This is a genomic window from Aeromonas sp. FDAARGOS 1403 (assembly GCF_019047325.1).
Lineage (GTDB): Bacteria > Pseudomonadota > Gammaproteobacteria > Enterobacterales > Aeromonadaceae > Aeromonas > Aeromonas dhakensis.
Window position 1 is genome coordinate 45,001 of sequence record NZ_CP077249.1, and the last position, 111,785, is coordinate 156,785.

Here is a 111,785-nt window from a genome sequence, read left to right on the forward strand (position 1 = left end):
CCATTCGGCCAGCAGCTCCTGGGCCGGTTGCCGGCCATCCTTGCCGATGGTGATCCGTACCCGGTCTGGTACAAAGCCTTCCGGCAACTGCCAGTTACCTTCCAGCAGCTGGAAGTAACGCAGTGCATAGCGCCCCTCTCCTACCTTCATGCCCAGCTCACGGCTGCCGAGGGTTCTGGGCTTGTCACCCTGGCTTCCTTCCACCTTTATCTGTACCTGACCGCGGAACAGCTCGCGCTTCTTGGCGGGCTGGGTCAGCGCCAGCCGATAGTGATAACGGCCAGGGATACTGGTCTCCTGCAGGGTGAGGTTGTCGATCACCACCCCCACCTGCTCGCCGGTGGGACGCATGATCCGCTCGAAGAAAGCCAGCTGGCGCTTCTGCTCCTGCACCTGGGCTTCCTGATCCTTGAGCGCCTGCTGCAACTGCTCGAACGCCGCCTTCTGGGTAGCCAGCAGGGTCTCCTTGATACCGAGCTCGCTCTTGAGCTGGCCAATGGCCTTGGCCTGGCGCTCCAGCGTCTCCTGCTGAACCGTCAACAGACTGCTCTGAGCCAGCTCCTGGCGATTACCGACGAAATAGCCGATGAGCGCCCCCACCATCAGCACTGCCAACCACTTCATTATCTGGGACATAAGGCCTCTTTTGTTACTGCGCATACTGCGGCCACGCTCCCTTCACTATACGCGACACAAGCAGACTCAGGCCGGCAGACAAAGAGTTAACCGGCACTGGCGCCGCTTTCTCCCCGCTTTTGACGCGCCGCGAGCCGTAAAGTTCGCTCCAGGATCTGGGAATAGATGGGGCGGCCTCCCAACCACTGGGCCACCAGGGTCGCACCGACCGTGGTGATCATCATGGGCAGGATCAGCTGATAGTTGTCGGTCATCTCGGTCACCAGCACTATGCCGGTGATGGGTGCACGTACGGTGGCGGCAAACAGCGCCCCCATACCGGCGATGGCAAAGGCGCCCGGTTCGATGCCAAGTTCGGGGAAGGCCGAGTGGAACAGGTGACCGAACACCACCCCGAACAGGGTGCCAAGGGCCAGGGTCGGCGCAAATACCCCACCCGGCGCGCCGGAGCAGAAACAGACCAGAGTGGCCACCAACCGGATGGAAAAGATGAGGAACAGGGTGGCCATCGCATACTCCCCGCCCATCAGGTGAGGGATAAGTTCGGTGCCACCGCCGGTCACCGCCGGGGCGAACAGCGACAGCACGCCGAAGGTGCCTGCCACCAGCATGCCGATGGCCACGAAGCGATGGCGCTTGTTTTGATGCAGAGCCAGATAACCATCCTGACAGGCCAGCACCAGCTTGTTGAAGACGAACCCCAGCACGCCGAAAGCGGCCCCCATGAAGAGGAACAGCCAGAGCGCCTTGAGGGCCGGGGCGTCGTAGTGAGGCAAGCTGATCACGGCCCCCTGCCCCTTCATGTTCTGCAGCATCAGGGTCGCCATGATGGCGGAGATACCCACCGCCTTGATGGCCAGAAAGGAGTAGCGAAACTGCGGTCGCATCTCCTCCATCACGAACAGGATCCCCGCCAGCGGCGCATTGAAGGCGGCGGCCAGACCGCCAGCCGCACCGGCCGCCAGCAGGGCGTGGCCATGCTCCTTGGGCAGCCGAAAGATATCCGCCACCATCTTGCCGAGGTTGCCGCCGATCTGCACCGAGGGCCCCTCCCGCCCCAGCACCATGCCGGAGCTCAGGGTGCAGATACCGCCGAAGAACTTGACCGGCAACACCCGCCACCAGCGCACCGGCCGCAGCTCGTCCATGGCGCCCTCGATCTCGGGAATGCCGGAGCCCCCCGCCTCCGGCGCAAAGGTGTGGGTCAGGAAATAGCCGATCATCCCCAGCAGGGCGCTGAAACCGAAGCCGAGCAGACCGAGCAGCCACCAGGGGCGATCGGCCAGCAGATCAATGCGCTGCTGCGCCAGCCAGTGGACGCCGGACTCGAACAGTCCACAGACCAGCCCGGCCAGGGTACCGACCAGTGCCGCCAACAGCAGCACCAGCAGAGGCATCTTGTCTTGATGAATGATCCGCCGCAGGACAGGGCCACGGGGAGGCGAGAGCGGTTCGGCAGAGGAGAAAGCTTGTTGCGACATGAAAAAAACCACATTCGTTTGCTGACGGAGGTGACGACATCCAGCCTGCTGCCCGGCTGCCCAGCACCGGGCCTTTCTGCTATAGTCGGCCCGTTTCATTTAACACGGGGCAGTCCTTGGCCAGGGAGTCAAGAGCGCAAGCATACTCCAGCTCCCCCCGACTGCCGAGCCGCAATCGGCCACCTGCACCTGTGTGACGACCAAAATCCCATTAAGGATGATCCATGTCAAAATCAGATCAGCTGTTTGAACAGGCCCGCCAGACCATTCCGGGCGGCGTCAACTCACCGGTCCGCGCCTTCAATGGGGTCGGCGGCACACCCCGCTTCATCGATCACGCCGATGGCGCCTACCTCTATGACGTGGACGGCCAGGCCTACGTGGATTACATCGGTTCCTGGGGCCCCATGCTGCTGGGTCACAACCACCCGGCCATCAAGGCCGCCGTCATCAAGGCCGTCGAGAAAGGGCTGAGCTACGGCGCCCCCACCGAGATCGAAGTGCTGATGGCCGAGAAGGTACGCCAGATCGTCCCCTCCATGGAGCAGGTGCGGATGGTTAACTCCGGCACCGAGGCGACCATGAGCGCCATCCGGCTGGCCCGCGGCTACACCGGCCGCGACAAGATCGTCAAATTCGAAGGCTGCTACCACGGCCACGCCGACTCCCTGCTGGTCAAGGCCGGCTCCGGCGCGCTGACCCTGGGTCAACCCAACAGCCCGGGCGTGCCGGCCGACTTTGCCAAGCACACCCTCACCTGCGTGTTCAACGATCTGGACTCGGTGCGCGAGGCCTTCAGCCAGTACGGCAGCGAGATCGCCTGCATCATCGTCGAGCCGGTGGCCGGCAACATGAACTGCATCCCGCCGGTGCCCGGTTTCCTGGAAGGGCTGCGCGCCATCTGTGACGAATTCGGCGCCCTGCTGATCCTGGACGAGGTGATGACGGGTTTTCGCGTCTCCCTGCGTGGCGCTCAGGGCCACTACAACATCGACCCGGATCTCACTACCCTCGGCAAGATCATCGGTGCCGGCATGCCGGTCGGTGCCTTCGGCGGCAAGAAGAAGGTGATGCAGCATATCGCCCCGACCGGCCCCGTCTATCAGGCCGGCACTCTCTCCGGCAACCCGGTGGCCATGGCCGCCGGCCTCACCATGCTGGATCTGCTGCTGGAGCCGGGCCTCTATGAACAGCTGAGCGCCAAGACCGCCCGGGTTGCAGAAGGGCTCAAAGCCGCTGCCGCCAAGCACGGCATCCCGCTCGCCATCAACTACGTGGGCGGCATGTTCGGCTTCTTCTTTACCGAAGAGCCAGAGATCACCCGCTATGAGCAGGTGACCCGCTGCGACATGGAGCGCTTCAAGCGCTTCTACCATCTGATGCTGGAAGAGGGTGTCTATCTGGCGCCGAGCGCCTACGAGGCAGGCTTCTTGTCGCTGGCCCACGGCGACAAGGAGATCGAACACACCCTGGCCGCCGCCGAGCGCAGCTTCGCCAAGCTGGCCGGCTAAGCCGTCGCCATCTGTCGCACAAGGGCCCTTCGCGGGCCCTTTTTCATTCTCCCCTCGCCATGCCCGCTGCCGGTGCAATCTGCCCGTCGGCAACCGTGATTTGTCACCAAACGGTGCAACCCCCACCACAGTCGTTGTCATAAAGCAGGCCCACAATTTGCAACCGTCAACAAGACCCACCCTTTGTGAGCGAGGTAGGTATGGCGGAAATGAGCCCCATCGATGTGCTGCGACGCTATCAGGAGTACGAAGCCGAACTGGCCCCCCTGCTGCTGGGGCTGCTGACGGCGCCACTCGATTCACTCAAGGATTACCCCTTTATCCTGCATCAGGTGCCCAGCCGGGAACCACTCGGGATCCTGCCGCCAGTACCGGCGCCGCAAGCCCGTTTGCATCTGATAGTGAGAGGTCATGGCCGTGAGTTGACCCTCTGCCTGAACCAGCTTATCGCCTGGTTGATGGGGGACAGGGAGCGGCGCCGGGCCATGCCCTGGTTCAAGGGGGTTTATGTGGTGCTGAGTCTGGCGCTGTTTCTGATCGTCGCGACGCTTATCTGGCACGGGCTGGAGCAGCTCTACCTGCTGCTGTGCGGGGAGCAGCAGAACCGGCTGGGGGCCTTCAGCGCCATCATCTTTCTGACCCTGGCGCTGGCGGTATTCGATCTGGGCAAGACCATTCTGGAAGAGGAGGTGCTGCTGCATAAGGACATCTTTCGCCACAGCGCCATTCGCCGCACCATTACCCGTTTCATCGCCGCCATCCTGATCGCGGTCTCCATCGAGGGGCTCTTGTTGCTGTTCAAGGGATCATTAGGCCAGAGCGAACTGCTCTGGCCGGCGGTGGGGGTGATGGGGTGCGCCGTGGGGCTGCTGCTGGCCCTCGGGCTCTATGTGTTTCTGGGGGCCAGGGCCGAAGCGGCACTGGTGCAGGCTAGCCTGCGACCGTTGCCTGCCGGGGTTGCAGTGCCCGCCTCACAGCCCGCCAGGAAGCGTACCTGGCCCAAGAGGTATAGATAACGCTAAAGGCCTGCAATCACATCAATACTCCACGGCCAGCACCGGCACGCGCCGTACTGGCTAACCAGTGACGCCTGCCAGCCGGGGGTTGTGGCGCCCGTCGCGCCGCCCGCCAAGAAGCGGGCATGGTTCAGGAGGTATAGATAGCGCCAAAGGCCTGCAACCACTTCAATACTCCGCGGCCAGCACCGGCACGCGCCGCACTCGCTAACCAGTGACGCCTGCCAGCCGGGGTTGTGGCGCCCGCCGCGCCGCCCGCCAAGAGGCGTACATGGTCCAGGAGGTATAGATGACGATGAAGGCCACCAGCCATTTGAGCATCGCCATGTCCATGGATTTGACCAGCATGGCGGCCAGCACCACGCCGACCGGGCCGAAGATGGCCACCGCCAGCACCGCCTTGGCGTTGAAGGCCCCCTTGCGGATGAAGGTACCCGCCGAGAAGACGCTGAGCACTGCGGTGGAGCCCATCATGATGGGGAAGGCCGCCAGCGGATTCATGCCGAGCAGATAGACCAGGGTCATGCAGGGGGCGAACAGGCCTATACCCACGTTCATCAGCACGCCGAAGAGGAAGTTGCCGGCGAGCGCTATCCCGAGCTTGTAACCGGTCAGCCCCATGGCATCGCCACCGAGGGGGAACAGCCCCAGCAGGCCCGCGAAGATGAGGCCAGCCACCACCAGCAGGGAGACCGCCATCACCAGCCGGATGGTCTGGCGATCGAACGAGGCGACGTGGCGCGCCCCCCAGGCCGCACCGGCAGCGGCGGCCACCATCATGCCGATGAGGGTAAGCGGATCCACCTGCACGGCACCGATGAAAATCAGCGACTGGGTGACCGTCGGCAACACGCACTGGCCGTTGAGGGTGCCCGGCAGCAGCCGATCGTCGATCAGCTTGAATTGCTTGTAGCAGGCGGTCTTCACCGCGAAGCTGCCGACCCCCAGAGTATCGAGAAAATTGGCGACAAAACCGATAGCCGCCACCGGCCAGAAGGGGGTCGACTCCAGCGCCCCCTGTTGCCGCTTGTGCCACCAGGCCCGTACCAGCATGAAGATGAACGTCAGCGCACAGATGATGAATATCAGGCGCAAAAGATTAATTAACATACAGAGTTCTCCAGCAACGGGCGGCGATTCTAAGGCAGCAAAAATAAAAAATCTTGGCCCTGATCAAGCATTCATCCCTTGCAAACGATTCCTTGGAGAAACTCTTGTTAGGCACGCCCGAACGAATCTGCTAATACTTCTCTATGAGGGCCAGCAGGCCTGGGGCCGCCGGTGGTAGTCATGGTCATTTCGCGACGACCACAGTCACCGGCGGGAAGTAGACAAAAAGAAGGCCGGTATGCACCGACCTTCTTTTTTATTGCTGACTCGCCGGCGTTTTGCTCGCCAGCCACTGCCAGCCCGGCAGGCGGGGCAGCCGCTGGGCGATCCAGCCGATCAGCGCATCCGACAGCCCGGTCGACAGCAGCAGCGGCAGGCAGAGCAGGGTCAAGGAGAGGGCGCCGACATAGACATCCGTCAGCCAGTGGGCGCCGGAGAGGATGCGGGGCGCCGAGAACAGCGGCACCATCAGCAGCGCCGTCACCCCGGCCCAGCGCGGCAGATAGCGCAGGGCAAAACCGGCGAAGATCATCAGGAACAGGGCGTGATCGCCGGGGAAGCTATCGCTGGACGAATCCTTGGTCGGGATCCCGCTGAGCTGGGTGACCCGCAGTGCATCCGCCACCATCAGGGTCGGGCTGGGCCGGCTGACCGGCAGCAGATGACCAAACTGGTTGATCACCAGGGCCCCCAGCAACATGACACACCCCATGGCCACCAACCGGCGACGCCCCTGCTCGTCCGCACGCCAGAAGCAGCGGGAGAGGATAAGCCCCATGCAGGAGAGCACCGCCAGATCGAACAACCGGTTGTTGGTCACCGCCACCAGATCGGCCCACCATTGGGCCTGACCCAGCCAGCCATTGACCAGATGGAAGACGACGAGATCCCACTGATCCCAGGGGCCGTGATCGGGCAGAGCGGCCCAGCTGACGGCGATGAGACCACCCAACAGATAACAGGGTATAAATTTGCGCATACGGACTCTCCTCCCCGAAAAATGGGGCCGTATTTTAGAACATAATAAGCGTGACGTGAATCACACAAATGAGGGGGGAAGCAAAGTTCATGGGGAAAACAGCGCGGCAAAACAGACTCCGTTTGAGCCCTCACTGGAATGTTCCGATCCTGATGGCGGACTTGGCCGTCCCCGACCTTGCGGCTAGTATGGAGCTCTTCCCATTCGCGAGATGAACAGCAATATGCGCAGCTACCTCAGGATGATGCTGTTTGCCCTTGGCCTGCTGGCCGGTGTGCAGATCCCGGGTCTGATCGACCTCTACTACCAGCGGCTGGATGCCCGGCTGCAACAGGCCAGCCTCAGCCTTGCCCCCTTTCAGGAGACGGCAGACCAGCACTTCGACGGCGATCTGACGGCCCTGGTCAACCACTACCGCACCAACCCGGATCCGGTCTTCGCCAAGGATGCGGCCAGCCTGCAACTGCTGGTCAGCCAGCGTCAGACCCTGCAGCAGGAAAGCGTCTACAAGGACGCCCCCTGGTACCGGCAGCTCTCCCACCTGCTGCTGCGCGCCGAGCCCCAGCTCTGGCAGGATACCCTGCAAAACTACAGCTACGTGGTACCGCTCAAGCAGGCCGCCATTGTCTGCGGCATGGCTGCAGGCTTGCTCTCGGCCCTGGTCGGCGATCTGCTGCTCGGCCTTCTGCTGCTGCCGTTTCGCCAGCGCCAGCCCAGGGTACGCTACGGCCAGCGCTGATCCCTCAGCCAGTCCCCGCCAACAACAAGGGGGCCCGCGGCCCCCTTGTTGTCTCTTGCTCTCCCCTACAGCTCGTAGGGCAAGCGCGATTCGCTGACCAGCCGGTTGAGCGCCTTCACCACCTCGGGATCGAATTGGCTGCCTGAGCGCGACATGATGTACTCCATGGTCTGGGCCAGCGACCAGGGCTCCTTGTAGGGGCGTTTGCTGAGCAGGGCGTCGAACACGTCGACCACCGCCACGATACGGGCCGACAGCGGGATCTGCTCACCGGCCAGCTGCTCCGGATAACCCTTGCCATCGAAGTGCTCATGGTGGCCGCGGGCGATCTCGGCCCCCAGCGACAGATAGCTGGTCCCCTCCACCATCTCCCCCGCCTTGTGCAATATGCTGGCCCCGATGTCCGCATGCTGCTCCATGATGGCCCGCTCGTCCGGCTCGAACCGCCCCGGCTTGTGCAGGATGTGGTCCGGCGTGCCCACCTTGCCCACGTCGTGCAGTATGCTGGCCATGCCGATCATGTCGACGAAGCCGGGGGTCAGCTCGTCGGGATAGGCTCCCGCCTGTTGCAGCTCGGCCACGATGGCGTCGGAGAGCTTCTGCACCCGCAGCACGTGATCGCCGGTATCCGAATCGCGAAACTCCGCCAGCGCCGCCAGCGCCACCACGGTTGCCTCCTGGGCGCGCAGCAGCTGGTTGTAGAGATAGAGGTTGTCGTATGCCGCCGAGATCCTCTGACAGAACACGTCCAGCAGATCGCACTCAAGCGGGTCGAGCGGCTGGGTGGGGGTGAAGTTGAGCACGAACTCGCGCCCGTTCTGGGCGGCGATGTAGAGCGCATCCTGGGGATGCTCGAAGCGGTTGCAGCGATTGGCCAGCGCACTCATCACAGAGTCGTGCAGGGCCGGGAAGGCAGTGAGCGGCACGTCGCTCAGCAGGGATTCATAGTCGCCGGTAGCGGCCAGGATCTCCAGCTCCTGCGAGCCGGGCCGGCGCTCGGCGCAGATGGCCCCCTCGGTACCCACATCGAGAATGGCGCTGATCTGCTTGAGCACGCCGGAGGCAAACTCCCGCAGCGAATGCAGGTGATAGAGATCCCCCGCCCCCTCCAGTATCTTGCCGAGCCCCTGCCGGCTCTTGTCGATGGCGCAGAGGGTCTCGTAGGAGCGCAAGGAGGCGATGACGGTGGTGTAGAGCTTCTGCACCGTCAGCTCGGTCTTGGTCTTGTAGTCGTTGATGTCGTAGTCGAGGATCACCCGCTGCTCGGGGGCCTGCCCGGGCTGGCCGGTGCGCAGCACGATGCGGACCAGGCCGTTCTTCATCTCGTTGCGGATCTGGTGCACCAGCCGCAGGCCGGCGTCCTCGGTCTCCATTACCACGTCGAGCAGGATCAGGGCGATGCGCGGGTTGGCTTGCAGCATGCGGGCAGCCTCGGCACCGCTGTAGGCGTTGAGCAGGGCTAGCGGGCGGGATTTGTACTGAATGTTGGAGAGTGCCAGCCGGGTGGCATGATGAATGTCCGGTTCGTCATCGACGATCAGCACCTGCCAGGGGTTGGCCATCCTGGTCACCACGGCATCATCGTCATCCAGCTCGATGATGTCGTCATCCAGCCAGATCTCGTCCTTGTCTTGGGCACTGCTCATATCGTTCACGCCTCCAGGCGCTGCATGAGGGTACAGACAGTATGTACCATCAGGCCGCGATGGATCACAAGCCCCGCGCGATCCGCCTGCCACCATCCATGAACAGATGACTCACTCGAACGGTTCGAGATAGGCCTGGATCGCCTTGCGCAGCCAGGCCAACACCCTGCCGTGATAGGCATTTTCCGACAGATAGACGCCGTAGTCCCGCCACTGCAGGCTGAACTTGTGCTTGAGGGTGAGCAGGGAGCCTTGGCGCAGCTGACTCTGGATCAGCGGCGACGGCAGCACGGCCCAGCCGAGGCCGTCGAGCACCGCATCGCGCATCAGCTCGAAACTCGACAGCCCGATGTGGTGGCCGCCGATGGGCAGCAGGCTCTTGACCGAGAATTCATCCACGTAGGAGAGGGTGACCTGGGTGTGGCCGGTCAGATCCTGCTGCAGTACCCGCTTCAGGCTGGCCAGCGGATGGCTCGGCGCCACCACCATCAGGGTGCGGATCGGGTTGAGCACCTCGATGTTGAGGCCGCTGCGCTCCTGCTCCTCGGTGATGAGGCCGAAAGCGGCGTCGACAAACCCCTCCTCCACCAGGGCGGGCAGCTCGGGCGGCGAGGCCAGCACCAGCGAGATGCTGGTGCCGGGAAAGCGGTGACGCAACTGGCCCAGCATCTCCCGCCATACCGCCTCGGGAATGGCGTCGTCCCGCGCCACCCGCAGCGCCACCTCGGCGCCGGAGGCGTAGTGCTCGCACTTGAGCTTGAGGCTGTTGGCCGCCTGCAGCAGCCGCTTGCAGTCGTCCAGCACCTGCTCGCCGATCTCGGTCAACCGACTCTGGTTGGCCCCTCGTTCAAAAAGTTCGACGCCAAGCTCCACCTCCAGTGCCGCTATCGCAGTGCTGACCGCGCTGCGACTCTTGCCAAGCCGGCGCGCCGTGTTGGCAATGGAGCCGCTACTGGCTGATTCCACAAAGAGTTGTATCTGGTAGAGCTTCATGATCCGGGTCTAGAGCTGGGTATCCGATATTCACCTTACCTCGCACGCTTCTGCCAAGGCAAACCGTCAGCGTCTGAATTGCCGACGCTCAGCGATTCCAGCCTCCCGCTGGGTGGCGGCTATCATGGCCCCCGTCGCAGCAACAAAAGGACATTTTATGTTATTCAATCGCATGCTCCTGGCCCGCATCTTCCTGACGGGCGCCATCCTGACCGAGGTAGCCGGCACCTCCAGCATGGCCATGATCCCGGAGAACGAAGCCGGCTGGCTCAACTACCTGCCCATGTGGCTGCTCATCTCCTTCTCCTACCTGTTGTTGGCCAAAGCCGCCAAAACAATCTCCATTGGCATTGCCTTCGCGCTCTGGGAGGGGCTGGGGATCGCGCTGATCACCGTCGTCTCCGTGCTGTTCCTCGACTACCAGCTGAATGCTCAGGAGTTGATCGGACTGGCGCTGGCCATAGTGGGGATTGTTCTGGTGACGATGGGCGAGCGCCACGATGAACCGACCGCTCGCACACTCCGTGCCAACGAGGAGGCCGTATGCACCCGCTGATGATAGTGCTGGGCGCGGCCTTGCTGGATATCGGCGCCAACATGGCGATCAACCGTTCGGTCGGTTTTCGTCACAAGGGGTGGGGATTCCTCGGCATCCTGCTGGTGCTGTGTGCCTTCACCCTGCTGTCGGAAGCGGTCAGCACCGGCAAGATCGATCTGGCCGTGGCCTATGCCACCTGGGGTGCCATCGGCATTCTGGGCACCGCCCTCGGCGGCCTGCTGCTGTTTGGCGAGCGGCTCAAGCCCATCGGCTGGGTCGGCATGCTGGTGATGGCCGTCGCGGTCACCCTGCTCACCACCGCCTGATCCCGAGAATGCATCCATGAAAAGCAGCCGCCCGGCTCACCGGGCGGCTGCTTGTTTTGGGGCATGATTTCATGACGGCGAGCGCCTCGTCACCAGGCTTCGTAGAGCTCCAGCGGCAGGCCGTCGGGGTCGGCGAAGAAGGTAAAGCGGCGGCCGGTCAGCTCGTCCACCCGCACCGGCTCCACCTCGACGCCATGGCCCTGCAGATGGGCGATGACCCGGTCGAGATCCGAGACCCGAAAGGCCAGGTGGCGCAAGCCGCACGTCTCCGGTCGGGAGGGGCGCGGCGGCGGCGCAGGGAAGCTGAACAGCTCCAGCTGGCTGCCGTCCGGCAGCGCCAGATCCAGCTTCCACGACTGGCGCTCGGCCCGCAGGGTCTCGGCAATGATGGGCAGCCCCAGCACCTGGTGGTAGAAGTGGCGCGAGCGCGCATAGTCGCTGGCAATGATAGCCACGTGGTGGATGGCATCGAACAGGGGATGTGACATGAGCACTCCAGGCAGGCGGGCAGCCAGGGCTGCCCGCCGCGGTCAGTTGAAGAAACCGTTGAACCAGTTGTCCAGCGCATTGACCGGGCTGGACACCGGAGTGGCACAGCTCATGGGCTCGGCCAACCCGGCCAGCTTGGCCGGCACCTGCAGACTGCCGGGGCAGTCGCTGGCAACCCGGGCACCGCTCGCGCGGGAGAAACTGGCCCAGCTCACCCCCTGCGGCATGTTCATGGCCAGGCTGTTGACCCCGCGCTGGCTCATGTAGCCGCTGAACAGCTGCAGGGCGCCGCTGGCACCGGTCAGGCCGGCCGGGGTGTTGTCGTCGCGACCGACCCAGATGCTGACCAGCTCGTTGTTGTCGAGGCCGGTGAACCAGGAGTCGCGCAGCTCGTTGGTGGTGCCGGTCTTGGCCGCCATGGTGGCGCCGGGGAACTTGGCACCGAGCGCTCGCGCCGTGCCCTGGCTCACCGTCTTGGTCATGGCGAACAGGGTCAGCCAGCTGGCCTGTTCGTCGGTCACCCGCTTGGCCGCTTCGTCATGCTGATAGAGCTTGCTGCCGTCGCTGTTGACCACAGCCCGGATCGCCGACAGCGGCTGGGTCAGCCCCTGGTTGGCGATGGGCAGGTACATCTGGTTCACCTCCATCGGCGAGAGCGCTACCGCCCCCAGCACCAACGAGGGATAGGGCTGGATCTCCTGCTCTACCCCCAGCTTGTGCAGAGTGTCCACCACCTTGTCCAGCCCCACCTGCAGACCCAGATTGACGGTCGGCACGTTGAGGGAGCTGGCCAGCGCATCCATCAGCGGCACGCTCTGACGGAACTTGCGGTCGTAGTTTTGCGGGGTCCAGATCTGGCCATCCTTGCCGCGAATGCGGATCGGCTGATCCTTGAGCGGCGTGCCCAGAGTCAGGCCGTTGGAGAGGCCGGTCAGGTAGACCGCCGGCTTGACCAGCGAGCCTATCTGACGGCGGGCATCCAGCGCCCGGTTGAAGCCGGCGTAGCGTGGATCCCGCCCCCCCACCATGGCCACTACCTCGCCCTTGTGCCAGTCGGAGACCACCATGGCCGCCTCCAGCTTCTTCTTGCCACGCTGCTTCTCGATGGTGGCCAGACCCGACTCCACTGCCTGCTCGGCGGCGTGCTGGGCGATGGGATCCAGGCTGGTGAAGATCTTGAGGCCGGACTGCTTGAGCAGATCCGGGCCGAAGCGGCTCTGGATCTCCCGCTTGAGCAGTCCCATGAAGGCCGGGGTGCGGCCATAGCTCATCTGGCCGCGGGTAATGATGCCGAGCGGCTGCTTGCTGGCCAGGGTGTATTCAGCCTGGGTCAGACTACCGTGATCCATCAGCAGCTTGAGCACCAGATCACGGCGCGCCTTGGCCCGCTCCGGGAAGCGCCAGGGATCGTAATAGGAGGGCCCCTTCACCATACCCACCAGCAGGGCCACCTGATCGATGTCCAGCTCGTTGACCGGGATGCCGAAGTAGAAGTAGGAGGCGAGCCCGAAGCCATAGACCCCCTGGGAGAAGTTCTGCCCCAGATAGACCTCGTTGAGGTAGGCCTCCAGGATCTCGTCCTTGCTATAGCGATAGTCGATCAGCACCGCCATGTAGGCTTCCTGGGCCTTGCGCCACAGGCTACGTTCCCGGGTCAGGAAGAAGTTCTTGGCCAGCTGCTGGGTCAGGGTACTGCCCCCCTGCACGGTGCGCCCCGCCAGCAGGTTGGCCGCCATGGCACGCATGATGGCCACCGGCGAGACGCCGCCATGCTGGTAGAAGTCCCGATCCTCGGTGGTGAGCAAGGTCACCAGCAGGCTGTCCGGCACCTCGGCGAGGCGCACCAGCAGGCGATCCTCCCGATCCTCGGTGTTGAGGCGATCGAGCAGCACCGGGTCCATCTGGGCGTAACCGAGCTGACGCTGGTTCTCCAGCGACTGGATCCCCTCCAGCCGCGCACCGTTGAAGGTGAGGCGCAGGCCGCGGGCGCCGTCGGCCCCGTCATGGAAGGCAAACGGCCGGCGAACAAGCTCGATGCGATTGCCGCTCACCGCATACTCGCCCGGGGAGTGGGGCTGGCGCACCTGCTTGTAGCTCAGCATGTTGAGCTCGCGCAGCATCTGGGTCTGGGAGAGGCGCTGGCTGGGATAGAGCTCCAGCGGCCGGCTGTAGACCATCACTGGCAACTGCCACTTCTCGCCGTCGAAGCGTTCACGCACCTTGGTATCCAGGTAGATGCCAAACACCACCATGAAGGCCGCTCCCACCAGGGAGAGCTTGAAGCCCAGCCAGAACAGCGTGCGCCAGATGGTGCGTTTGGGCGCCACCTTCTTGGGAGTGCGCTTGCGTCGTTGCGTTGCCATAAATCCTCTTTGCTTTCCTTTCTACTTGTTATGTCGCATTAGCGAACGTCCGATCGGGCTTAACCAATTGGATCTGGATTCCGGGTTCGCTCCGCCAGACAGATGGATGTCTCCCCCTCATCCCCGGCCCTTCTCCCACAAGGGGAGAAGGGAGCAAACACCAACCTCGATCAGTTCCCTCTCCCTCTGGGAGAGGGCCAGGGTGAGGGTCATCTGCTGGAGTAGGGCTACGTTATTCCCTGCACCAACCTACAACCCCATCTTCTTCTTGGTGACCCTGGTCGGCATCGCCTCCAGCGGATTGTCCGGCCAGTAGTGGCGGGGATAACGTCCCTTCATCTCTTTCTTGACCAGCTCGTAGGAGCCGGCCCAGAAGGCGGCCAGATCGGCGGTGATCTGCAGCGGCCGCTGGGCCGGGGAGAGCAGCTCCACCACCAGCGCCACCCGGCCGTCGGCCACGCACGGGGTCGTGGCCTGGCCGAACATCTCCTGAATGCGCACCGGGATCACCGGCGCCTGACCCGGCTGATAGCGGATCCGCACCCGGCTACCGGTCGGCGCGGTGAAGTGGCCAGGCAGCGCCTCGTCCAGCCGTCTTGGCAGGGGCCAGGGCAGAGACTGGCGCAGGATGTCGGCAAGGTCGAGCTTTTTCAACTGCTCCAGCCGGGTCATGCCGCTCACCGCCGGCAGCAGCCACTGTTCGAGCGTGGCAAGCAGGCTCGCCTCATCCATGGCTGGCCACCCTTCGTCGGGCAGCCAGTCGGCGGCGCAACGCAAGCGGGCCAGCAGCCCCTCGCTGGTGTCATCCCAAGGCAGCACATGCAGCCCCTTGCGCCGGATCCCCTGCAGCAGGCAGCGCCCCTTCTGTTCATCGGAAAGATCCGTCAGCGGCCGCTGGCTCAGCACCAGTTCGCCGAGCACCTGCTGGCGTTCGGCCCGCACCCGCTCCTCGCGCTCGTCCCAGTCGAACCACTGGCGCTCGCCGACCAGCTCAGGCAGCTGGCGCACCAGCTCATCCAGCTCCACTGGCTCGGCGATGAAGATGCGACTGCCACGCTCGTTCTGGCCCATCTCGATGGCAATGAGCGCCCCCTGCCCCTGACAGGGGTGACCTTCTACCAGATCGCAGCTCACCCCGCCACTGAGCTGATAACGGCTGCCGCTGCGCAGCTTGCCGATGCGATCGGGCCAGGCGAGGGCGCACAGCAGCCCCAGCCATTGCCCCTGGGCATTGGCGGGGCGAGTGCCGAGCCGCTCGAACCAGCGGGCCGCACTCTGGCGCAGGGCCCCCTGGCGGCGGTGGAACAGCACAGAGAGGCGCTCCGATCCTCGCAGATCTTCTTCCAGCAGCGCCACCAGGAAAGCCGCATCGGCGACAATCCCTGTCAGACCCTCGGCCTCCAGCTCGCGCGCGCGCAGCAGCATGCGGGCAAGCCGGGGATGGGTACCGAAGGCCGCCATGGCGCGGCCGGCCGGGGTAAGTTGTTGCTCACCCTCCGGCTTCATGGCGCCGAGGCTCACCAGCAGCCGCTGGGCGCTGGCCACGGCGGCGGCCGGCGGCATGTCCAGCAGCGGCAGATCTTCGACCTTGGCCCCCCACTGGGCGGCGTCCAGCAGCAGGCCGGTCAGCTCCTGGGTGAGGATGTCGGGCGGGCTCTGCTCGGCGAGGCGCTCCTGCACCTCGCTGCTCCAGAGCCGGTAGCAGACACCGGGGCCGAGACGCCCGGCACGACCCGCCCGCTGGGTGGCGGAGGCTTTGGCGATGGGGCGGGTCTCCAGCCGGGTGACGCCGCTCTTGATGTCGAAGGAGGCGCGCCGCTCCAGCCCGCTGTCGACCACCACCGAGATCCCCTCGATGGTGAGGGAGGTCTCCGCCACATTGGTGGTGAGCACCAGCTTACGACGCCCAGCAGGCGCCGGCTCGATGGCCGCCTGCTGGGCCGCCATGTCGAGGCGGCCGTAGAGGGGGGCGAGGGTCACCTCGTCCGGCAGCCGTCCTTCCAGCCACTGCGCCAGCCGCTCGATCTCCCCCTGGCCCGGCAGGAACACCAGCAGGCTGCCGGCGTGGGCGGCCAACGCCTCCAGCACCACGGCGCCGACCTGGGGCTCCAGCCACTGCTGGCGATTGGCGGGGCGGTAGTGGTAGTCGATGGGAAAACCGCGCCCCTCGGAGCGCACCACAGGTGCCTCCGGCAGCAGGGTCTCCAGCGCCATGCCGTCCAGGGTGGCAGACATCACCAAGAGCTTGAGGTCATCGCGCAGCCCCTGCTGGCTCTCGATGGCGAAGGCCAGCGCGGTATCGGCGTGCAGGCTGCGCTCGTGGAACTCATCGAAGATGACCAGGGAGACGCCGGTGAGCTCGGGATCCTGCTGCAGCATCCGGGTCAGCACCCCCTCGGTGACGATTTCGAGCCGGGTCTGGCTGCTGGTGCGGCTCTCGCCGCGTACCCGCAGGCCAATGCGCTCGCCCACCTTCTCCCCGAGCTGGCGCGCCAGAAAGCCCGCGATATTGCGCGCCGCCAGGCGTCTGGGTTCCAGCATGATGATGCGACCGGGCAGCCGATGCTGGCGTACCAGCTCCAGCGGCAGCAGGGTCGATTTGCCCGCGCCGGGGGGCGCCTGCAGGATCACGCTGGCATGGTTGTCGATGGCGGCAAAGAGTGCGGGCAGCACCGACACTATGGGGAGAGAAGACAAAGGGATCAGCACCTTCTTGTTGCAAGCCGTAAAACGGCGCCTATTCTGCCACAGCCTGCCCGGCCACCGTGAGTGGATGTCGGCCGGCGAGACAGGAGCGGACGGCTGCCATAGAATGGGCCACCCTGTCTGCATGAAAGAGGCACCCTCACCCGAATGGCCAAACTCTTCTTTGCCCTGCCCGCCGAGGCGCTGGCCGCCGATATCGTCGCCTGGCGCGACCAACTGCCCTGGCCGGGTCAACCGGTCCCCGCCGCCAACCTCCACCTGACGCTGGCCTTCCTCGGCGAAGCGGACGAGACCACCACCACGCAGCTGATGGCCGCCGTCGAGCGCCAGCACTGTCCGCCGCTCACCATAGCGCTCAATGAAACCGGCTGGTTCGGCCGTGCCAAAGCCGCCTGGATTGGCCCGAGAGAGTGGCCCAACGAGCTGACCGTGCTGGCCAGGGCGCTGCGTCGCCACGGCGAGAAGCTGGGGCTTGGCAACGGCGAGCAGGGCTATCGCCCCCACGTCACCCTGTCACGCAAGGCGAGCGAACCGCCGGCGCTGCTGCCCGCCCCCGACTTTGTGCTGCGGGCCGACCGCTTCTGCCTCTATCAATCCCTCTCGACCCTGGACGGGGTGCGCTACGAGCCCCTCGCCTGCTGGCCACTGCGGGCCAGAGAGAAGATGGCATCCTGACCGGCTGCCATGCCCAGACTCATCGATTAAGAGAGCCATACCATGATCTTCGATCCCCCCCTGCAATCCGGGCAGCTGGTCGCCCGCTACAAGCGCTTCCTGACCGACGTGCGGCTCGACAACGGCGAGGTGATCACCATCCACTGCGCCAATACCGGCGCCATGACCGGCTGTGCCGAGCCGGGTACCCGGGTCTGGTACTCCACATCAAGCAACCCCAAGCGCAAGCTGCCCCACAGCTGGGAGATCGCCGAGAACCCGGCCGGTCACTTCATCTGCGTCAACACGGCCCGCGCCAACCAGCTGGCCCGGGAGCTTATCGAGCAGGATGCCCTCGCCCCGCTGCGCGGCTATGCCAGACTGCGCACCGAGGTGAAATACGGCGAAGAGAACAGTCGCATCGATCTGCTGCTGGAAGATGACCACCTACCTGCCTGTTATATCGAGGTGAAATCGGTGACCCTGCTCGACGAGCGGGAGCAAGCCGGCATGGGCTACTTCCCCGATGCGGTAACCACCCGTGGCGCCAAGCACTTGCGTGAATTAATGGCCATGAAGGCGGCAGGGCACAGAGCCGTGCTGTTATTTATGGTTTTGCACTCCGGAATCGTGAGAATGCGCCCGGCAGCGCATATAGATCCGCACTATAGTCTGCTTATTGAGCAAGCAATTGCGGCAGGGGTTGAAATTTTATGCTATCGACCCCATGTTGGGGTGCAGAGCATGGTGGCACAAGATTTTATCCCGTTTGAATCTTGTCACCTGCTACCCGAGGGCAGCGAATAAATGTTGGAGTGGGTAACATTATTGGTACGGCTTGTTTGCCTCCAAGTTACCCTTCTGCTATAGATGTCGCCCTCAATTTATGGATGGCACGGGTAGCGTGCTGAATTAGGAGACAGGGCATGCCAACAGGCGAAAACAGGAAATCTCTGGGCCCCCTGGCCATTGCGGGTGTGGCGCCTTACCAGGAAAAACCGGGTGAGGAGTACATGAATGACCAACAAAAGGCACATTTTCGCAAGATCCTGGGAGCCTGGCGCAACCAACTGATGCAGGAAGTTGACCGCACCGTTGACCACATGAAGGATGAGGCTGCCAACTTTCCGGATCCAGTGGATCGCGCCGCGCAGGAAGAAGAGTTCGCGCTGGAACTGCGTACCCGCGACCGCGAGCGCAAACTGATCAAGAAGATCGAGAAGACCTTGCTGCTGCTCGAAGACGACGACTTCGGTTACTGCGAACACTGCGGCATCGAGATCGGCATCCGCCGTCTGGAAGCCCGTCCGACCGCCGACCTCTGCGTTGACTGCAAGACGCTGGCCGAGATCAAGGAAAAACAGATGGCCGGTTGATACCGACCTCTGGCATGACACAAAAAAGGGAGCTCGCGGGCTCCCTTTTTTATTGAGCTTTTGGCCGGGTCGTCCCAGAATGCTGCCTCAATGCCTTTTTTATCCGAATGACCATGTCCGTGAATGCCACCCCGTCATCCCCGCCCCTCCCTTATATAGGCCGCTTTGCCCCCTCCCCTTCGGGTCCGCTCCACTTCGGTTCCCTGATTGCGGCGCTCGGCAGCTTTTTGCAGGCCAGGGCACAGCAGGGGCGCTGGCTGGTGCGCATCGAAGATATCGATCCGCCGCGGGAGATGGCAGGGGCCGCCGACCTTATCCTCAAGACCCTTGAGGCCCATGGCCTCGGGTGGGATGGCGAGGTGATGTACCAGAGCCGGCGTCACGCCCGCTACGACGAGATCATCGAGCAGCTCTACCGGGCCGGCGATCTCTACTGGTGCCGCTGTACCCGGCGCGAAATCATGGCGAGCGGCGGTTTTTACAACGGCCACTGCCGCACCCTCGGACTGAGCGCAGAGGGCTGCGCCGCCCGCCTGCGCCAGCATCACCCGGTCTACGACTTCGAGGATGGGCTACAGGGCCGCATTGCGGTGCCGGCGGCGCTGGCCGAGGAGGATTTCATCGTGCGCCGGCGCGATGGCCTCTACGCCTACAACCTGGCGGTGGTGGTAGACGACATGGACTGCGGCATCACCGAGATAGTGCGCGGCGCCGATCTGCTGGAGCCGACAGTGCGCCAGATTGCCCTCTACCAGACCCTGGGGGCGCCCGTGCCCGCCTGGGTGCATCTGCCGCTGGCGGTGCAGGCCGACGGCCACAAGCTCTCCAAGCAGAATCACGCCCCCGCGCTGGCACAGGACGAGGTGCGCCCGGCCCTGTGGCGGGCACTGCACTTCCTCGGCCAGTGCCCGCCCCCTGAGCTGCTGGCGAGCCGGGTCGACGAGATCATCGACTGGGGCATAAGCCACTGGCAACTGGCCAAGGTGCCCGCCAGCGAGAAGATTGCGCTGACAGCAGGCGTAAACGAATAGACAGTTGGGGGGATTTGGGTGTGAATCAACGCGGTTTGCGGTGATTTAGCCGGAATAATCCGAGTCAAACGGGATCAATTGCCAGCACGGTTTTTCATTTGGTTAGGCGTGAGCTATTGAATAGACCGCTATTTTTTGCGGCAACACTGATTCAAACGGGATCAATTGCCAGCACGGTTTTTCATTTGGTGAGGCGTGAGCTATTGAATAGACCGCTATTTTTTGCGGCAACACTGATTCAAACGGGATCAATTGCCAGCACGGTTTTTCATTTGGTGAGGCGTGAGCTATGATAGGCCGCTATTTTTTTGGCCTCCCGTCAATTTGAAGTCATAACGAGGTGTACCATTTTTTCCCAGATCGCAAACTTTTGCCGCAAGGTGCTCGGCAAGGAAGACGGCGAGCAGTCGGTGGAGTCCCCCATTCCGGCCCGTGTCGCCGGGCAACGTCGTACCTTAAGCCGTGACCAGCACCCGATTTCGCGCAAAGAGATCAGCGAGAATGCACTCAAGGTGCTCTATCGCCTGAACAAGGGCGGCTACGAAGCCTACCTGGTCGGCGGCGGGGTACGGGATCTGCTGCTCGGGAAGACGCCCAAGGATTTCGACATCGCCACCGATGCGACGCCGGAGCAGATCAAGTCTCTGTTCAGCAACTGCCGCCTGATCGGTCGCCGTTTCCGGCTGGCCCACATCGTCTTTGGTCGTGACGTGATCGAAGTGGCCACCTTCCGCGGTCACCACCATCAGGTCAATACCAGCAAACATGTGTCGGCCCAGTCCGATGAAGGGATGCTGCTGCGCGACAACGTCTACGGCACCATCGAAGAGGATGCCGAACGTCGCGACTTTACCGTCAACGCCCTCTACTACAGCGCCAAGGACTTCACCCTGCACGATTTCGAGGGTGGGCTGGAAGACCTGGCCGAACGCAAGCTGGAACTCATCGGCGACCCCGAGACCCGCTACCGGGAAGATCCGGTGCGGATGCTGCGCGCCGTGCGCTTCGCCGCCAAGCTGGACATGACCATCAGCCCGCGCACCGCCGCCCCCATCAAGGAGCTGGCGCCGCTGCTGCAGGATATTCCGGCGGCCCGCCTGTTTGAGGAGACCCTCAAGCTGTTCCTGGCCGGCGATGCCCTGACCACCTACAAGCTGCTGCGCGAGTACGGTCTGTTCCAGCAGCTGTTCCCGCAGGTAGCCGCGCTGTTTACCCCGCACGGCAACTCGCCCTACGAGCAGTTCATCGAGCAGGCGCTGATCGATACCGACACTCGCGTTCGTGAAGACAAGCGCGTCACCCCCGCCTTCCTCTACGCCACCCTGCTGTGGGGCTGCGTCGAGGCCCGGGGCCGGGTGCTGGAGAACGAGAGCGGCCTGCCTTGGTATGACGCCTTCATGTTGGCGATCAACGAGGTGCTGGACAACCAGGTGCGGATCATCGCCGTCCCGCGCCGTTTCACCACCGATGTGCGCGATATCTGGGCCCTGCAGCAGCGGCTGACCCGCCGTCAGGGCCGCCACCCCGAGCGGGCCATGGAGCATCCAAAGTTCCGCGCGGCGTTCGACTTCCTGCTGCTACGCAACCGGGTCGAACGTGGCCTCGGCGAGCTGGCCAGCTGGTGGGAACGCTACGTGGAGTCCAACCCGGACGTGCGCCCGCAGCTGCAACGGGAAGCGACTCGCCGCCCGGCCAGCGGTGAGCGTGGTCAGAGCGGTGCGGCCCGCAGCAACGATGGCGAGAAACGCAGCAGCAACAGCCGCAACCGTCGTCGCCCCCGTCGCCGCAAACCGAAAGCGGCCGAGTGACAACTGACGTGATGACCGAGGTCTTCGTCGCCATCGGCTCCAACCTGGCCGACCCCGTCGGCCAGGCTCGCCGCGCCATCGCCGCGCTGGCGACCCTGCCGGATTCCGTGCTGGTGCAGGCCTCGTCGCTTTACAGCAGCAGCCCCATGGGGCCTGCTGATCAACCGGACTACGTCAATGCCGTGGCCCGGCTCAACACCCGGCTGGCGCCGCTGGCGCTGCTGGATCAACTGCAAAAAATCGAGCTGGAACAAGGACGTGTGCGCAAGGATGAGCGGTGGGGGCCGAGAACCCTGGATCTCGATCTGCTGCTCTATGGCGATCAGGTGATCAACTCTGAGCGCCTCATCGTTCCCCATTACGGCATGCAGGAGCGGGAGTTCGTGCTGCTGCCCCTGGCCGAAATCGCGCCCGCTCTGGTGCTGCCCTGCGGCACGCCGCTCGCACAACTGGTTGCCCGCTGCCCGCGCAATGGTCTTGCCATCATTACCGCAAGTGCAGACGAACAGGAGCCTCTATGAGCAAGATCACCACCACCAACCTGCTGAAGATGAAGCAGGAAGGCCAACGAATCACCGCCATCACCGCCTATGATGCCACCTTTGCCAAGCTGTTCGACGACGAGGGCGCTCACGTGCTGCTCATCGGCGATTCGCTGGGCATGGTGCTGCAGGGTGGCCAGGATACCCTGGCGGTCAACATGGACGAGATGGTCTATCACACCCGTTGCGTGGTGCGCGGCACGACCAATGCCCTGGTGGTGAGCGACATGCCGTTCATGAGCTATGCCACCCCAGAGCAGACCTATCAGAATGCCGCCCGCCTGATGGCGGCCGGCGCCCGCATGGTGAAGATGGAAGGGGGTGACTGGCTGTGCGACTCCATCCGCCATCTGACCCGCAACGGCGTGCCGGTGTGCGGCCACCTCGGCCTCACCCCGCAATCCGTGCACGTGTTTGGCGGCTTCAAGGTGCAGGGGCGCGACGAGTTCCAGGCCCAGGAGATCTACCGTCAGGCCCTCGAGCTGCAGGCCGCCGGCATCCAGCTGCTGGTGCTCGAGTGCGTGCCCACTTCGCTGGCCGAGCGCATCAGCAAGGCGCTGCGCATTCCGGTGATCGGCATAGGTGCCGGCCCGGCCACCGACGGCCAGATCCTGGTGATGCACGATGCCTTCGGCATCACCTCCGGCTATGTGCCCAAGTTCACCAAGAACTTCCTGGCCGAGACCGGCGACATGCGCGCCGCCATCCGGCTCTATGTGAAGCAGGTGAGCGAAGGGACCTTCCCGGGCCCGGAGCACTGCTTCAACTGATGTGATGCCGTGACGAGAGCGGGGGCCTGCGCCCCCGTTTCGCCCTCCGGGGCAGAGTGAGCCCCCTCTTTTGATGATTCATCCCAAGGTAACCGCCGATGATGATGCCGCGCGTTGACACTTCGCGCTTATCCGCACGGGCTCCTGCCCGCCTCTCTTTGATCTTTTCGAAGGTGAACAGTTGATGTTGGTCGTTAACAATCCCGCCGCTCTGCGTGAACAGATCGGCCAATGGCGCCGTGAAGGGCGCGCCATCGCATTCGTGCCCACCATGGGCAACCTGCACCAGGGCCACCTTACCCTGGTGAAGGAGGCGCACAGCCACGCCGAGAAGGTGGTGGTCAGCATCTTCGTCAACCCGATGCAGTTCGACAAGGCCGAGGATCTCGCCAACTACCCGCGCACCCTGGAGCAGGACTGCGCTGCGCTGGAGGCGGCCGGTGTCGATATGGTGTTCACGCCGACCCCGGAGATCATGTATCCGCAGGGGCTGGCCAGCCAGACCTTCGTCGAGGTACCGGGCCTCTCCACGCTGCTGGAAGGGGCGCTGCGTCCGGGTCACTTCCGCGGCGTCAGCACCGTGGTCACCAAGCTGTTCAATCTGGTGCAGCCTGACGTGGCCTGCTTCGGCCAGAAGGATTACCAGCAGCTGGCGCTCATTCGCAAGATGGTGGCCGACATGGCAATGCCCATCGAGATCGTCGGCGTGCCCACGGTGCGGGCCGAAGACGGGCTGGCACTCTCCTCGCGCAACGGCTACCTGACCGCCGCCGAACGGGCCCTGGCCCCTGAGCTGGCGCGCACCATGAACTGGATCGCCGAGCAGATTGAAGCAGGTGACCACCACCTGCCCTCCCTGGTGGCCCAGGCCAGCCAGCGCCTCGACAAGGCCGGTTTTCGGACCGATGCCATCGACATCGTCGATGCAGCCACCCTGGAAGCGGCCACCGATGAGAGCGAGCAGCTGGTGATCCTGATGGCGGCGTATCTCGGCAAAGCCCGCCTCATCGACAACCGGGTGGTGACGCTGGCCCGCCCCTGAGCCGCTGCGCCACTGACAACAAAGCCCGCATATGCGGGCTTTGTTGTATCTGGGCGTTTCCGACCTATTCGGCGCTGACCGGGTAACCCGCCCCTTTCCAGGCGAAAATGCCGCCCGGCACCCGATAGACCTGCTGATAGCCCTGGGTGACCGCCCAGGCGGCCCCGTTGTGGCTGCGGCCGCACTTGACGAAGCCGCAGTAGAACACCACCGGACGGGTCTTGTCGTCCCCCAGCAGGGCCAGCAGCTGCTCGGGCGTGCCACTCCCCTCGACGATCTGGCTCCAGTCATCGCCGGACCTGGCCTCCTTCACGAAGGCAAAATTCCTGGCCCCCGGAATATGCTCCTTCTTGTAGGAGTCCTCGAATGGCATGGTGTCGATGATCACCAGCGCCTCGCCTTTATCCATCCGGGTTTTCAGCTCGGCCACGGTCAGCAGCTGATAGCCACCCTGTTGGGTCTCCTGGGAGAGCTGTACCGCCGCCTGCTCCAGCTTGGTCTCCTGCTCGAACTGGTTGTCGCCACAGCCACCGAGGGCAAAGCTGGCCGCAATCAGCGAGGCCATCAGGGTGCGGGATTGCAATCTCATCATGTCACTGCTCCTTTGGAACGGTAAAAACGGGGCGGGAGTGACGCAGCAAGGCGCCCGCAAGCGTCAACAGCAGCAGATCCCGCAAGAGGGCCTGTGGCAGCGAGCCGAGATCAGCCCTGCCAAGACAGCCGCAAGAGATGTCGAGCCCGATAGCGATGCCATAGCCCAACACCGGAATAAACAGGGCGAGCAGCCCGATCACCAGCCAGAGTCCCCAGCGCCGGTTGGCGAGCACCGCGAACCCGGCGCAGAGCTCCAGCGCGATAAGCCCCCAGACGGCAAAGGGAATAAACGGCGACCAGAGCAGGCCGAAGGCGCCGATCTGCGCGGCGAACAGGTCCGGCGCTGCCAGCTTGAACCCGGCGGAGGCGACGAAAAATCCCCCCAGCGCCAACCTGGCCAACACCCGCAGATAAACAGCCATGGGGTAGCTCTTTATCATCCATGCCCTCCACTGCCAACTCCCCGAGCAGGCCTCACCATGCCCTAGCCGGCGGCCGGATAGCGGGCCAGTTCGCAATACTCACCGTCTTCGTCACAACGAAAAACGGCGGCGGTTTCGCCGCGCTGGCACCACTGCTGCCACTCCTCGGGCGGACAGTGCAGGCGGATGGCGAGACCGCAGCCGGCGCTGAGCCGGCGCGGCACGTCGCAGACCCGAAACGGATGGGGCTGCTGCTCCAGCCGCTTGCGCAGCCTGACCGTGCCGAGGGTGGAGTGGAACAGGTAGAGGAACTCTGCGTTCATGATTTGCCTCCCGTGCGGGCACGCGCACCGAACAGGGCCGCCCCCAGTGCGCCGGCAAACTGGGCGTCCGGGTGGGTGGCGACCTCGCAGCCCAATCCTTGCGCCAGATAGTGGCGGAAGGTGGCGCAGTGGCTGACACCACCGGTAAAGAGCACAGTCGGTCTGGCGCCGAGACGGCCGATGAAGTTGGCACTGCGCCGGGCCATGGAGCGGACGATGCCGGCCAGGATCGACTCGGCGGGAATGCCCGCCGAGCGCAGGCTGATCGCCTCCGATTCGGCAAACACGGTACACATGCTGCTGATGTCATGGGGCTCGGCCCCTTGCAGTAGCTCGTCGAGCTGCTCGACCCGCGCCCCCAGGGTGCGGGTGATCACCTCGAGAAAGCGGCCGGTACCGGCGGCGCACTTGTCGTTCATCAGAAAGTCGGTGAGGTTGCCCTCGCCATCGAGCTGGATCACCTTGCTGTCCTGGCCGCCGATGTCGATGACGGTGTGTACCGACGGGCAGAGCAGGCGTGCCCCCAGCCCGTGGCAGGAGATCTCGGTGACCCGCCGATCGGCGAACGACGCCAGGTCGCGGCCATAGCCGGTCAGGGTCAGATGGGGGCGCTCCGGCAGCGCGGCCGAGAGCGTCTCCCAGCCTTGCTCGATGGCGGCCAGCGGACGAAAGGGGGTCGGCACCAGAAAGCGGCGGACGATGCGCCCGCCGCCCCTGTGGTCGAACAGGATCCCCTTGGTCGCACTGGAGCCCGAGTCAATCCCGATGGTGAGTGACACGGCGCCTCCTCACAGCATTTCGATAAAGGCCGCCAGCCGGGTGGCCAGCTGTCCCTTGTCGGCGCTGGAGTAGTCGGTCTCCACCGCCATGTAGGGGATGCCGTGGCGATCACGCACGTGGCGCTTGATGGCGAGCGACTCCACCGCATAGGTGTGACAGGCCTGCAGGATCACGTCGATCACCCCGTCCGCCTGATACTCCTCCACCATCTGGCTCAGCAGATTCATGCGCTGGTGGTTGGGGGAGATGCAGGAGCAGCCGATGGCCAGATACTTGTCGGTCAGCGCATCGAACGGATCGCCCTCCTCGCTGACGCACTGCTCGGTCGCCTTGGCGCCGGTGCAGTTCTCGTAACCCACCACCCAGCCGCCGTGCTCCTCGATGAGGCGCACCACCTTGTCGGCGGCGCCGCCGATGGGGCAGCCGGTGATGAGGATGCGCGGGCGGGCATCGAGCCGTTTGCCGTCGGCGTACTCGGCCTTGATGCGGCGAGTCATCTCCTGCAGCTCGCTGATGAGCTGCTCCTTGTCGAAGCGGAAGGTGGCGCCATAGACCACCTTGAGGATGTCGGTGCCGCTCAGCGCCGGCGGATTGAGCTGACCCAGCCGGTAGAAGTCGGCCAGCGCGCGGCGCTCGCGGTTCTTCAGCACGATGGCCTCTCGCAGCGCCTGCTCGCCGATGGGCTGGCCAAACTGCTGCTCCAGCAACGCCTTGAAGCGGACGATTTCGCTGCGCCACAGGGTGCGGGAGGCCTCGTCATCGGCGCGGTTGGGCAGCTGCATCACGTGCACCGGTTTGAACTCGGCCATGTACTCGTACATCTTCTTCTTGCCGTCGCAGGTGGTTTCCCCCACCACCAGATCGGAGAAGTAGAAGTAGGGGCACTTGTCGGTCTTGCCGAACCCGTAGCTGCTCTTGATCAGCGGGCAGAGGTTGCGGGGCAGATCTTTCTCGGCCTCCTCGATGGTCTCGTCGCTGGTGGAGCAGAGCGAGACCACCACGGCACCGGCGGCCATCGCCACCTCTTGCGGCATGAAGGTGCAGTAGGTGCCGACCAGGGGGATCTGTCGCTCCTTGAGTGCCATCACGGCCAGAAAGCCCTGCCGGCGGGCATCTGAAAAACTGTCAAAAATGGCTGGCAACTCGGTGATCAGTGACATAGGCGATCCTGCCCTGGTGAGAAAAAGAAGAGACGGAGGGCCCATTTTGCAGACCTTCCAACCGCGGGAATTATACCTTTGGGGGTAATCTGAAAATTGCGGTGGATCACAAGGTGCCAGATAAAGCCTTAATAAGAGGGTGGTTATTGGCCCTGTAGGAGATGGGGCCAGCGCAGGAGAGGAAAAAGAGGTGGCAAAAAAACGGGCACCCCAGGGTGCCCGTTGCATTTTATCAGTGGCGCAGCCCGGTGCCGCGGGAGATAAGCCACCAGGCCAGACCGTAGAGAGCCACGATGAAGCCGATGATGATGAGGTAGGCGGTGCCGAGCGGCACGTCGGAGATCCCGAGGAAGCCGTAACGGAACGCGTTCACCATGTAGATGATCGGGTTCACCTGAGAGACCCCCTGCCAGAAGGGTGGCAGCAGGCTGATGGAGTAGAACACCCCGCCCAGGTAGGTGAGCGGCGTCAGCACGAAGGTGGGGATGATGCTGATGTCGTCGAAGGTCTTGGCAAACACCGCATTGATGAGGCCGCCCAGCGAGAAGAGGATGGCGGTCAGCAGCACGGTGAAGCAGACGCTGAACAGGTGGTGGATCTGCAGCGGCACGAAGAACAGCGACACCAGGGTGACGATGAGACCGACACAGAGGCCGCGCGCCACGCCACCGCCCACGTAACCGGCGATGATGACGTAGTTGGGCACCGGCGCCACCAGCAGCTCCTCCACGTTGCGCTGGAACTTGGCGCTGAAGAAGGAGGAGGCGACGTTGGAGTAGGAGTTGGTGATGACCGACATCATGATGAGGCCGGGCACGATGAACTCCATGTAGCTGAAGCCCCCCATGTCACCGATGCGACCGCCGATGAGGTTGCCGAAGATGACGAAGTAGAGGCTCATGGTGATGGCGGGCGGCACCAGGGTCTGGATCCAGATCCGGGTGAAGCGGCTGATCTCCTTGGCCAGAATGCTCTTGAAGGCGATGTAGTAAGTGGTCAGGTTCATGCTTTTCTCCCCTCCTCGACCAGGCTGACAAACAGCTCTTCCAGCCGGTTGGCCTTGTTGCGCATGCTCAGTACCTGCACCTGCTGGCTCGACAGCTGATCGAACAGGCTGTTGAGGGACTGGCTCTTGTCCAGATCCACCTCCAGGGTGCGCTCGTCCTGCATGCGGCCGTTGAACTCGGGCAGGTTCGGCACGGCGGAGCCCGGCGCCAGATCCAGCATGAAGGTCTCGCGGCCCAGCTTGCCCAGCAGCTTCTTCATGCTGGTGTTCTCGATGAGGCGCCCTTTGTCGATGATGCCGATGTTGCGACACAGCATCTCCGCCTCTTCCAGATAGTGGGTGGTGAGTATGATGGTGACGCCCTGCTCGTTGAGATCCTTGAGGAAATTCCACATGGAGCGACGGATCTCGATGTCCACCCCGGCGGTCGGCTCGTCCAGGATCAGCAGCTTGGGCTCATGCATCAGGGCGCGGGCGATCATCAGCCGGCGCTTCATGCCGCCGGAGAGAGTGCGGGCTGGCATGTCGCGCTTGTCCCACAGGTCGAGCTGACGCAGGTACTTCTCGGCGCGGATCTTGGCCTCGGCCCGCGGCACGCCATAGAAGCCGGCCTGATGGGTGACGATCTGGATCACCTTCTCGAACTGGCTGAAGTTGAACTCCTGCGGCACCAGCCCGAGCTGGGCCTTGGCCTCTTCCAGGTGAGTGTCGATGTCGTAGCCGAACACCTTCACCTTGCCGGCACTCTTGTTCACCAGCGAGCTGATGATGCCGATGGTGGTGGACTTGCCCGCCCCGTTGGGGCCGAGCAGGGCGAAGAAATCCCCCTGTTTGACAGTGAGATCAATGCCTTTAAGGGCTTCGACGCCCCCCTGATAGGTCTTCTTCAGGCCGCTGATTTCCAGTGCGTTCATTGCAACCCCTGTGATGGCTCATCCCATCTCGAGACAGAAAAGGCGGCCAAGGCCGCCTGCAGACAGAAAATGGCGCTCTGCCACCTTGCCCGTCATATTCCTGAACCTTGCTTACTCTTGCGGTATTACCTTGCCGATGAACGGCAGATTGCGGTACTTCTGGGCATAATCGATGCCGCAGCCCACCACGAATTCATCCGGAATGGAGAAACCGATCCAGTCCACCGGCACCTGTACTTCACGGCGGGACGGCTTGTCCAGCAGGGTGCAGATGGCCAAGGATTTCGGCTCGCGCAGGGAGAGGATCTCGCGCACCTTGTTGAGGGTGTAGCCGGTGTCGATGATGTCTTCGACGATCACCACGTCCTTCCCTTTGATGTCGTCATCCAGGTCTTTGAGGATGCGCACGTCACGGGTGCTGTGCATGCCGGAGCCATAGCTGGAGGCGGTCATAAAATCCAGGGTGATGGGCAGCTCGGTCTGGCGGCACAGGTCGGCCAGGAAGACGCAGGAGCCGCGCAGCAGGCCGATCATGACCACTTCATCAGAGCCCTGGTAACGGGCGGTGATCTCTTCACCCAATTTGGCGATCCGGGCGGCGACTTCAGCCTCGGAGATCATCACCTCGACAGTGTGTTTCATCACTTACTCCATAATGGCCAAAGCAAATTTGGCCGTTCATTAACGTCAAAACCGATGATTCTACCATTCAAGCCGAAGGGCGTCAGGCATACGTGATGCTTTTATCGGCTTATTTTAATTGATAGAGTTAGCAGGCCCTCGGGCATTATCGGTGACAATACTATAAACACCATAATCAATAACTATTAGATGAAAAAACTATGGAACCACGCGCAGAAATTAGACGTCGAACCCGGCTTTCGCCGGAGGCCCGACGCAATCAATTGATGGAATGTGCCATCGAGGTGTTCTCCCGTCGCGGCATCGGCCGTGCGGGTCACGCCGAAATCGCAGAACAGGCCAAGGTCTCGGTTGCTACCGTGTTCAACTATTTCAACACCCGTGAAGAGCTGGTGGATGAAGTGTTGGCCGAGATCGAACGTTTCGTGCATCAGATGCTGGAACAGGCCTACTCCGGCCAGGGCCCGGTCAGCGACAGCATTCGCCGCCACGTGAAGCTGTTTGTTGACGCCGCCTACGATCAGCCTGACCACGCCAGCATCTGGCTGGAGTGGAGCTCATCGGTGCGGGAAGAGGTCTGGCCCCGTTACGCCAAGCTGCTGGACAAGGCTCTGGAGCGCATTGCACCTCACCTGCAACGCGCCATGGATGCCGGCGAGATCCAGAGTGTGCTGTCGGCGCAGGATCTGGCCCGCTCCCTGACCGGCTTCGGCTACGTCATGATGCAGATGATCAATCAGCCACAACGCCCGAGCCGGGAAGAGGTGACCGATTTTCTGTTCAAGTACGTAACCGCCCCCATCCAGGCAGCCTAATCCGCTCCAGCAAAAAAGCGGCGCCGAACTGTTCAGGTCGGCGCCGCTTTTGTTTGTCCGCTATCCGCTCATCTCACCCTTTGGCGTAGCCCCAGCGGCGGGTCAGCGCGTGCTCGATCCCCAGATGATCGAGGATCCGCGCCACCATGAAGTCCACCAGATCCGCGATGCTTTTTGGCTCATGATAAAAGCCCGGCGCCGCCGGCATGATGGTTACCCCAAGGCGGGCCAGTTTCAGCATGTTCTCCAGGTGGATCGCCGAGAAGGGGCTCTCGCGGGGCACCAGGATCAGCTGGCCGCGCTCCTTGATCACCACGTCTGCCGCCCGCTCCAGCAGGTTGTCGGAGGTGCCGTTGGCAATGGCCGAGACGGTGCCCATGGAGCAGGGGCAGACCACCATCTGTCTGGGCGCTGCCGAGCCCGAAGCCACCGGTGAGAACCACTCCTCCTTGCCACAGGCGACGATCTGCCCCTCCTTGGCGCCATATTGGCGACAGAGGTAGGCTGAGAGCTCTTTTGGCGAGCCCGGCCACTCTTGCTGCTGCTCGGTCTTGAGCACCACACGAGCAGCCGAAGACGCGAGCAGGTAGACCCGATAGTCCGCCTGTACCAGGCATTCCAGCAGGCGCAGGGCATAGGGGGCGCCGGAGGCGCCGGTCAGCGCCAGGGTAATCGCTTTGTTCATAGCTGGCCGTGATAGTCCTTGAGGCGGGCGATCAGCTTGTCATGAATGCCGCCGAAGCCGCCGTTGCTCATGATCAGAATATGATCGCCATCGCGGCACTCGGCCACCAGCCGGTTGATCAGGGTCTCCAGATCGTTGAACACCTTGGCCGGTCGGGTCATGTGGGCGGTCACCTCGCCGAGATCCCAGCCGATGTTGGGCGGCTGGAAGAAGAACACCTCGTCGGCGCCGTCGAAGCAGCCGGCCAGCTCTTCCTTGTGCACTCCCAGCTTCATGGTGTTGGAGCGGGGCTCCAGCACCGCCAGGATACGGGCCTTGCCCACCTTGGCGCGCAGGCCGCCGAGGGTGGTTTCGATGGCGGTGGGGTGGTGGGCGAAGTCGTCATAGATACTGATGCCGGCCACTTCCCCCTTGAGCTCCATGCGTCGCTTGGGGGACCTGAACTGGCAGAGGGCCGCAATGCCGTGCTCCACCATGACACCGGCGTGACGGGCGGCGGCGATGGCCATCAGGCCGTTGTTGACGTTGTGCTCGCCGATGCACTCCCAGTGCACCTCGCCCTGTTTCACGCCATCCAGCCATACCTCGAAGGCAGAGCCATCGTCGGCCAGCTTGACCGCCTTCCACTTGGCATCGTCCTGACCCACCAGCTCCACTTCGCTCCAGCAGCCCATCTTGCGCACGGCGGTGAGGTTCTCGTCCCCCTTGGGGAAGAGCACTCGACCGTTGCTCGGCACGGTGCGCATCAGGTGGTGGAACTGGCGCTGGATGGCGGCGAGATCCGGGAAGATATCCGCGTGGTCGAATTCCAGGTTGTTCATCACCAGGGTACGCGGGTGGTAGTGGACGAACTTGGAGCGCTTGTCGAAGAAGGCGCAGTCATACTCGTCCGCCTCGATGACAAAGAAGGGAGCCGAGCCCAGACGGGCCGAGACCGGGAAGTTGCCGGGCACGCCGCCGATGAGGAAGCCGGGCTCCAGCTTGGCGTATTCCAGTACCCAGGCCAGCATGCTGGCGGTGGTAGTCTTGCCGTGGGTGCCGGCGACGGCCAGCACCCAGCGATCCTGCAGCACGTGCTCCAGCAGCCACTGGGGGCCGGAGATATAAGGCAGATTGCGGTCCAGCACATACTCCACACAGGGGTTGCCGCGGCTCATGGCGTTGCCGACTACCACCAGATCCGGCGCCGGATCGAGCTGGGAAGGATCGTAGCCTTCGGTCAGTTCGATGCCCTGTTGCTCGAGCTGGGTACTCATGGGGGGATAGACGTTGGCATCCGAACCGGTCACCCGGTAACCAAGCTGTTTTGCCAACACCGCCAGACCACCCATGAAGGTGCCGCAGATCCCGAGAATGTGAATATGCATACCGCTTCCTTTCGCAGTAAAGGGAAGTGCGCATTCTAACAAGGTGACGGCAATTTGGCAGACCCAAGCTGTGCGGTATCCACCAACTCTGTCGCAGTGGCCCTGAAATATGGTCATTTGACGCGACATCGCTATAATATCGGCCTGCAAACTTGACTCCAACACTCAAAGGAAACGTCATGAGCCTGAATCTGGTACCGGCTGGCAAGAGCCTGCCCGACGACATCTACGTCATCATCGAAATCCCGCAGAACGCCGACCCGATCAAATACGAAGTCGACAAGGACAGCGGTGCCATCTTCGTTGATCGCTTCATGTCTACCCCGATGTTCTATCCGTGCAACTACGGCTACGTGAACGCCACCCTGTCTCTGGATGGTGATCCGGTTGACGTGCTGGTTCCGACTCCCTACCCGCTGCTGGCCGGCTCCGTCATTCGCTGCCGCCCGGTTGGCGTGCTGAAGATGACCGACGAATCTGGCGAAGACGCCAAGATCGTGGCCGTTCCGCACTCCAAGCTGACCAAGCAGTACGACCACATCCAGGATGTGAACGATCTGCCCGAGCTGCTGCGCGCCCAGATCCAGCACTTCTTCGAGCGCTACAAAGAGCTGGAAGCTGGCAAGTGGGTCAAGGTTGAAGGCTGGGGCGACAAGGCCGCTGCCGAAGCAGAGATCAAGAGCTCTGCCGAGCGTTACGCTGCCAAGTAAGCGTAACCTTCGTGAAAAAGGCGCCTCAGGGCGCCTTTTTCGTGGGCTGTTGCTGGGGCTGACCCAGCGTCACACCGCTGGGATCCCCCTGTATATAGATGTCACGTCCATCCTGCTGATAGGGCCGATAGTAATTCCCCCCGCAGCGATAACTGCCGCCAGCATCGCTCATCAGCTCGCAGTTTACCGGCAGCACCTCCAGCCACTTGATGGCCTGCTGAAAGCGCAGCCACTCCTGCCACTCATGTTCCTTCGCCAGCTTGTCGCGCAGGGCAAAGGTATCCGCGCTGGACATTCCCTGGTTGACGATGACAGGCCCCGCCGCGGCCGGCAGTGTGGCCAACAGCAGCAACAAGGGTGTGATTCGCTTCATGACGGTTTCCTGCATGACTTATTTCCAGAATTAAATTAAAAGCCCGATCAATCTGTTATCAAAATCACAAATGCCAGACTCATCCAAAATCGGCCAGCTCACCTAGTTGTTTATTATCACCCCGAGCAGGATGCACATCATGAAACTGGCACAAGGTCTGTTGTTGAGTCTAGTGTTCGCGTCCATGGCCGGGGCCAACGAGGTCACCCTGAGCTGGCAGTGGCAATCGAGCGACGGTCAGCAGAAGCATCTGCAACTGAACGCGGACGAGCGAGTCATCGCCGCCAGTCGCCACGAGATGACCCTGCTCGATGCCTCCCTCAACTATCCGCTGGAGACCCTCTACTCCTACATCAGCCCGCGGCTCTACAACAGCATCAACCTCATCAACCAAACCAGCCCTGAGACCGCCACCAAGTTTCGCAATCTGGAGCAGGCCTTCACCCTGCACGACGACAGCATGGAGTCGACCCTGTTCTGGCAGGCCTATCAGCAATATCAGGACGACGCCTTCTATCAGATGCGGGTGGTGCCCTGCGTTCACCCCGCCAACCGCAAGCTGCCCTGTGTGCGCCCCAACTATTCCCAGCTGTTCTACCAGTTCAAGGGCGACCTGAGGCCATTGGCGAAACAGTTCCTGGCCAAGGATCTCGCCACCAGCGTCGGCCTGCTGCAGGAGTGGCTGAGCGGCATTCCCACTCCGCCCGAGCAGATGGATCATTTCGCTCCGCCGCTGCAGGCCTTGCAGAACAACAAGGCGGACAGCGACGAGAAGGCGCTGCTGATGGCAAGCCTCTTGGCCGAGCTGGCCCCCCAATACATGCTCAGCATCATCTATCCGAACATCAGCATTGGCAGCGTCTCGCCAGCCTGGCTGGCCATCACCGCCGACAGCGGTTTGAAAGGAGATACCGTGGTGATCGGCAATCAGCGTCACATTCTGCTGACCGGCTCGCCCCTGCTGGCCCAGCAGATGACCATGGCCAAGATCCCGCTGGTGAGCGAACCGCTCTACTGAGGCCTATCCCCTTCCTCAAGTCTGGCTGCAGAGCGCGGCCAGACTCCTCAAACCAGTTTATAAGCAATTGATTTTTATCGACTGCATGCCATCCTAGCCGCCTTTGTCCGCCAGCCCCCGTGCTGGCGGGCAGTCGAACGCCTCAACGCTGGCTTTTATTTAACACTTTTTAAACAGATCCGATCAGTTTAGGATGAGTTCGGCCCCATTCCCTCAATGCAAAAATCGTTATAACATAACAAAAGGAGTGTCATCAGGATGAAACATCTCGTACTTACTCTGGCGCTGCTGCCAACGCTGGCCCTGGCTCACAACATCAAGGAGTCGGCCCAGGTGCCGCTGGTCAACATCGGCGACAAGGGTGAGCTGGTACTGAAAGAGAAAGAGATCGGCTATCAGCCCTGGCAAAGCAAGGTACTGACCGGCAAGGTCTTTCTGATCCAGCACATCGCCGGTCGCTCCAGCGCCAAGGAGCTCAACGCCCCCATGATCGAAGCGATCAAGGCGGCCAAGCTGCCCCACGACAAGTACCAGACCGTCACCATCATCAACAGCAATGACGCCATCTGGGGCACCTCCGGCTTCGTGAAGAGCAGTGCCGAAGACAGCAAGAAAGAGTTCCCCTGGTCCGCCATGGTGCTGGATGTCAAGGGCATGGCCCGCAACGCCTGGGATCTGGCGCCGGAAAGCTCGGCCATCATCCTGCTGGACAAAGAGGGCAAGGTGCTGTTCGTCAAGGACGGTCAGCTCGATGCCAACAATATCGCTACCGTGATGGGGCTCATCCAGTCCCATCTCTAAGCCAGAGAAAAGGGGCGCTGATGGCGCCCCTTTGATAGGGGTCTATGGGTCGTACCAAGCTGAAAATCTGGTTGCTGCTGCTGGGCTGGTTGTGGCTGCAACCCGTGCTGGCACAACATCCGCTGGAAGCCGACCTGCCCGGCCACAACCACGCCTGCGTCCTCTGCGCCCTGCATCTGGATGGCAAGCTGGCACTCACCCCAACCCAGGTCATCCCCTCGCCACAGCTCGTCATCGGCAAGCTCCTTGATGCCGCCTTGCCCAAACCTCATGCCACCCCCTCAGGTCAGTGCCGCATTCGCGCACCGCCACCACTTCATCGCTTATCCGGCTAAATCCATTTTTCAATAAATTTTTCAAAGGATTAACGATGAAAGCAGTCACCCTGTTACTGGCGGCCGCCGCATTTGGCGTGCAGGCAAACCACGATGAACACGACAGTCACGGCCACGGTGCCCACGAGCACGGCCACGGCCACCTCAATCTGGTGCTTGATGGCAACCAGCTGATGATCGAGCTGCAGGCCCCCGCCGCCGATCTGGTGGGCTTCGAGCACGCCGCCAAGAGCGATGACGAGAAGGCGCAATACGCCAAGGCAGTGGCTCAGCTCAAGCAACCCGATGCCCTGCTGCGCTTCGACCCGGCCGCCGGCTGCACGCTGACCCAGCAGGCGCTGCAGGCCGCCAAGGAAGATCACGACCATGACCATGACCATGACCATGACCATGACCATGACCATGACCATGACCATGACCATGACCATGACCACCAGAAGTCTGACGGCAAGCACGACGAACACCAGCACGACGATGCCGGTCACGCCGACATGGGGGCTATGTACACCTACACCTGCGCGGAGCCAGCCAAGCTGACCGGGCTGGAAGCCACCCTGTTCAGCGTCTATCCGAGCCTGGAGAAGCTGAGCGTGCAGGGCATACTGCCCAGCGGCCAGACCGCGGCCGAGCTGACCCCCTCCGCCAACAAACTGAGCTGGTAACGCCATGAAAAATGCCGTGGTTGAGATCCGCGATCTGGCCTTTGCCTGGCCGGGTCACGAGGTTGTACTCGATCTGCCCGCCCTCACCATCGGCGAGGGGGAACGGGTGTTCATCAAGGGACCGTCCGGTTCGGGCAAGTCGACCCTGCTCGGCCTGCTGGCCGGGATCCAGACCGCCAACCACGGCACCCTGGAGGTGCTGGGCCAGCCGCTGGCCCGGCTCTCTGGCCGTGCTCGCGACCACTTCCGGGCGGCCAATCTGGGTTACATCTTCCAGCAGTTCAACCTGCTGCCATTTTTATCCGTGCAGGACAACGTCACCAGCGCCCTCACCTTCTCCCCCGAGAAGCGGGCCCGGCTGCAGGGCAGCCCGGCCGAGGAGGCGCGCCGCCTGCTGCGGGAATTACAACTGCCCGAGGAGGCGCTGCACAGGCCCGTCCATGCCCTCAGCATCGGCCAGCAGCAACGGGTGGCCGCCGCCCGCGCGCTCATCGGCTCACCGCCGCTGGTGATCGCCGACGAGCCCACCTCGGCGCTGGATACCGACAACCGGGCCGCCTTCATCAAGCTGTTGTTCGAGGAGTGCGACAAGCAGGGCTCGACCCTGATCTTCGTCAGCCACGACCCCTACCTCGAACCGCTCTTTCCGCGGGTGGAAAACCTGCAACAACTGAACAGGAGGGCAACATGCTGAAACTCGCCCTGCAAAGCCTCTGGGCCCGCCGCCTCACCGCCGGGCTCACCCTGCTGGCGGTCGCCATCAGCGTCACCCTGCTGCTCGGGGTGGAGCGAGTGCGCAATCAGGCCCGCGAGAGCTTCGCCAATACGGTGTCGGGTACGGACCTCATCGTCGGCGCCCGCTCCGGCCAGGTGAACCTGCTGCTCTATTCGGTGTTTCGCATCGGCAATCCCACCAACAACGTGGGTTGGGACGCCTATCAGGCCATCAAGCAACAACCCGGCATCGCCTGGACCATCCCGCTTTCCCTTGGTGACTCCCACAAGGGGTTTCGCGTGCTTGGCACCAATGGCGACTACTTCACCCACCTCAAATATGGCCAGCAGCAGGCACTGGTCATGCGTGAAGGGCGAGCATTCGACACGCCGTTCGAGGCGGTGCTCGGCGCCCAGGTGGCCGAGAGGCTCGGCTATCACCTGGGGCAGTCCATCGTCATCGCCCACGGCGCCGGCAACACCTCGTTCAGCCAGCACGACAACCTGCCGTTCAAGGTGGTGGGGATCCTGGCACCGACCGGCACCCCCATCGATCGCACCATCCATGTACCGCTGGCCGGTATCGAGGCGATCCACCTGGGCTGGGACACCGGCCGTCACAGCAAGAACGTGACCGCCGAGCAGGCGCTGGCGCAGGATCTCACCCCCAAGACCATCACCGCCTTCATGGTGGGGCTCAGCAACCGGATCCTGGCGTTCCAGCTGCAGCGCAGCGTCAATACCTACCGGGGCGAGCCGCTGATGGCGATCCTGCCGGGGGCCGCCCTGCAGGAGCTATGGAGCCTGATGAGCGTGGCGGAAACTGCGCTGTCGGTGATCGCCGGCTTCGTGGTGGTGGCAGGCCTCATCGGCATGCTGACCACCCTGCTGGCCGGCCTCAACGAGCGGCGCCGTGAGCTCGCCATCTTGCGCTCCCTCGGCGCCGGCCCCTCTCACCTGTTCCTGCTGCTGGCGCTGGAGGCGATGGCCCTCACCACCGCCGGCATCGCGCTCGGGGTGGCGGTGCTCTACCTGGGCCAAGCCCTTGCCACCCCCTGGCTGCTCGGTCACTATGGCCTGCAATTGAGCCTGGGGCTGCCAAGCGCCCACGAGTGGCAACTGCTGGGGCTGGTCTGGCTGGCCGGCATGGTGATAGGCCTGTTGCCCGCCGCCCGCGCCTATCGCTACAGCCTGAGCGATGGCATGAGCATTCGCGTCTAGCCAGGCGCCCATAAGAAACGAGAAGGACAGATGATGAAGTGGAAAATCGTGGCGCTGCTGGCCGCCCTGCTGACGCTGCCGGCCATGGCCGCCGACTACAAGACCATCGACTGGGATGTGCTCATTCCGGAAGGTGAAAAACTGCTGCCCCCACCCCAGGTGAGCCACGATGGCAATCTTGCCTCAGTGCCCCAGCCGGTGGGCGGGGTCAACAAGAAGCTGGACGGCCAAGAGGTGCGCATCCCGGGCTTCGTGGTACCGCTGGAGGGGGATGCCAAGAAGATCACCGCCTTCCTGCTGGTGCCCTATTTCGGCGCCTGCATCCATGTGCCGCCCCCGCCCACCAACCAGGTGGTCTATGTGAGCTACCCCAAGGGGGCGCCGGTAGATGACCTGTGGGACGCCATCTGGGTGAAGGGCAAGATGCGCACGGTCAGCTCCAGTCACGAGATGGCCACCGCCTCCTATTCGCTGGAGGCGGTCGAGGTCAGCGTCTACGAAGAGCAGTGACCAGGCACACACGGCCTCCCGCGGGGGGGCCGTTTTGTTATCCGCGATAGCAAGAACCCGGCCAGCCCCTGCCTGAGGGATTGCCCGCCATCCCGGTTGGAGTAACATTCAAGGCTAGACCTTGCGATCACGGAGCCAGCATGGCTGACCTGCCCCCGCCCAAGAAAGAGAGTTCCATCCTGAGCAGCCAGGAGCAGACCCTGCGCCTGGCCCGCAGCCGCGGCATCGACGGCATGCTCACCCGCAACAGCGACAGCACCTTCGAGCAGCGCGCCGCTTTTCGCCAACTGGCGGATCAGGCCGCCCGCCAGCGCAACCTGGAATCCATCATGGTGATGGCCTCCCGCCACTGCGAGGAGACCGCCGCCGGCGGCGAGATGGACAGCGACTGGCTGACCCACTTCCTGCAACTGGCGGAAGACATCAGCATGGTGCCCATGCAGCAGCTGTGGGGCCGCATCTTCGCCATCGAGATCGCCACCCCGGGCCGCTTCTCCATCCGTGCCCTCACCACCCTCAAGGAGATGACCCAGCGCGAGGCCCAGCTGTTCCAGCGCATCTGCTCCCTCTCCTGCCACTACGTGGGCAGCGACGAGCAGCGGCTGCTGCTGGGGCTGCACAAGGGGGCCAGCCTGCTCAGTCGCGCCCGGGTCACCCGGCTCGGGCTTGGCAAGTACCGCATCCCCTACAACGCCCTGCTGCAGCTGTTCGAACTCGGCCTGCTGCACCGCGGCGAGCTGGAGTCTGGCCCGCTGCCCGCCGACGGGGTGGAGCTGGAGTTCGGCGATCAGCGCTGGCGCCTGCAGCGCAAGCAGGCCAACATCACCCTGCTCTACTACCGGTTGACCCCGGTCGGCAACGAGCTCGCCCAGCTGCTGCAGGAGCCGCCGCTGGAGGAGTACCTGCAGGATCTGAAAACCGTGCTGGTGCAGGGGCTGCAGATCGAGACCATGATGCTGACCCCGCCCGCCGGGCCTGAGCCTGCCCCGGCCGAACCAACCCCCTGATCCTCCGGAGCCCGTCAGGGCTCCGCTGTTTTACGCCTGCCGCCGCCGCTCGCGAAATGGCGCCATCGTTGCCAAAACGGTTCCTGAAATGCAAATCCACCCCCTCTGACTCACCAACCCCACACCCTCAGATCCGCTCGCCACCGGCCATCGCCCCCCGCCGTGCCGCATGAGTGCCGCATGATCGACGATTTTCACCCCCGCTGGTGCAGCCCTTGCATTGGTGATGACTCCTTCCCCACAACCCGGTTTCGGAGCACACCATGAGAGTCAATCAGCCTGTCACCCAGCATGAGCGTCGCTATCCCGAACACCAGCACCTCATCTCCACCACGGATCTGGAGAGCCGCATCACCTACGCCAACGAGGAGTTCTGCCAGATCGCAGGCTTCACGCTGGAGGAGCTGCAGGGGGAGCACCACAACCTGGTGCGCCATCCGGATATGCCCAAACAGGCTTTCGCCGACCTCTGGCACCATATCCGGGCCGGCAAGAGCTGGATGGGGCCGGTGAAGAATCGCTGCAAGAACGGCGATCACTACTGGGTCAGTGCCTTCGTCACGCCGATCAAGGATGCCAGCGGCAAGGTGGTGGAGTACCAATCGGTGCGTACCGCCCCCAGCGAGGAGATCAAGCAGCGGGCCGAGCGCATCTATGCCGGGCTGCGCGCCGACAAGGCGCCGCTGGCGCTCAGGCTGCCGGCCTTCTCCCACACGCTGGCAATCACCCTCTGCCTGTTGCCGAGCCTGGTGGCCATGATGGCGCTGGGCTATGAGCAGGCCTCCGGCTGGCTGCTGGCGCTGGGCTATGAGCAGGCCTCCGGCTGGCTGCTGGCCCTGGCCGTGCTGCCTTTGCTGCTGGCGGCCATGATCACCCAGGCCCTGAGCCGTCGCCTCGGCAAGCTCGACAAGCTGGCCCGCAGCCGCTTCGACAACCCGCTGATGCAGTTGCTCTACACCAACAAAGTCGACAACATCGCCACCATCGAGCTCGCCATGCTGATGAATCAGGCCGAGTTCAACGCCGTGCTGGCGCGCACCCAGCAGACCTGCAGCCGGATCCTGCACTTGGCGGAAGGCGATCTGCGCAATGCCGAATCCATCACCAGCAACCTGCAGCAACAACAGGCCGAGACCAATCAGGTCGCCACCGCCATCACCCAGATGGCCGAGTCGATCCGCGAGGTGTCCCACAGCTCCACCGCCGCCTCCGACCTGCTGGATGAAACCGCTGACCTGTTCCGGGAGGGCAACCGCAGCGTGCAGGAGACCATAGGGGCGGTCGAAGGAATGCACGGCGAGATCGCCACCTCCAAGACGGTGATCCACACCCTGGCGACCCAATGCCGGGATATCGACGGCATCCTCGATGTCATTAACAGCATCGCCAACCAGACCAACCTTCTGGCTCTCAATGCGGCCATCGAGGCAGCCCGGGCCGGTGAGGCGGGCCGCGGTTTCTCGGTGGTGGCGGACGAGATCAGATCCCTGGCCATCAAGACCCAGTCCTCCACCGGCGAGATCCAGAAGATGATCAACCTGCTGCAAACCAGCGCGGCCAACGCCGAGCAGGCGATGGAAAAGGGGGGGGATCTCTCCGCCAGCTGCCAGCAGAAGGCCTCCGCCACCGGCACCATACTGCAGCAGATCAACAGCATGTTGCAGCAGGTCGCCTCCGGCAGCAGCCAGATAGCCCAGGCCGTGCAGGAGCAGTCCCAGGTTACCGCCGACATCGACCGCAACGTGCTCAGCATCAAGACCCTGGCCGATGACTCAAGCCAAGGTAGCCAGCATGCCGTCCACGGCATCAACCAGCTGGTGCGGCAACTGAGTGACCTGGATCGGCTGGTTCGCCAGTTCCAGCAGCAACCCGCCTCTCCACAACCCGCCAACCCCAGCCCCGCCGGCCAGGTGGTGCTGGCCCGCTGATCCCGAGACCGTGCGCTAACCACAAAAAAGGGCCCCTGTCGTCACCGGCAGCGGGCCCATTTATCTCTGGTGGGAAACGCAGATCTGACCGGGCCGGGATGCCCATACCATCACTGGCCCGGCCTTGATGTCATTACCTTGGCATCTGCTCTGCAACTCATTCAACAGAGTGGCATCCCGCAGTTCATTCCCCCCGCCCAAATACGCAGCGAGCATTGAGAAAGTACGGACGCTGAGATACCTCTACCGCCCCCCATGGCAGCTCAATTTATTGATCTTGCCCGAGAAATCACTCACTCCCCCTTCCCTAACCAGCTCCGTTCGGTAACATGGCCATCAGATCCTCTCTTGTCGGAGTCAGCCATGTACCAGACCAGAGCCACACCGCAGGGAAAAGCAGCAAGCTGGAGGCTGGAATTCAGGGGCGGTAGCGTGGCAGGCGCTTTCCATGACCACTGTTTAACAGTTTTTGCACAATGGAAATGGTTGCGCGATAAAAGGGAAGCAAAGTAAATAGTCCCCCAAGCCTGGCTGGCAATAGGTTGATTTAACGTTGGCTTGTTCATGATGGGTATCAGGGTGGGGCTGTGTTATATAAAGGAAGCATTAATGTCAGTGGAAGAAATAGTAAGGGGTTTTATCGACCACGTGCGGTCAGGGAAAAACCCAGAATTGGCAGCTCAGTATTTAGCTCCAGTTGTCATAGCCCATCAAATCGTGTCCGGCGCGTCGGAAGCAATAGAGCGAACCCCGGAAAATTATCGCCTACATGTAGAGGAGTTTCTCGAGGCTTATGGCGATTATGAGCTTTTCGTTGAAGAGTTTTTAGCTCAGGGTGAAAAAGTGTATGTGCGTTGGCGCCAAGAAGGTCGACATGTAGGAAACATCTTGGGTTATGAACCCACAGGCTTAACGCTCTCAACAGTAGGCAGTGGAGTGTATCGAGTTAGCGGAAACAAAATTGTTGAATACTGGATTCAGCAGGAAAATCAGGGTTTGCGTAGTCAGCTCGAATTACATCTTGGACAATTCAGTTAAAAAACGCCTCAAGAGGGACCCAGTTCCATTGACCACAGTGGTTGTCGTTGTTGCCGCTGAGTTTAGCGGTTGCACGTTGCCAGCCAATTAACCGGGTGTTAGGTCACCATCATCGTTAGGATGAACAATTTGAATACAGAGTTAGCAGCAGTAGAGCACTTATTCTTATCTGACGAATTTTTAAAGATAAGCTCATACTCTAAGAATTTTGACTTGTTTAAAATGATGGGGGTACGAAGTAAAGAGTTAGTCCATTCAAACATTTTAGCCGCTTTTCTCAATCCATCATATGCACATGGCTTGAACTATTCATTTCTCAACGTTTTTACTTTAGCGATCGTAAATCTACATCTTGAAAGTGGTTTACCACTCCCATTATCTGCCCTGATATCATCAACAGATCAAAATGTACGTGTTTACCGAGAGCTAGAAAATATTGACTTGGTTATAGAGTACCCGGCCACTAAATTAGTGATTGCAATAGAAAATAAAATTTGGGCTAAAGAGCAGTCAGATCAAGTGGCAAGATACCAGGAGATTCTACTAACTCGATATCCGAACCATAAATTAGCTCTGGTTTATCTATCTCCTAATGGTCGAAAACCAACAACACTGAATCGTGACTCAGAAATTCCTGTTTATTGTATGTCTTATGGACAAGTGGCAAAGCAACTTGAACTTGTTAAGTCTAGAGGTAATGAATCAGCAAAGTATTTTATTAGTCAATTTATCAGCCATATAGAGGCATACATGACAGGTAGTAACGAAGTTAACGAGTTATGTTGGCAGATTTTCAGTAAACATGAAGATGCTTATGCCAAAATGATGAATGCATATCAATATTGCCAGCGCAGAAAAGTTGAAGAGAGTTTTCTTGATATAGAATCAAGGATCAAAACAGATGCTGCATTTTCGAAAGTCTCTGATGAGATAGAAATTATCAAAACAGTCGAGGAAAGTAATAAGTATGTTGTTGCTTACGACTTGGATGTTCGCCTTAAATCGTGGCCTCAAGGGGTAATGATTAAGCTCTATAAGCACTGCTGGTTAGGTGTATTCCCTTATGTGACAGGTGAATTCAGAGACGCAGCAAAAGAGATAAGTAAAAAACTAGGTTGTTACCCAAACATGCAAGTAAAGGCGTGGCAAGATAAGTATTATGTTTCGTCAAATATGAACTTAGATAAAGAGCGCATGATTAACTCTGACGGAAACAGCATATCGATGGAAGACATAAATATTGTATTGAATAAGTTGAGTGTTCATATAGAAGAGATTAATGGGGCACTTCAATGACCTAACAAACTATTTAAGGGTGCTCCACAACGCTTGGCGCGCCGAGTTCTGATTGATTTATGTTTTGTTGTATAACGGCTGAGGTAAGGTATCTACGTTGTTCACCCCTTAATAAAGCGTCAGGTATAAATTATGAAACATATTTTCACCCTTATGCTTTCTTTACTTTTTATAATTGCATGTGACGATATGTCTGTCACCACGTCAATTGGAGAACATGCATCTTCCAGCTCATCCACGTCATCATCTTCGGAGAGGGAAATGTAAGAGCGGGCATGCCTTCATTGGTGAATGATGAACTCGCATTAAAAGACGAGATGGTTTTTATCAATGGCAAACCATTCGCGAACGCGCCTTCTGGTTCAACCGTCAGGTATGTTGTCACAGATGATGTTAAATCACTCTATATAAATTATTTAAAATAAAACTTACCACCCAAAGCCTCCCGTTAAAAATAATTCACAATAGCATAAAGATATTATAACTACCCTGCTACTTGTGTCAGCAGGCTGGGTTGTTCAATAGGCACTTGCACTGCATCTGCACGAAAAAGCATCGGCACAATCTCCTGTGTATGAAAAACTGTTGTTGGCTTCCCCCAATAAGTTGAGTAAAGTTTTGAAGTTCCGCCTGGAATAATTGAAGATTGCGGAACACCTGCTCCAGTATAAATAAAAATCCAATCCCCAGAATTAAGCATCCCATCACCAAACCAAAATAAATTATCCCGAATTGGGCACGCAAAACCCACGTTCGCCTTAATACCAAGCATAATACCATACTGACCAATATTCAGCGGTGTATGCACATAGATACCTATTCGTTCTAAATTTGGATGCCCACGATCAAACACACCACGAATTTCAAGTTCAGAAATAGGTGAGACTTGCATACTTACTTCCCCCTACCATAGGAAAACCAACCAACTATTAATGATGACACACCTGAAAGCACAAGTAACCATCCTAAATTTGATTGCCCTTCGCGAATTTGGTCTATTCCTATACTAATAAAAGTAGGACCTGCAACAAGACTAAAAGAAAGATATAACTTACCTCTTTCAGATAAATTTAGCCTGCTTTTCAAATCAGCTATTTCTACTCTTGCAGCCTCAAGGCTCTCCCTTAAAAGTTTCGTTTCAGCTCTTTCAGATGACAATTCAGATTTCGCATGTGAAAGCTCATGAGTAATGTGAGAAAAAGAACCTGCAACTAAATTCGCTACAACTTCCCCTCCCATTCCCTTCGAATTAGATGAGGCCAATCCCAATAGAGTTTTCTCAATTGGAGAACCAATAGGATGCTGTGGTACAATAACTAAATTAAGATCACTTCCTGCGACTTGCTCACCAGACGAACCATCATCATTGGGCTCTGGTATTTGATCTACCATAATCTAAAGACCTCCCTGTATTTACAATAATCAGCATCGTGACTAATTCATCAACAAAAGACAGCATGCCTCAAACTTGGTAAACCATAAAGACCCAACAGTCATTTTTGGTAAGTTATTCATAAAATAACATACCGCTTCACCATGCCACATACCAATAACAAGCCGGAGTCTCTGGCTCCTGAGGATAGCTCCAAGCCAGCACCGCAAGATAGAGAGAGCACTGGTCACTACCAGCCAGTGGTTCATAGCTCACCTGAACTGAGTACACAGGATAGAAATGAATGTGGAACACCCACTTTTCGCCTACTTCTTTGAGCACGGCACAACGCTCCTTAGTTGCACTGGGAGCCAATGAGAACAAAGGAGCTAGCTGGCAGAAAAAATTTAGAAGGGGCCAAGGCCCCCTCTTCTATCAATGCTCGGTGAAGCACCATCGACATCAGTCGATCAATCCCCGCCGCCTTAGAGCAGTCAGCAACTCATCCACCAGCGCTTCTACCGGCTTGCCGGCGTTCAGCAGGTGAATTTCTGGCTGCTCGGGTGCCTCGTAGGCGGAATCGATGCCGGTGAAGTTGCGAATTTCCCCGGCTCGCGCCTTCTTGTAGAGCCCCTTGGGGTCGCGCTCTTCGCACACGCTAAGGGGCGCATCGACAAACACCTCGACAAACTCCCCTTCACCCACGAGATTGCGCACCAGCTCCCGTTCTGCACGGAACGGCGAGATAAAGGCGGTGAGTACGATCAGCCCTGCATCCACCATGAGTTTTGCCACCTCGCCGACCCGGCGGATATTCTCTTGGCGGGCGGCGTCATCGAAGCCGAGATCGCCACAGAGGCCGTGGCGCACATTGTCCCCATCCAGCAGATAGGTGTGCTTGCCTTGCGCGGCCAGCGCTTGCTCCAGGGCCCCCGCCAGGGTGGACTTGCCCGCCCCCGACAGGCCGGTGAACCAGATCACCAGGGGCTTTTGCCCCTTCTGCTCGGCCCTACGCTCTTTGCCCACGGCATGGGCATGCCACACGATATTGCTCATCCAAAACTCCTTGCTTGGCGCGCTCGCCTCAATGCTGAAACGGTCTGGCTCCTTGAGCTCAGCCTCCGGCCACTCGCCACTGACGGGGCCATGGTCGTCGTGTATGTATATTCCCTGCAAGACACCAGGCCCCCAGTTGCGCCGCCTTAAAACGGAAACAGCAGGGGCACCATGACGATCACCCCGAGGCTGTAAGCCAGGGAAACCGGCAGGGCTAATTTAAGGTAATCCGGCATCTTGTAGTTGCCCGCCGCATAGACCATCAGGTTGGTCTGGTAGCCGTAGGGCAGGATAAAGCTGGAGCTGGCCCCGAACAGCACCGCCAGAATGAACGGCATGGTGGAGACATCCATGCTGAGCGCCAGCTGGTAACCCATGGGGAAGGCCAGGGCGGCGGCGGCGTTGTTGCTCATCAGCTCGGTCAGCACCAGGGTAAACAGGTAGATGCCGATAAAGGCGATGATGGGGCTGGCACCGTTGAACTCCCCCATCAGCCAGTCGGCGATGAGCTTGGCCAGCCCGCTTTTTTCCAGCTGATCGGCGATGGCCAGCGCCCCGCCCACCACCAGCCAGATATCCAGCGGAAAGCGGCGGCGGATCTCGTCCAGGGTCAGGATGCGGGAGAAGAGCAGCACCACCAACATCACCAGCAAGCCCTTGAACAGCGGCACCAGGTCGAGCACCGACAGGGTCAGCACCCCAAGGAACCCCGCCACCACGGCGGCGCTGCGCGTGGCATCGAGCCGGGTGGAGGCCTCCAGCCCGCTCACCACCACGAACTCGCGGGAGAGGGACTTGTTGCCTGCAAACTTGGGGCCGGGGGCCAGCAGCAAGGTGTCCCCTGCGTGCAATTCAATCTGGCCGAGACCGCCGGTGAGCTGGGTTTCACCCCGACGCACCGCCAGCACCACCGCATCGAAGTGGGTGCGAAACTCCGCATCCTTGATGGTCTGACCCACCAGGCGCGAGCTGTGGCTGACGATCACCTCCACCAGGTGCTGGCCGTTGAGGCGGTGCTGGCCGTAGAGATCCAGCCCCTTGAGCTCCTGCAGCACGCCGACGCTCTCCACGTCGCCGCAAAACAGCAGCATGTCCCCCTCGTGCAGCTCGTGTTCCGGCTGCACCGGGCAGATCACCTGGTTGCCACGGATGATCTCGGCCAGATAGAGGCTTTTCAGGCTGCGCAGGCCGTTCTCCTTGACGCTGCGCCCGGCCATGGGCGAGCCGGGGCCCACCTTGGCCTCGAGAAAGTAGCCGGATTCGCGGCTCATCTCGGTGTCCTGCTCCGGCAGGTGGCGGGCAAACAGCAGCACGGCGATGAGGCCGGTCAGCAGGGTCCCCGCCCCCACCATAAAGAAATCGAACATGCCGAGCGGCTTGGCCCCCATCTTGATGAGGAAGCTGTTGACGATGAGGTTGGTGGAGGTGCCGATCAGGGTCAGCACGCCGCCAAAAGTCGCCGCGAAGCACATGGGCAACAGCAACCGGGAGGGCGCATGGTTGGGGTTGCGTTTGACCGCCCCCAGCATGGAGGCCACCACGGCGGTGTTGTTGACGAACGCCGACAGGAAGGCGGTGGAGAACCACACCTTCACCAGCACCTTGTTGAACGAGCCTGTGCCCACCAGGTTGGCGAACCAGCTCATGACCCGGGTCTTCTCCACCGCGAGCGACACCAGCAGCAACAGCACCAGAGTCAGCAGGGCGCTGTTGGTGTAGCCCGCCACCACGGCGTTGATGTCCGCCAGGCCGCTCAGGTAGGTGATGAGCACGGCGCCCGAGAAGAGCAGCGCCGGCCGGAGTTTGCCCTGGATCAGCAGGGCGACGAGGGCAGCCAGCAGACCCAGCACCAGGGATTGTTGCCAGGTCATGGGCTTACTCCTTGCCGGAATCGTTGCTGATGGTCAGCGCCTGCCAGTGGGGGAAGTGCTTGCGCACCAGGGCGTTGAGATCCACTTCGAACTCGCTGTACTGCCCTTCTCTGCCTGCAAGAGTCACAACCTTGGCCGCCAGCCCTTCCACTATCATGCCCGCGCCCACGGTGACGTTGGTCAGCCGGTCGATCAGGATAAAGCTGCCGGTATCGCGGATCTCCTGGTAGGGGTCGAACGCCACCGGGTCGGTCAGGCTGAATTCGCACAGGCCGATCTCGTTGAGCTTGAGCTCGGAGGCCGGCAGCTCGTCCAGCTTGTTGATCTCGATACGGTGGCGGATGGCCTCCACCTGGCCGCGACTCTTCTTGGTGGCCAGCTTGACGTCATAGACCCGGCCCGGTTGCAGGGACTCTTCCCCCATCCAGACGATGTGGGCCAGCACGTTCTGGGTCACCTGGGGCTTTTTCGCCGCGTCCACCAGCAGGTCGCCCCGGCTGATGTCGATCTCGTCCGCGAAGGTGACCGTGATGGCCTGACCCGGCAGAGCGTACTCCAGATCCCCGTCGAAGGTGACGATGCGAGTCACAGTGCTCTCCTTGCCGGACGGCAGCACCGCCAGCTTGTCGCCCACCCGCAGGATGCCGGAGGCCAGTGTGCCTGCGAAGCCGCGAAAATCGAGGTTGGGGCGGTTCACATACTGCACCGGCAGGCGCACCGGATGGCGCTCCAGCTCGCGTTCCACTTCGGCGCTCTCCAGCAAGGAGAGCAGGGGCTCGCCCTGATACCAGGCCAGCTTGTCGCTTGGGTTGACCACGTTGTCACCGTCCAGCGCCGAAACCGGCACGATGTGGATGGTGTCGACGCTGAGCTTCTTGGCGAACTCGCGATATTCGGCACTGATGCGCTCGAACACCTCCTGGCTGAACTCCACCAGATCCATCTTGTTGACCGCCACCACAAACTGTTTTATCCCCAGCAAACTGGCGATAAAGCTGTGGCGACGGGTCTGATCCAGCACGCCTTTGCGGGCGTCGATCAGGATGATGGCCAGATCGCAGGTGGAGGCGCCGGTGGCCATGTTGCGGGTGTACTGCTCATGGCCCGGGGTGTCCGAGATGATAAATTTGCGTTTCGCCGTCGAAAAGTAGCGGTAGGCTACGTCGATGGTGATGCCCTGCTCGCGCTCTGCCTGCAGGCCGTCCACCAGCAGCGCCAGGTCCAGCTTCTCGCCGGTGGTGCCGAGCTTCTGGCTGTCGGACTCCAGCGCTTTGAGCTGATCTTCATAGATCTGCTGGGAGTCGTGCAGCAGGCGGCCGATGAGGGTGCTCTTGCCGTCGTCCACGCTGCCGCAGGTGAGGAAGCGCAGCAGGCTCTTGTGTTGCTGGGCGTGCAGGTAGGCTTCAATGCCCTGTTCGCTGATGGCGGTCTGAATGTGGTTGTTCATGTTGCAATTCCTTAGAACATTTTTTTAGAAATAGCCCTGACGCTTCTTCTGCTCCATGGAGCCGGCCTGATCGTGGTCGATGAGCCGCCCTTGCCGCTCGCTCGAGGTGGTGATCAGCATCTCTTCGATGATCTCCGGCAAGGTGGTGGCATTGGATTCGATGGCCCCAGTCAGCGGGTAGCAGCCGAGGGTGCGAAAGCGCACCAGCTCCTGCTTCACTTCATCTTCCGGGCCGATGGGCATGCGCTCGTCATCCACCATGATCTTGATGCCATTGCGCTCCACCACAGGGCGATGAGCGGCGAAGTAGAGCGGGACTATGTCGATGTTCTCGAGATAGATGTATTGCCAGATGTCGAGCTCGGTCCAGTTGGAGAGCGGGAACACCCGGATGCTCTCACCCTTGTTGACCTGGCTGTTGTAGACGCGCCACAGCTCGGGGCGCTGGTTCTTGGGATCCCAGCGGTGAGATTTGTCGCGGAAGGAGTAGACCCGCTCCTTGGCACGAGACTTCTCCTCGTCGCGGCGGGCCCCACCGAAGGCGGCGTCGAAGCCGTATTTGTTGAGCGCCTGCTTGAGCCCTTCGGTCTTCATGATGTCGGTGTGCTTGCCGCTGCCGTGCACGAAGGGGTTGATGCCCATGGCGAGACCGTCCGGGTTCTTGTGGACGATGAGATCCAGCCCGTACTTCCTGGCGGTCTCGTCGCGGAACTTGATCATCTCCTTGAACTTCCAGTCGGTGTCCACGTGCAGCAGGGGGAAGGGGATCTTGCCCGGATAGAAGGCCTTGCGGGCCAGGTGCAGCATGACGGAGGAGTCCTTGCCGATGGAGTACATCATCACCGGGTTTTCAAATTCGGCAGCCACCTCGCGGATGATGTGGATGCTCTCGGCTTCCAGTTGCTGCAGATGGGTCAATCTTTCACGGTCCATGTCTGGGTCCTCGGTTCATTGCTGACGCGCCTGGTCGGTACGCGGTCTTGGTTCAGGTCGGTGCCGCCATGGCAACACCGTCAAATTGATTGCTGTCTCGGCCTCAGGCCAGGCTCACCAGTTTGAGCTCGTGGCCGCTGTCGGCCTCCTGCCCCTGCGCCGTCTCGCCAAACCAGGCGAGCTGTTTACGCAGGGCAACCACCTCGCCGATGACGATAAGGGAGGGGCTCACCGCCTGGGCGGCCAGCTCGGCCAGCTCAGCCAAGGTGCCGGTCAGCACGCGCTGCCGCGCCGTGGTGCCGCGCTCTATGATGGCGATGGGGGTGGCGCTGCTGCGGCCATGGCTCACCAGCTGCTGCTGGATATGCTCGGAGCGCATCAGCCCCATGTAGATCACCAGGGTCTGGCTGGTGGCGGCGAGCTGCTGCCAGTCGGGCTCCTTGCCCTCTTTCTGACAGTGGCCGGTAATGAAGACGGCGCTCTGGGCATGGTCACGGTGAGTGAGCGGAATGCCGGCATAGGCAGTGGCGCCGGCAGCGGCCGTGATGCCGGGCACCACCGAGAAGGGGATGCCCTCCTCGGCCAGCACTTCCAGCTCTTCGCCGCCACGGCCGAACATGAAGGGATCGCCCCCCTTGAGCCGCACCACCCGGTTGCCCGCCCTGGCGTATTCCACCAGCAGGCGATTGGTCTCCTCCTGCGGCACGCTGTGAGCGCCGGCCTTCTTGCCGACCGACACCAAAGTGGCATCGCGGCGCACCAGGTCCAGGATCTCGGGCGAGACCAGCTGGTCATAGAGCACCACTTCGGCCTGCTGAATTTGTTGCAGCGCCTTGAGGGTCAACAGGCCCGGATCGCCGGGGCCCGCTCCTACCAACACCACCTCGCCCACCTCGGTCTGGGCCTTGTCCAGACCCTCGTTCAGCCACTGCTCGGCCCCCTGCCAATCGGCTTTCTCAATCAAACCGGCCAGGGTGTTGGAGGCAAAGGCGCGCTCCCAGAAGCGGCGACGGTCGGAAATTGAGGAGAGCACCCGCTTGGCCCGGTCGCGTACCCGACCCGAGAGTTCGGCCAGGCCGCCGAGGTGGCGCGGCAGCAGGCTCTCAAGCCGCTCGCGCAGCAGACGCACCAGCACAGGCGCCTTGCCGCCGCTGGACACAGCCACCATGATGGGGCTGCGATCGATGATGGAGGGGAAGATAAAGCTGGAGCGCTTGGGGTCGTCCACCACGTTGACGAACAGACCGAGCTGGTTGGCGCTCTGATAGACCAGGGCGTTCACCTCGAGGTCGTCGGTGGCGGCCACCACCAGGATCTGGCCGGCCAGATGGGCAGGTAAGAAGCGCTCCGCCAGATGAGTGAAGCGACCGGCAAATTCATGGAAGTCGGGTTCCAGCTCGGGGGAGACCAGGGTCAGCCTGGCACCGGCCGCCAACAGCAGGCGCGCCTTGCGCAGGGCCACTTCGCCCCCTCCCACCAACAGCACCGGGCGACCGTCCAACTTGGCAAACATCGGCAAATAATCCATTTCGGCCCATCCCTCGGAACACGACTAATATGGGGCGACTATAGGCAGGGCTGCTTATCCCTCAAAATAATAAAAAATGCTTTTTAATGCATTTTAGTAATTAACAAAGCCGTATGATGACAAAGGCGCTTGTGGTGCCGCACGCAAGGCCATAGGCTAGTGAAAGTGTTTCATAAGGAGCTAAATGATGAATGAGTCATTGATTGTGCTGGGGATCTTTGTGTTTCTGGTACTTCTCACCCTGAGCGCCGGTATCAAGATAGTGCCGCAGGGTTACAACTGGACCGTGGAGCGCTTCGGCCGCTACACCCGCACCCTCTCCCCCGGCCTCAACCTGCTGATCCCCTACATAGATCGCATCGGCCACAAGATCATCATGATGGAGCAGGTGCTGGACATCCCGGCGCAAGAGGTGATCTCCCGCGACAACGCCAACGTCACCATAGACGCCATCAGCTTCGTGCAGGTGGTGGATGCCCGCAAGGCAGGCTACGAGGTCAACGATCTCACCAGCGCCATCCGCAACCTGACCATGACCAATATGCGGACCGTGCTGGGCGCCATGGAGCTGGACGAGATGCTCTCCCAGCGCGACACCATCAACGAGAAGCTGCTGCGCACCATGGATGCGGCCACCGCCCCCTGGGGCATCAAGGTGACCCGGATCGAGATCAAGGATGTACGTCCGCCGCTGGCGCTGGTCGAAGCCATGAACGCCCAGATGAAGGCCGAGCGCCAGAAACGGGCCGAGGTGCTGGAAGCCGAAGGGGTGCGCCAGTCCAAGATCCTGAAAGCGGAAGGTGAGAAGCAGTCCCAGATCCTCAAGGCCGAGGGTGAGCGTCAAGCCGCCTTCCTCGCCGCCGAGGCGCGGGAGCGGGCCGCCGAAGCGGAAGCCAAGGCGACCCACATGGTGTCAAAAGCCATCGCCGAAGGGGATCTGCAGGCCATCAACTACTTCGTGGCCCAGAAATACACAGAGGCGCTGGCCCGCATCGGTGAAGGCCCCAACAGCAAGGTGGTGATGATGCCGCTGGAGGCGGGCAGCCTGATCGGCGCCGTGGCCGGCATGGCCGAGCTGTTCAAGGATGGCAAGGGCGGCAAATCATGACAGCCCTGTTCGAGGGGCTGACCCACTGGCACTGGCTGGGGCTCGGCTTCGTGCTGCTGGCCATCGAGGTGCTGGGCTCGGTGGGCTTTCTGCTCTGGACCGGCATCGCCGCGCTGGAGGTGGGCCTGCTGCTGCTGGTCTGGCCCTTCGGCTGGCAGGCCCAGCTGCTGCTGTTCGCCCTGCAATCCCTGCTCACCACCTGGGCCTGGTGGCGCTGGCAGCACCGCCAGGATCGATCGGAGCAGGATGCCGCCGCCCCCATCAACGAGCGGATGCAGGGGTATCTGGGGCGCGAGCTGGTGCTGCTGGATGACGTGACTCAGGGGATGAGCCGGGTACACCTGGACGACACCGCCTGGACGGTGCGCTGCAGCCAGCCACTGCTCGCCGGCAGCAAGGTGCGGGTGACGGGGCATGACTCCCATATCCTGCTGGTAGAGCCGCTGCCCTGACACGAGGGCAGGCGCCTGTGACCAAAAACAGCAAAGGGCTCCGCGGAGCCCTTTTTCATTCTCTTGCAATCCGTACCGGCGGGTTAGAAGGCGTCGCTGTCAAGGGCTGCGCGCAGCAGATCCTTCCAGCTGATGATGCCGACCAGGGCGCCGTTTTCCAGCACCGGCAGACAGGAGACGTTCTTCTCCAGCATCAGCTTGACCCCCTCCCGCACCGTGAGCTGGGGGGCGATGGTGATGGGGTGACGGCTCATGATCTGGTGAGCGCGCCGGTTGAGGGTCTCGGTGTCGCGGCTCATCTCGGCCTCGGAGTCGAGATAGGGGCTGATGGCGCGAAACAGGTCGCGATCGGAGATGACTCCTACCAGTTCCTCTTCTTCCAGCACCAGCAGATGGCGAAAGTGGGCCTGCTCGAAGATCTCCTTGATGACGCTCAACCTGTCGTCCATGGATACGGTGGCGACCCGGGTCGTCATGATGTCCCTGATATGCAGCATGCTAGCCTCCACCGTCATACTGTTTGATAGTTCTGTTATGACATGTTTTTGTGGTGCCAGCCAGTAGCAGGCCCGTACCTAAAGTGCAAACCGGCGCCATTTCACGTAAGATCCGCGCCAGTTTTTCTCCTTCATTTGAGCCAAGCAGACCAATCCATGATAGTTGCCAGTCAAATCGAACTGATCCGCGGCGGCCGCAAGCTGCTGGACAACGCATCCGCCACCATTCACCCCGGCCACAAGGTGGGTCTGGTGGGCAAGAACGGCTGTGGCAAGTCCACCTTTTTTGCACTGGTACGGGGCGAGCTGGCCATCGACAGCGGCAGCTTCAGCCTGCCCGCCGGCTGGCAGATTGCCGGGGTGGCACAGGAGACCCCGGCGCTGGACTGCTCCGCCCTCGACTACGTGATCGACGGCGACAAGGAGTTCCGCGCGCTGGAGGCCGAGCTGGCCCAGGCCGAGCAGGATGACAACGGTCTGCTGGTGGCCGAGCTGCACGGCAAGCTCGACACCATAGGTGCCTACAGCATCCGCGCTCGCGCCGCCGAGCTGTTGCACGGCCTCGGCTTTGGCGACGAGCAGCTCGGCTCGCCGGTGCGCAGCTTCTCTGGTGGCTGGCGCATGCGCCTCAACCTCGCCCAGGCGCTGCTCTGCCGCTCCGATCTGCTGCTGCTCGATGAACCGACCAACCACCTGGATCTCGACGCCGTCATCTGGCTGGAGAAGTGGCTCAAGGGCTATCAGGGCACGCTGGTGCTCATCTCTCACGACCGCGACTTCCTCGACTCTGTGGTGACTCGCATCATCCATATCGAGAACGGCAAGCTCAACGAATACAGCGGCGGCTACTCCGACTTCGAACTGCAGCGCGCCGAACACCTGGCCCAGCAGCAGTCCATGTACGAGAAGCAGCAGCGGGAGATGGCCCACATGCAATCCTATGTGGATCGCTTCCGCTACAAGGCCTCCAAGGCGCGCCAAGCCCAGAGCCGATTGAAGGCCATGGAGCGGATGGAGAAGATCCTGCCCGCCCACGCCGACTCCGAATTCAGCTTCGAGTTTCGCGAGCCGTCGGCCCTGCCGACCCCGCTGATTGCCATGGAAAACCTCAGCGCCGGTTACGGCGACAAGGTGATCCTGGAGAAGATCAAACTCAACCTGGTACCGGGTTCACGCATCGGCCTGCTCGGTCGCAACGGCGCCGGCAAATCCACCTTCATCAAGATGCTGGCGGGCTCCAACCCGCCGCTCTCCGGCAAGCTGGAAGTGAGCGCCGGGGTGAGCATCGGCTACTTCGCCCAGCATCAGCTGGAGACCCTGCGCCTGGATGACTCCCCCCTCGATCATCTGGTGCGCCTCGCACCGGACAAGACCGAGCAGGAGCTGCGCAACTATCTGGGCAGCTTCGGCTTTCATGGTGACAAGGCGCTCGACAAGGTGGCCCCCTTCTCCGGTGGCGAGAAGGCGCGACTGGTGCTGGCCCTCATCACCTGGCAAAAGCCCAACCTGCTGCTGCTGGATGAACCGACCAACCACCTGGATCTGGAGATGCGCCACGCCCTGACCATGGCGCTGCAAGGCTTCGAGGGCGCCATGGTGGTGGTCTCCCACGACCGTCACCTGCTGCGTACCACCACCGATGACTTCTATCTGGTGCACGGTGGCCGGGTCGAGGCCTTCGACGGCGATCTGGACGACTACCACAAGTGGCTCGGCGAGCAGGAGAAAGAGGCCAACGCCAAACAGGATGACGGCGTCGTCTCCGCCAACTCGGCAGTGGCGCGCAAGGATCAGAAGCGGCGTGAGGCGGAGTTCCGGCAACAGACCCGACCGCTGCGCCAGAAGCTGGAGAAGCTCGAAACCAGCATGGAGAAGCTGCAGGCCAAGCTGGCCGCGGTGGAAGAGCAGCTGGCCGACCCCGCCATCTATGAAGAGAGCGCCAAGCAGAAGCTCTCCGAACTGCTCAAGTCCCAGGGCCCCATCAAGGAGGAGCTGGAAGGGGTGGAGCTGGAGTGGATGAGCCTCTCTGAGGAGCTGGAAACCATGGAGCAGGCCTTCCTTGCGTGACGAACAGCTGATGACGAGCGAGCGGATCGACGCCCACGAACTGCCGGGCCCGCTCGATTTCTGGCACTGGAGCGGCGAAACCTACGGTGCGCGCAGCCAGGATTGGCTCAGCGTGCAGGCGCTGGGGGGCAACGTCAACCTGGCCCTGTTGCTGCACCGGCTGGATCAGTGCGGGATCCCGGTCGATCTCACCGACCTGCAACCGGCGCTGGTGCAGACCGAGGCGGTGCTCGGCCCCTGGCGCACCCTGCGTTCGAGCGCCAAGGCGCGGCTCGGCGAGCAGGAGTATCAGGCCATGCTGGCCCACGAGCTGGAGCTGGAGCGCCTGCAACAGGGGGTCCTGCTGCAGACCCTGCGCAGCCTCACCCTGTTTCGCGGCGACAGCCGCAACCTGTTGAACTATCTATTGTTACTGGGGGCCCAGCAGGGCCCCCTCAGAGACCTAATATGCTGAGTTATCGCCACGCCTTTCACGCCGGCAACCACGCCGACGTGCTGAAACACGCCGTTCAGGCCCTGATCATCGAGTCCCTCAAGAAGAAGGAGAAACCCTTCATCGTGCTGGACACCCATGCCGGCGGCGGTCTCTACGACCTGCGCGGCGACTGGTCGCAGAAGAAGGCGGAATACGCCGATGGCATTGGCCGACTGTGGGATGAGCGGGCCCAGTGGTCTGCCATGGCCCCCTATCTGGGCGTCATCGAGGAGATGAACAGCGATGGTCAGTTGCGCTACTACCCCGGCTCGCCAGAGCTGTCGCGCCGCCTTATTCGCGATCAGGACAAGCTGGCGCTGATGGAGCTGCACAACAACGAGGTGGAGGACCTGCGCGCCAATATGGGTTACGACCCCCGCGTCGCCGTGCACCATCGCGATGGCTTCGAGGGGCTGGTGGCCCTGCTGCCCCCCACTCCGCGCCGCGGCCTGGTGCTGATAGACCCCCCCTATGAGCTCAAAGAAGACTACTTCGCGGTGGTCGATACCCTGAAAAAGGCGCAAAAACGCTGGGCCACCGGCATCTACGCCCTCTGGTATCCCATTCTGGGGGAAGAGGCGGACAAGTCCCGCGACATGCTGCGCGCCATCAAGCGGGAGAACTTCGGCAACGTCCTGGTGGCCGAGCTGGAAGTGGCCGGCCAGACTGCCGATTGGGGCATGAACGGCTCAGGCATGCTGATAGTGAGCCCCCCCTGGCTGCTGGACGAGCAGATTGAAGCCTTCCTCAAACCCCTCTGTGCCAAGCTGGCTCAGGGCGCCGGCGCCCAGTACAAGGTCGAGTGGCTCAACAAGGTTGAAGCGTAGCGCCTTGCATCACTCGCACACAGCCAAGGGCCTGCCACTGCAGGCCCTTTTTATTGGCAGGATCGGCGGGCAGCTCGAGTGCCCTGGCTGGCAATCAGGGGCCGGAGGATCTGTCCAGGTGCAAGACCAGCAACAGCAGGGCCAACAGACCCAAGGGTGGAAACAGGGAGAGCAAAGCGCAAAGGGTGGCGATCAGGGCGGGGCGCTCGCTTCTGCGACGAGCCAGCCAATAGGCCACGACGCCGACGATGATCATCAGCAACAGGATGAACTGCCCCATCAGGGTGGCGTTGATATTCATATGCATGAAAGCTCCTTTTTCATGGCAAAGGCTCACTCTAGCGCCGCTGTGGCCCCTGGCAACTCCCAATCCGGTGAGGGCGTTCTCACTTGATAGGTCGTCCCTATCCAACCATTAGATGAGAATAGTTTTCATTTAGTGAGGTTTCGGGGGATACTCTGCTCATCACCAGAGGGAGCCGCCATCATGAAAAAGACCATCAGCTTTGCCGTTCTGCACTTCACCGTGGCCTTCACCGTGGCTTACCTGCTGACCGGTGAACTGCTCACCGCCAGCCTGATCGCCCTGATCGAACCCGCAGTCAACACGGTCGCCTTCTACTTCCACGATCTCGGCTGGCACAAACTCAAGCCCCACCACAGCCTGCAGGCCAAGACCAGCAGCTTCGCCCTGGTGCACTTCTCGGTGGCCTTCGGCGTCGCCTATCTGCTGAGCGGCGAGCTGCTCACCGGCGGCGTGATGGCGATGATCGAGCCTGCCATCAACACGGTCGTGTTCTTCTTCCACGAGCGACTGTGGCGCGCCCGCCAGTCCCTGGCGCTCGCCTGATCTCCCTCCCCTTGTCTGGGGCCTCCCGGCGCAAAAAATGCTCGGCGGCCCAGCGCCATTGTGCTTTAGTAGCCGGGACCCCCTCGCTGGAGCACCTCGATGAACAAGACCTTGCTTGCCACTCTGCTGTTTGCCCCTTTATTGGCCACCGCTGCCACCCCCTCCTTCGATTGCGCCAAGGCGAAAGGCGCCGCCGAAACCCTGATCTGCAAGGATGCCGCGCTGGCGGCGCTGGATAACGAGCTGGCGGCCCTCTACCCCAAGGCAATTGCCGCGTTCTCACCCGAGCAGCAGAAAACCGAGCGCGCCATCCAGCGCGGCTGGCTCAAGGGGCGCAACGACTGCTGGAAGGCGGGCGATCTGCGCCAGTGCGTGGAAGATAGCTACCAGCTGCGGATCACCGAGTTGCAGATAAAAGGGGGCCAGCTGATGGTGCCGGCACCGGTGAACTACCTGTGCGGCAAAAACGTCACTCTCTCCACCTACTTCTACAACGAGGCCAAGCGGCCCGCCGCGGTGATCAACCTGGACGAGGGTGAGGGTACTGACCCGCTGCAGGTGCTCGCCTATGAAACCCCCAGCGCCAGCGGTGCCCGTTATGAAGGGCAAAACCTCACCCTCTTTACCAAGGGGGGCGAAGCCAGGCTGGAGCGTGTCGGCCAGCCAACTCTCACCTGCACGCAGCGCTAATCCAGAAGCCGATCACTTGGGGCGGCGGCATCCACGCCGCCTTCTCCTGCCCGCCCCCTCCGCTCTCGCCATATCTATCAATTTATTGATCTTGCTCAGAAATAACTCGCTGCCCCCTTTTCCCCCATCCAAGGGGCGTTACTATAGCCAAATGGCAACACACACCTCGCCGGAGTCTCCCCCATGAGCCATGCCAACCCTCTCGCAGGTAACAAGCAGCACACTGGAAGCTGAAATTCAGGGGCGGTAGCCATGTCGGTATTTGCCCATGGCCAACGCCACGCTCATTTCTATACAATCGTAAGGCTGTGCACAAAGAAGAGATCAAGCGAATACAATCAGCGTCGGAGGTTGGTAGTTAATTCATTGATTGAAAATGTTATTTATAGCTACCTGAATAAAAGTTAAGCGGAGTTAGATAGAAGACGATATTAATGTGTAAGTACCGCCCTCCATCTAATCACTGTTAAGCTACCGGTCGAAATCTTCAATAAGGAATGCTATGAAACAGAACATTGTCCATATTGCTTTAGTTGTGAAAGATTATGATGAAGCCATTGATTTTTATGTAAACAAACTCAAATTTGAACTCATTGAAGATAGCCATCAACCTGAACAAGACAAACGTTGGGTGGTTGTAGCTCCACCAAATTCTCATGGTGTAACGTTGTTACTTGCCAGAGCCTCGAAGCCAGAGCAGCATGCTTTTATTGGCAATCAAGCAGGCGGGCGAGTATTCCTGTTCCTAAATACTGATGATTTCTGGCGTGACTTTAAACGTATGAAATCGATTGGTATTAACTTCGTCCGAGAACCAACAGAAGAAGACTATGGCACGGTAGCAGTGTTTGAAGACTTATATGGAAACCTGTGGGATCTTCTTCAATTAAATCCAAGCCATCCAATGGCGAGAAGGTAGCATAACAAGCGTTTCAAGAGGGACAGCCAACGCGTGGTATTTTTATCATGCGTATGGTTTCGTGATTATGCTGTTATGCGGAAGGTTAATAGTAGCTTTGTCTGCCCCTTAGCGGGTGTTATGCGCTAAAAAGCACGAGTTGCCACCATGTACATCATTGAAGATGAAGCTCACGCAGAGTGGTGCGGTGAATTCACAACCAAGGAAGAAGCCATGCATGAACTCAGAGCGAGAAGCCTTACCCTATGGGATCAGGCACCAAATGTCTGTCCTTGCATGAGCTGGCGCACATGTGGTCGTGAATACTCAATTCTGGAATTCAATACTTCCGTTGAGCCATGGGAGGAGCTTTCCAGAATGTCTGTGCTATCAGTGTCCTCTCGCGAAGTAAAATGGGAACCAAATTTCGTGCCTCCACCTCCGAACACGTAACAATGCGCTCAACTGTCGCTTAGTTCGTTCGCTAGACGTCCAAAAGCTACACTTTTGTCTGTCCGTTAGCTTAATCGTTTGTACAGATCTAGTTATCACCTGACACCCACCATCTCGATAGCAGACTTGCCTGACAGGGTGGGTGTCCTCTGTCAGCTGTCAGCCGTCCCCCGTCAATTCCTACCAATCCAACTCACCCCGGTGTGGATGCATTCCCCCCTGCCACTGGCCTATAGTGGGCACCTTCACCCCCTTTGCGAGCAGCACCATGTATATCGGCGAATTTGCCCGGCTGGCGGGCACCACCCCAAAGGCAGTCCGCTTCTACGAGCAGCCGGGCTGCTGCCCGAGCCCAGGCGGCGCGGCAAGTATCGCGTCTACCGGGCAGAGGATCTGGAGTAGGTCGGTTTTATTCGCCAGGCCCAGCAGCTCGGCTGCAAATTGAGCGAGCTGGCCCCTCTGCTGGCGGGCCTCACCAGTCTCGCCGAGTTTCCCTGGCAGAAGGTGGAGCAGCTTATCGCAGGCAAGCTAACGCAGATCGAAGCGGAGGTCGCCAGGCTGCAACGCCAGCATCAGGGGCTGAGCCAGTGCGCCACGCTGCTCGCGCAGCATCCCTGCCGCTATGGCGCTCCGGTCCGGCAAGCCCCCGACGAGCGGGGTCATCCCGCAGCAGCGGATCGGGGGCACAAGGTGGCTTGACTCTGTCCCATGGGACAAGGGGTGTAATGGGGGCTCACTTCAAGGAGCCATACCATGACCCCCAACCTGCTTGTTCTCAACGGCAATCCCAAACCCGACAGTTTTTGCCATGCCCTGGCCCGCGAGTATGCCCGCAGCGCCGAGGAGACAGGCGCAGAAGCCACCCTGTTGCACGTGGGCGAGCTGGCCTTCGAGCCGGACTTGCACCATGGCTATGACCTTATGCCACAGCTGGAGCCGGCTCTGCTGGCGTTGCAGCACAGCCTGACTGCCGCTCATCATCTGGTGATAGTCTCCCCCCTCTGGTGGGGTGGCATGCCGGCCCGTCTCAAGGGCCTGCTGGATCGCACCCTGCTCTCCGGCTTCGCCTTTCAATATGTCAAGGGCAAGGCCCAGCCACTGCGCCTGCTCGCAGGCAAAACGGCGCGCCTGCTGCTCACCATGGACAGCCCAGTCTGGTACTACCTCTGGTGGCTGGGGGATCCCGCCTCGCGGATCCTTGACAAGCAGGTACTGGGATTGTGCGGCATCCGGCTGACCCACCGCCAATACTTGGAGCCAACAATCAGGACAGAGCCCGCTGGCTGATGCGCACAGGTGCGACGGCCCGCGCCGATGTGCGCCGGCTAAATCGTCATCCATAAAAAAGCCCCGCATCGCGGGGCTTTTTGTTATCGGCAGTAGCCAACTCAGTTGACGGTTGCCGGCTGGCCCAGCGCATCCGGCGGAGTCTGGAACTCGCGCTCGGCGTCGTCGAAGCGCTCCAGCATGGCCTTGGAGGGAGCCTTGTCCAGCAGGCTGAACACCAGGATGGCGAGTCCGGAGAAGAGGAAGCCGGGAATGATTTCATAGAGCCCCAGCCAGCCGAACTGCTTCCAGACGATGACGGTCAGGGCGCCCACCAGCATGCCCGCCAGGGCGCCGTTGCGGGTCATCCGCGACCAGAGCACGGAGAGCAGCACCACGGGGCCGAAGGCGGCACCAAAGCCGGCCCAGGCGTAGCTCACCAGCCCCAGCACCCGGTTTTCCGGATTCATGGCGACGGCGATGGCGATGAGCGCGATCACCAGCACCATGGCGCGACCGACCCACACCAGCTCCTGCTGGGAGGCGTTCTTGCGCAGGAACGGCTTGTAGAGATCCTCGGTGATGGCGCTGGAGCAGACCAGCAGCTGGCAACTGAGGGTACTCATCACCGCCGCCAGGATGGCTGAGAGCAGCACGCCGGCGATCCAGGGGTTGAACAGGATCTTGGAGAGCTCGATAAAGACCCGCTCCGGGTTCGCAGTCACGCCGCCAGCCTGCTCGGTGAAGGTGGAGAAGTAGGAGAGGCCGAAGAAGCCGATGGCCACGGCGCCGCCCAGGCACAGCACCATCCAGGTCATGCTGATGCGACGGGCATTGGTCATGGAGTGGTGGGAGTCCGCCGCCATGAAGCGCGCCAGGATGTGGGGCTGGCCGAAGTAGCCCAGGCCCCAGGCCATCAGCGAGATGATGGCGATGAAGTCCAGGTTCTTGAACATGTCGAGGTTGCCGGCGTTCTGCGCCGCCACCTGCACCATGGCGGTGTCGATGCCGCCCACCGCGATGATGACGAACACCGGGGTGAGGATCAGGGCGAAGATCATCAGGGTAGCCTGCACGGTATCGGTCCAGCTCACCGCGAGGAAGCCACCGAAGAAGGTGTAGGTGATGGTGGCCGCGGCACCGACCCAGAGGGCGGTGTCATAACTCATGCCGAAGGTGCTCTCGAACAGGCGGGCACCGGCCACCACGCCGGAGGCGCAGTAGATGGTGAAGAACAGCAGGATCACCAGGGCGGAGAGGATGCGCAGCACCCGGCTCTTGTCTTCGAAGCGGTAGGTGAAGTAGTCCGGCAGGGTCAGGGCGTTGCGGTTCTTCTCGGTATGCACCCGCAGCCGGCCGGCGACCCAGCGCCAGTTGAGGTAGGCGCCCAGGGTGAGGCCGATGGCGATCCAGCTCTCGGAGATGCCGCCGATGAAGACGGCGCCCGGCAAGCCCATCAGGAGCCAGCCGCTCATGTCGGAGGCGCCGGCGGAGAGGGCGGTCACCCAGCTCCCCATCCGGCGGCCGCCGAGAATGTAGTCGTCAAAGTTGCGGGTGGCGCGATAGGCGATAAAGCCGATCAGGACCATCCCGAGGATGTACACCAGAAAGGTGATGAGCATGGGTGTGCTGGCTGTCATTCAAAACTCCGTTATGTGACGTGTGTACCCGTTCTGACGACGGGCTCTTCCTTAAAAAACCGCCCTAGCTTAATCAGCAGATCCCATGACCTCAACCTTTTTTAACAAACAGAAAACACAATATAAACGTTTCATCTTTAACCAACAGACCAGCTTTGCGCCGTTCCGCCAGATTTTATCCTGACGCAGCAACTGCTTATCCACCGGGCATGTTCAGGGGCCTGATCCCGCCACGGCGGCAAAAAAAAGCCCCGACCAGAAGTCGGGGCCATCTCGGCAGGTGCCAATCAGCGATTGATCGCGATCGGCATGCCGCTGCGCTGCTCCAGCGCCTGCTTGACCAGCTGGGAGTCGCTGTCGGCGTGGGCGATGAAGCGGGTCACCGCCGGGGTCATCGGCAGCGGCGCAGGCAGGCTGGAGTTGAACTCCTCCTGATTGCGGGAGAGCGGCTGATGCACTTCCAGATAGCGGCGGCCATCCGGCTCGACACTGGCCTTGATAGGCTGGTTGACGAACTGGACGCGGGTACCGACCGGCACCTTCTTGAACAGGTACTCGATGTCGTCGTTGCGCAGGCGCACGCAGCCGTGGCTCACCCGCAGGCCGATGCCGAACTGGGCGTTGGTGCCGTGGATGGCGTACATCTTGCCGATGTAGAGCGCGAACAGCCCCATGGGATTGTCCGGGCCGGCCGGCCACACGGCCGGCAGGGTCTCGCCACGGGCGGCATATTCGGCATGCATCTTGGCGGTCGGGGTCCAGGTCGGGCCCGCCTTCTTGCGCTGCACGCTGGTCACCCAGTTTTCCGGGGTGTCGGTACCGAGCTGGCCGATGCCGATGGGCAGCACTTCCACCACCTTCTTGCCTTTCGGGTAGTAGTAGAGGCGCATCTCGGCCACGTTCAGCACGATCCCTTCACGGGGCGCATCCGGCAGGATCAGCTGGTGCGGCACGATCAGCTTCTCGCCGGTCTGCAGCAGCAGGGGATCCGCCTTGGGGTTGGCCTCCAGCATGTTGGTCAGCCCCAGCTGGAATTTGGCGGCGGCGGCCTCCAGCGGCTGGCCGTTTTCTTCGGCCGGGACCACGTATTCCAGATTTTCACCCACCAGGCGGCTGTTGGCCGCAGGCAGGGCGTATTCAACAGCGAGCGCAGGCGCGGCGCCCAAGAGGAGGCTGCAGCACAGCGCGGCCGCAGTAGTGTGGAGGAGCTTCATAACTTTCCTGTAATGGATGACGTGGTTCAAGACTCTGGGCTGACCCGGGAGCGGCGGGCGATCCGGGGGGCGAAGAGAAGGCCGCCATTTTTCTCCTCTGCCGGGCAAATTTCAACTGACAAGTGGCGGCGGGTCAGCGATTAATATCGCTTTTTTTATCCGCCGCCAGCCCTTGTCTGATGGCCGTTCACCCCTTTTGCCAGGCGCGCATATCGTAACCTGTGGGAGATTGGTGCAACCGCAGATGAAATTGCTCGATGATGGCAAAAATGTGGTCGAAAATGTCGGCCTGGATCCCTTCGTAATCGGCCCAGGCGGTGGTCGCCGTGAAGCAGTAGATCTCCAGCGGCAGGCCGTCCGTGGTCGGCGCCAGCTGGCGCACCATCAGGGTCATGTCCTTGCGAATGCCGGGGTGGGCGCGCAGGTAGGCGTCCAGATAGGCGCGCAGGGTGCCTAGGTTGGTGAGGTGGCGGCCGTTGATGGGGCAACTGATGGCGTCGCTCAACTGCTGGTTGTAGGCGCTCAGCTCCTGCTCCTTGCGGCTCAGATAGGGCGCCAGCAATTGGGCCTGCTTGAGCTGCAACTGTTCGTCCGCCGTCAGGAAGCGCACGCTGGTCATGTCGATGTTGACGCTGCGCTTGATGCGCCGCCCGCCCGACTCCGTCATCCCCTGCCAGTTCTTGAAAGAGTCGGAGATGAGGGCATAGGTGGGGATGGTGGTGATGGTCTTGTCCCAGTTCGACACCTTGACCGTGGTGAGGCCGATGTCGGTCACCTCGCCATCCGCGCCGTACTTGTCCATCTGCAGCCAGTCGCCGACGCTCAGCATGCGGTTGGCGGAGAGCTGGATGCCGGCCACCAGGCCGAGGATGGGGTCCTTGAACACCAGCATCAATACCGCGGTCATGGCACCCAGGCCGCTGAACAGGAACAACGGCGACTTGCCTAGCAGCAGGGCGATCATCAGGATGCCCACCAGGATGCTGCCCACCAGCTTCACCCCCTGGAAGATGCCGCGCAGGGGCAGATCCCGCCCGAGCCGGGTATAGCGGCTCACCGACAGCAGGCAGTCGAGCAGGGCAAACAGCGCCAGCAGCAGGAACAGCAGGATCCAGAGCTGGGCCACCGTCTCGATGAGCTGCAGGCTTTCGGAATTGCGCGGCAGCCAGATCTCGGCCTGCCCCAGCAGCACGGCCCCCTGCAACACGAAGGCGAGCCGGTAGAACAGCCGCTGCTGCAGTTGGGGCGGCAGCCACACCTGCATGGTCTTGCCGAGCACGCCCACCAGCCGCACCAGCAACACCCGGTGCAGCAGCATGTGCAGCACCAGCGAGGTGAGTACGATGAAACCGAGGGCGATCACCAGCCCCGTCATGCCGGTCACCTCCAGTCCTAGCCCGGCCAGCCAGCGAAAAATCGTCTCCTTCATCCCATCCTCCTGTGCGTGAAACTGCGGTCAGGGTACGTATCTGCCACCCCATGTCAAATGGGCACCGGCCCACAAACGACAACGCCCGGCAGGGGCCGGGCGTTGTCTGGGAGCGAGGGGGCGTTAGCCGACCAGGCTCAGGGCATCGCGGGCGATGACCAGCTCTTCGTTGGTGGGCATCACCAGCGCCAGGCGGCTGCCTTCGGCGGTGATGGGGCCCTCGCCACCCAGCACGGCGGCGTTGTTGGCCTCCTTGTCGACCTTGAAGCCGAATAGGGCCAGACGATCCAGCACCATCTCGCGCACCATGGCGGCGTTTTCACCGATACCGCCGGTGAATACCAGGGCGTCCAGACGACCGTCCATGGCGGCGGCATAGGCACCGACATACTTGGCCACCCGGTAGGTGAACACGTCCAGCGCGCGCTTGGCACCGGCGTCGGTGGCGTAGTTGGAAGTGACGTAGCGGCAGTCGCTGCTCGCCTCGGTCATGCCCAGCAGACCGGACTCGCGGGTCAGGGTGTGGTTGATCTGCTCCACGCTGTAACCGAGCTGGTCGTGCATGAAGAAGACTACGGCGGGGTCTATGTCGCCGGAGCGGGTACCCATCGCCAGCCCTTCCAGCGGGGTCAGCCCCATGGAGGTGTCGACGGATTCGCCGCCACGGATGGCGCAGACGGAGGCGCCGTTACCCAGGTGGCAGTTGATGATGTTGAGCTCTTCGAGCGGCTTGCCCAGCGCCTTGGCGGTCTCTTCTGCGATGAAGCGGTGGGAGGTGCCGTGGGCGCCGTAACGACGGATGCCGTTCTCTTTGTAGAGCTTGTAGGGCAGCGCGTAGAGGTAGGCTTCCTCTGGCAGGGTCTGGTGGAAGGCGGTGTCGAACACGGCCACGTTCTTCTCTGCCAGCGCCGGGAAGACCTTGAGGGCGGCACGGATGCCGATCAGGTGCGCCGGGTTGTGCAGGGGAGCGAACGGAATGGCGGCTTCGATGCCGGCGATCACGCTGTCATCGATGCGAACGGAACGGGAGAACTGCTCGCCGCCGTGCACGATGCGATGGCCGATGGCCACCAGCTGCTCGGCCAGGGTCGGATCCTGCGGCAGGATGTGACCCACGATGTGGTCGAGGGCTTCCTGGTGCGCGGCACCCGCGCCCAGCATGGCCTCGCCCTTGACCCCGTGGAGTTTCCATTTGATACGTGCATCATCCAGATTGAAGCATTCGGCCAGGCCGGACAGCATGTCCTCACCTGTTTCGGCGTCCATTACGGCAAATTTCAGGGAAGAGCTACCGCAGTTAAGGATCAATACCAACTTGCTCATGTTCTACATCTTCCTGTGCTTCGGCTTTATGCCGACAGTGTCGTGTCATCCAACATGGATGGGATTCCCCTGCCGGGGGCTTATGGTCGCAGGAAAGTGCGCCCAATTTTTCAATATGTTAAGTGCAAATCCGGACGATTCCGGCCACTCGTCTCAGTCAGGCTGCGCCAGCGGTTACAGGCCGGCCAGCAGATCCCGGTGCACCTTGACCACCAGCTTCTTCACCTTGGCCGGCGGGTTGGGGGTGCAGAGGGGGCGATGCAGTTCTCCCGGCCAGAAGATGGCGAAGTCGCCGGGCTGCAACGCCAGATAACTGGTCTGTTCATCGTCGACGAACCAGAGATCGGGATGGGGGTGATCCGCCCCTTCGCTCGCGTAGGTGTGCGGGCCGACCCCGATCCACTCCTCGCCGGCGAGCAGCAGCTGGATGTCCAGGTACTGCTGATGGAACTCGCCACGGCGATCCGCCGCCGGCTCGGTCAGCTCTTCGCTCACCAGGCAGAACAGCTTGAGGCCGTCGACCTCCTGCTTGCCGAGCGGGGCATGCCGCCACCGGTCGACGCTTTGCACCACCTCGACCAGGATGCGGTCGAGCGGGGCGGGCAGCGGCGTACGCTGCAAGGTATTCAGACTGCCGGTGATCATGGCGCTTCCTTAGGTGTATTCAGGCGACATCTTAGCCGCAAAATGAAAAAGGACCCGTTGAAGGTCCTTGTGTCACACCGTCTGCTATCCGTGCAGACCTGGATGGAGCCACGGCTCTGTCCGGCGTGGTGAGTGCACTGTTACACACTCATCCTCGGCTTGCCAAGCGGGGCAAGCGCGTTCGCCAGGTGATCGTACCAGCTGAAACAATATTATTCACTACTCCATTGCCGGCGACTTTGACCAGACGCAAAAACGGGAGCATCTGCTCCCGTTTTTTTCGCATCACCTGGTCAAAACCGGTGTCATTCAAGCCTTGGCGGCGTTCTCCACCGGTTTGGCGTACATGGCACGCCAGATGGCCTTGTGCTCTTCCGGCACCTCCGACTGACGGCTCAGGAAGGCGGCCTGTTCGATGGTATTGGCGTGGCCTGCCACATCCGCAGCCAGGTAGTTGCCCGGGAAGAGGCGGTAGTTGCCCCAGATCGCCTTGTCGATGAGCGCCGCCAGTTCGTCCGGATCGCTGAAGCCTTCGGTGATGGGGGCGCCGAAGGAGACGTGTACCCGCCCCTTCTGGCCGACGATGCCGGCGACTATGCTCTCGATGTCCTCGAACTCGCCCTTCTCGTAGCTGCCGTTGATGGACTTCTCGTAGAGCTCGCGCGCCTTGGCCTTGTCGGTGGGATCCAGCTCATAGCTGATGCTGACCGGCACGATATTGAGGCTGCGCATGTAGTCGACGAACTCGATCTTCTGCTTCTTGCCGTCCACGTAGAACATCTTGAGGATGGCCGGATCCGTCTTGTCATCGCCGTTCTTGGCGCGCCCTTCCTTCTGGGCGATCCAGATGGAGTGGCCTTCGTGCACCGACTGGCCGATGTAGGCCGACAGCTCGCCAAGCGCCTTCATCATCTCCCGCGGCCCCTTGGCGGAGCGCTTGACGATGAAGCTCTTGTTGAGCTTCATCAGCTCGGTGGCGCAGGGCTTGCGCAGCAGGTTGTCGCCGATGGCAATGCGCACGGTATCGAAACCATGGGTGTGTAGACCCCAGTTGACGAACGCCGGATCCATGGCGATGTCCCTGTGGTTGGAGACGAACAGGTAGCCCTGCTCTTTTTTAAGATGCTCAAGCCCGGAGAAGGTCACCCCCTGGGTGGAGGTGGCGATCATCCGGCTCATGTAGCGGGTCACCCCCATCTGCACCTGATGGATGGTGGTCACCTTGGACCACTTGTAGCGCAGGAACTGGCGGATCAGCGGGCGAATGGCCCAGCCCAGCCAGCTCATCAGGGAGCCAAAGCGATACTTGGCGATGGCGCCGATGAATTCATCATCCCGGATCAGCCGCTCGATGGCTGCCGGTACTTCCTCATCGCGGTAGGGGCGAATGTCCGCGAATCTATCTACTTCTGTCACAATGTCAGCCTTGCGTGTAAGGAGTCGCGGCCGGCGTGCGCCGGCCGGAAAATTCAGGGCGCAATTTTACACGCTTTTATGCCGAGGGGTATGCGGCGCAGCCAGATAGTGAGATCTGACCAGTAAAAAACAATGGCCCCGAACGGGCCATTATTTCACTCTTCCACCGTGAACGAGAGCATCATGCCGGTGTCTTCATGCTCCAGCAGATGACAGTGAGCCATGTAGGCCCGCTCCTTCGGCGCCGTGTGATCGAAGCGCACCAGCACCTCGCTGCGCCCGCCCTCCACCTTGACGATATCCTTCCAGCCGGCGCGATGAGGGGCCACCGGCTGACCGTTCTCGCTCAGGATCCGGAAACGGGTGCCGTGAATGTGGAAGGGATGCAGCATCATGTCCCCCTCCCCCGAGATGATCCAGCGCTCGGTGCGGCCGCGCTTGACCGCAAACTGCGGGTCGTTCATAGCGAAGGCCTGACCGTTGATCCGGTTGCCGCCGTGCAAGTCCAGCGCGCCGCCCTCTTGCTTCATGTCGGCCATGTCGCCGTGATCCATCCCCGCCATCGACATCCCGGCCATCCCGTCGCCTTGCCCGTCCATCTTCATCCCGGCCATGCTGCCCGTATCACCGTGGTCCATGCTCATGCCCGCCATGGCGCCGTGGCCGTAGCGGCTCATCAGCGCCTGCATCCCCTGCCGGTCCAGCTCGGGATCCATCGACAGGGTCAGGGTGCGGCTCGGCAACTCTTGAGTGGCGGGCAGCGCAGGCAGCCGCGCCAGGCTGTCCGGCAGACGTCCCTTGCCCTCGATGAGGGAGGGCCGGATCCGCAGCAGCGGCAAGGCCGCATCGAACGGCGCCAGGGTCATCCCCATCTGGCGCACCGGCAGGGTGAGCAGGTCGAACGCCTGGCCGTTGCGAGCATCCACCATCACCTCGAAGCGCTCCCCCGGCAGCAGCGCCAGCTCGCTCAGCGCTACCGGCTCCGCCAGCAGGCCGCCATCGCTGCCGATCACATACAAGGGGCGGCCATCGCTGGTCGCCAGCCTGAGGGAGCGGGCATTGCAGCCGTTGAGCAGCCGCAACCGCAGCCAGCCGCGGGGGGCGTCGTGGGTCGGATAGACGGCGCCGTTGGTCAGCATCAGATCGCCGAACCAGCCGACCGCCGCGCTCATCACGTCCAGCTGGTAGTCCACCTGATCCCGCCCATCGAGGCGCTTGTCCTGCAGCACCAGCGGGATATCGTCCACCCCCCAGCGCTGGGGCAGTGGCAGCCGCAGGCTCTCCTCGTCGTCGAGAATGAAGAGTCCGGCCAGCCCCATGGCCACCTGATGGCCGGTCTGTCCGTGGGTGTGGGGGTGATACCAGCAGGTGGCCGCCGGCTGCTCGATGCGAAACGCCGCCTGCCACTCTTTGCCGGAGGGGATGCTGGCCTGCGGGCCGCCATCAGCGGTGCCCGGCACCTCCAGCCCGTGCCAATGTATCGTGGTGGTCTCCGCCAGCTGGTTGGCGACCCGGACTCGCACCGCCTGCCCCTGGCGGGCACGCAATGTGGGGCCAAGCAGGTTGCCGTTGTAGCCCCAGCTGCGGGTCGGCTGGCGTCGCCACTGCATCTGGCCCGGCTGTACCCTGAGCTGGAACAGGCCGCTGGCGTCCGCCTCCAGCAACGCAGGAATAGGCAGGGCTGGGCGCTCGGCGGCAACCGCCCGCCCCCACCAGGGCAAGGCACCGGCGATGCCGACGGCGGTGGAGAGTTTGAGAAAATCGCGACGCTGCATGAGTCACTCCTCGTTGGCCAAAGCGGACCTTCAGCCTATGCAGCAACCCTGCGGCAAGGTCAAGCCCTGCCGAGCCGGCGGCCGGACAGTTTCTGGCTTATCCGCTTGCCAGCAGACCCCTGTCGTCAAGCCAGCGCCAGACTCACCGCCGCCTCGGCGTGGATCGCCATGGTTGCGTCGTAGAGCGGCACCGTGGCGCCGGCATATTCCAACCCACTATTTGCCTCATCCGCTTGCCAGCAGGCCCCTGTCGTCAAGCCAGCGCCAGACTCACCGCCGCCTCGGCGTGGATCGCAGTGGTGTCGTAGAGCGGCACCGCAGCCTCAGCATCTCCTACCAGCAGGGCTATCTCGGTGCAGCCCAGGATCACCGCCTGGGCGCCAGCGGCCGCCAGCCCCTCGATAATGGCTAGGTACTCGGCCCGCGAGGCGTCGCGAATGTCACCGAGGCACAGCTCGTCATAGATGATGCGGTGCACCCGCTCCCGCTGCACTTCGCCCGGCACCAGCACCTCCAGTCCGAATTTGTCTTGCAAGCGCCCCTTGTAGAACTCCTGCTCCATGGTGAAGCGGGTACCGAGTAGACCGACTCTCTGGATCCCGTCCGCTTGCAGCTGACGTGCGGTGGCATCGGCGATATGGAGCAGCGGGATGTCGATGGCGGCCTCAATCTCGGGCGCTACCTTGTGCATGGTGTTGGTGCCGATCAGCAGAAAATCGGCGCCACCGGCCTGGATGGCCCGCGCCTCGGCCGCCAGCAGGCGGGCGGTGGCGGGCCAGTCGCCGATATGCTGCAGCCGCTCTATCTCGGCAAAGTCGACGCTGCTCAGCAGCACCCGCGCCGAGTGCAGGCCACCGAGCCGTGCTCGCACGCCCCGGTTGAGCGCCTGATAGTAGCTGACGGTGGACTCCCAGCTCATGCCCCCCAGCAGACCGATACATTTCATGGGACCTCCTTCTGTAAACCGCTCGTGCAAACCAGACAGGGGGCGGCGCGCGTCATGGCACCGCCCCGTGAATAAAAAAGGCCCCGCAGGGCCAACAAGACAGCCGGTAAAGGCCCGGGCGCAGGCCCGGACTAAATCCAGATCATCAGCACGCAGGCCGCCGTGGCGACCCCCATGCCGAGATTGAAACGACGCCAGCCTCTGGCGGTGCGAATGAGGCGGCGCACCTGGGCACCGAACAGCACCCAGAAGGCCCCGGTATAGAGGCCGGTAATAAAGAAGATGGCGAGCACCCAGATGGCGGAGGGCCAGTAGGCCTCCCCCGCCAGGGTGAAACCGCTGATGGCGGAGAGCGCCATCATCCACGCCTTGGGGTTGAGCAGCTGCAGCATGGCCCCCTGATGGGCCGGGATCAGCGGCCGATTGCCCTCGGCCGGGCCGCTGGCGGTCGCCACCTTCCAGGCCAACCAGAGCAGGTAGGCCGAGCCGATGAGCTTGAGCCCGTCGTGCAGCAGCGGCACCTGTTCGAACATCACCCCCAGCCCCAGCGCCGTGGCCAGGATCATCAGGTTGATCCCCCCCACCACCCCCACCAGCAGGGGCACGCTGCGGCGAAAGCCCTGGGCCGCACCGGCGCTGGTGAGCAGCATGTTGTTGGGGCCCGGCGTGCCACAAGTGATGAGGGCAAAGCCCGCCAGGGGAAGCAACCAGTTCAGATCCATCTCAACCTCTTGATGATGCAGGGCACCGACTCGGCGACAAGCCTTCTAATATGCAGAGCCGGTGCCCGTCAGACAAGGCCGCAAATGCACTTTCTTCGCATCTTTATGCGGCCTCTGGCAAGGCTCAGTACCAGAGCATCACCACGCAGAGCGCAGTCAGCGCCCCCAGGCTGCCGTTGAGGCGGCGCCAGCCCCGATCCGTGCTGATCCAGTTGCTGAGCTGATGGCCAAACAGCACCCAGACGAAGCAGACCGGCAGCGCCACCAGCACGAACATGGCCATCACCGCGAACTGGCTCGGCCAGTAGCTGGCACCGGGCAGGCTGAACAGACTGATGGCGGAGATCCCCATCATCCAGGCCTTGGGATTGAGAAACTGAAAGCCCAGCCCCTCCAGCAGGGTCAGCGGACGGGCGCGCCGGGCCGGATCACCGGGAGCGCCGGCCACCGCGATGCGCCATGCCAGCCACAGCAGATAGAGGCTGCCGAAGATCTGCAAGCCGAGACGCAGCAGCGGCCAGCGCTCGAACAGGGGGTAGAGCCCCAGCGCCAGCACCATCTGCAGCACCGGCTGACCCACCGCCACCCCGATCAGATGGGGCAGGGTGCGGCGCACCCCGAAGTTAGCGCCGGAGGCGGTCAGCATGAGGTTATTGGGGCCCGGCGTGCCACAGGTGAGCACCGCAAAGCCAAACAGGGTGGCATACCATTCGATCGTCATCTTTGTACTCCTGAACTGCACACATTGTATCGATACAATGTGCTGTTTTTGATTGTTATCGGGTTCAAAATCACGCTATATTGCCGATACATTTCGATCAATGGATTTATTGTCACCATGACAATCTGGACCCCGGACCTCACCCCCTTCGCCGGCCCCCTCTACCTCAAGCTGGTGAAGGCCATCGAGCAAGCCATTCAGGACGGCTCCCTGCCGCCCCAGACCCGGCTGCCCACCCACAGGGCACTGGCGGACAGGCTGGGGGTCACCGTCGGCACCGTCACCCGCGCCTATGGCGAGGCGGAGCGGCGCGGGCTGCTGGCCGCCCGGGTCGGGCACGGCACCTGGGTCAAGGGGGAGCATGAGGATCCGGCCAACGCCTGGGTGATCCGCAAGGAGGAGGGGCACCGCATCGAGTTGTGGCAGAACCTGCCGGTGCAGCTGGATCGGGCCGCCATCATCCGCCCCATGCTGGCGGAAGTGGCAGACGGGGATCTCAACGCCCTGCTCGGTTACGACAAGGAGGCGGGCCAGCCCGGCCAGCGCCAGCTCTTTATCGACTGGCTGACCGAGCAAGGGGTGGCGGGCAGTGAGGAGTATCTGCTGTTCAGCCACGGCGCCCAGCACGGCATCATGCTCTCCCTGCTGGCCACCGGCTGCGTGGGGGAGACCCTGCTGTGCGAAGGGCTCAGCTACCCAGGCATGCTGGGCAACGCCCGCCAGCTGAAGAATCAGGTGGTGGGGCTGGCGATGGACGAGGAGGGGCTGCTGCCCGACGCGCTGGAGGCGGCCTGCCGCACTCGCCGCGCCAAGCTGCTCTACCTCACCCCCACCCTGCAGAATCCCACCACAGCCACCATGAGCCTGGCGCGGCGCGAGGCCATCATCGCCATCGCCCGCCGTCACGATCTGCTGATCATCGAGGACGACGTCAACGGCCTGCTGCCCCAGCAGCCGGTGACGCCGCTGGTCAATCTGGCGCCGGAGCGGGTCATCTACCTCGGCAGTCTGGCCAAGATCGCCTGCGGCGGCCTGCGAGTCGGCTTCGTGCTGACCCCGCCCCACTTGCGCGGTGCCTTCGCCCAGGCGATGCGACTGTCGAGCTGGATGGTGAGCCCGCTGCTCATCGAGCTGGCCTGCAAGCTGGTGAGCCAGCGCCAGATCATGCCTCTTGTAGAGCAGCAACGGCAGATCCTGGCACGTCGCGGCGAGCTGCTGCGCCACCTGTTGCCGGAGGCCTGCTGGCAGGCGGGCTCCATGCACGCCTGGCTGCCGCTGCCGGAGCCCTGGCGCAGCCAGGAGTTTGCCGAGGCCGCCAACGCCCTTGACGTCGGGGTGGCCAGCGGGGAACACTTCGCCGCCGGCCAGTTCGCCGCCCCGCAGGGAGTGCGGTTGAGCCTGAGCCAGCCGGCCACCGACGCCCGCGTCGCCGAGGCGCTGGAGCGGCTCGCCGGCCTGCTGCGCACCGCGCCGCCCACCAATACCCTGCTATAGTCAGCCCCGGCCCGCCCATCCGTGCGCTCAAAGGAGAGCCCATGCACCCGACCCGCGCCCCGCTTTTGCTTCTCACCCTGCTGCTGGGGGGCTGCGCCTCCCCCGCTCATCAACAACTGGGGGCGGCGCTGAGCGGGCTGGAGGGGGAGTTGCAGCGGCTGGAAGAGGAGCTGGCGGCCATGAACGGCCTCCATTACCAGAAGGCGATTGACGCTCCCTTGAGCCTGCGCCGCCGGCTGAGTGCCCCCGTCCCCACGGCACAAGGGCTGCTACCCAACCGCAGCACGCTGACAGATGGCCCCCTGCTGCGCTACGACTACCAACTGCCGGCCGGCATGGCCAGCCTGCCCCTCACCGAGCCCTGCCTGCGCTACGAGTTCGAGCTGCGCCACCTGGGCCGTCTCGGCCAGCTCGCCCTGCACTGGCAGGGGGTGGCGGGCTCGGGGGAACAACTGATCCAGCAGCGCGACTGCCCCTTTTCGGCCAAAGGGCCCGGTCTGCAGTAGGCCCGCCGCCGGCCGACCTGCCCCTATGGTCAGTTGAAAGGGGCGAAGGCATCTTGTAGCGTGCCAGCATCCCGACTCCTGCTGGAAGCGCCCATGAAACTGACTCCCCTGTGTCTGGCCCTCTGCAGCCTGCCCGTCCTGGCCTGCGGCCCGGATGGCTGCGAGACGCCGCTCACCCTGCAACTGACCGCCGCCCAGTGCCACCTGAACGGGCTGCCGTTCCTCTCCCCCGACAACGACACCCGCACCAACCTGGCGTTGCTGCTGGCCGATGAGCAGGCCTTCTCGCTGCCCAAGGCGCCGCTGCCGCTGCCCTTCGCCATCGAGGATCTGCTCAACCCGGCCCGGCTCAACCCGACCCAGGCCGAGTCGGCCCCCGCCGGGCCGGATCCCCTGCTGGCGCTGGCTGCCGGTCTTGGCATCGAACAGAGCACCACCCAGGCCGCCCTGGAGCGGGCCGCCGGCTGGAGCGAGGGGCGCTGCATCAGCAACAATCCCATTGCGGCCGAAGCCTTCCTGCAGGCGCTGGTCGACACCCCGGCCCTTGGCGCCGATGAGCGCAGCCAGCTGGCCCGCCAGCGGCTGGCCATGCTGGGCCAGTGCGCCCAGCAGGCCGAAACGGCGCCAGAAGCCAAGGCCGCACCGCTGTCGGCCGCCGGCCAGGGCTTTGCCGACTACCTGGCCGCCAGCCGACTCTTCTATCAGGGGGAGTTCGCGCAGGCCGATGCACAATTTGCCGCCCTCGCCGGGCAGGATCAGCCCTGGCTGAAAGAGACGGCGGATTACATGCGGATCCGGGTCGCCCTCAACCAGTCCCAGCAAAGCGCCTTCGATGACTGGGGCACCCTGGATCGCAACCAGATTGACCAGGCCGCCGTGCAGCGCGCCGAGCAGTTCATCGCCGACTATCGCAGCCGCTACCCAGAGGGGCGCTATCTAGACTCCGCCAACGGGCTGCTGCGCCGGCTCGCCTGGTTCAGGGGGGACGAGGCGGCGCTGGCCGGCCTGTTCCGGCAGGCGAGCCGCCAGCCGGGCAACCCGGAGCTGCTCAACGAAATAGACCTCAAGCTGTTGATGCAGCCCGGCTTCACCGGCTCAGCCGCCATGCCGCAGCTGACCCTGGTGCAGGATCTGCGCAGGCTGCGGCTGCACGAGAGCTGGGACGAGTGGCAGCCGCTGCAACCCGGCGAGCTGGCCCAGCAGAGCGCCCAGTTTGCCGGCAACCCGGCCTGGCTCGCCTACCTGCAACAGGCCGAGCGCTATTATCTGGCCAAGGATTATGCCGCCGTCATCGCCGCCGCTCCCGCCCTCGGCAAGGGGCCACTCGACAACCTGGCATTCAGCCAGCAGGTGCTCAAGGGCATGGCGCTGGCGGCCAGTCAGGCGCTGCCCGAGGCGGAGCAGCAGTGGCGCGCCCTGCTCGCCAGCCAGCCCACCCCCTTGCAGGATCAGCTGCTGCAACTGGCGCTGGCCATGACCCTGGAGCGGGCCGGCCGACTGGAGCAGGTGTTCGCCAAGGAGAGTCCCATCCAGAGCGATCACTACCGCATTCCGCTACTGGAGTACGTGGCGCCGGCCCCGCTGCTGCGCCGCATGGTGCAGGATGAGCAGGCTTCCGCCACCCTGCGCCAGCGCGCCGGCCACACCCTGCGCTACAAGCAGCTGACCCACGGCGACTACCGGGGCTTCCTGCAGGATCTGGCGCTGGCCCCGCTGGCCGCCCCGTTCGACTGGCAAGGGAGCCAGGAGTATCAGTGCCCGGCCCTCACGGCGGTGGTCACCACCCTGGCGGACAACCCCAAATCGCCCAGGGCGCTCAACTGCCTCGGCGAGTTTTTCCTGAGCCAGGGGCTGGACTGGGATCCGCTCCTGCAGCGGCCGGGCGCCGACACCCTGGCGGGCAGCCGGGATCTGTTTGCTGGACAGCAGCGCAGCCGGCTCGACTGGTATCAACAGGTGATCGCCAACCCCAAGGCCGCCAAGGAGGAGAAGGCCTACGCCCTCTACCGCGCCATCAACTGTTACGCCCCGAGCGGCAACAACAGCTGCGGCAGCCAAGAGATCCCCCTCAGCCAGCGCAAGGGCTGGTTCAACACCCTCAAACGCCAGTACGGAACGAGCCAGTGGGCCAAGCAGCTCAAATATTACTGGTGATACTGGCGCTGCTGGGCGCTGAGGCCAGCGCCGCCGTCGAGGCGAGCCACTACCGCCAGTTCTGGCTGTGGGCCGGGGTCAGGCCCCAGCCGGTGCTGCAGCAGGCCGAGCGGCTCTATCTGCATCAGGGGGAGATAGGCCCCCTCGATGCGCGCCAGCCCGTGCGTTTTCAGGGACAGGGCATAGCGCCGAGCAAGCTGCCGGTAAAGGAGCTCTGGCTCGCCTATCGGGTGGAGCGGCTCGACTGGAATGAGGCCCTTATCAAGAGCCTGACCAACCAGCTGGCGGCCTGGCAGCGCAAGGGCAATGAGGTGCGCGGCTTCCAGATAGACTTCGATGCCCGCACCCACCGGCTGGCGGACTATGGCGACTTCCTGCGCCAGCTGCGCAGCCAGCTGCCCGCCGGCTGCGCCATCAGCATCACCGGCCTGCTGGACTGGACCCGCACCGGTGACGTCGCCACCCTCAACGCCCTCGCCGGCACGGTCGACGAGCTGGTGGTGCAGACCTACCGTGGCCGTCGCACCGAGCCGGGCTATGCGCGCTACCTGCAAACGCTGACGCGGCTGACCCTCCCCTTCAAGGTGGGGCTGGTGCAGGGAGGTGAGTGGGATAAAGAGTGGGAGCGCCGTCTGACCAGCTCCCCCGCCTATGGCGGCATGGTGGTGTTTCTTGTCAATCCGGCGCCCTCTCGCCCCCCTCTGGTGAGCCCGGGTGAGGGGTTGACCGGCACGGCGCCTCTGTAACAGAGTAATAGCTCTTTTTGACTCCATCACATGCCATACTTGTTCCGATCCTGAACCGGCCAAGGAGTGCCAAGGATGCAGATCCTCCTGATCGAAGACGACACCATGCTCAGCACGGCGCTCTCCCAGGGGCTGAGCCAGCAGGGCATAGCATCAACCCAGCTGACCCACTGCAAGGAGCTGGCAACCCTGCCAACCCTGCTGCGCCAGCAGTCGTTCGACGCCATCATCTGCCACCAGAGCCATCACCAGGACCTGGAGGGAGTGCGCATGCTGCAGGAGGCTCACTATCTGGGGCTACTGGAGCCGGGCTGCGTGCTGTTGTTGCTCAATGCAGACCCGGAGCCACTCCACTATCCCCCCTCGGATCTCTACTTTTCCCTGCAGCTGACCATCCCCTTTACCCAGGAGCAACTGACCACCCGCCTGCACGAGCTGGTACAGCTGACCGGGCTGACCCGGGCCCTGCCGGCCCCGATGCGGCTCAGGGAGTGGCAACTGAGCTGTGCCCTGTGCGAGGACCTGCTCTATGAGCAGCAGAAGTATCGGGAGCTGGGACAACAGCTGGACCGGAGCAAGGGCTACATGCTGCTGCAATGGCAGGATCACTTCCATGCCTCCCAGCACTACGCGGTCTGTACCACGGAATATGACGCCTGGTGGCCGCGCAAGGGATTGATCTACGCCCTGCTGGGGCTCGGCAGGCTGGAGAGCGCGCGCAAGGATCTGGCCCGCAACCGGGAGCGGCTGCCGCCGGCCCTGCAGCTGGAGCTGGCGCTGGCCTGTCTGCTGCACGAGGGGCAGTGGGAGGCGGCCTGGGACGTGCTCGGCCATCTGCTGCAAAAAAACGCCTGGCAACCAGAGTGGCGCCAGGCGGCCATCCTGCTGGCACTGCTGATCAAGGATGAGGGCAAGGCGCTGGAGCAGGCCAACGCCCTCAGCCTGCGCTTCTTTGCCGATCACAAGCTGCGGGTATCTATCGAGAACTTCATCCTCAATGCCAGCCTGTCGGTGCTCTGGCACTACCCGAGCGCCGCCAGGATCAGCTCACTGCAGCAGGAGTATCGCTACCTCAACCAGGCCGTCACCCTGCGGGCTCATGAGGACGCCCTGCTCAAGGCGCTGATGCTGAGCCTGGACTACCGCTTCGACGAGGCCCTGCTGCTGCTGGCCAAGCACCCGCCGGAGAGCGCGCGGGACAACCACCTCAACCAGCTGCTCGGCTTCGCCGTCAGCCAGTTCTGCGGACTGCCCCACCACGCCAAACGCTACCTGACCCAGCTAGGCCAGTATCAGGCCAGGGTCGCCCCGGCCCCGCTGCTGCAACAGTTGTTCAAGCAGGTCGTCATCGACTTGACGAAACAACTGGAGCGGCGCGAGCTGCGGCTGACCTATCTGCGCCAGGAGCGGCAGCGGGCCAGCGCGGCAGGCCAGCACCAGCTGGCCGTGCAGTATGCGCTGACGCTGCAGGAGGAGTTCCCGGCCCTGCCTGGCGATGCCTGGCAGTTGCTGGAGCTGCTGCAACTGTGCTGGCCGGCCGGCATGGCAGCTCCCAGGGTGGCGCTGCTGGTAGACCGGCTGGAGCGGCGTCTCAACCACAGCGCCTCCTTCATGGAGCATCATGCCAAGGAGTACCAGAAGACGCTGCTGCAGATCCGCTCACACCTCAATACCCGCCTGCCTACCACGCCCCCCAACTAGGCCCTCAGGCCCGGCCAGCGCCGGGCCGCTCTTACAGCAAGCCCCGCACCAGGATCCCGCCGATCAGCAGCGGGGCCACCAGCCGCCAGCACCAGAGCAGGCAGAACCGCAACACTGGCGAGAGATCCGCCGGCACCATGCGATCCCCCAGTCGCCAGCCCAGCAGCAGGGTCAGCACCAGGCCGAACAGCGGCATCATCAGGTTGGAGGTGAGGTAGTCCAGCAGATCGAAGATGGTCTTGCCGAACAGGGTGTACTCGGCCCAGGGGCCGAACGACAGGCTGACCGGAATGCCACAGGCCATGATCAGCAGGGTCAGCACCCGGCAGGCGCCACGGCGCGACCAGCCCCACTCCTCGGTGGTGAAGCGCACCAGGTGCTCCAGCATGGAGATGGAGGAGGAGAGCGCCGCCACCAAGAGCAGCAGGAAGAAGACCACTGCCAGCCCCTGGCCGAACGGCAGGTGGTTGAACACCGCCGGCATGGTCATGAAGGTGAGCCCTGGCCCGGCGGTCGGATCGATGCCGGTGGAGGCGAGCACCGGGAAGATCATCAGCCCCGCCAGCACCGAGATGAGGCTTGCCAGCGTCACCACCCAGACGCCGGAGCGCAGCACGCCGTCACTGCTGGGCAGGTAGGCGCCATAGGTGGTGTGTACCCCCAGGCCAATGGAGAGGGAGAAGAAGGCGAGCCCCAGCGCGTCCAGCACTCCCTGGCCGGTGAGCTGGCTGAAGTCGGGCAGCAGGAACTGGCGTACCCCGGTCATGGCGCCCGGCATGGAGAGGCCGGTCACCACCAGCAGCAGCATCATCACGAACAGGGCCGGCATCATCCAGCGCAGCGCCCGCTCCACCCCCTTCTGCAGGCCTCCCTGCACGAACCACCAGGTGAGCCCGGCAAAGATGAGGTGAGTGATGGCCGGCCAGAGAGGATCGCTCACGTAACCGGTGAAGAGGGCGGTGAGGACGCTCGCCTCACTCAGGTTGAGCTCGCCACCGATGGCCAGGGCCGCGTATCCCACGGTCCAGCCCCCCACCACGCTATAGAAGCTGTAGATGAAGAAGCCGCACAGGATCCCCATGTAACCCATCCAGCGCCAGTTCGGCCCCACCAGCTTGCGGAAGGCACCGAGCACCCCGCGCTGGCTGTGGCTGCCGAGCAGGGTCTCCCCCACCTGCACCGCTACCCCCAGGGTGAAGCTGAACAGCAGAAACACCAGCAGGAAGGCGCCGCCGCCGTTGGTGGCGGTCACATAGGGGAACTTCCAGATGGCGCCAAGACCGATCGCCGAACCGGCGGCTGCCAGCACATGACCGAGACGGGAAGACCACTGAACCTGGCTCATACAACCTCCGGGCAAGACAACATCACATCGATACTCCATGGATAACCGCACGGTGCGGGCAACAAAAAAGGCCGCCTGGTGGCGACCTTTGCAATGAACATTCAGACAAGCTGTGCGTGCAAGGTCACCTCTCTTGCGAGCCAAAAAATCGACCGAACAGTGCGCAACGGGGTGACATGAATAAACGGGCCTGAATGCCAAACGGGATCACAGCCTAAACCATGGAAAGAAAAATTGACACAACGTGAACAACTTTTTTTCATCCCCCCCTTCAAAAAAGGATTCTCTGCCGCCGCCGGCAAAGATCATCAGGCAGCCCAATCCCTTGAGCAATAATAGAGTTAGCCTCGGCAGGCCGGTCAGCGACCGCCCGTGGCGACCCCCTTGCGCAACATGGATGCACCGACGTGACGCACCTGACCGGATACTGGATGAACTGGCTGCTGCCCTGGCTACTGCTGCCCGCCCTGGCGCTGGCCACGCCGCAACCCCCGCTGACCCTCATCAGCCACGAGCTGCCCCCCTTTACCCACACCAGTAACGGCAAGCTCGGCGGGCTGGCGGTGCAGCTGGTGCAGGAAGTCCAGCAGGAGATGGGGGTTCACTACCCCATCAAGATCTACCCCCTCAAGCGGGCGCTCGCCCTGACCCGGGTCGAACCCGGCTTCGCCCTGTTCGTCATCCTGCGCACGCCCCATCGGGAGTCCCAGTTCAAGTGGGTGGGGCCGCTGTTTCCGAACCGGGTGGTGATCTACCAGACCAGAGGCAGCAAGCCGCTGACCAATCTGGCCCAGCTGCGCAAGCTGCCGCGGGTCGGCGTGCTGCTCGGCAACGCCGATGACGAACTGCTCACCCGGGAGGGTTACACCAACCTGGTGCGCTGCCAGACCATCGAAGATGCCATCGAGCTCCTGGTGCTCGGCAAGATAGACGCCTTCCCCATGGGGGATCAGATCATGCCGGCCATCCTGGCCAAGATGAAGTTCTCCCCCCGCAGCGTGGTGAACTCCGGGCTGCTGCTGCAGGAGAACTGGCTCTACATCGTCTTCTCGAAGAGCGAGGATGACGCCGTGATCGCCCGCTGGCAGGCCGCCGTCGACAAGGTGCGGGCCCGCCACCCACAGGCGACGCCGGCCCCTCTTCATCCCTGAACCGGTTATACCAGCCCGCGTACCAGGATGCCGCCGATGAGCAGCGGTGCCAGCCAGCGCCAGCAGCCCATCAGCAGGGTGTGCCAATGCAGGGCCAGGCCGGCGGGCAGCGCCTGGCGACCGAGCCGCCAGCCCAGCAGCAGGGTGAGCGCCAGCCCGAACATCGGCATCATCAGGTTGGAGGTGACGAAGTCGAGCAGCTCGAAGATGTTCTTGCCAAACAGGGTCACGTCCGTCCAGGGGCCGAACGACAGGCTGACCGGAATGCCGTTGGCCATCACCAGCGCGGTGATCAGGCTGCAGGCGGCCCGTCGTGACCAGCCCAGACTCTCGCTGACGAAGCACTGCAGATGCTCCAGCAGCGAGATGGCAGACGAGAGTGCCGCCACCACCAGCAGGGCGAAAAACACCACCGCCAGCCCCTGGCCGAACGGCAACTGCTGGAACACCGCCGGCATGGTCATGAAGGTAAGACCAGGGCCGGAGGCGGGATCGATGCCGGTGGCCGCCAGCACAGGGAAGATCATCAAGCCCGCCAGCACGGCGATGAGGCTTGCCAGCAATACCACCCAGAGGCTGGAGCGGCCGACCCCCTCGCTGGAGGGCAGATAGGCGCCATAGGTGGTGTGGATGCCCAGACCAATAGAGAGGGAGAAAAACGCCAGCCCCATGGCATCGAGCACGCCGGACATGCCGAGCTTGCTGAAGTCCGGCATCAGGAAGTGGCGTACCCCGGCCATGGCATTGGGCAGGGTGAGGCCAAAGGCCACCAGCATCAGGATCATGATGAAGAGGGCTGGCATCATCCAGCGCAGGGTGCGCTCCACCCCCTTCTGCACGCCCCCCTGCACGAACCACCAGGTGAGCCCGGCGAACAGCAGGTGGGTCAGCACCGGCCACAGCGGATCCCCCACATAGTCGTTGAAGCGGGCGGTCAGGGCCGCGCCATCGCCGTGCTGCAGGCTGCCCGCCAGCGCCATGCCGGTGTAGCCCAGGGTCCAGCCGCCCACCACGCTGTAGAAGCTGTAGATGAGCAGGCTGCTGAGCAGCCCCATGGCACCGACCCAGCGCCAGCGCTTGCCCATCAGCTCACCGAAGGCTCCCACCACCCCGCGCCGGCTCAGGCTGCCGAGCAGCGTCTCCCCCATCAGCACCGCCACCCCCAGGGTGAAGCTGAACAGCAAAAACACCAGCAGGAAGGCGCCGCCGCCGTTGGCGGCCGTCACATAGGGGAACTTCCAGATAGCGCCGAGACCGACTGCTGAACCGGCGGCGGCCAGGATATAACCGAGCCGGGATGACCATTGGGACTGCTTCATAAGAACTCCAACCGTGGGGCCCGCCACAAGGGGCCCAAAATGACGCTCAGAGTACGGGGGGGGCTGCGCAATCACAACGCCGCTTATCTGGATAAAACGCGAGTTATTGGCATCATTACCCAATTAAATTCTATTTTACGCGCAATCCTGCCAACAAATAAAAACCGGAGCAATTTTGCTCCGGTTTGGCACTGTGGTGAGCCCGGTTCGGGGACTAGATCACCCCCAGCTCCCGCAGCCGTTCCATCAGGTAGCTGTGGGCGGTATGACGCTCGGAGAGCACCACGTCCGGCCGCGGATGGAGGAACAGCGGCAGGGAGATGCGGGACTTGGCGGCGCTGCCGCCGGTCGGGTTGATGACGCGGTGGGTGGTGGAGGGGTAGTAGCCGCGGGAGGCCTCCTGCAGCATGTCGCCGATGTTGATGATGAGAGTGCCGAAATCGCACGGCACGTCCATCCACTCGCCGTCGGACCCCTTCACCTGCAGGCCAGGTTCGTTGGCGGCGGGCAATATGGTCAGCAGGTTGATGTCTTCGTGGGCGGCGGCGCGGATGGCGCCCGGCTCTTCGGTGCCGTCGAACGGCGGGTAGTGCAGCACCCGCAGCAGGGTCTTCTGGCTCTCTTCAATCATGGAGGAGAGCGGGCAGCTGTAGTGGGCGGCGATGTCGCTCGGGGTGTACTGCTCGACCCAGCCCAGCAGCTCGGCTGCCAGGTCGTTGGCGAGGCGGTAGTACTCCATCGCCTGCTCTTTCAGCTCGGCAGGCATCTGGCCCCAGGGGTAGATGTGGAAGTACTCCTTGATGTCCTTCTGGCTGTGGCCCTTGGCCACTTCGGACACCGACGGCGGGAAGTAACCGTCCTGAGTCTCGCGATTGAACAGGAAATCCTGCTTCTGCTCGCTCATGAAGAAGCGATACCAGTTGTCATAGATGGACTGCACCAGCTCTTTCGGGATGGGGTGATTGGTCAGCACCCCGAAACCGGTGGTCCGCAGGGATTCGGTGAAGCGCTGCGCCGCATCGGGCGAGCGGTAATCGACGGTCAGGACTTTCATTGTTTTTGTTACGCGCCAGTTAAAAGATGGCGCAGTTTACCCCGTGACCGGCGACAAGGAAAGGGCGCGGGCCGCCACGTCGCCAGCCTGCGCAAATAGTGACAAACCGCTCAAAAAACGGTGTCGGCCGACGCCGCTTTTCATTCCTTGTCCTGCCCCGGCATCCTCTCTAGAATGCCCCCCATCATCTCTCTCGGAGCCCGTCGTCCATGTCCCCCAAGATCCTGTTGCTGACCCTGCCCTTCCTGCTCGCCGGTTGCAGCTCGCTGTCGGAAGAAGAGTGCCGCACCATGAGCTGGTACAACCTGGGTTATCAGGATGGCGAGCAGGGCAAGACCCCGAGCGCCACCCGCGACTACGTCTCGACCTGCGGCGAATACGGCCTCAAGGTGGATGAGGCGGAGTGGAAACGGGGCTATGCCAAGGGGCTGGAGCTCTACTGCATTCCCGAGCTCGCCTACAGCAAGGGCAAGTCCGGCGCCGAGTACCTGGGGGTCTGCCCCAACGATGCCAGCTTCCTGACCCAGTACGATCGCGGCCGCAAGGAGTACCTGGTGGAGAAGCAGCTGAGCGATCTCAAGAGCGAGATGGAGCGGACCGAGCGCGACATCGAGACGCTGGAGCGCCAGATCCGCAACGAGAACGACAGCAAGCAGCGCGACTACTACCGCGCCCAGCGCGAGCGCGCCATCCGCCATTACGAGGGGCTGCGCCGAGACTACAACCGGATCCGCTTCCCGGATCGGGTGATCCAGTTCACCTTCGGGAACTGACAAACATAAAAGGGGCCGACATGGCCCCTTTTTGCTTCTGCCACTCTCTGTTTCTGCCCCCTAGGCGGGCAGAACCCAGCGCTGCAGCGCCAGCGCGATGCCGTCCTCGTTGTGATCGGCGGTGACCCGATCCGCCAGCGCCTGGATCTGTGATGCCGCGTTGCCCATGGCCACCGCCAGCCCCACCTGTTCGAACATGCTGATGTCGTTGTTGTTGTCGCCAAACGCCACCACGTTCTCCATCGCGATCCCTTCGCTCGCCGCCCACTGGGCCAGCCGATTGCCCTTGCTGCAGCCGGGCTGCACCAGCTCCACAGCATAGGGCGCCGCCCAGTCGCAGGTGAAGGGCAGCTGTGTGACCACCTCCGCCATGAAGTGATGGAGCAGGGCGGGATCCTGGTTGAACAGCTCCAGCTTCCAGACCGGCCGGCTGAGCCAGCTCGCCAGATCCTCCGCCGGCAGCAGGGAGATCTTGAGATGAGCCGGCTGGGCCGCCGACCAGTGGCGCATTCGGGTCACATGCTCCTCGCAGCCGAGGTAGCCGATCCCCTCGTCTAGGTGGAACAGGGCACCCATCTGGTGCGCCTGCACCTCGGCCAGCAGCCGGCCGAGGGGGGATACCGCCAGCGGATCACCGCTCAGGATCCTCTCCTGCACCGGATCATAGAGGTAGGCGCCGTTGCTGCAGATGATGGGGGTGTCGAGGGCCAGCTCGTGATGGAAGGGGCGAGCCGTCATGAAGTGGCGCCCGGTCACCAGCAGCACCTTGATGCCGTGGGCGCGGGCCTGGGCCAGTGCGGCCCGGGTGGCGGACGAGATCTTGTGATCCCGGGTCAGCAGAGTGCCATCCATATCCAGTGCAATGGCCTGAAAACGACTCATATCACCTCCAAAATGTCGAAACGAATGCGACGCTATACCAACCCGCGTTCAAATAACGATTAATACCACCGCCCAAGGCGGAGCATAACGGGGAGCACCAGGCGATCGGGCAAGCGAAGCAAAGAGCCATACCGTCCCAGAGTCGGCGCCACGATGCAAGCGCCGGCAGCCCCCTCCGTCTCGTTCTGTGATCCCGTCAGCCGGCTTCCACCTGGGCGTCGAACCGCTGCCGCCGATCCGCCGCCCGGCGCAGGCCATAGAAGCCGGCTGCGCAGAGCAGACCACACAGCGCCGCCAGATAGAAGGGCCACTCGGTGCCCGCCAGCAGCACCAGACTGCCGACCGCCACCGCCAGGATCTCGCTGCCCACCGCCAGTCCGCGATAGAGCCCCATCGCCTGCCCCTGTTGCTCGGCGTGGCTGCGGTTGGAGACGGCCACCGAAGTGGCCAGCTCCCCCAGGCTCATGCCGATGCCGACCGGGATAAAGGTGAGCGCCAGCCCCCACCAGTGGCTGGGCAGGATGAAGAGCAACATGCCAGCCGCCATCACCAGATGACCGACGATCCCGAGGGAGCTGCCGCGCCAATGACGAGCCAGACGGGAGCCCAGCCAGGATCCCGCGATCATGGGCACGCTCACCAGCACGGCGGCCTGCGCCAGCTGCACCGGATCCCAGGCCAGCCGCTCCACCAGCCAGACGTTGAAGTAGGTGAAATAGAGCTGCACCGCCCCGTAGCTGAGCAGGGTCAGCACGAAGTAGGGCAGCAGCACCGGCTGCAGCAACAGTTGACGGGAAGAGAGGGCCGGTGCCGGCTGCTCACTGCGGGCCGCTGCCGGCCGATTGGGCAGCAGCCAGAGCACCAGCAGCAGGTTGACCAGGGTCATGGCCACCGCCAGCCAGGCCGCCAGGCTGTAATCGCCGGACACCACGGCGGCATAACCGCCGATCATGGGGCCCACCACCCAGCCCAGGTTCATGCCGATGTTGATCCAGGCGAAGCTGCGTGCCTTGGTCTTGGCGGTGCTCATGTCGGCCGCCATGGCCTGCACGATGGCGATGTCGCCGTTGAAGAAGCCCTCCACCACCCGGCTCAGCAACAGCAGTGGCAAGGAACGCCAGGCGATCCCCAGCGCCATCAGGGCATAGCCCACCAGCACCCCCACCAGACAGAGGGTCAGCACCGGCTTGCGGCCATGGCGATCGGAGAGACGGCCCAGCCAGGGGGAACCCACCAGCTGGAACAACGGATAGAGCCCCATGATGACCCCCAGCCACACCTTGCGGCTCCAGTCCGACGCTTCAGGCGTCAACATGCCCTGGGCCGGATCCAGCAACAGCGGCGCCAGCACCGGGGATGGCAGGCTGAAGCCCGCCACCGCCAGCGTCACCGTCATCACCAATACCCACAAGCTGGCCTGTCCCTTGATCCTCTCCATCTTAGCCCCATTAAATAAAGTTATTGGTTTATTTATGTTGGCCAGTGAACGGGATTAAGTAAAGCGAATTGTTGATTAAAGAAATCCCTCTCCCCATAATGGGTACCTGAGCGCCACCCCTCTGGCGTGCCAGCCGATCACGAGAGCCGCCCCATGAATGCCAGCACCGACAAGATACTGCACCTGTTGAAGACCAAAGGCCCCCAGAGTGCCGCCGAGCTTGGAGAGCAGCTGCAGATGACCTCCATGGGCGCCCGCCAGCACCTGATGACGATGGAGGCCGACGGCTGGGTGAGTTTCAACGACGAGGCCCGCGGGCGCGGTCGACCGGTGCGGCTGTGGCACCTCACCGAGCAGGCCTGGCAGCGCTTCCCCGACAGCCACAGCGAGCTGACCCTGCAGCTTATCGACAACATCCAGCAGCTGTTTGGCGCGGTGGGCATGGAGCGGCTGATCGACCAGCGGGAACAGCAGCAGCTGGCCCGCTATCAGGCCGAGCTGAACCAGCCGGCGCTGGCCGACCGGCTGGCCAGGCTCAAGGAGCTGCGCTGCCGGGAAGGCTATATGGCTGACTTGCGTCAGGAGGAGGATGGCAGCTGGCTGCTGTGGGAGAGTCACTGCCCCATCTGCGCGGTGGCGAGCGCCTGCCGGGGCTTTTGTCGCAGCGAGCTGGCGCTGTTTCGCCGGTTACTGGCGCCGGCCGAGGTGGAGCGGGAACAGTATCTGCTGGAGGGGGATCACCGCTGCCTCTATCGCATCAAGCCGCAGCAGGGCTGAACGCCGCGCACAAAAACAACAAAGCAGGCGCCGGGATGCCTGCTTTGTTGCCTTCGGGGAGGGGATGCTCTCGTTCCAGCCCGTCGTTGCCCGATAAGGTGAGACGGCTGATGGGGCTCTTGACCCGGTAAGGTCCTTCACCACAGAGACCGGGTTGGGTTTCTGTCTTGCCACCGGAAGATGTAACCATGGTACCCCTGCCGGCCCGGTGAGTGGTTGCGAAGTAGCATGTATTTTCAGTTGTTTTTGCAATAGTTCACCCTTAATCTAGGAAAAGTGAATTAGTAATTGCAACGAGGAACGGAGAATGCTGAAACTTGATCGCATTGACAGGCATATTCTGGAGTTGATGCAGGAGAATGGCCGCATCAGCAACCTGGAGCTGGCCGAGCTGGTCGGGCTCTCCCCCTCCCCCTGCTCCCGCCGGGTCAAGGCGTTGGAAGATGCCGGCCTCATCGACACCCACGTCACCCTGCTCAACGCCCGCCAGCTGGGGCTGACCCTCACCGCCTACATTCATATCTCCATGGACCGGCATACCCCGGAGCGGTTCGAGAATTTCGATCGGGCCATCAGCGAACTGCCGGAGGTGCTGGAGTGCGACCTCATCACCGGCAACGACGCCGACTACCAGCTCAAGGTGGTGGTGCGGGACATGGAGCACTATCAGCACTTCCTGCTGGACAAGCTGACCCACATCCCGGGGGTGACCGGGGTGCGATCCAGCTTCGTGCTGCGCCGGATCAAGCACAAGACGGCGCTGCCGCTCAACCACCTGGGTTGAGCGTCGGCCGCCCAGATCAGCGCGAGATCAAAAAGAGGAGGCCCAAGGGTCTCCTCTTTTTACATGTTCAAACTGCTGGAGCAGGCTGGTACTCAGACCGCCACCTGGCTCACGTCCTGCACCTGCAGGAGCCAGCCGGCCTGCTCCTGCTGCGGCTCACCGCTGACCCGCAGCCGCTCGCCGGTCGGCACCCACTGCCCCTGGGGCAGGGAGACCAGCAGACTCTCGCTGCCGTTGTCGAACAGCCAGCGGTCCTCCCCCAGCGACTCGATCAGATAACCTTCCATCTCCACTCTGGACTCGGCTTGCCAGGATGGCGCAACGGAATCACGGCTCTCGATGAAATCCCCCTGAACACCAAAACTGGCCAGCCCCCACAGAATGGAGAGCCCAACCAACGATGATTGCATCTCGTCTCTCCTCTTTTGGAACTGTAGGGCCAGTATGGGAAGAGAAAACTGAGCGCACCATGAACAAGGTGGCAAAGTGCCGGTGGGATCGCGAAAAAAACCGGCCAATCGGCCGGTCGTGTCATTTTATGGCGTCTGGATCACACTATTTGGCGGCTTCCTCTGCCATCCGTGCGGCCCTTGGCTTATTCGTCCACATGGCAACACCGCGATGATCCGCGCAGATCCCCTCCTCCACCACGGCCCGCACCCGGGTGCCGTCCTTGCAGATCGCCTGCCAGGCATCGGCATCGTCGATGGCCATCGACGGGGAGTGGGAACTGGTGCTGCAGGCACCCAGCAACAGGGCAAACAGGGGCAACAAGATTCTCATGGAGGGCTCCTCAGACGGATGGTCGGTCGAACTCAACGCCCCAGCTGGGCCGAGATGCGATCGCAGAGCTGCTTGAGCTGGGCCAGTTCAGCATCGGCCAGATCCACCTGATTGCGCAAGCTGTCTGCCAGACAGCAGCCCTGCACCTCCTGCTGCAACTGGCGGCCCGCCTCGGTCAAACGAATGCATTTTTGCCGCTCATCCTCGCGGGAGACGGTGCGGGTCAGCCAGCCCTTGCTCTCCAGCCGCTTGACGATGGGGGTCAGGGTACCCGCATCCAGCCCGGTCTCCTGACCTATCTCCTTGAGGCTCACCTCGTCCCGCGCCCACAGCGACAGCATCACCAGATACTGGGTGTAGGTGAGATCCAGCTTGTCCAGCAGCGGCCGGTAGGCCCGCATCACGGCATTGGAGGCGCTGTAGAGGGCAAAACAGACCTGCTTTTTCAATTCACTCATGGGGCACCTCGCTGACGACTGGGGCCAGTATACCCCAGGAAAATCGGGGGTCGAATAATTTGCACACAAAACAGTTGTCAGCCCTCCGTTTCAGGATTAACCTGATTTTAGTTTGCACACAAACAAAATCATCCAGCGCCGCCGACACACAAGGCCCGGCCCGTCTCCGGCGAGGCTTGCACCAGATCCAACGGGAGAACCGCCATGAATGCCACCAGCCATCAAATCCAACTGCTGCGCCGCCCGGTCGGCCTGCCCGCCGCCGCCGATTTCTCCCTGGTCGAGGTGCCGCTGCCCCCCTTGCAGGAGGGCGAGGTACAGGTCGCCAACCAGTGGCTGTCGGTGGATCCCTACATGCGTGGTCGCATGAGCGAGGCCAAGAGCTATGTGCCCCCCTTCCCCCTCAATGGCCCCCTCGATGGCGGCGCCATCGGCGTGGTGGAAGCCTCGCGTCACCCGGATTTCGCGGTGGGCGACCGGGTGAGCAGTATGCTGGGCTGGCGCGATCGCTTCGTCGCCAACGGCGCTCAGCTGACCAGACTGCCCGACACCCGCCTGCCGCCCCAGCGCTTTCTCGGCGCCCTCGGCATGCCGGGCATGACCGCCTGGACCGGGCTCAACCGCATCGCCAAACTGCAGGCCGGTGAAACCGTGCTGGTGTCGGCCGCCTCCGGCGCCGTCGGCTCCATGGTGGTGCAGCTTGCCAAACGGGCGGGGGCCCGCGTCATCGGCTCCACCGGATCTGCCGACAAGGTGGCCTACCTCAAGAGCCTGGGGGCCGACGAGGTGATCAACTACCGTGAGACCCCGGATCTCGATGCCGAGCTGGCCCGGCTGGCGCCGGACGGGATCCATGTCTACTTCGAGAACGTGGGGGGTGCCATGCTGGACGCCGCCTTCAATCACATGGTGGTGCACGGCCGCATCGTGATGTGCGGGCTCATCGAGCAGTACAACGGCCAGAGCGAGGCGAGCGGGCCGCGCAACCTCTCCCAGGTGATCCGCAAGCGCCTCACCATGCAGGGGCTGATCGTGTTCGATCACTGGCAGCACTACGGCGAGTTTCTGGCCGAGGTGACCCCGGCCTTCGACGCCGGCACCCTGCAGGCCGAAGAGACTGTCTATCAGGGGCTCGCCAGCATGCCGCAGGCCTTCATCGGGCTGTTCGAAGGGCGCAACACCGGCAAGATGCTGGTCAAGCTGGGGTGATCCGCAGCTCTGGCGCCTGACGCCGCAGACTGCTTGCATGACGGGCCCATCCGACCTAAGGTGGGCCCGTTTTTTATGGTGCAATCCGCCGTTTGTGCAAGGAGCCGCTCATGGGCTCCCTGCTTGTCCCGCGTCATCCCTGCAAGGAGCCCTTCTTATGTCAACTCCCTATCCCCGCGTCGGTGTCGGCGTGATCCTCACCAACCGCCAGGGCCAGGTGCTGCTTGGCAAGCGCAAGGGGAGCCACGCCCCCTACTGGTCCATCGCCGGCGGCCATCTGGAGCTGGGAGAGACGTTCGAATCGGCAGCGATCCGGGAAGTGGCCGAGGAGACCGGTTTTCGGATCAGCAACCCCAGCGTCATCGCCGTCACCAACAACCTGGAGACCTGGCGCGAGAGCGGCCTGCACTATGTCTCGGTCACCCTGCTGGCCGAGGTAGAGGGAGAACCCCAGCTGCTGGAGCCTGAGAAGTGCGAAGGCTGGATCTGGTGCGACCCGCGCGCTCTGCCGGAGCCCCACTTCGATGCCAGCCGCCAGTCCATCGCCTGCTGGCTGGCAAATCGTTGCTACCTGCCGACCTCGAGCCAGCCGGCCCCATAAACCATCGCCTGCTGGTTGGCGAATCGTTGCTACCTGCCAACCTCGAGCTAGCCGGCCCCATAAGCTATCGCCTGCTGGCTTGCTGGCCGTTGCTACCTGCCGACCCCGAGCCAGCCGGCCCCATAAGCCATCGCCTGCTGGCTGACAAGGCGCGGCTACCTGCCAGCAGCCCCCTGATTTGTCATCAAAAAGTCATCGCACTGTCATATCATCTCCACCGTCTGATGGGATGTGCGAGGAGAGCGACGAGGTGGGACAGGTATTCATGCAATTTCTGTGGTTGGGCTGCATCAGCTTTGGTGGGCCGGCCGCCCATATCGGCTACTTCCAGCGTACCTTTGTCGAGCGGCTGGGCTGGCTGACCCAGGCCGAATTCGCCCAGTTGCTGGCCCTCTGCCAACTGCTGCCGGGGCCTGCTTCGAGCCAGCTCGGCTTTGCCATCGGCCGCCAGCGGGCAGGGCTTGGCGGAGCGCTGGCCGCCTTTGCCGGCTTCACCCTCCCCTCCTTCCTGTTGTTGCTGGCCGCCGCCATCGGTCTGGGCCAGCTCGGCAACAACGTCTGGCTCGATGCCGCCCTGCACGGCCTCAAGCTGCTGGCGCTGGTGGTGGTCGCCGATGCGGTGCTCACCATGAGCCGCCAGTTCTGCAAGACAACGCAGAGCCAGGGGATCATGGTCGCCACCGCGGCCGCCCTCTGGTGGCAACCCGACCTGCTCACCCAGCTCGTCATGCTGGCGGGCGCCGCCCTGCTCTGTGCCCGCCAGGCAGACCACAGCGGCACTCCCTTGTCGTCTGCCGGCGCAGTGAGCCGACCCCACTGGCCCACCCTGCTGCTGTTCGCCCTGCTGTTTGTCGGCCTGCCGCTGCTGGGGGGCCCCGTCGGCCAGCTGGTCGCCGACTTCTACCGGGCCGGCAGCCTGGTGTTTGGCGGCGGCCACGTGGTGCTGCCCCTGCTGGCGGAGAGCGCGGGGCACAGTCTCAGCCAGCAGCAACTCCTGACCGGCTACAGCCTGGCCCAGCTGGTGCCCGGCCCCATGTTCACCCTGGCGACCTATCTCGGCGCCCAGTTGCTGCCGGCCACCCCGTTGGGCGGTGCTCTGCTGGCGACCCTGGCGCTGTTTCTGCCCGGTTTTCTGCTGCTGTGGGCCATGGGCCCCTGCTGGCAGAGCTGGTTGGCCCGCCCTCGCCTCGCCGGCGCCGTGGCCGGCATCAACGCCGCCGTGGTGGGTCTGCTGCTGGCGGCACTCTATCAGCCGGTCTGGCAGAGCGCCGTACTGGCCCCCACCGATCTGGCGCTGGCCGCCGTCGGCCTCTACCTGCTGCGGGCACTCAGGCTCCCCATTCTGGCGCTGGCGACCCTGTTGATGGGGGCCGCCCTGCTGCTGGCCTGAGCGACCCAGGCAGCGGCCACAAAGAAACGGCCCCCTGCCAAGGCAGGGGGCCGTTTTTGCATGCATGTCGATCGCCAGGCTCAGGGCTCGGGCTCGAAATCCAGGCTCAGGCTGTTGATGCAGTAGCGCTGGCCAGTCTCGGTCGGCCCGTCCGGGAAGACGTGACCGAGGTGGGAGCCGCACTGGCTGCAGGTGATCTCCACCCGTTTCATGCCGTGGCTGTTGTCCTCTGTGTAGGTCACGGTCCCGTCGATGGCCCGATCGAACGAGGGCCAGCCGCAGCCAGAATCAAACTTGGCATCCGAGTGAAATAGCACGCTCTTGCAGCAGACGCACAGGTAGTCACCACTCTTGCGGTTGTGGAGCAGGGCGCCGCTGTAGGGACGCTCCGTGCCCTTCTCCCAGCAGACGTGAAACTGCTCGGCGCTCAGCTTGTCGCGCCACTGTTCGGGGTTGTTACTGCTCATTCCGACTCCTCACCACTGATAACGGTGCCCAGCATACCCAGTCAGGGCGCCGCACTCTACCCCGCCAGCGGGAACTGTGATCCCGTTGGCAACACGGCGGCAACATCCGCAGTGGCCAGCGCCTCTTCCTCCGCCAACGCCACCGCACTCAGGGCCACCCGCTCCAGCAGCTTGAGGGAGTGGGCCCGGCCCACCGCCACCTGCCGCTTGATGTCGTCGGGCAGGAACGGCAAGCCGTCATTGGTGGCGGTGTCGATGGTCTGGATCCACTCCATGCCATCCCCTGGCGGCGGCAGGCGAAACTGGATGTCGTAGTCGCTGGCGTTGAACAGCACGAACCAGCGCTCCCCGCCGCAACCGATCATGCCGATATCCATGGCAAACGCCTGCCCCATGGGGGCGTGCCAGTCCTGATCGGTGAGCTGATGGCCATCCGGGTGATACCAGTTGACCTGGTGGCAGCTGCTGGGGGCGCCATTCCAGCTGTCGTCGCTCAGCTGCAGGTTGGAGAAGACGGTGGACTCCGCTCGCAGCGCCATCATCTGCTGGGTGAAGGCGAGCAGCCGCTCGTCCTCCGGTCGCCACTGCCAGTTGACCCAGCTGATCTGGTTGTCCTGGCAGTAGGCGTTGTTGTTGCCGAGCTGGCTGCGGCCCATCTCGTCGCCGGCGAGGAAGTGCGGGGTCCCTTGTGACAGCAGCAGGGTGGCGATCAGGTTGCGCTTCTGCTGCTGGCGCAGGTTGTTCACCCTGGGGTCGAGCGTCGGCCCCTCGACGCCGTGGTTGCAGGAGAGGTTGTTGCCGTGGCCGTCCCGGTTGTCCTCGCCGTTGGCCTGGTTGTGGCGCTGGTTGTAAGAGACCAGATCCTCCAGGGTGAAGCCATCGTGATAGCAGAGGTAGTTGACGCTGGTATGGGGGGAGCGCCAGTTCTTCGGGAACAGATCCCTTGAACCCACCAGCCGGGTGGCAAAGTCCCCCATCTTGCCCGCATCGCCGCGCCAGAAGGCGCGCACCGTGTCGCGGTAGCGGTCGTTGATCTCCAGCCACTGGCTCGGGAACTGGCCGAGCCGATAGCCGAAGGGGCCGATATCCCAGGGTTCGGCGATGAGCTTGACCCGCGCCAGCACGGGATCCGCCATCATGGCCTTGAAGAAGGCGCCCATGGGGTCGAACTCGCCCGCCTCGCGCGCCAGGGTGACCGCCAGATCGAAGCGAAAGCCGTCCACCTGCATCTCGGTGACCCAGTAACGCAGGGCGTCGAGCACCAGCCGCAGGCTGTTGGGGTGATCCAGATTGACGCTGTTGCCACAGCCGGTGACGTTGGCGTGGCGAGTGTAATCGGGGCCGTGGGCCCCCGCCTCGAAGGCGTAGTAACCGGCGTTGTCAAAACCCTTGAAGGAGAGCACTGGACCGTCGAAGCCCGCCTCTGCGGTGTGGTTGTAGACCACGTCCAGGATCACCTCGAGCCCGGCCCTGTGCAGCTCGCGCACCATGGTCTTGAACTCGGTCACCGCCTCCTGCGCCGCATAGCGCGGCTCAGGGGCGAAGAAGGCGATGGGGTTGTAACCCCAGTAGTTGGTGAGCCCCAGCTGCTCGAGCCTGGGCTCGGACATGAAGGCCGCCACCGGCATCAGCTGCACCGCGCTAACGCCGAGGGACTTGAGATGTTCGATGATGAGCGGGTGACTGATCCCCAGATAGGTGCCGCGCAGCTCGCTCGGCACCCCCTGATGCTGGCGGGTGAGGCCCTTGACGTGGGCCTCGTAGATGACGGTGCGCGCCGGCTCGATGGCGGGCTTGCCCACCCCCTGCCAGTCGAAGGCATCATCCACCACCACCGACTTGGCCACCATGGCCGCGCTGTCCCCCTGATAGAGGGCATCGTCCCAATAGGTGGGGCGACTGAGTGCCTTGGCATAGGGGTCGATCAGCAGCTTGTCCGGGTCGAACAGCATCCCCTCCTGGGAGATGCCGTGCACCCGGTAGCCGTAATGCTGGCCGGCCCGAACCCCGCGCACATAGCCGAAGCGATACTGGCCGCGTCGGCCGGGCAGCTCGAGACGGACCAGCTCCCGCTCCTGCTCGTCGAACAGGCAGAGCTCCACCTTGTCCGATTGCGGCGCCCAGACGCAGAAGTGACAACCCGTCTTGTCGAGCAGCACTCCCAGCGGGTAGTCCTGCCCCTTTTCCATTGCAAACATCAAGGCTCCTGTTTGATGAACAAGGTCGCGAGCGGCGGCAAGTCCAGCACTATGCTGTGCGCCATCCCCTGCCAGGGGGTCGGCTCGGCGACGAACACCAGACCCACATCATAGTTGCTGCCCCAGTAATGCTCGCTGTCGGTGTTGAGCACCACCCGGTAGTGACCAGCCGCAGGCACCCCGAGACGGTAGCCGATACGCGGCACCGGGGTGAAGTTGCAGGCCACCACCAGCGGGTTGGCGCCCTGCTTGTCGGCCCGCAGCCAGGCGAAGATGCTGTTGTCGGCGTCGTTGTGATCCAGCCAGCGGAAGCCGGCCTGCTCATAGTCCGCCTGATACAAGGCAGCTTCATGACGGTAGAGGTGGTTGAGGTCGTGGATCAACCGCTGCTGGCCGCCATGCTTGGGATACTGCAGCAGGTGCCAGGGCAGCTGAGCATCGTGATTCCACTCGTTGCTCTGGGCGATCTCGGTGCCCATGAAGTTGAGCTTCTTGCCGGGATGAGCATACATGAAGCCCATGTAGGCGCGCAGGTTGGCCGCCTGCTGCCACTCGTCCCCCGGCATCTTGTAGAGCATGGAGTGCTTGCCATGCACCACCTCATCGTGAGAGAGCGACAAAATGAAGTTCTCGTCATAGTGGTACACCATGGAGAAGGTCATGTCGTTGTGGTGGTAACGACGGTGAATGGGCTCTTTCTGCATGTAGGTGAGGGTGTCGTGCATCCAGCCCATATTCCACTTGAAGCCAAAACCCAGACCGCCCAGGAAGGTGGGACGGGAGACCCCGGCAAAGGCGGTGGACTCCTCGGCGATGGTCATGGCGTGGGGGTACTTGCCGTACACCTCCTCGTTGGTCCACTTGAGCAGGCTGATCGCCTCGTAGTTGTGGTTGCCGCCATCGACGTTGGGTACCCACTCCCCCTCGTTGCGGGAATAGTCCAGATAGAGCATGGAGGCCACCGCATCCACCCGCAGGCCGTCGACGTGGAACTTGTCGAGCCAGAACAGGGCGCTGGCCACCAGGAACTGGCGCACCGTATTGCGACCGAAGTCATAGATGTAGGAGTTCCAGTCCGGATGCCAGCCGCGGCGCGGATCCTCGTACTCGTACAGCGGGGTGCCGTCGAAGCGAGCCAGCCCGTGGGCATCGGACGGGAAGTGGGCGGGCACCCAATCCAGAATCACGCCGATCCCGGCCTGGTGGCACTGATCCACGAAGTATTTGAAATCATCAGCCGTGCCGTAGCGGCTGGTGGGGGAGAACATGCCCACCGGCTGGTAGCCCCAGGAGCCACTGAACGGATGCTCGGAGACCGGCAGCAACTCGATGTGGGTGTACTCCATCTCTTTGACGTAATCGACCAGCTCCACCGCCAGCTCGCGCCAGCTCAGGCTGTCACCGTTGGGGTGGCGCTTCCAGGAGCCGACGTGCAGCTCGTAGATGGAGAGCGGCTGCTCCCGCTTGTCGTTGAGCTGGCTCTCGCGCCAGGCGGCATCCTGCCACTGGTACTGGTCGTGGTCATAGACCACGGAGGCGAACGAGGGGTACTGCTCGCAGTAGAAACCCACCGGGTCGCTCTTGTGCGGCAGCCGGTTGCCCATGGGGTCTTTCAGTTCGAACTTGTAGCGATCCCCCGCCTTGAGGCCCGGCACGAACAGCACCCAGTGACCGCACTGGCTGCGCTGCATCGGGTGGCGACGGCCATCCCAGAAGTTGAAATCGCCGATCAGGCTCACCGCGGTGGCGCTCGGCGCATAGACCGCAAAGCGCACCCCCTCCACTTGCTGGTCCAGATGCTCCACGGTGCGCAGCTGGGCACCGAGCGTGTGATAGAGGTTTTCCGGCTGGTAGGTGAGCTCCGCCAACCCGGCCCAGCCCGCATCCTGGAACTGATAGGGGTCGATGACCTCGACGGTGGCATCTGGGTAGTCGGCAAGCAACTGGTAGGGGAAGGGATTTTTACGGCGGGTGAAAACAGTTTCAAAGAGGCCCGAATCATCGGTGGGCGCCAGGGTGGCAACAATCTTGCCCGACTTGAGATCCCTGACCCGTACGGCCTGGGCATCGGGTAACCAGACGGTCAGCTTGAGGCCGGGCCCATCCGGATTGGCCTGCAGGCCTAAGTGGGAGAAGGGATCGGAACAGCGGGCTGCAACCAAACGTTCAACGAGCATCGAGATTTCCTTTCATAGCTGAGCATCCGCTCCGGCCTGGGCCGAAGCGGATGTAAGTGAGTCACGTTTTGTCGGCAGTGGCTCAACGACTGGCCTCGTCACGGGCCTGGCTCATCTTGCCTGCCAGCGCCTTGAGCGCCTCATTGGCAAAAATATCCTCCAGATCGGTGGAGAGCTTGCGGCGCCAGTTCGGGTACTCGTAACTGGTGCCAGGCACGTTGACCGGCTTGTCCATCTCCAGCCAATCCTCCAGCTGGGTGCTGAACAGGGCGCAGCTGCCGCGGGACATGTGCAGTTGCAGACCGTGGTTGAGCTCGGTGTTCATGCCAACCCAGTTCACGTCGTGGCTGATGTTGCCGGAGATCACCCCGTGGCCGTGCAGGCTGTCGAGAATGCGCTGCTTGGCCTGGTGGCGATCAGCATACAGGGTCTTGAGTACGTCTTCATCTGGATACAACCCCAGCTCGCGCCCCAGCGCCAGATCGTCACAATGCCAGAAGCCCTTGAGGGTCGGCATGTCGTGGGTAGTCAGCGCCGACATCGCCTGCTCGGCATAGTGAGCCGGGGAGATGAAGCCGCCATCGGCCTTGGAACGTTCGAAGAAGAACACCTTGTAGGAGTGGACGCCGTTCTCTTTAAGGGTCACGTCGATCCCCTCCGGCACGGTACCGAGATCCTCGCCGATCAGCAGACACTGGTTGCGGTGGGACTCGAGGGCCAGGATGCCGAGCAGATCGTTGACCGGGTAATAGATGTAGGCGCCTTTGGCGGCCGACTCTCCGGGCGGCACCCACCACAGGCGCAACAAGGCCATCACGTGGTCGATACGCAGCGCGCCGCAGGAGCGCATGTTGGCACGGAACAGATCCACCATGGGCTGGTAGGCCGCCTCGAACAGCTGGTTCGGGTTCATGGGGGGCAGACCCCAGTTCTGACCGAGCGGGCCCAGGATATCGGGCGGCGCACCGACCGAGGCTTTCGGGCAGTAGAGATCCCGGTTAGCCCAGATCTCGGTGGAACCTTCGGAGACACCCACCGCCAGATCGCGGTAGATCCCCATCACCATGCCCGCCGCCTTGGCACGGGCGTCGGCCCGGGCCAGCTGCTCGTCGGCCAGGAACTGCAGATAGAGGTAGAAATTCACGTCCTGGCGGTGCTCGGCCATCCAGGCCGCCACTTCAGGATTGTGGTAGTCGCGGAACGGCTCCGGCCACACCGGCCAGCCCCAGGCATTCTCGCCCTTGGCATAGAAGTGGGCTTGCAGGGCATCGAAGGCGGCCTGTTGCTGCAGGCTGTCGCCGCCGGCGGCAACGAACCCATCGAAGGCGGCCTGACGCTCGGCACTCAAGCTCGCCTGATCGAACACCTGGCGCAGCATGCCGAGCTTGGTCTCGATGACGCCGGTGTAATCCACGTTACCCTTGGCACGCAGCTCGCTCAGATGCTGCTGGAAAGCGGGGCTTGCCACTTCCGCCTTGAGACCTGCGTTCCCTTGGAATTCGGGCACCGCTTCCACATCGATATAGGCCACGTTGAGCCAGCGTCGGGACGAGGGGCTGTAAGGGCTAGCGCTCTCCGGGTTGGCCGGATAGAGGGCATGGATCGGGTTGAGGCCGACGAAGTGGGCGCCCCAGGCGGCCATCTTCTCGACCAGCTGACCCAGATCGCTGAAATCGCCGATGCCCCAGTTGTGGCGGCTGCGCAGGCAGTAGAGCTGCACGCTCGGGCCCCACACCTTGCGGCCATTGGCGATGGGAGGCTGCTTGTAGCAGGCCTTGGGCGCGACGATGAGGCGCATGCTGGCAAGCGGCTCGTCGTTGCCCTCCTCCAGCAGGATCAGATCGTGATAACCCAGCTCGGGCTGCACATCCAGGGCCACGCGATAGGCCTGGCACTCCATCTCTTCGAATTCGGCCACGCCGACCAGCTCACCGTCGATGGGGGTGAACTGACCGGACAACAGGCCGCCCTGCTCCAGCTTGAGCTGCCAGGTGAGGGCATCGTTGACGAATTCGATGGGCAGACGGACTTCGAGGGTAATAGGCTCGCCGCTGCGGACCACCATCACGGGATCCAGCGCACGCAGCCAGTGCTGGCGGTGCTCCTGCTCAAGCTGCTCGGTCAGGGCGGCCTCGTCGTCGACGCGGTAACCCATGGCGCCCAGCATGGCGGCCTTGCTCTCTTCGGATACCTGAGCCGGGTGGCCCCAGGCATCAACATACTCGCTGGCGATACCTTTAGCGGCAGCCAGCTGTTCAATCAGGGTGGTCATAGTTTGAGAATTCCCGCTGTGGATTCTATCTATACTATTTTGATTAATTTTTATGGGTGGTACTTGAACAGTGGCTCTATGGGCCATGCTAAACCGCGCACATTTTTACACATCTATCTGGCTGGTTGTGTGACCGAGTAGGCACTATTGTTGATAACTGCCACGCCGGTTCAATCGATAGTTATTTCGCCAAAAGCTGGTAGTCAGTTACATAAACAGAAAATAAATTTCACAGTTTTTCATGATATAGCGCAATTTCAGACAGATTGTTGGTTGACTCGCGGGGGAGTTCTAGTAAATTTACAAGCGGAATTTTCTTTGACTACTGAACAGTTAGGTAACCAATTATGACTATCAAAGTAGGTATTAACGGTTTTGGCCGCATCGGTCGCTTCGTCTTCCGTCTGGCTTGCGAGCGCAACGACATCGAAGTTGTTGGTATCAACGATCTGATCGACGTTGACTACATGGCTTACATGCTGAAGTACGACTCCACTCACGGCCGCTTCAAGGGCACCGTTGAAGTCAAAGACGGCAACCTGGTTGTCAACGGCAAAACCGTACGTGTTACCGCTGAACGTGACCCGGCCAACCTGAAATGGGATGCCATCGGTGTTGACGTTGTTGCCGAAGCTACCGGTCTGTTCCTGACCGACGAGACCGCTCGCAAGCACATCGCTGCCGGCGCCAAGAAAGTTGTACTGACCGGTCCGTCCAAAGACGCTACCCCGATGTTCGTAATGGGCGTTAACCACGCTACCTACGCTGGCCAGGACATCGTTTCCAACGCTTCCTGCACCACCAACTGCCTGGCTCCGATCGCCAAAGTACTGAACGACACCTTCGGTATCGAATCCGGTCTGATGACCACCGTTCACGCTACCACTGCTACCCAGAAGACCGTTGATGGTCCGTCTGCCAAAGACTGGCGCGGTGGCCGCGGTGCGGCTCAGAACATCATCCCGTCCTCTACCGGTGCTGCCAAGGCTGTTGGCGTCGTTATCCCGGAACTGAAAGGCCTGCTGACCGGTATGGCTTTCCGTGTTCCGACTCCGGACGTATCCGTAGTTGACCTGACCGTCAACCTGAAGAAAGCTGCCACCTACGCAGAAATCTGCGAAGCGATGAAAGCTGCTTCCGAAGGCGCCATGAAGGGCGTGCTGGGCTACACCGAAGACGAAGTGGTTTCCACCGACTTCCTGGGCGAGCGTCAGACCTCCGTATTCGACGCCAAGGCTGGTATCCAGCTGACCGACAAGTTCGTTAAAGTTGTATCCTGGTACGACAACGAAATGGGCTACTCCAGCAAGGTTCTGGACCTGATCGCTCACATCTCCAAGTAATTTGGGATAAGCAATCAAGTAGCTTGAAAAAGGCGGCCATGGGCCGCCTTTTTGTATTCTGGACCGGGATTATTCCACCCTTCTCTTCTGAATGTGCGCGAGCACAGGAGTCCTCATGCAACCGACACGCACTCTGACTGCCCACTGTACCCTCAGCCACCACCCGGCAGGCCAGCCGCTGCTGACCATCGACAACGGCTACGCCAAGGCAGAAATCAGCCTGTTTGGCGCCCACGTACTGAGCTATCAGCGCCATGATGAACCCGCCTCCATCTGGCTCAGCGACAAGGCTGTGCTGGATGGCAGCAAGCCCATTCGCGGCGGCATTCCTCTCTGCTGGCCCTGGTTTGGCCCGGCGCCGGCCCGCGTCGGCAGCGGCAAGCCCTCCCACGGCTTTGCCCGCACCAGCCTGTGGACGCTGGACGGCGTCTCCGATCACGGCGACGGTACGCTCGTCCATCTGTCTTTGCGTGACAACGAGGCCACTCGTCAGCTCTGGCCTCATGCTTTCGAACTGGAACTGGACGTACTGGTGGGCAAGGAGCTGGCTCTGGTACTGACTACCCGCAATACCGGTAAAGAGCCCCTTGTCTACGGCGGAGCCCTGCACACCTACCTGCAGATAAGCGCGCCGGAGGCAGTGAGCGTCAGCGGCCTTGGCGAGCCTTATGCCGACAAGCTGACCGGCCAGAATGGCCAGCAGCAGGGCGCCCTGACCCTGAACGGGCCGCTGGATAGGGTCTACTGGCAGCCAGACGCCCAGGTCAGCATTCAGGATGGCGAGCGTCAGACCCGGGTGGTCAGCGGCAACCACGACAGCGTGGTGGTCTGGACTCCCTGGCTGGAAGGGGCGAGTGCCATGGCCGACATGAGTGATGACGGCTATCGCACCATGCTGTGCGTCGAAGCGGCCATCGCCAACGAGGCAGGCGTGACCGTCGCGCCGGATGAAGAGCACAGCTTCTCTACCGTCATCATCTGACGATTCGGCTGACGGATAAATAAAGAGGGCTCCCGCGGGAGCCCTCTCTGCCTCTCATCGCCTATCCCACTCAGGCGTTGCCCTGGGTCTTGAGCTTGAGCTCGGCGGCGAAGTTGAGCATGCGGTCGAGCGGGATCAGAGCCTTCACCCGCAGTGCCTCATCCACATGGATCTCGTGGCGCTCGGCGCCGTCGGTCAGGGCCGACTTGATGGCCACCAGACCGTTCATCGCCATCCAGGGGCAGTGGGCACAGCTGCGGCAGGTGGCACCATCGCCACCGGTCGGCGCTTCCACCATCTCCTTCTCCGGGCAGGCCTGCTGCATCTTGTAGAAGATGCCGCGATCGGTCGCCACGATGAGCTTCTGCTGGGGCAGCTCCCTGGCCGCCTTGATCAGCTGGCTGGTGGATCCCACCGCATCGGCCAGTTCGATCACCGAGGCAGGGGACTCCGGGTGCACCAGCACGGCGGCATCCGGATTCTGCTCCTTCAGCTCGCGCAGGGCGCGGGCCTTGAACTCGTCGTGGACGATGCAGTGGCCCTGCCAGCGCAGCATCTCGGCGCCCGTCTTCTTCTCGATATAGGCCCCCAGGTGACGGTCCGGGCCCCAGATGATCTTGTGACCCTGGCTGTCCAGGTGCTCGACGATCTCCAGCGCGATGCTGGAGGTGACCACCCAGTCAGCCCGCGCCTTGACCGCCGCGGAGGTGTTGGCATAGACCACCACGATGTGATCGGGATGGGCGTCACAGAAGGCAGAGAACTGCTCGATGGGGCAGCCCAGATCGAGGGAACACTCGGCCTCCAGGGTCGGCATCAGCACCCGCTTGTGGGGGCTCAGGATCTTGGAGGTCTCCCCCATGAAGCGCACCCCGGCGACGATCAGGGTCTGCGCCTCATGATCGCGGCCAAAGCGGGCCATCTCGAGGGAGTCACCGACGAAACCACCGGTCTCCTCCGCCAGCGCCTGGATCTCGGGATCCGTGTAGTAGTGGGCGACCAGCACCGCCTTGCGCTCCTTGAGCAGTGCCTTGATGTCTGCGATCAGGGTCGTCTTCTGCTCGGCGCTCAGGGGAAGGGGCTTGGCCGGAAACGGATAGTCCATCTCGACTACCGGCGGGACATTGTTCAGTGCATTGCTCATTGCGACTGTTCCATCAACGCTTGGAAAGGCAAAAATTATAACCAGAAGCCGTGCACAAACCCATCAACAAATCAGGTGCCGTGCAAGCGTCCGAATATACTCATCTCATTCGTTGTCATTCTTGCCAAAGGAGTTGTCGGATGAAACAACGTTCACTCAAAACCAAGCTGCTGCTGCTCACCATGGGTCTGTTTATCGCCAGCGGCCTCGCCATGACCCTGATGCAATCCTCCTCGCTGAACTCCCTGCGCAACGACATAGTGAGCCAGACCCGCCAGGCACTGGAGCAGGAGGTATCCCGTACCCTGCAATTTCAAGCCGAGCGCTATGCGGTGCAGATAGCCGCTCTGCTGCAACAGTCCTATCAGGTGCCGCTGGGCATGGCAGCTCAACTGGAGGGCAGCATGGCGCAGCCTGACGGGCTGCTGAGCCGTCCCCAGGTCGAGATGCTGCTTCGCAGCCGTCTGCAGCAGGCCGGCGGCATCAGCTCCATCTACGCCCAGTTTGAGCCCGACGGGTATGACGGTCAGGATGCCAGCTGGATGGCCGGCGCCTCCCACTCCGTCGCCAGCAAGGGCAGCCTGGAGATTTATTTTACCCGGGATCAGGGGGGCCAGATCAGCCAGCAACCGGTGGATGCCGCCAGCAGTGCCGCCAAATACGACACCTCGGTCAACGAGTTCGGCATTCGCAACAGCGAGTGGTACCTGTGCGGCCGCGACACCCTGCGCCCCTGCCTGATGGAGCCCTATCTCTACGAAATCAGCCCGGGCAACCAGATGCTGATGACCAGCCTGACGGTGCCCATCCTGAAGGCAGGCAAATTTGTCGGCATCACCGGCGTCGACATGAACCTCCCCATCTTCCAGCAACTGGCCGAGAGCCTCGGCAAGAGTCTTTACGACAACCAGGCCGAGGTCACCCTGGTCAGCAAGATGGGGCTCATCGTCGGCAGCAACCGCCACGCCGACAAGCTGGGACGGCCGTTGACGGAAGCCGGCCTCACGGCCCCTACCGGCCAGGCACAGAGCACGGAGAGCGACTTCATCCTGCAGCAACCGGTCAGGATCGATGCCGCCGACAGCCAGTGGTGGCTGATGATCAAGGTGCCCAAGGCGCGGGCCCTCAGCCAGGCCAACACCATCAGCAATCAGCTGGGTGATCTGCTGCAGGCCACCCAGCAGCAGCAGTTGATCGCCATCGTCGTCGTCACTCTGCTGGCGCTGGCGTTGCTCATCTGGTTCATCCAGAGCATCACGGCCCCCCTCTCCCTCATCAGTCGCCATGTGTCTCACCTCGCCAGTCACGAGGGAGACCTGACCCAGCAGATGAAGATAGACACCCACCAGGAGCTGATCGAACTGGGTGGCCACCTCAACGCCTTCCTCGGCAAGCTGCGCGGCATGGTGCAGGGCAGCAAGCAGATCGGCCAGCAAGTGCACCAGCAGGCCAGTGGCATGAAGCAGACGGCCGATACCATGCGCAGCAGCCTGGATGAACAGAGCCTGGAGCTGGAGAGCGTGGTCAGCGCCATGCATCAGATGAGCACCACGGCGGTCAGTGTGGCGGGTTATGCGGAGCAGGCAGCTCAGGAGTCTGAGACGGCGACCCACCACATAAGCACGGCCCAGCAGACCCTGAGCCGGGCCCGCAACGAAATCCACACCCTGGTCGAGGACATGCATCAGGCCGACAAGGCGGTCGCTCAGGTCGCCCAGCGCAGCACCAATATCAGCCGCATTCTCGACGTGATCAGGGCCATCGCCGAGCAGACCAACCTGCTGGCGCTCAATGCGGCCATCGAGGCGGCGCGGGCCGGCGACATGGGGCGCGGTTTTGCCGTGGTGGCAGATGAAGTACGGGCCCTGGCCAACAAGACCCGGGAGTCCACCGACGAGATAGGTCAGCTCATCGGCAGCCTGCAGACCGAAGTCAGCAGCAGCCAGCAGTTGATGAGTACCGGCATCGCCCGTTCGGCCAGCACGGTAGAAGGGACGGAGCAGGCGTTTGAAGCCCTCAACCAGGTGGTCACCCAGATCCAGCAGATCCACGACCACATCAGCCAGGTGGCCACGGCGGCCGAGCAGCAGAGCGCCGTCAGCGACACCATCAACCAGAACCTGATGCGGATCGGCGATGCCGCCACTACTCTGGGGCAGGAGGCCAATGCCAGCCACCGCCTGAGCGAGCAGCTGGAACAGGCCGCGACGGCGCTGGCCAACCAGCTCGAGCGGCTGAGAACCTGATGCCGAACAGCCATAAAAAAAGCCCGCATTGCTGCGGGCTTTTTCAATCTGGTGGTCGTTACTGGGATCGAACCAGTGACCCCCTCCTTGTAAGGGAGGTGCTCTCCCAGCTGAGCTAAACGACCTGGGATTCTGAAATGATGGTGGGTCGTGCTGGATTCGAACCAGCGACCAATTGATTAAAAGTCAACTGCTCTACCGACTGAGCTAACGACCCATCTAAATCATTTTTACAAACTTGGTGGTCGTTACTGGGATCGAACCAGTGACCCCCTCCTTGTAAGGGAGGTGCTCTCCCAGCTGAGCTAAACGACCTGGGATTCTGAAATGATGGTGGGTCGTGCTGGATTCGAACCAGCGACCAATTGATTAAAAGTCAACTGCTCTACCGACTGAGCTAACGACCCATCTAAATCATTTTTTACAAACTTGGTGGTCGTTACTGGGATCGAACCAGTGACCCCCTCCTTGTAAGGGAGGTGCTCTCCCAGCTGAGCTAAACGACCTGGGATTCTTGAAATGATGGTGGGTCGTGCTGGATTCGAACCAGCGACCAATTGATTAAAAGTCAACTGCTCTACCGACTGAGCTAACGACCCATCTAAATCATTTTTACAAACTGGTGGTCGTTACTGGGATCGAACCAGTGACCCCCTCCTTGTAAGGGAGGTGCTCTCCCAGCTGAGCTAAACGACCTGGGATTCTTGAAATGATGGTGGGTCGTGCTGGATTCGAACCAGCGACCAATTGATTAAAAGTCAACTGCTCTACCGACTGAGCTAACGACCCATCTAAATCATTTTTTTACAAACTGGTGGTCGTTACTGGGATCGAACCAGTGACCCCCTCCTTGTAAGGGAGGTGCTCTCCCAGCTGAGCTAAACGACCTGGGATTCTGAAATGATGGTGGGTCGTGCTGGATTCGAACCAGCGACCAATTGATTAAAAGTCAACTGCTCTACCGACTGAGCTAACGACCCATCTAAATCATTTTTTACAAACTGGTGGTCGTTACTGGGATCGAACCAGTGACCCCCTCCTTGTAAGGGAGGTGCTCTCCCAGCTGAGCTAAACGACCTGGGAATTCATCTGGGCAAATTGGTGGGTCGTGTAGGGATCGAACCTACGACCAATTGATTAAGAGTCAACTGCTCTACCGACTGAGCTAACGACCCACACCTGACTTGCCTCTTTCACTGCCCGCCTTGGCAGACAGCTTAAAACTGGTGGTCGTTACTGGGATCGAACCAGTGACCCCCTCCTTGTAAGGGAGGTGCTCTCCCAGCTGAGCTAAACGACCTGGGAATTCTGTCTCCACCTGGTGGAGAAATGGTGGGTCGTGCTGGATTCGAACCAGCGACCAATTGATTAAAAGTCAACTGCTCTACCGACTGAGCTAACGACCCTCACCACGACCAGGACCAACTGCAATGCTGCACCGGCTCTGACGGCGGCCTATATTACGGATTTATCATCCTGGCGCAACAGAAAAATCTTAAATTCCATCTGTTTGCTCACTGCGCATACAAAGCGAGGCTGTATTTACAAGACTGTTACGAAAACAGTGACATGCGGCAAAGTTACAGCTTGCTCAAACTCTGCTTGGCCAGCTGGGCCGGCGAGGTGTTGGGATACCCCTTGATCACCTGCTCATAGAAGTTCTTGGCTTCCGCCTTCTTGCCATCCAGTTGTGCCAGCATGCCCAGCTTCAACAGGGCGTCGGCTCGCTTGGGCGACTTGCTGAACTTGGTGGCCACCGTGGTGAACTGGGCGGCAGCGCCGGTCCGATCCCCCTTGTTGAACAGCAGCTGACCCAGCCAGTAATGGGCGTTGGGAACATAGCTGGAGCTCGGGAACTGCTTGATGAACCCTTCGAAGGCCGGAATTGCCTTGTCGTAGTTCTTCTCCTTGAGCACCATGTTCACGGCCGCATCATAGGCCTGATTCTCGTTCTGGTTGGTGGAGTAGTTGGCCGCGGCGGCCGGCGTCGCGCTCGCAGCTGCGGCTGCCGGGGCTGCTGGCGTAGCGGCAGGCTGACTGTTGGCCACCTTGTCGAGCTCCTGATAGAGCTGGCGCTGACGCTCCTGCGACTGTTCCATCTGGTAGGTCTGCTGCTCCAGCTGGCCACGCAGCTCGGAGACCTCCCCTTGCAGGGCATCCACCTGTTGCTGCAAATCGGCCTGCAGGCGCAGACGGGCGTTGAGCGTGCGCTCCAGCAGGGAAACCCTGTCTTCTAGGCTGCCGGTGGGCACGATGGCGCCGTTGTTGCCGCTTAGGACAACCCCGCCACCCGAGTCACCGCTCAGATCGCTCACCGGTGCCGCCGCTTGCGCATTCAGAGCAACCAATACGGCCAGCGCAACAGCAGCTTGCTTGTACACAGATTTCATTCGGATCAAACCTTAGCGTTTAGTGCAAATAAAACGGCCAGCGCCATCGTCGCTCGCTTATACAGATTTCATTCGGATCAAACCTTGGCGTTTAGTGCAAATAAAACGGCCATCGAAATGGCCGCTTGCATATAAACGAACTTCGTTCGATTCAAACCTTAGTAAACCAGGACCGCACGGCGGTTCTTGGCAAAGGCATCCTCGGTGTGAGACATATCCAGCGGCTTCTCTTCGCCATAGCTGACGATGGAGAGCTGCTCAGCCTGCACACCCAGGGTTTGCAGATACTTGGCAACAGCCTTGGCACGACGCTCGCCCAGCGCGATGTTGTACTCCGGAGTACCGCGCTCGTCGGCGTGGCCTTCGATCAGTACTTTGACGCTCGGGCGCTCACGCAGGTAGCTGGCGTGGGCATCCAGCAGGTCGGCGTATTGACCCTGGATGTCGTAACCGTCGAACGGGAAGTAGATCACGTTGTCACGCTGCAGCGCTTCGAACTTCTGACGCATCTGCTCTTCCGGGGACAACATACCGTTCGCGCCACCGGTTTGTACACCGCCCATGCCGTCGGTCATGCCTGATTCGGCGCCAGCGGCGTCGGAATCAGAAGAGGAGCTACAAGCGGCCAGGGTGAACAGTGGCAGTGCGATGGCCAAACCCTTGAGCAGTTTATTGAGTTGCATGCTATTTCCTTAAACCTTTATAACAAAACAAAAAACAATTGGATTTTTATCAATTCAAGAAGGGCGACCAAGCTGGTGCACGAATTTCACCGCTACTGGTCGGAAGCACAGCCTTGAAGCGACCATCAGTCGACACCAACGCGAGACTCTTACGACCCTGATAGATGGTGGCATAAATGATCATGCTGCCATTGGGAGCCACACTTGGCGACTCATCCAGCGCGCTCTGGGTAAGGACCAGCAGGGCATTGTTTTCCATATCCTGACGGGCGATACGGTATTGTCCCTGAACCCGGGTCACCATCACCATGATTTTGCCATCAGGAGTAATGGACGCACCCTGGTTGGATTCACCTTCCCAGGTCATCCGGCGAGTCATGCCAGTCGCCAAATTTACGCTATAAATCTGGGGTTTGCCACCACGTTCAGAGGTGAACAGCAAATTTTGACCGTCCGGCATCCAGGAGGGTTCGGTGTCGATTACCCGGCTGGTTGTGACGCGGGTCAGCTGCTTGCTAGCAACATCAACGACATAGAGGTTCGGTGACCCGTCCTTGGAGAGAACGATAGCCAGACGACGACCATCAGGAGACCACTCCGGCGCCCCGTTGATGCCGCGGAAGCTGGTGATCAGGCTGCGCTGCTGGGTGTAGATGTCCTGCACGTAGATTTCGGATTTCTGGTTCTCGAAGCTCACGTAGGCCAGCTTGCTGCCGTCCGGCGACCAGGCCGGGGACATCAGCGGCTCGCGGGAACGCAGCAGGGTCTTCTCGTTGTAACCGTCGTAGTCGGAGATCCGCAGCTGATACGGGAACTGGGTCCCCTGCTGCACAGAGACGTACGCCAGACGGGTCAGGAAGGCCCCGCGCTCGCCGGTCAGCCGCTCGTAGACGATGTCGGAGATGCGGTGAGCGAACTGGCGCATCTGGGCACCCGGGATGGTCGCCATCCGGCTATCCAGGATGTAGCCGTTGCTCTCGCCGCCCTGGGTCTTGGCCAGCTGGCCCTTGAGCACGTCGACCAGCTCGAAGTTGACCTTGTAGGTACCGTCGCCGACGGCGGCGATGGAACCGACCACCACGGCTTCGACGCCTTGGGAGGCCCAGGGTGCGAAGTTGATTTCACCGCTGGAGCTCGGGGTCTGCGGCATCTGGCCACGGGCCAGCGGTCTGAACTTGCCGCTGCGCATCAGATCGTTGGAGACCACTTCCGCGATGTCCTGCGGCAGCTGGCCATTGCCTTCCCACTTGAAGGGGGCGACGGCGATCGGCCGTGCACTGTCGATACCGCCGGTGATGACGATGTCCAAGGCCGCCTGGGCGCTCTGACCCAGCAACAAACAGCCAACCAAAGCAAAAAACACTTTTCTTATCATGGCTTAAACACTCGGTTCCAAAATAATGAGAGATTAACTTCCTTTCTCGGCAAGACGCTGCCAACCACCTTACTCGATCCCCTCGCCATCAGTGCTAGATGTTAGGTTCCAGCTTGAGGTTGAACTCCTTCAACATCTCGAATGCCGCAGGATCCTTGGGTACCGGCAACTGATTGGCCTTCAGTACGGCTGCTTTGCCGGAACGACATACCGCCGGGTCACCCTGGCCGTTATCTACCGAGATG

Annotated in this window: 108 protein-coding genes and 14 tRNA genes (2 of these 122 only partly in view); 51 read left to right on the plus strand and 71 right to left on the minus strand. The window is 62.2% G+C overall.

What is annotated here, in order from left to right:
* Together I6L33_RS00135 and clcA are read right to left on the minus strand one after the other, a co-directional pair.
* A protein-coding gene (locus tag I6L33_RS00135) for a DUF6776 family protein (protein WP_065017877.1) crosses the window boundary here: on the minus strand, positions 1–636 show its 5' portion. 60 nt of this gene lie to the left of the window's left edge; 636 of the gene's 696 nt are visible here — the first part of the coding sequence; it begins with the start codon at positions 634–636; its stop codon lies off the left edge, out of view.
* Positions 637–722: 86 nt separating this feature from the next.
* Positions 723–2,117 (minus strand): H(+)/Cl(-) exchange transporter ClcA, encoded by a 1,395-nt coding sequence (gene clcA / locus I6L33_RS00140; protein ID WP_216973352.1) that lies wholly within the window; start codon positions 2,115–2,117, stop codon positions 723–725.
* Between the two features lie 224 nt (positions 2,118–2,341).
* On the opposite strand from clcA, the gene hemL reads away from it, so the two are divergent.
* Together hemL and I6L33_RS00150 are read left to right on the plus strand one after the other, a co-directional pair.
* Positions 2,342–3,628, plus strand: a complete 1,287-nt coding sequence (gene hemL / locus I6L33_RS00145; RefSeq protein WP_017766319.1) for a glutamate-1-semialdehyde 2,1-aminomutase — start codon at positions 2,342–2,344, stop codon at positions 3,626–3,628.
* 200 nt (positions 3,629–3,828) lie between these two features.
* Positions 3,829–4,644 (plus strand): hypothetical protein, encoded by an 816-nt coding sequence (locus I6L33_RS00150; RefSeq protein ID WP_216973353.1) that lies wholly within the window; start codon positions 3,829–3,831, stop codon positions 4,642–4,644.
* A gap of 207 nt (positions 4,645–4,851) precedes the next feature.
* Here the strand turns inward: I6L33_RS00150 and I6L33_RS00155 are convergent, their stop codons facing one another.
* Entirely contained in the window at positions 4,852–5,754 is a 903-nt protein-coding gene (locus I6L33_RS00155; RefSeq protein ID WP_216973354.1) for a sulfite exporter TauE/SafE family protein, read from the minus strand.
* A 256-nt stretch (positions 5,755–6,010) separates the two neighbouring features.
* On the minus strand, positions 6,011–6,733 hold the full coding sequence (locus I6L33_RS00160; protein WP_216973355.1) for a phosphatase PAP2 family protein: 723 nt from the start codon (positions 6,731–6,733) through the stop codon (positions 6,011–6,013).
* Between the two features lie 211 nt (positions 6,734–6,944).
* On the opposite strand from I6L33_RS00160, the gene I6L33_RS00165 reads away from it, so the two are divergent.
* Positions 6,945–7,472, plus strand: coding sequence for a DUF2937 family protein (locus I6L33_RS00165; protein WP_201892723.1), 528 nt, complete (start codon positions 6,945–6,947; stop codon positions 7,470–7,472).
* 65 nt (positions 7,473–7,537) lie between these two features.
* Here the strand turns inward: I6L33_RS00165 and I6L33_RS00170 are convergent, their stop codons facing one another.
* Entirely contained in the window at positions 7,538–9,118 is a 1,581-nt protein-coding gene (locus tag I6L33_RS00170) for a response regulator (RefSeq protein ID WP_216973356.1), read from the minus strand.
* 111 nt (positions 9,119–9,229) lie between these two features.
* Positions 9,230–10,111: a LysR family transcriptional regulator gene (locus I6L33_RS00175; RefSeq protein WP_005304434.1), complete on the minus strand. Its 882-nt coding sequence runs from the start codon at positions 10,109–10,111 to the stop codon at positions 9,230–9,232.
* 157 nt (positions 10,112–10,268) lie between these two features.
* On the opposite strand from I6L33_RS00175, the gene I6L33_RS00180 reads away from it, so the two are divergent.
* Both I6L33_RS00180 and I6L33_RS00185 read left to right on the plus strand, forming a co-directional pair.
* Complete coding sequence (locus I6L33_RS00180) at positions 10,269–10,667, plus strand: SMR family transporter (RefSeq protein ID WP_216973357.1); 399 nt, start codon at positions 10,269–10,271, stop codon at positions 10,665–10,667.
* Entirely contained in the window at positions 10,655–10,975 is a 321-nt protein-coding gene (locus tag I6L33_RS00185) for an SMR family transporter (RefSeq protein WP_005304440.1), read from the plus strand. Before I6L33_RS00180 ends, I6L33_RS00185 begins: the two co-directional genes overlap by 13 nt.
* An 89-nt stretch (positions 10,976–11,064) precedes the next feature.
* On the opposite strand, the gene I6L33_RS00190 is transcribed toward I6L33_RS00185, so the two are convergent.
* From I6L33_RS00190 to hrpB, 3 genes are all read right to left on the minus strand, one after another.
* Positions 11,065–11,463 (minus strand): VOC family protein, encoded by a 399-nt coding sequence (locus I6L33_RS00190; protein ID WP_216973358.1) that lies wholly within the window; start codon positions 11,461–11,463, stop codon positions 11,065–11,067.
* 42 nt (positions 11,464–11,505) lie between these two features.
* Positions 11,506–13,827, minus strand: coding sequence for a penicillin-binding protein 1B (mrcB, locus tag I6L33_RS00195; RefSeq protein WP_216973359.1), 2,322 nt, complete (start codon positions 13,825–13,827; stop codon positions 11,506–11,508).
* 249 nt (positions 13,828–14,076) lie between these two features.
* Positions 14,077–16,524 carry an ATP-dependent helicase HrpB gene (gene hrpB, locus I6L33_RS00200; RefSeq protein ID WP_216973360.1) on the minus strand — a complete coding sequence of 816 codons (2,448 nt, stop codon included), beginning with the start codon at positions 16,522–16,524 and terminating at the stop codon, positions 14,077–14,079.
* A gap of 156 nt (positions 16,525–16,680) precedes the next feature.
* Between hrpB and thpR the strand changes: the two genes are divergently transcribed.
* The 8 genes from thpR to panC all read left to right on the plus strand — a co-directional run bounded on the left by thpR (position 16,681) and on the right by panC (position 23,756).
* Positions 16,681–17,208, plus strand: a complete 528-nt coding sequence (gene thpR / locus I6L33_RS00205; protein ID WP_216973361.1) for an RNA 2',3'-cyclic phosphodiesterase — start codon at positions 16,681–16,683, stop codon at positions 17,206–17,208.
* A gap of 42 nt (positions 17,209–17,250) precedes the next feature.
* Positions 17,251–17,994 (plus strand): DNA/RNA nuclease SfsA, encoded by a 744-nt coding sequence (gene sfsA / locus I6L33_RS00210; RefSeq protein WP_216973362.1) that lies wholly within the window; start codon positions 17,251–17,253, stop codon positions 17,992–17,994.
* Between the two features lie 119 nt (positions 17,995–18,113).
* The gene (gene dksA, locus I6L33_RS00215) at positions 18,114–18,563 is read left to right on the plus strand and encodes an RNA polymerase-binding protein DksA (protein WP_005304459.1); all 450 of its coding nucleotides are present in this window, start codon (positions 18,114–18,116) and stop codon (positions 18,561–18,563) included.
* Between the two features lie 113 nt (positions 18,564–18,676).
* Positions 18,677–19,594, plus strand: coding sequence for a tRNA glutamyl-Q(34) synthetase GluQRS (gene gluQRS / locus I6L33_RS00220; protein WP_216973363.1), 918 nt, complete (start codon positions 18,677–18,679; stop codon positions 19,592–19,594).
* A gap of 308 nt (positions 19,595–19,902) precedes the next feature.
* On the plus strand, positions 19,903–21,402 hold the full coding sequence (gene pcnB / locus I6L33_RS00225) for a polynucleotide adenylyltransferase PcnB (protein WP_017781508.1): 1,500 nt from the start codon (positions 19,903–19,905) through the stop codon (positions 21,400–21,402).
* A gap of 11 nt (positions 21,403–21,413) precedes the next feature.
* Positions 21,414–21,923, plus strand: a complete 510-nt coding sequence (gene folK / locus I6L33_RS00230; protein ID WP_216974091.1) for a 2-amino-4-hydroxy-6-hydroxymethyldihydropteridine diphosphokinase — start codon at positions 21,414–21,416, stop codon at positions 21,921–21,923.
* A complete protein-coding gene (panB, locus tag I6L33_RS00235; RefSeq protein ID WP_005304470.1) occupies positions 21,920–22,714 on the plus strand; it encodes a 3-methyl-2-oxobutanoate hydroxymethyltransferase in 795 nt (264 codons plus the stop codon). Before folK ends, panB begins: the two co-directional genes overlap by 4 nt.
* A 184-nt stretch (positions 22,715–22,898) precedes the next feature.
* A complete protein-coding gene (gene panC / locus I6L33_RS00240; RefSeq protein ID WP_215270530.1) occupies positions 22,899–23,756 on the plus strand; it encodes a pantoate--beta-alanine ligase in 858 nt (285 codons plus the stop codon).
* Positions 23,757–23,820: 64 nt separating this feature from the next.
* Here panC and I6L33_RS00245 read toward each other — a convergent pair whose 3' ends face one another.
* From I6L33_RS00245 to hpt, 8 genes are all read right to left on the minus strand, one after another.
* Complete coding sequence (locus I6L33_RS00245) at positions 23,821–24,348, minus strand: rhodanese-like domain-containing protein (protein WP_017780523.1); 528 nt, start codon at positions 24,346–24,348, stop codon at positions 23,821–23,823.
* A gap of 1 nt (position 24,349) precedes the next feature.
* The gene (locus tag I6L33_RS00250; protein WP_254204952.1) at positions 24,350–24,772 is read right to left on the minus strand and encodes a MauE/DoxX family redox-associated membrane protein; all 423 of its coding nucleotides are present in this window, start codon (positions 24,770–24,772) and stop codon (positions 24,350–24,352) included.
* 62 nt (positions 24,773–24,834) lie between these two features.
* Positions 24,835–25,095: a DUF3343 domain-containing protein gene (locus I6L33_RS00255; protein WP_017411022.1), complete on the minus strand. Its 261-nt coding sequence runs from the start codon at positions 25,093–25,095 to the stop codon at positions 24,835–24,837.
* Entirely contained in the window at positions 25,092–25,874 is a 783-nt protein-coding gene (locus I6L33_RS00260; protein WP_216973365.1) for an acyl-CoA dehydratase activase, read from the minus strand. The genes I6L33_RS00255 and I6L33_RS00260 overlap by 4 nt, the downstream gene beginning before the upstream one ends.
* Positions 25,875–25,883: 9 nt before the next feature.
* Entirely contained in the window at positions 25,884–27,035 is a 1,152-nt protein-coding gene (locus I6L33_RS00265; protein ID WP_043171258.1) for a double-cubane-cluster-containing anaerobic reductase, read from the minus strand.
* Between the two features lie 232 nt (positions 27,036–27,267).
* On the minus strand, positions 27,268–28,041 hold the full coding sequence (locus I6L33_RS00270; RefSeq protein ID WP_005304632.1) for an ABC transporter permease: 774 nt from the start codon (positions 28,039–28,041) through the stop codon (positions 27,268–27,270).
* Entirely contained in the window at positions 28,038–28,955 is a 918-nt protein-coding gene (locus tag I6L33_RS00275; RefSeq protein ID WP_005304633.1) for an ABC transporter ATP-binding protein, read from the minus strand. The genes I6L33_RS00270 and I6L33_RS00275 overlap by 4 nt, the downstream gene beginning before the upstream one ends.
* A 111-nt stretch (positions 28,956–29,066) precedes the next feature.
* Entirely contained in the window at positions 29,067–29,597 is a 531-nt protein-coding gene (gene hpt / locus I6L33_RS00280) for a hypoxanthine phosphoribosyltransferase (protein WP_216973366.1), read from the minus strand.
* A 200-nt stretch (positions 29,598–29,797) separates the two neighbouring features.
* Between hpt and I6L33_RS00285 the strand changes: the two genes are divergently transcribed.
* Entirely contained in the window at positions 29,798–30,412 is a 615-nt protein-coding gene (locus I6L33_RS00285) for a TetR/AcrR family transcriptional regulator (RefSeq protein ID WP_005304640.1), read from the plus strand.
* Positions 30,413–30,485: 73 nt separating this feature from the next.
* Here the strand turns inward: I6L33_RS00285 and I6L33_RS00290 are convergent, their stop codons facing one another.
* Positions 30,486–31,097, minus strand: coding sequence for a flavin prenyltransferase UbiX (locus tag I6L33_RS00290; protein ID WP_094696924.1), 612 nt, complete (start codon positions 31,095–31,097; stop codon positions 30,486–30,488).
* Positions 31,094–32,464, minus strand: coding sequence for a UDP-N-acetylmuramate:L-alanyl-gamma-D-glutamyl-meso-diaminopimelate ligase (gene mpl, locus I6L33_RS00295; RefSeq protein WP_216973367.1), 1,371 nt, complete (start codon positions 32,462–32,464; stop codon positions 31,094–31,096). The genes I6L33_RS00290 and mpl overlap by 4 nt, the downstream gene beginning before the upstream one ends.
* A 179-nt stretch (positions 32,465–32,643) precedes the next feature.
* Here mpl and ppa point away from each other — a divergent pair, with 179 nt between their 5' ends.
* Positions 32,644–33,174 carry an inorganic diphosphatase gene (gene ppa / locus I6L33_RS00300; RefSeq protein WP_005304649.1) on the plus strand — a complete coding sequence of 177 codons (531 nt, stop codon included), beginning with the start codon at positions 32,644–32,646 and terminating at the stop codon, positions 33,172–33,174.
* Between the two features lie 25 nt (positions 33,175–33,199).
* Here ppa and I6L33_RS00305 read toward each other — a convergent pair whose 3' ends face one another.
* A complete protein-coding gene (locus I6L33_RS00305; protein ID WP_216973368.1) occupies positions 33,200–33,562 on the minus strand; it encodes a hypothetical protein in 363 nt (120 codons plus the stop codon).
* 124 nt (positions 33,563–33,686) lie between these two features.
* Here I6L33_RS00305 and I6L33_RS00310 point away from each other — a divergent pair, with 124 nt between their 5' ends.
* From I6L33_RS00310 to I6L33_RS00360, 11 genes are all read left to right on the plus strand, one after another.
* A complete protein-coding gene (locus I6L33_RS00310; RefSeq protein ID WP_005304657.1) occupies positions 33,687–34,565 on the plus strand; it encodes a hypothetical protein in 879 nt (292 codons plus the stop codon).
* Positions 34,566–34,823: 258 nt separating this feature from the next.
* Positions 34,824–35,366 (plus strand): YtfJ family protein, encoded by a 543-nt coding sequence (locus I6L33_RS00315; RefSeq protein WP_216973369.1) that lies wholly within the window; start codon positions 34,824–34,826, stop codon positions 35,364–35,366.
* Between the two features lie 44 nt (positions 35,367–35,410).
* Positions 35,411–35,701, plus strand: a complete 291-nt coding sequence (locus tag I6L33_RS00320; protein WP_216973370.1) for a hypothetical protein — start codon at positions 35,411–35,413, stop codon at positions 35,699–35,701.
* Between the two features lie 35 nt (positions 35,702–35,736).
* Positions 35,737–36,363 (plus strand): DUF2796 domain-containing protein, encoded by a 627-nt coding sequence (locus I6L33_RS00325; protein ID WP_216973371.1) that lies wholly within the window; start codon positions 35,737–35,739, stop codon positions 36,361–36,363.
* 4 nt (positions 36,364–36,367) lie between these two features.
* The gene (locus I6L33_RS00330) at positions 36,368–37,057 is read left to right on the plus strand and encodes an ABC transporter ATP-binding protein (protein ID WP_005304683.1); all 690 of its coding nucleotides are present in this window, start codon (positions 36,368–36,370) and stop codon (positions 37,055–37,057) included.
* On the plus strand, positions 37,051–38,298 hold the full coding sequence (locus tag I6L33_RS00335) for an ABC transporter permease (RefSeq protein ID WP_216973372.1): 1,248 nt from the start codon (positions 37,051–37,053) through the stop codon (positions 38,296–38,298). Before I6L33_RS00330 ends, I6L33_RS00335 begins: the two co-directional genes overlap by 7 nt.
* A gap of 30 nt (positions 38,299–38,328) precedes the next feature.
* Positions 38,329–38,808: a DUF3299 domain-containing protein gene (locus I6L33_RS00340; protein WP_010636242.1), complete on the plus strand. Its 480-nt coding sequence runs from the start codon at positions 38,329–38,331 to the stop codon at positions 38,806–38,808.
* A gap of 140 nt (positions 38,809–38,948) precedes the next feature.
* Positions 38,949–39,815, plus strand: coding sequence for a TIGR03899 family protein (locus tag I6L33_RS00345; protein ID WP_005304693.1), 867 nt, complete (start codon positions 38,949–38,951; stop codon positions 39,813–39,815).
* A 263-nt stretch (positions 39,816–40,078) separates the two neighbouring features.
* On the plus strand, positions 40,079–41,743 hold the full coding sequence (locus I6L33_RS00350) for a PAS domain-containing methyl-accepting chemotaxis protein (RefSeq protein WP_216973373.1): 1,665 nt from the start codon (positions 40,079–40,081) through the stop codon (positions 41,741–41,743).
* Positions 41,744–42,352: 609 nt separating this feature from the next.
* Complete coding sequence (locus I6L33_RS00355) at positions 42,353–42,781, plus strand: ester cyclase (protein WP_216973374.1); 429 nt, start codon at positions 42,353–42,355, stop codon at positions 42,779–42,781.
* A 129-nt stretch (positions 42,782–42,910) separates the two neighbouring features.
* Positions 42,911–44,077: a PD-(D/E)XK nuclease family protein gene (locus I6L33_RS00360; RefSeq protein WP_216973375.1), complete on the plus strand. Its 1,167-nt coding sequence runs from the start codon at positions 42,911–42,913 to the stop codon at positions 44,075–44,077.
* A gap of 484 nt (positions 44,078–44,561) precedes the next feature.
* On the opposite strand, the gene I6L33_RS00365 is transcribed toward I6L33_RS00360, so the two are convergent.
* From I6L33_RS00365 to cysG, 7 genes are all read right to left on the minus strand, one after another.
* On the minus strand, positions 44,562–44,969 hold the full coding sequence (locus tag I6L33_RS00365; RefSeq protein ID WP_216973376.1) for a hypothetical protein: 408 nt from the start codon (positions 44,967–44,969) through the stop codon (positions 44,562–44,564).
* A 2-nt stretch (positions 44,970–44,971) separates the two neighbouring features.
* A complete protein-coding gene (locus tag I6L33_RS00370) occupies positions 44,972–45,469 on the minus strand; it encodes a hypothetical protein (protein WP_216973377.1) in 498 nt (165 codons plus the stop codon).
* Between the two features lie 442 nt (positions 45,470–45,911).
* Complete coding sequence (cysC, locus tag I6L33_RS00375) at positions 45,912–46,505, minus strand: adenylyl-sulfate kinase (RefSeq protein ID WP_216973378.1); 594 nt, start codon at positions 46,503–46,505, stop codon at positions 45,912–45,914.
* Positions 46,506–46,651: 146 nt separating this feature from the next.
* Positions 46,652–48,376: an SLC13 family permease gene (locus I6L33_RS00380; protein ID WP_005304715.1), complete on the minus strand. Its 1,725-nt coding sequence runs from the start codon at positions 48,374–48,376 to the stop codon at positions 46,652–46,654.
* 4 nt (positions 48,377–48,380) lie between these two features.
* A complete protein-coding gene (gene cysN / locus I6L33_RS00385) occupies positions 48,381–49,823 on the minus strand; it encodes a sulfate adenylyltransferase subunit CysN (protein ID WP_216973379.1) in 1,443 nt (480 codons plus the stop codon).
* 24 nt (positions 49,824–49,847) lie between these two features.
* Complete coding sequence (gene cysD, locus I6L33_RS00390; protein WP_017781532.1) at positions 49,848–50,756, minus strand: sulfate adenylyltransferase subunit CysD; 909 nt, start codon at positions 50,754–50,756, stop codon at positions 49,848–49,850.
* 103 nt (positions 50,757–50,859) lie between these two features.
* Positions 50,860–52,284 carry a siroheme synthase CysG gene (cysG, locus tag I6L33_RS00395; RefSeq protein ID WP_216973380.1) on the minus strand — a complete coding sequence of 475 codons (1,425 nt, stop codon included), beginning with the start codon at positions 52,282–52,284 and terminating at the stop codon, positions 50,860–50,862.
* 187 nt (positions 52,285–52,471) lie between these two features.
* On the opposite strand from cysG, the gene I6L33_RS00400 reads away from it, so the two are divergent.
* Together I6L33_RS00400 and I6L33_RS00405 are read left to right on the plus strand one after the other, a co-directional pair.
* Positions 52,472–53,392, plus strand: a complete 921-nt coding sequence (locus tag I6L33_RS00400) for an SPFH domain-containing protein (RefSeq protein ID WP_005304750.1) — start codon at positions 52,472–52,474, stop codon at positions 53,390–53,392.
* Positions 53,389–53,844, plus strand: coding sequence for an NfeD family protein (locus I6L33_RS00405; RefSeq protein WP_216973381.1), 456 nt, complete (start codon positions 53,389–53,391; stop codon positions 53,842–53,844). Before I6L33_RS00400 ends, I6L33_RS00405 begins: the two co-directional genes overlap by 4 nt.
* 83 nt (positions 53,845–53,927) lie before the next feature.
* On the opposite strand, the gene I6L33_RS00410 is transcribed toward I6L33_RS00405, so the two are convergent.
* On the minus strand, positions 53,928–54,341 hold the full coding sequence (locus tag I6L33_RS00410) for a CBS domain-containing protein (protein WP_005304756.1): 414 nt from the start codon (positions 54,339–54,341) through the stop codon (positions 53,928–53,930).
* Positions 54,342–54,497: 156 nt separating this feature from the next.
* Here I6L33_RS00410 and I6L33_RS00415 point away from each other — a divergent pair, with 156 nt between their 5' ends.
* From I6L33_RS00415 to I6L33_RS00425, 3 genes are read left to right on the plus strand one after another with little or no spacing between them, the layout of a single operon-like run.
* On the plus strand, positions 54,498–56,408 hold the full coding sequence (locus I6L33_RS00415; protein ID WP_201883085.1) for an ABC transporter ATP-binding protein: 1,911 nt from the start codon (positions 54,498–54,500) through the stop codon (positions 56,406–56,408).
* A complete protein-coding gene (locus I6L33_RS00420; RefSeq protein ID WP_216973382.1) occupies positions 56,401–56,862 on the plus strand; it encodes a DUF2390 domain-containing protein in 462 nt (153 codons plus the stop codon). The genes I6L33_RS00415 and I6L33_RS00420 overlap by 8 nt, the downstream gene beginning before the upstream one ends.
* The gene (locus I6L33_RS00425) at positions 56,856–57,710 is read left to right on the plus strand and encodes a 23S rRNA (adenine(2030)-N(6))-methyltransferase RlmJ (RefSeq protein WP_216973383.1); all 855 of its coding nucleotides are present in this window, start codon (positions 56,856–56,858) and stop codon (positions 57,708–57,710) included. Before I6L33_RS00420 ends, I6L33_RS00425 begins: the two co-directional genes overlap by 7 nt.
* Positions 57,711–57,804: 94 nt before the next feature.
* Here I6L33_RS00425 and I6L33_RS00430 read toward each other — a convergent pair whose 3' ends face one another.
* On the minus strand, positions 57,805–58,011 hold the full coding sequence (locus tag I6L33_RS00430) for a hypothetical protein (RefSeq protein ID WP_162851582.1): 207 nt from the start codon (positions 58,009–58,011) through the stop codon (positions 57,805–57,807).
* Between the two features lie 186 nt (positions 58,012–58,197).
* Between I6L33_RS00430 and I6L33_RS00435 the strand changes: the two genes are divergently transcribed.
* From I6L33_RS00435 to I6L33_RS00455, 5 genes are all read left to right on the plus strand, one after another.
* Positions 58,198–58,560, plus strand: a complete 363-nt coding sequence (locus I6L33_RS00435; protein ID WP_005304770.1) for a DUF2061 domain-containing protein — start codon at positions 58,198–58,200, stop codon at positions 58,558–58,560.
* A gap of 99 nt (positions 58,561–58,659) precedes the next feature.
* Positions 58,660–59,250 (plus strand): MliC family protein, encoded by a 591-nt coding sequence (locus I6L33_RS00440; RefSeq protein WP_216973384.1) that lies wholly within the window; start codon positions 58,660–58,662, stop codon positions 59,248–59,250.
* Positions 59,251–59,752: 502 nt separating this feature from the next.
* A complete protein-coding gene (locus I6L33_RS00445; RefSeq protein WP_017787609.1) occupies positions 59,753–60,169 on the plus strand; it encodes a VOC family protein in 417 nt (138 codons plus the stop codon).
* An 873-nt stretch (positions 60,170–61,042) separates the two neighbouring features.
* A complete protein-coding gene (locus I6L33_RS21990) occupies positions 61,043–61,300 on the plus strand; it encodes a hypothetical protein (protein ID WP_017787608.1) in 258 nt (85 codons plus the stop codon).
* Between the two features lie 54 nt (positions 61,301–61,354).
* Positions 61,355–61,888, plus strand: coding sequence for an NAD(P)H-dependent oxidoreductase (locus I6L33_RS00455; protein ID WP_254204953.1), 534 nt, complete (start codon positions 61,355–61,357; stop codon positions 61,886–61,888).
* 101 nt (positions 61,889–61,989) lie between these two features.
* Here the strand turns inward: I6L33_RS00455 and putP are convergent, their stop codons facing one another.
* From putP to I6L33_RS00505, 11 genes are all read right to left on the minus strand, one after another.
* Entirely contained in the window at positions 61,990–63,507 is a 1,518-nt protein-coding gene (putP, locus tag I6L33_RS00460; protein WP_017766278.1) for a sodium/proline symporter PutP, read from the minus strand.
* Positions 63,508–63,794: 287 nt separating this feature from the next.
* Positions 63,795–64,721, minus strand: a complete 927-nt coding sequence (locus I6L33_RS00465; protein ID WP_005304791.1) for a L,D-transpeptidase family protein — start codon at positions 64,719–64,721, stop codon at positions 63,795–63,797.
* Between the two features lie 187 nt (positions 64,722–64,908).
* Positions 64,909–66,150 carry a mechanosensitive ion channel family protein gene (locus I6L33_RS00470; RefSeq protein WP_216973385.1) on the minus strand — a complete coding sequence of 414 codons (1,242 nt, stop codon included), beginning with the start codon at positions 66,148–66,150 and terminating at the stop codon, positions 64,909–64,911.
* Positions 66,151–66,273: 123 nt separating this feature from the next.
* A complete protein-coding gene (locus I6L33_RS00475) occupies positions 66,274–67,473 on the minus strand; it encodes an acetate kinase (RefSeq protein WP_005304795.1) in 1,200 nt (399 codons plus the stop codon).
* A gap of 174 nt (positions 67,474–67,647) precedes the next feature.
* Positions 67,648–68,118 carry a YhcH/YjgK/YiaL family protein gene (locus I6L33_RS00480; RefSeq protein ID WP_005304798.1) on the minus strand — a complete coding sequence of 157 codons (471 nt, stop codon included), beginning with the start codon at positions 68,116–68,118 and terminating at the stop codon, positions 67,648–67,650.
* Positions 68,119–68,427: 309 nt separating this feature from the next.
* A complete protein-coding gene (locus I6L33_RS00485) occupies positions 68,428–69,534 on the minus strand; it encodes a 1-acyl-sn-glycerol-3-phosphate acyltransferase (RefSeq protein ID WP_010636222.1) in 1,107 nt (368 codons plus the stop codon).
* Between the two features lie 155 nt (positions 69,535–69,689).
* A complete protein-coding gene (cueO, locus tag I6L33_RS00490; RefSeq protein ID WP_216973386.1) occupies positions 69,690–71,309 on the minus strand; it encodes a multicopper oxidase CueO in 1,620 nt (539 codons plus the stop codon).
* A 125-nt stretch (positions 71,310–71,434) separates the two neighbouring features.
* A complete protein-coding gene (locus tag I6L33_RS22115; protein ID WP_275668573.1) occupies positions 71,435–71,566 on the minus strand; it encodes a hypothetical protein in 132 nt (43 codons plus the stop codon).
* A complete protein-coding gene (locus I6L33_RS00495; RefSeq protein ID WP_201971307.1) occupies positions 71,563–72,255 on the minus strand; it encodes an aspartate/glutamate racemase family protein in 693 nt (230 codons plus the stop codon). Before I6L33_RS00495 ends, I6L33_RS22115 begins: the two co-directional genes overlap by 4 nt.
* Before the next feature lie 131 nt (positions 72,256–72,386).
* Positions 72,387–72,977 carry a LysE family translocator gene (locus I6L33_RS00500; protein ID WP_010636219.1) on the minus strand — a complete coding sequence of 197 codons (591 nt, stop codon included), beginning with the start codon at positions 72,975–72,977 and terminating at the stop codon, positions 72,387–72,389.
* Positions 72,978–73,101: 124 nt separating this feature from the next.
* Positions 73,102–73,698 (minus strand): LysE family translocator, encoded by a 597-nt coding sequence (locus I6L33_RS00505; RefSeq protein ID WP_005304811.1) that lies wholly within the window; start codon positions 73,696–73,698, stop codon positions 73,102–73,104.
* 117 nt (positions 73,699–73,815) lie between these two features.
* Between I6L33_RS00505 and I6L33_RS00510 the strand changes: the two genes are divergently transcribed.
* The 5 genes from I6L33_RS00510 (at position 73,816) to I6L33_RS00530 (ending at position 80,299) form a co-directional block, all read left to right on the plus strand.
* The gene (locus I6L33_RS00510) at positions 73,816–75,192 is read left to right on the plus strand and encodes a PLP-dependent aminotransferase family protein (RefSeq protein WP_024941671.1); all 1,377 of its coding nucleotides are present in this window, start codon (positions 73,816–73,818) and stop codon (positions 75,190–75,192) included.
* A 41-nt stretch (positions 75,193–75,233) separates the two neighbouring features.
* Positions 75,234–75,698: a hypothetical protein gene (locus I6L33_RS00515; RefSeq protein WP_216973387.1), complete on the plus strand. Its 465-nt coding sequence runs from the start codon at positions 75,234–75,236 to the stop codon at positions 75,696–75,698.
* A 93-nt stretch (positions 75,699–75,791) separates the two neighbouring features.
* The gene (locus I6L33_RS00520; protein WP_216973388.1) at positions 75,792–77,852 is read left to right on the plus strand and encodes a hypothetical protein; all 2,061 of its coding nucleotides are present in this window, start codon (positions 75,792–75,794) and stop codon (positions 77,850–77,852) included.
* The gene (locus I6L33_RS00525; protein WP_216973389.1) at positions 77,822–78,598 is read left to right on the plus strand and encodes a DUF3142 domain-containing protein; all 777 of its coding nucleotides are present in this window, start codon (positions 77,822–77,824) and stop codon (positions 78,596–78,598) included. Before I6L33_RS00520 ends, I6L33_RS00525 begins: the two co-directional genes overlap by 31 nt.
* Before the next feature lie 75 nt (positions 78,599–78,673).
* Entirely contained in the window at positions 78,674–80,299 is a 1,626-nt protein-coding gene (locus I6L33_RS00530; protein WP_216973390.1) for a hypothetical protein, read from the plus strand.
* 31 nt (positions 80,300–80,330) lie between these two features.
* Here I6L33_RS00530 and I6L33_RS00535 read toward each other — a convergent pair whose 3' ends face one another.
* On the minus strand, positions 80,331–81,644 hold the full coding sequence (locus I6L33_RS00535; protein WP_216973391.1) for a sodium-dependent transporter: 1,314 nt from the start codon (positions 81,642–81,644) through the stop codon (positions 80,331–80,333).
* Between the two features lie 431 nt (positions 81,645–82,075).
* Between I6L33_RS00535 and I6L33_RS00540 the strand changes: the two genes are divergently transcribed.
* Positions 82,076–82,795, plus strand: coding sequence for an ABC transporter substrate-binding protein (locus tag I6L33_RS00540; protein ID WP_026141979.1), 720 nt, complete (start codon positions 82,076–82,078; stop codon positions 82,793–82,795).
* Positions 82,796–82,800: 5 nt separating this feature from the next.
* On the opposite strand, the gene I6L33_RS00545 is transcribed toward I6L33_RS00540, so the two are convergent.
* Complete coding sequence (locus I6L33_RS00545; RefSeq protein ID WP_216973392.1) at positions 82,801–84,114, minus strand: sodium-dependent transporter; 1,314 nt, start codon at positions 84,112–84,114, stop codon at positions 82,801–82,803.
* Positions 84,115–84,328: 214 nt separating this feature from the next.
* Positions 84,329–85,168 carry an isopenicillin N synthase family oxygenase gene (locus I6L33_RS00550; protein WP_010636209.1) on the minus strand — a complete coding sequence of 280 codons (840 nt, stop codon included), beginning with the start codon at positions 85,166–85,168 and terminating at the stop codon, positions 84,329–84,331.
* 209 nt (positions 85,169–85,377) lie between these two features.
* Here I6L33_RS00550 and I6L33_RS00555 point away from each other — a divergent pair, with 209 nt between their 5' ends.
* The gene (locus I6L33_RS00555) at positions 85,378–85,941 is read left to right on the plus strand and encodes a DUF2799 domain-containing protein (protein ID WP_010636208.1); all 564 of its coding nucleotides are present in this window, start codon (positions 85,378–85,380) and stop codon (positions 85,939–85,941) included.
* A gap of 60 nt (positions 85,942–86,001) precedes the next feature.
* Here I6L33_RS00555 and I6L33_RS00560 read toward each other — a convergent pair whose 3' ends face one another.
* Together I6L33_RS00560 and I6L33_RS00565 are read right to left on the minus strand one after the other, a co-directional pair.
* Positions 86,002–86,823 (minus strand): Cof-type HAD-IIB family hydrolase, encoded by an 822-nt coding sequence (locus tag I6L33_RS00560; RefSeq protein WP_216973393.1) that lies wholly within the window; start codon positions 86,821–86,823, stop codon positions 86,002–86,004.
* Between the two features lie 196 nt (positions 86,824–87,019).
* On the minus strand, positions 87,020–88,261 hold the full coding sequence (locus I6L33_RS00565) for an MFS transporter (protein WP_043171906.1): 1,242 nt from the start codon (positions 88,259–88,261) through the stop codon (positions 87,020–87,022).
* 153 nt (positions 88,262–88,414) lie between these two features.
* Between I6L33_RS00565 and I6L33_RS00570 the strand changes: the two genes are divergently transcribed.
* Positions 88,415–89,038, plus strand: coding sequence for a metalloregulator ArsR/SmtB family transcription factor (locus I6L33_RS00570; RefSeq protein WP_216973394.1), 624 nt, complete (start codon positions 88,415–88,417; stop codon positions 89,036–89,038).
* Between the two features lie 307 nt (positions 89,039–89,345).
* A complete protein-coding gene (locus I6L33_RS00575) occupies positions 89,346–89,822 on the plus strand; it encodes an Lrp/AsnC family transcriptional regulator (protein ID WP_005304871.1) in 477 nt (158 codons plus the stop codon).
* A gap of 92 nt (positions 89,823–89,914) precedes the next feature.
* Here I6L33_RS00575 and I6L33_RS00580 read toward each other — a convergent pair whose 3' ends face one another.
* The 3 genes from I6L33_RS00580 to I6L33_RS00590 all read right to left on the minus strand — a co-directional run bounded on the left by I6L33_RS00580 (position 89,915) and on the right by I6L33_RS00590 (position 91,063).
* A complete protein-coding gene (locus I6L33_RS00580; RefSeq protein WP_005304873.1) occupies positions 89,915–90,232 on the minus strand; it encodes a hypothetical protein in 318 nt (105 codons plus the stop codon).
* A gap of 145 nt (positions 90,233–90,377) precedes the next feature.
* On the minus strand, positions 90,378–90,605 hold the full coding sequence (locus tag I6L33_RS00585) for a hypothetical protein (protein ID WP_005304875.1): 228 nt from the start codon (positions 90,603–90,605) through the stop codon (positions 90,378–90,380).
* A 32-nt stretch (positions 90,606–90,637) separates the two neighbouring features.
* Positions 90,638–91,063, minus strand: a complete 426-nt coding sequence (locus I6L33_RS00590; protein WP_005304877.1) for a MarR family winged helix-turn-helix transcriptional regulator — start codon at positions 91,061–91,063, stop codon at positions 90,638–90,640.
* Positions 91,064–91,267: 204 nt separating this feature from the next.
* Between I6L33_RS00590 and I6L33_RS00595 the strand changes: the two genes are divergently transcribed.
* The 3 genes from I6L33_RS00595 (at position 91,268) to chrA (ending at position 94,263) form a co-directional block, all read left to right on the plus strand.
* On the plus strand, positions 91,268–92,272 hold the full coding sequence (locus tag I6L33_RS00595) for an NADP-dependent oxidoreductase (RefSeq protein ID WP_042051379.1): 1,005 nt from the start codon (positions 91,268–91,270) through the stop codon (positions 92,270–92,272).
* 157 nt (positions 92,273–92,429) lie between these two features.
* Complete coding sequence (locus I6L33_RS00600; protein ID WP_216973395.1) at positions 92,430–92,873, plus strand: NUDIX hydrolase; 444 nt, start codon at positions 92,430–92,432, stop codon at positions 92,871–92,873.
* 229 nt (positions 92,874–93,102) lie between these two features.
* Positions 93,103–94,263: a chromate efflux transporter gene (gene chrA / locus I6L33_RS00605; protein ID WP_216973396.1), complete on the plus strand. Its 1,161-nt coding sequence runs from the start codon at positions 93,103–93,105 to the stop codon at positions 94,261–94,263.
* Positions 94,264–94,343: 80 nt separating this feature from the next.
* Here the strand turns inward: chrA and msrB are convergent, their stop codons facing one another.
* From msrB to malQ, 4 genes are all read right to left on the minus strand, one after another.
* Entirely contained in the window at positions 94,344–94,730 is a 387-nt protein-coding gene (gene msrB / locus I6L33_RS00610) for a peptide-methionine (R)-S-oxide reductase MsrB (protein ID WP_054543476.1), read from the minus strand.
* Positions 94,731–94,786: 56 nt separating this feature from the next.
* Complete coding sequence (glgX, locus tag I6L33_RS00615) at positions 94,787–96,928, minus strand: glycogen debranching protein GlgX (RefSeq protein WP_216973397.1); 2,142 nt, start codon at positions 96,926–96,928, stop codon at positions 94,787–94,789.
* On the minus strand, positions 96,928–99,105 hold the full coding sequence (glgB, locus tag I6L33_RS00620) for a 1,4-alpha-glucan branching protein GlgB (RefSeq protein WP_216973398.1): 2,178 nt from the start codon (positions 99,103–99,105) through the stop codon (positions 96,928–96,930). Before glgB ends, glgX begins: the two co-directional genes overlap by 1 nt.
* An 82-nt stretch (positions 99,106–99,187) precedes the next feature.
* Positions 99,188–101,377, minus strand: coding sequence for a 4-alpha-glucanotransferase (malQ, locus tag I6L33_RS00625; protein WP_216973399.1), 2,190 nt, complete (start codon positions 101,375–101,377; stop codon positions 99,188–99,190).
* Positions 101,378–101,724: 347 nt separating this feature from the next.
* Between malQ and gap the strand changes: the two genes are divergently transcribed.
* Both gap and I6L33_RS00635 read left to right on the plus strand, forming a co-directional pair.
* On the plus strand, positions 101,725–102,720 hold the full coding sequence (gene gap / locus I6L33_RS00630) for a type I glyceraldehyde-3-phosphate dehydrogenase (protein WP_005304894.1): 996 nt from the start codon (positions 101,725–101,727) through the stop codon (positions 102,718–102,720).
* Positions 102,721–102,835: 115 nt separating this feature from the next.
* On the plus strand, positions 102,836–103,702 hold the full coding sequence (locus I6L33_RS00635; protein ID WP_216973400.1) for a D-hexose-6-phosphate mutarotase: 867 nt from the start codon (positions 102,836–102,838) through the stop codon (positions 103,700–103,702).
* 70 nt (positions 103,703–103,772) lie between these two features.
* On the opposite strand, the gene nadA is transcribed toward I6L33_RS00635, so the two are convergent.
* Positions 103,773–104,846 (minus strand): quinolinate synthase NadA, encoded by a 1,074-nt coding sequence (nadA, locus tag I6L33_RS00640; protein WP_019840767.1) that lies wholly within the window; start codon positions 104,844–104,846, stop codon positions 103,773–103,775.
* Between the two features lie 140 nt (positions 104,847–104,986).
* On the opposite strand from nadA, the gene I6L33_RS00645 reads away from it, so the two are divergent.
* Entirely contained in the window at positions 104,987–107,092 is a 2,106-nt protein-coding gene (locus tag I6L33_RS00645) for a methyl-accepting chemotaxis protein (protein ID WP_216973401.1), read from the plus strand.
* Positions 107,093–107,141: 49 nt separating this feature from the next.
* Here I6L33_RS00645 and I6L33_RS00650 read toward each other — a convergent pair.
* From I6L33_RS00650 to tolA, 18 genes are all read right to left on the minus strand, one after another.
* Positions 107,142–107,217, minus strand: a tRNA-Val gene (locus I6L33_RS00650).
* A 16-nt stretch (positions 107,218–107,233) separates the two neighbouring features.
* A tRNA-Lys gene (locus I6L33_RS00655) sits at positions 107,234–107,309 on the minus strand.
* Between the two features lie 22 nt (positions 107,310–107,331).
* Positions 107,332–107,407, minus strand: a tRNA-Val gene (locus I6L33_RS00660).
* A gap of 16 nt (positions 107,408–107,423) precedes the next feature.
* Positions 107,424–107,499 (minus strand) — tRNA-Lys (locus I6L33_RS00665).
* Positions 107,500–107,522: 23 nt separating this feature from the next.
* Positions 107,523–107,598, minus strand: a tRNA-Val gene (locus I6L33_RS00670).
* A gap of 17 nt (positions 107,599–107,615) precedes the next feature.
* A tRNA-Lys gene (locus I6L33_RS00675) sits at positions 107,616–107,691 on the minus strand.
* Between the two features lie 21 nt (positions 107,692–107,712).
* Positions 107,713–107,788: transfer RNA gene (locus I6L33_RS00680), tRNA-Val, on the minus strand.
* Between the two features lie 17 nt (positions 107,789–107,805).
* Positions 107,806–107,881 (minus strand) — tRNA-Lys (locus I6L33_RS00685).
* 23 nt (positions 107,882–107,904) lie between these two features.
* Positions 107,905–107,980, minus strand: a tRNA-Val gene (locus I6L33_RS00690).
* A gap of 16 nt (positions 107,981–107,996) precedes the next feature.
* Positions 107,997–108,072 (minus strand) — tRNA-Lys (locus I6L33_RS00695).
* 22 nt (positions 108,073–108,094) lie between these two features.
* Positions 108,095–108,170, minus strand: a tRNA-Val gene (locus tag I6L33_RS00700).
* Between the two features lie 21 nt (positions 108,171–108,191).
* Positions 108,192–108,267: transfer RNA gene (locus I6L33_RS00705), tRNA-Lys, on the minus strand.
* Positions 108,268–108,316: 49 nt separating this feature from the next.
* Positions 108,317–108,392: transfer RNA gene (locus I6L33_RS00710), tRNA-Val, on the minus strand.
* 30 nt (positions 108,393–108,422) lie between these two features.
* Positions 108,423–108,498, minus strand: a tRNA-Lys gene (locus I6L33_RS00715).
* Between the two features lie 174 nt (positions 108,499–108,672).
* Positions 108,673–109,482: a tol-pal system protein YbgF gene (gene ybgF / locus I6L33_RS00720; RefSeq protein WP_024943347.1), complete on the minus strand. Its 810-nt coding sequence runs from the start codon at positions 109,480–109,482 to the stop codon at positions 108,673–108,675.
* Positions 109,483–109,640: 158 nt separating this feature from the next.
* Positions 109,641–110,165, minus strand: coding sequence for a peptidoglycan-associated lipoprotein Pal (gene pal / locus I6L33_RS00725; RefSeq protein ID WP_005304908.1), 525 nt, complete (start codon positions 110,163–110,165; stop codon positions 109,641–109,643).
* Positions 110,166–110,214: 49 nt separating this feature from the next.
* On the minus strand, positions 110,215–111,540 hold the full coding sequence (gene tolB, locus I6L33_RS00730; RefSeq protein ID WP_010636193.1) for a Tol-Pal system beta propeller repeat protein TolB: 1,326 nt from the start codon (positions 111,538–111,540) through the stop codon (positions 110,215–110,217).
* Positions 111,541–111,634: 94 nt separating this feature from the next.
* A protein-coding gene (gene tolA / locus I6L33_RS00735) for a cell envelope integrity protein TolA (RefSeq protein WP_017765796.1) crosses the window boundary here: on the minus strand, positions 111,635–111,785 show its final stretch. 1,007 nt of this gene lie beyond the right edge of the window; only the last 151 of its 1,158 coding nucleotides appear in the window; the start codon falls outside the window, past its right edge — the gene reads right to left on this strand; the stop codon is at positions 111,635–111,637.

Coding starts and splice junctions, on each gene's coding strand:
- clcA (WP_216973352.1), bottom strand. CDS start 2,117: ATGTCGCAACAAGCTTTCTCCTCTGCCGAACCGCTCTCGCCTCCCCGT.
- hemL (WP_017766319.1), top strand. CDS start 2,342: ATGTCAAAATCAGATCAGCTGTTTGAACAGGCCCGCCAGACCATTCCG.
- I6L33_RS00150 (WP_216973353.1), top strand. CDS start 3,829: ATGGCGGAAATGAGCCCCATCGATGTGCTGCGACGCTATCAGGAGTAC.
- I6L33_RS00155 (WP_216973354.1), bottom strand. CDS start 5,754: ATGTTAATTAATCTTTTGCGCCTGATATTCATCATCTGTGCGCTGACG.
- I6L33_RS00160 (WP_216973355.1), bottom strand. CDS start 6,733: ATGCGCAAATTTATACCCTGTTATCTGTTGGGTGGTCTCATCGCCGTC.
- I6L33_RS00165 (WP_201892723.1), top strand. CDS start 6,945: ATGAACAGCAATATGCGCAGCTACCTCAGGATGATGCTGTTTGCCCTT.
- I6L33_RS00170 (WP_216973356.1), bottom strand. CDS start 9,118: ATGAGCAGTGCCCAAGACAAGGACGAGATCTGGCTGGATGACGACATC.
- I6L33_RS00175 (WP_005304434.1), bottom strand. CDS start 10,111: ATGAAGCTCTACCAGATACAACTCTTTGTGGAATCAGCCAGTAGCGGC.
- I6L33_RS00180 (WP_216973357.1), top strand. CDS start 10,269: ATGTTATTCAATCGCATGCTCCTGGCCCGCATCTTCCTGACGGGCGCC.
- I6L33_RS00185 (WP_005304440.1), top strand. CDS start 10,655: ATGCACCCGCTGATGATAGTGCTGGGCGCGGCCTTGCTGGATATCGGC.
- I6L33_RS00190 (WP_216973358.1), bottom strand. CDS start 11,463: ATGTCACATCCCCTGTTCGATGCCATCCACCACGTGGCTATCATTGCC.
- mrcB (WP_216973359.1), bottom strand. CDS start 13,827: ATGGCAACGCAACGACGCAAGCGCACTCCCAAGAAGGTGGCGCCCAAA.
- thpR (WP_216973361.1), top strand. CDS start 16,681: ATGGCCAAACTCTTCTTTGCCCTGCCCGCCGAGGCGCTGGCCGCCGAT.
- sfsA (WP_216973362.1), top strand. CDS start 17,251: ATGATCTTCGATCCCCCCCTGCAATCCGGGCAGCTGGTCGCCCGCTAC.
- dksA (WP_005304459.1), top strand. CDS start 18,114: ATGCCAACAGGCGAAAACAGGAAATCTCTGGGCCCCCTGGCCATTGCG.
- gluQRS (WP_216973363.1), top strand. CDS start 18,677: ATGTCCGTGAATGCCACCCCGTCATCCCCGCCCCTCCCTTATATAGGC.
- folK (WP_216974091.1), top strand. CDS start 21,414: ATGACCGAGGTCTTCGTCGCCATCGGCTCCAACCTGGCCGACCCCGTC.
- panB (WP_005304470.1), top strand. CDS start 21,920: ATGAGCAAGATCACCACCACCAACCTGCTGAAGATGAAGCAGGAAGGC.
- panC (WP_215270530.1), top strand. CDS start 22,899: ATGTTGGTCGTTAACAATCCCGCCGCTCTGCGTGAACAGATCGGCCAA.
- I6L33_RS00245 (WP_017780523.1), bottom strand. CDS start 24,348: ATGATGAGATTGCAATCCCGCACCCTGATGGCCTCGCTGATTGCGGCC.
- I6L33_RS00250 (WP_254204952.1), bottom strand. CDS start 24,772: ATGGCTGTTTATCTGCGGGTGTTGGCCAGGTTGGCGCTGGGGGGATTT.
- I6L33_RS00255 (WP_017411022.1), bottom strand. CDS start 25,095: ATGAACGCAGAGTTCCTCTACCTGTTCCACTCCACCCTCGGCACGGTC.
- I6L33_RS00265 (WP_043171258.1), bottom strand. CDS start 27,035: ATGTCACTGATCACCGAGTTGCCAGCCATTTTTGACAGTTTTTCAGAT.
- I6L33_RS00270 (WP_005304632.1), bottom strand. CDS start 28,041: ATGAACCTGACCACTTACTACATCGCCTTCAAGAGCATTCTGGCCAAG.
- I6L33_RS00275 (WP_005304633.1), bottom strand. CDS start 28,955: ATGAACGCACTGGAAATCAGCGGCCTGAAGAAGACCTATCAGGGGGGC.
- hpt (WP_216973366.1), bottom strand. CDS start 29,597: ATGAAACACACTGTCGAGGTGATGATCTCCGAGGCTGAAGTCGCCGCC.
- I6L33_RS00285 (WP_005304640.1), top strand. CDS start 29,798: ATGGAACCACGCGCAGAAATTAGACGTCGAACCCGGCTTTCGCCGGAG.
- I6L33_RS00290 (WP_094696924.1), bottom strand. CDS start 31,097: ATGAACAAAGCGATTACCCTGGCGCTGACCGGCGCCTCCGGCGCCCCC.
- mpl (WP_216973367.1), bottom strand. CDS start 32,464: ATGCATATTCACATTCTCGGGATCTGCGGCACCTTCATGGGTGGTCTG.
- ppa (WP_005304649.1), top strand. CDS start 32,644: ATGAGCCTGAATCTGGTACCGGCTGGCAAGAGCCTGCCCGACGACATC.
- I6L33_RS00305 (WP_216973368.1), bottom strand. CDS start 33,562: ATGCAGGAAACCGTCATGAAGCGAATCACACCCTTGTTGCTGCTGTTG.
- I6L33_RS00310 (WP_005304657.1), top strand. CDS start 33,687: ATGAAACTGGCACAAGGTCTGTTGTTGAGTCTAGTGTTCGCGTCCATG.
- I6L33_RS00315 (WP_216973369.1), top strand. CDS start 34,824: ATGAAACATCTCGTACTTACTCTGGCGCTGCTGCCAACGCTGGCCCTG.
- I6L33_RS00320 (WP_216973370.1), top strand. CDS start 35,411: ATGGGTCGTACCAAGCTGAAAATCTGGTTGCTGCTGCTGGGCTGGTTG.
- I6L33_RS00325 (WP_216973371.1), top strand. CDS start 35,737: ATGAAAGCAGTCACCCTGTTACTGGCGGCCGCCGCATTTGGCGTGCAG.
- I6L33_RS00330 (WP_005304683.1), top strand. CDS start 36,368: ATGAAAAATGCCGTGGTTGAGATCCGCGATCTGGCCTTTGCCTGGCCG.
- I6L33_RS00335 (WP_216973372.1), top strand. CDS start 37,051: ATGCTGAAACTCGCCCTGCAAAGCCTCTGGGCCCGCCGCCTCACCGCC.
- I6L33_RS00340 (WP_010636242.1), top strand. CDS start 38,329: ATGATGAAGTGGAAAATCGTGGCGCTGCTGGCCGCCCTGCTGACGCTG.
- I6L33_RS00345 (WP_005304693.1), top strand. CDS start 38,949: ATGGCTGACCTGCCCCCGCCCAAGAAAGAGAGTTCCATCCTGAGCAGC.
- I6L33_RS00350 (WP_216973373.1), top strand. CDS start 40,079: ATGAGAGTCAATCAGCCTGTCACCCAGCATGAGCGTCGCTATCCCGAA.
- I6L33_RS00355 (WP_216973374.1), top strand. CDS start 42,353: ATGTCAGTGGAAGAAATAGTAAGGGGTTTTATCGACCACGTGCGGTCA.
- I6L33_RS00365 (WP_216973376.1), bottom strand. CDS start 44,969: ATGCAAGTCTCACCTATTTCTGAACTTGAAATTCGTGGTGTGTTTGAT.
- I6L33_RS00370 (WP_216973377.1), bottom strand. CDS start 45,469: ATGGTAGATCAAATACCAGAGCCCAATGATGATGGTTCGTCTGGTGAG.
- cysC (WP_216973378.1), bottom strand. CDS start 46,505: ATGAGCAATATCGTGTGGCATGCCCATGCCGTGGGCAAAGAGCGTAGG.
- I6L33_RS00380 (WP_005304715.1), bottom strand. CDS start 48,376: ATGACCTGGCAACAATCCCTGGTGCTGGGTCTGCTGGCTGCCCTCGTC.
- cysN (WP_216973379.1), bottom strand. CDS start 49,823: ATGAACAACCACATTCAGACCGCCATCAGCGAACAGGGCATTGAAGCC.
- cysD (WP_017781532.1), bottom strand. CDS start 50,756: ATGGACCGTGAAAGATTGACCCATCTGCAGCAACTGGAAGCCGAGAGC.
- cysG (WP_216973380.1), bottom strand. CDS start 52,284: ATGGATTATTTGCCGATGTTTGCCAAGTTGGACGGTCGCCCGGTGCTG.
- I6L33_RS00400 (WP_005304750.1), top strand. CDS start 52,472: ATGAATGAGTCATTGATTGTGCTGGGGATCTTTGTGTTTCTGGTACTT.
- I6L33_RS00405 (WP_216973381.1), top strand. CDS start 53,389: ATGACAGCCCTGTTCGAGGGGCTGACCCACTGGCACTGGCTGGGGCTC.
- I6L33_RS00410 (WP_005304756.1), bottom strand. CDS start 54,341: ATGCTGCATATCAGGGACATCATGACGACCCGGGTCGCCACCGTATCC.
- I6L33_RS00415 (WP_201883085.1), top strand. CDS start 54,498: ATGATAGTTGCCAGTCAAATCGAACTGATCCGCGGCGGCCGCAAGCTG.
- I6L33_RS00425 (WP_216973383.1), top strand. CDS start 56,856: ATGCTGAGTTATCGCCACGCCTTTCACGCCGGCAACCACGCCGACGTG.
- I6L33_RS00430 (WP_162851582.1), bottom strand. CDS start 58,011: ATGAATATCAACGCCACCCTGATGGGGCAGTTCATCCTGTTGCTGATG.
- I6L33_RS00435 (WP_005304770.1), top strand. CDS start 58,198: ATGAAAAAGACCATCAGCTTTGCCGTTCTGCACTTCACCGTGGCCTTC.
- I6L33_RS00440 (WP_216973384.1), top strand. CDS start 58,660: ATGAACAAGACCTTGCTTGCCACTCTGCTGTTTGCCCCTTTATTGGCC.
- I6L33_RS00445 (WP_017787609.1), top strand. CDS start 59,753: ATGAAACAGAACATTGTCCATATTGCTTTAGTTGTGAAAGATTATGAT.
- I6L33_RS00455 (WP_254204953.1), top strand. CDS start 61,355: ATGACCCCCAACCTGCTTGTTCTCAACGGCAATCCCAAACCCGACAGT.
- putP (WP_017766278.1), bottom strand. CDS start 63,507: ATGACAGCCAGCACACCCATGCTCATCACCTTTCTGGTGTACATCCTC.
- I6L33_RS00465 (WP_005304791.1), bottom strand. CDS start 64,721: ATGAAGCTCCTCCACACTACTGCGGCCGCGCTGTGCTGCAGCCTCCTC.
- I6L33_RS00470 (WP_216973385.1), bottom strand. CDS start 66,150: ATGAAGGAGACGATTTTTCGCTGGCTGGCCGGGCTAGGACTGGAGGTG.
- I6L33_RS00475 (WP_005304795.1), bottom strand. CDS start 67,473: ATGAGCAAGTTGGTATTGATCCTTAACTGCGGTAGCTCTTCCCTGAAA.
- I6L33_RS00480 (WP_005304798.1), bottom strand. CDS start 68,118: ATGATCACCGGCAGTCTGAATACCTTGCAGCGTACGCCGCTGCCCGCC.
- cueO (WP_216973386.1), bottom strand. CDS start 71,309: ATGCAGCGTCGCGATTTTCTCAAACTCTCCACCGCCGTCGGCATCGCC.
- I6L33_RS00495 (WP_201971307.1), bottom strand. CDS start 72,255: ATGAAATGTATCGGTCTGCTGGGGGGCATGAGCTGGGAGTCCACCGTC.
- I6L33_RS00500 (WP_010636219.1), bottom strand. CDS start 72,977: ATGGATCTGAACTGGTTGCTTCCCCTGGCGGGCTTTGCCCTCATCACT.
- I6L33_RS00505 (WP_005304811.1), bottom strand. CDS start 73,698: ATGACGATCGAATGGTATGCCACCCTGTTTGGCTTTGCGGTGCTCACC.
- I6L33_RS00510 (WP_024941671.1), top strand. CDS start 73,816: ATGACAATCTGGACCCCGGACCTCACCCCCTTCGCCGGCCCCCTCTAC.
- I6L33_RS00515 (WP_216973387.1), top strand. CDS start 75,234: ATGCACCCGACCCGCGCCCCGCTTTTGCTTCTCACCCTGCTGCTGGGG.
- I6L33_RS00520 (WP_216973388.1), top strand. CDS start 75,792: ATGAAACTGACTCCCCTGTGTCTGGCCCTCTGCAGCCTGCCCGTCCTG.
- I6L33_RS00530 (WP_216973390.1), top strand. CDS start 78,674: ATGCAGATCCTCCTGATCGAAGACGACACCATGCTCAGCACGGCGCTC.
- I6L33_RS00535 (WP_216973391.1), bottom strand. CDS start 81,644: ATGAGCCAGGTTCAGTGGTCTTCCCGTCTCGGTCATGTGCTGGCAGCC.
- I6L33_RS00540 (WP_026141979.1), top strand. CDS start 82,076: ATGAACTGGCTGCTGCCCTGGCTACTGCTGCCCGCCCTGGCGCTGGCC.
- I6L33_RS00545 (WP_216973392.1), bottom strand. CDS start 84,114: ATGAAGCAGTCCCAATGGTCATCCCGGCTCGGTTATATCCTGGCCGCC.
- I6L33_RS00550 (WP_010636209.1), bottom strand. CDS start 85,168: ATGAAAGTCCTGACCGTCGATTACCGCTCGCCCGATGCGGCGCAGCGC.
- I6L33_RS00555 (WP_010636208.1), top strand. CDS start 85,378: ATGTCCCCCAAGATCCTGTTGCTGACCCTGCCCTTCCTGCTCGCCGGT.
- I6L33_RS00560 (WP_216973393.1), bottom strand. CDS start 86,823: ATGAGTCGTTTTCAGGCCATTGCACTGGATATGGATGGCACTCTGCTG.
- I6L33_RS00565 (WP_043171906.1), bottom strand. CDS start 88,261: ATGGAGAGGATCAAGGGACAGGCCAGCTTGTGGGTATTGGTGATGACG.
- I6L33_RS00570 (WP_216973394.1), top strand. CDS start 88,415: ATGAATGCCAGCACCGACAAGATACTGCACCTGTTGAAGACCAAAGGC.
- I6L33_RS00575 (WP_005304871.1), top strand. CDS start 89,346: ATGCTGAAACTTGATCGCATTGACAGGCATATTCTGGAGTTGATGCAG.
- I6L33_RS00580 (WP_005304873.1), bottom strand. CDS start 90,232: ATGCAATCATCGTTGGTTGGGCTCTCCATTCTGTGGGGGCTGGCCAGT.
- I6L33_RS00585 (WP_005304875.1), bottom strand. CDS start 90,605: ATGAGAATCTTGTTGCCCCTGTTTGCCCTGTTGCTGGGTGCCTGCAGC.
- I6L33_RS00590 (WP_005304877.1), bottom strand. CDS start 91,063: ATGAGTGAATTGAAAAAGCAGGTCTGTTTTGCCCTCTACAGCGCCTCC.
- I6L33_RS00595 (WP_042051379.1), top strand. CDS start 91,268: ATGAATGCCACCAGCCATCAAATCCAACTGCTGCGCCGCCCGGTCGGC.
- I6L33_RS00600 (WP_216973395.1), top strand. CDS start 92,430: ATGTCAACTCCCTATCCCCGCGTCGGTGTCGGCGTGATCCTCACCAAC.
- chrA (WP_216973396.1), top strand. CDS start 93,103: ATGTGCGAGGAGAGCGACGAGGTGGGACAGGTATTCATGCAATTTCTG.
- msrB (WP_054543476.1), bottom strand. CDS start 94,730: ATGAGCAGTAACAACCCCGAACAGTGGCGCGACAAGCTGAGCGCCGAG.
- glgX (WP_216973397.1), bottom strand. CDS start 96,928: ATGTTTGCAATGGAAAAGGGGCAGGACTACCCGCTGGGAGTGCTGCTC.
- glgB (WP_216973398.1), bottom strand. CDS start 99,105: ATGCTCGTTGAACGTTTGGTTGCAGCCCGCTGTTCCGATCCCTTCTCC.
- malQ (WP_216973399.1), bottom strand. CDS start 101,377: ATGACCACCCTGATTGAACAGCTGGCTGCCGCTAAAGGTATCGCCAGC.
- gap (WP_005304894.1), top strand. CDS start 101,725: ATGACTATCAAAGTAGGTATTAACGGTTTTGGCCGCATCGGTCGCTTC.
- I6L33_RS00635 (WP_216973400.1), top strand. CDS start 102,836: ATGCAACCGACACGCACTCTGACTGCCCACTGTACCCTCAGCCACCAC.
- nadA (WP_019840767.1), bottom strand. CDS start 104,846: ATGAGCAATGCACTGAACAATGTCCCGCCGGTAGTCGAGATGGACTAT.
- I6L33_RS00645 (WP_216973401.1), top strand. CDS start 104,987: ATGAAACAACGTTCACTCAAAACCAAGCTGCTGCTGCTCACCATGGGT.
- ybgF (WP_024943347.1), bottom strand. CDS start 109,482: ATGAAATCTGTGTACAAGCAAGCTGCTGTTGCGCTGGCCGTATTGGTT.
- pal (WP_005304908.1), bottom strand. CDS start 110,165: ATGCAACTCAATAAACTGCTCAAGGGTTTGGCCATCGCACTGCCACTG.
- tolB (WP_010636193.1), bottom strand. CDS start 111,540: ATGATAAGAAAAGTGTTTTTTGCTTTGGTTGGCTGTTTGTTGCTGGGT.